Below are 111,964 nucleotides of genomic sequence, written 5' to 3'. Positions count from 1 at the left end.
GGCGTCATCGGGATTCGCCGGGGCCGTACGGCCCTCGCAGTACGCCGGTTCGTCGAAGTCCAACCGGATCGGCATCGTCGATTCGACCGCGTCCAGGGCCCCGCAGGGGTCCATTCGGGCCAGTTTGGTGTCGGCGCCGGGGAATTTCGAATCGCTGTGCAGCGGGGTGGTGTGCACCAGCGGCAGCGAGGCCCGGACAATCGATTCCAGCGCGCCGCAGTCATCGTCACCGTTCTCGAATTGCAGGCTGGAACTCGCATCGCGGCTGACGGCGATATGGCATTCGTTGCCCGGCTGTTCGTGCCCCTCCTGCACCGGCACACCGTCGAGGGTGACGGTCGTGATGGTGTTGCGGGAACCGAGGTTCAGCCGGTCCGGCGCGACGACGGAAACGTCGAGATAGCCCAGTGCGCCGTTGGTATGGCGCAGCTCGCACCCACCCGGCTCGTCGCGCACCTCGATCGGGGTGGGCCCGCGGACCGAATCCAGGTCGACGAAACCGCAGGCGTCCAGGGGGCGTAGCGGTTTGGCCTCGTCGACGAGCTTGCGCTCGGGGGCGCTGAGCCGGTCGTAGTAGGACGGCGCGGGCCGATGGTGCGGACCGCATCCGGTGACCAGCACGGCGAGCAGGCAAATCGGCACGAGGACAGCAGATTTCACGATTCGCCGTCCCGGGTCGCCTGCCCCGCGTCGCGTCGCGGTGGCGACAGCTGCTCGTTCGACAGCTGGGCATTGTCGATCATCATCCCTCCCCGGTGGGCCGCGCTCCGCGGCACCGGAACCGACAGTAGCCGCCTCGCTTGTCGGAGCTAGGGGAGAGATGTGGAGATCGTGTGGTGAAAGTTGTTGCGGGTCAGGGCAGGACGTGGATGGCGATGAGGCCGTTGGTGAACTCGACGGCGATCTGGGTCAGGTCGCGGACGTGGGCGGTGGGGGAGAAGGCGATCGCGCGGGGGCCGACTCCGATGACGCGCATGCCTGCGGCCTTCGCGGCGGCGATGCCTGCTTCGGAGTCCTCGAAGACCAGGCAGTCGTCGGGGGAGAGGCCGAGTTCGGCTGCGCCCTTGAGGAAGCCCTCGGGGTGGGGTTTGCTCACACTGACCGATTCTGCGGTGATGCGGATCGCGGGGATCGGGAGACCGGCTGCGCCCATGCGCTTTTCGGTGAGGGGGATATTGGCGGAGGTCACCAGGGCGTGCGGGAGGTCGGCGACGGCGACCATGAATTCGGGGGCGCCGGGGACCGGGACGACGCCATCGACGATCTTGGCCTCCTGCTCCAGCATTCGTGCGTTGTCGGCGTGATTGAGTTCGGCTGGGCGATCGGGCAGCAGCGCCGCCATGGTCGCCCAGCCCTGGCGGCCGTGCGCCACGGCCAGCACGTCGGCGATCGGCAGGCCGTGTTCCTCGGCCCAACCGCGCCACAGGAACTCCACCACGGCTTCCGAATTCACCAGGGTGCTGTCCATATCGAGCAGAAGTCCACGAGCTTCGAACGTAGCGTCAGCCGTCATAGACTGGTTATAACCAGAATCGCCGCGTGGCGCAACGACGCCAATCACCTTCTCCGCGAAACCTCAGCTACCCGGCCAGGGCCGCAAGGGCGACGGCGAGGATAGCCAGGCCCACCCAGGACAGGGTCGGGAGGCGTTCACCCAGGACCGCGATGCCAAGGAGGGCAGCCACGGCCGGTTCGGCGAGGGTCAGGGTGGTGGCGGTCTCGACGGTGGTGTGGCGCAGGCCGTAGCCGAAGAGGCGGTAAGCGAGGAACGTGGTGAAGAGCGCCAAATGCAGGGCGACGGCGAGGCCGCGCGGGGCAGCGAGCCAGGCTGGGCCGGACGCCAGGACCACCGGCAAGACCAGCAGGGCGGCGAGGCCGAACATGGTGCCCATCACCGTGTTCGAAGGGTGGTCGCGGGCGATGAGGGTACTGCCGACCAGAGAGTAGACGGCATAGGTCAGGCCGCCGCCCATGGCGAGGGCGACGCCGACCAGGTCTATGTGCGCCCTAGAATCCGCCAACTGAGGGCCGAGAACCAGTAGCGTGCAACCGATCACGGCCAACATGGTCGCCAGACACCACCGCCGGGTCGGCCTGCCGTGACCGGTCAGCCATGACAACAGGCCCGCGAACACGGGAGCGCTCCCCAGCGCGATGACCGTAGCCACCGCGACACCGGTCCGCGACACCGCGGGATAGAAGGTCACCGGATACCCGGCTACCGCGCAGGCACCCAGTATCAACAGCCACCGTTCGGACTTGCTGAGCCGCAGCCGATTTCCCCGCCCGGTCAGGTAGAGCAGCGAGCCACCGAGCACGAGCCCGGCCGAACCGATAGCGGCGGCCGAAGTTCCGGCCGGAGCGAAGGACGCGGCCGTCCCGGTGGTACCCCAGCACACCGAGGCGATCAGAATCGGCGCGCTACCGCGCCAAGAGGTGGAATGAGCGCGCGCAGCGGCGCGAGAGGTCGTGCGATTGGACACTGTCGTGAACTCCGTCGTCGAATTCCGATGGGAAGGAATCGAAACGGGCGCACGACGGAAACCAGACTGCCGAGAAGGTCAGCCGGAGTATGAAGCGAAGCTCAGCCGATGCGCCCGATCAGACGACGGGCGGCGGCGTGACAGCGTGCCAGTAGGTTCCCACGCCCCGAGCGTACAAGAAGGGAGGACGAGCATGATGCCCTGGCCTCCCATCGGCGAGTATCCCCGAGGATCAGCCCAAATCGAACCGACCGTCTTGCACCGCACTCGTGAACCGGTCCCAGTCGACAGGACCGATGACGAGCACCGGGCTCGTATCGCCCAACTTCGAATCGCGGATGGCGACGTGGCCTCCGCGCAAATGCGCTGCTTCCAGGCATTCGCCGCCCGAACTGCTGCTGTATGTGCTCTTGAACCAGTGTGGCCTGGACAGGTCGACTCTCACGATCTGAACTCCTTGGCTATCGACAATATGAACTGCCGAGTTGCGTCCGGCTCCAACGCTACTCGGGCAATCTCGGTGAATGCGTTGCGATAGATCAGCACCTCACCTTCACGCTCCAGATACAGATCACCGGCGTAGCCCTCGACGAACACCACCGGCCGCGCGACCATGCCGGTGGCCGGGAGCTTCGGAAATTCCAGTAGCGAGAACGAGCCCACCATCGAGCCCAGGCAGGGCGCATCGTTAGCGACCATGCGGACGGTGATGTGCTCCTGCAACGAAAGATCCGCGAGCCGCTCCAATTGCTCGGCCATGACTGCCGGGCCACCGATCTGGTCGCGAAGCACCGCCTCCGCCACTATCACATCGATGGAGAGTCCGTTGTCGTTCAGACGGTCCTGGCGGCGCACGTGCATCTCGATTCGCTTTTCAACCTGCTCGGTCGGCATCTCCGGGAACTCGAGCCAGGCCATGGCGCGCCGATATTCGGGCGTCTGCAGTAGCCCGGGGATCATCGCGATCCGCCACGTGGCAAGTCTGCGAGCCGTGCCTTCCAACGCCAGATAGTGATGGAGTCCCGGCTTCATCTCATCGGCATAGGCGCGCCACCAATTCTTCTGCGCCGAAGCCATTTCCTGAGCCAGATTGAGCAGCAATCGCCGCTCGTCGTCAGTGCAGTGATAAGCGTCAGCAAAGGCGTTGATCCAGAGCTGTGACACCTTCGCCTTGAGCCCGTCCTCGAGACGGCCGATGGTCTGCACGGATGTGCCCACGATGCACGCAGCCGACCTCGACATCTGAGTGCGCTGCCGATACTCGGCCAAGAGCCGACCGAGCGCCCGACCGGCGAGAGTTGAGCCAGACATTTTCGTAGCCTTTCTATCGAAGGCCGTGAAATTTGGAACCCCCCGTGTTGGAAGTTCGGCGCTTTCCTCGCCGACAGCCTGTCGTGACCGTCCCAATTCCATTGGCACCGGAGTAAATCTGAGGTCTGTGTCCAACCCACTTATCACTGACCTTAGCGAATTGCCGGTCATGACAATCGAATACGCGCATCTGATCATGCAGCGGCACCGGAATTGTCTGGTTTCGGTGTGTGCGGTGAAGAACCAGGCCAAACGGCGGCTGGTCGAGTGCGGCGCGCTGGTGCCTGCCGACGGCCCTCATGTTGGGAGTTGAGTTATGAAGCGAGCTTTCGGGCATGACATGCCGGACCATCCGGTGCTGAATCTCGAGGTGGCGCAACGGGCTTTGGTCGAACATGCCGAGTGTGGGGAGGAGTGTGAGGCCAAGCGGTACTTCTCGCGGCAGGTGCCGTATCTGGAGCGGGGCGGGCAGCGGGAGCGGGCGCGGGGCGGGACCAGCTGGAATATCTGGGGTGGCGCAGGGTGAGCGGCCGGGCGGGGCTGAGAATCTGCTGAAAGCTGTTGTTCGGGTGTCTGATTCGATATTGGTTGTCGGTGCTGGGGCGTACCGTCTTTCGGGGAGTCAGGACTGCTGATCCGCGCACCGGAGGGAGCGGGGCATGAAGGCCATTCGCACGCATGATTCGACCGCAGGTATCGCGGGGCTCATCTATGAGGATGTGCCCGATGCCAAGGCGGGGCTGTGTGAGGTGTTGATCAAGGTTGTCGCGTGCGGGATCACGCACAACGAGCTCGATTGGCCGATTTGGACGTGCCGGGCGGGGCATCGGCGCGACACGATCATTCCCGGTAACGAGGTGTCGGGGGTAGTGGCCGCGGTCGGGTTCGGGACAGCCGGGTTCGCGGTCGGCGATGAGGTGTACGGGCTCACCGATCAGCTACGGGACGGGGCGGCCGCCGAATTCGTCGCCGTCGAGGCGCGGAATCTGGCTCGGAAACCGCAGTCGCTGGACCACATTCACGCCGCGGCGGTACCGCGGGCGGGGTTGACGGCCTGGCAGGCGCTCTTCGACCACGGGAAGCTCGAGAAGGGCCAGACCGTGGTCATCCACGGTGCCGGTGGGGCGGTCGGGTCGGTGGCGGTGCAATTGGCGCACTGGGCGGGCGCGGAGGTGATCGGGACCGGGCGGGAACACTCGCGGGAGCTGGCCACCGGGCTCGGGGTCGATCGGTATCTGGCACTGGACAACGGCGACAAGCTGGAAGATGTTGCCGGACAGGCGGATCTGGTGGTCGACACCGTCGGCGGCGAGGTGCTCACCGGGTCGTCGGTGCTGCTGCGGGAGGGTGGCATCCTGATCACGATCAAGGCCGCCAGCGAGTTCCCCACCGATCGCGACGACATCACCAAGATCGTCTTCGTACAGCTACCCAACCGCGATCAGCTCGCCGAATTGGCCCGCCTGATCGACGAGGGCCGACTACAACCCCAGGTCGGCGCGGTCTATCCGCTCGCCGAGGCGGCTGCGGCCTTCACCTCGAAGGCCGGTGGCGGGGTGCCCGGCAGGATGATCCTGCAGCCCTGACGAATCCGGCGGCCGGGCTCGCCCGAGCTTCGGCGGAATCCGGCCAACGACCGGTGAATATTTGTCCGATCTCGCCCTGCCGCGCGAAGTATCTTCTGTACAGTTCGATCATGAAGAAGGTTTCTTCGACACCGAATGGGTCGGGTGGGACGGCGCGACCGGTGCCGTTGGATGCCATCGACCGTCTGCTGCTCGACGAGCTGGCCCGTGACGGGCGCATGACCAACAATGCTCTGGCCGCGGCGGCGGGCATCGCCCCCTCCACCTGCCTGGGCCGGGTGCGGGCGCTGGTGGAGCGCGGGGTGATTCGCGGCTTCCACGCCGATATCGATCCGGCGGCGCTGGGCCGGGATCTGCAGGCGATGATCGCGGTCCGCGTGCACGCCACCGCGCGCAGCCATCTGGCCGAATTCGGCGACCAGATGGCGGCGCTGCCGGAGGTCGAGAACGTGTATTTCATTGCCGGAGCGGATGATTACCTCGTCCATGTCGCCACGGCCGATTCCGGCGAGTTACGCACCTTCGTGCTGGAGCATCTCAGCGCGCACCCGGCCGTCGCGTCGACGGAGACCATTCTGATCTTCGAGCACGTGCGGCCGGGGCATCACGGGGTGTCCTGAACCGCCGGGGTGACGCTCAGGCCGCGAGCGGGTGCGCGGCGTAACCGTGCGCTGCCGCAACCGATTCCGAGAGCAGCTCGCCCTTGTGGGTGCTGAGCCCGGCGGCCAGGCCCGCGTCGGTGGCAACGGCTTCACGCCAGCCCTTGTCGGCCAGGGCGACCGCGTAGGGGAGGGTGGCGTTGGTCAGGGCGACGGTCGAGGTGTGCGGGACCGCGCCGGGCATGTTGGCCACGCAGTAGAAGATCGAGTCGTGCACCCGGTAGGTGGGGTCGGCGTGCGTGGTGGCGTGCGAGTCGGCGAAGCAGCCGCCCTGGTCGATGGCGATGTCGACCAGCACCGAACCCGACTTCATCTGGGCGACGAGCTCGTTGGACACCAGGGTGGGGGCCTTGGCACCGGGCACCAGGACCGCGCCGATCACCAGGTCGGCCTCGCGGACCAGGTTCTCCACCTCGAGGCGGTTGGACATGACCGTGCGGACCTGACCGTGGTACAGGTCGTCGATCTCGCGCAGCCGCGCGATGTTGAGGTCCAGGACGGTGACGTCGGCGTGCATGCCGTGCGCGACGGCGATCGCATTGCGGCCGGACACGCCCGCGCCGAGCACGACCACGCGGGCCGGCCGGACACCGGGGACGCCGCCCATCAGCACGCCGCGGCCGCCGCCACTACGCATCAGGTGGTAGGCACCGGCCTGGGGCGCGAGCCGACCGGCGACCTCGCTCATGGGGGCCAGCAGCGGCAGGGAACCGTCTGCGGCGGTGACGGTTTCGTAGGCGATGGAGGTGATGCCGGAGGCCAGCAGCGCGTCGGTGCAGTCGCGCGAGGCGGCCAGGTGCAGGTAGGTGAACAGCACCTGATCGGCGCGCAGCCGCGAATATTCTTCGGCCACCGGCTCTTTCACCTTGAGCACCAGATCGGCGGTACCCCAGACCTCGTCGGGGGTGTCGAGCACCTGCGCGCCGGCGAAGCGGTAGGCGTCGTCCTCGAAGGTGGAGCCGACGCCCGCGCCGGTTTCGAGGAACACCTCGTGTCCGCGTGCGACGAGTTCGTGTACCCCGGCGGGCGTGCAGGCAACCCGGTACTCGTGGTTCTTCACCTCGCGGGGAATGCCGATCTTCATGCCACTCTCCTGATCTCTAGACTGGTCGGGCGGGATCGCCGCCCGGGGACGAGTATGAAGAAAGTGCGAGATCAGATCCATAGAGCTGAAAATGATTCTTCAGATCAGATCTGAACAATCGTAATCTTCAATTCAGCCGAGTGCGAGGTGGGTCACATCGAAGCATCTTCGACGGTCCGGATCGGCCATCACTGCGCGGAGTCCGGCCAGGTGTCGTCGATCGGCCAGCCGCCCGCGCGCAGCTGCGCGAGCACCCGATCGAGGTCGGCGTCACGCGGCATCTCGTCGGTGAGCTTGGTGATGAGGACCCCGACATCGGCGCGGTCGGCGGGTAGCGCGCCGAGCAGAATCAGCTCGGCGGCCACCTGCCGCACCTGGTCCTCGGTCAACCGCCGCGCCAACACGGCCAGCAGTGGCAGATAGTCGTGATCGGGCACGCCCTGCGGATAGCCCGCGCGCAGCCACGCGACAATCCTGGCGAGCAGTTCGGACAGTGCCATGCGTTCGGAATTCCCCGCCTACCGGGGATTCACGCCTCGGACGGGTGGGCCAGTGGCCACCCGCCCGCGGCCAGCCGGGCCGCGACCCGGTTCACGTCGTCGACGCCCGGCTTCTCGTGGGCCAGGCCCGCGATGGCCGCTTCGATCGCGGCGCGATCGAGCACGCCGTCGGAGGCGAGCAGTTGTTCGATCACCTCGTCGACCTCCTGCTCGGTGAGCCGGCGGTGCAGCACCGCGAACAGGGCCACGTAGTCCTCCCGGGGGACGCCGTGGGGGTAGCCCGCGCGCAGCCATTCCAGGACGGCGGCGAGGATCGAACGATTCGTCGTCATGAGTGCCCTATTTCTTCGGAGGCTTCGCGCCGAACAGCTGGATGTCGAAGGTGTGGCTGATGAAATCCTTGGCGATATACAGGATTCCGGCGAGGACCACGATCGCCGCCGCCGCGAAACACACATAGGCGATGGTGGTGGCGACGGTATTGCGCTGCGCAGTCCGTGGGCCGTCGGCGGCCGGTTCCAGTGCCCAGAACCGGATTCCGGCCGCGAAGATCACCGGGACCCCGACTCCGAGGACCAGCGCGATCAGCGTGACCTCACCCAGGGACTTGGCGATGGCGTTGAAGGTGTGCACTGCTCTTCCGCTCCTCAGGCCGCGGTCTTCTCACGCGGCTGCGACGGCGGGGTGAGCCCACTCTCCCAGTCGTCGTTGACGTTTCGGGTATCGACGGGATTGCGCCGCGAACGCAGGTACATGTAGACCGAGGCGGCGATCAGGATGGCCGCCACGACGACTACGCCCAGCAGGCCGCCACCGAGATCGGCCAGCCACCAGCAGAACGCGCCCACCAGACCGGCCAGCGGCAGGGTCAGCACCCACGCCACCGCCATGCGGCCCATCACGCCCCAGCGCACCTCCGCACCCGGCTTGCCCAGGCCGGTGCCCAGGATGGAACCCGTGGCGGTCTGGGTGGTCGAGAGCGGCAGGCCGAACTGAGCCGAGGTGAGAATGATGGCGGCAGAGGAGGTTTCGGCCGCGAAGCCCTGCGGCGAGTCGATCTCCACCAGGCCCTTGCCAAGGGTGCGGATGATGCGCCAGCCGCCCAGGTAGGTGCCCAACGCGATCGCCAGCGCGCAGCAGACCTTCACCCAGAGCGGGATGTCGTCGTTGTTGGTGTAGGTGCCGTGCGCGACCAGGGCCATGAAGATGACGCCCATGGTCTTCTGCGCGTCATTGGTGCCGTGGGCGAGAGAGACCAGCGACGCCGAACCGATCTGGCCCCAGCGGAAACCGGTGCTCACCTTGCCCTGCGGCGAGCGGCGGGTCAGCCGGTAGACGAAGTAGGTGCCCAACCCGGCCACCAGGCAGGCCACGAAGGGGGCCAGCAGCGCCGGGAGGATGATCTTGTTGATCAGACCGGTCTTCTGATCCCCGGTCCAGATGACTCCGCTCGCACCGAGCGCGGCCACCGCGGCCCCGATCAGGCCGCCGAAGAGGGCATGCGAGGAACTCGAGGGAATTCCGAACAGCCAGGTGAATAGATTCCACAGAATTCCGCCGACCAAGCCCGCGAAAACTATGTGTAGCAAGGCCATATGGTGCACGCCGCCGATATTCAGCAGCCCACCCGAGACCGTTTTGGCGACTTCCACCGACAGGAACGCGCCCACCAGGTTCAGCGCGGCCGACAAGACCACCGCCACCCGGGGGGAAAGCGCACCGGTCGCAATGGATGTCGCCATCGCATTGGCGGTGTCGTGGAATCCGTTGGTGAAATCGAAGGCCAACGCGGTGAAAACCACGATCAACAGAACGAGAAGCTCAGCGCTCACACCCCCAGTGTCACAACGAGATCGCGCAGTCTGAATGGCTCTCGAGCGGAGTTCATCCGAAATTCAGGTGCGTACCCCGGGGCGGTCGCCCCGGGGTACCGCCGCTTACATACCCGGACAGCAACCGGACATCATCGTGCACATCCAGCTGCAGAACATCGACCATGGGTCCATCGGCGATCACCTCCTCCCGCGTGATTCGGAGCCGGAACGCGGCGGGATGTTCAGGCGGGTATCGCGGTGTAGCCGAGGGCGGTGACGGCCGCGACGATGTCCGCGACGGTGGCATTGTCCACTTCGACCGTGGTGGTGGACTTTCGCTTGGAGGTGCTGGCGCGGTGGACGCCGGGGAGATCCTCGAGCGTGTCGTCGATGAGCATGGCGCAGCTGCCGCAGTGCATGCCTTCGACGCGGAAAACCAAGGTGGTCATGGGAATTCACTTTCAGTCGACGGTGACGGTGCCGGAGTACATGCCCATGCCGCAGGTGTAGTCGAGGCGGCCGGGCTGCAATACGCCCAGATCGATGCGCGTCTCGCCGGTGGACGGCAAGACCTGCTGGATGCCGAGGCTGGGAATGACCAGTGAACGGATGCAGCCCTGGGTGGCGGATGTTTTCACCAGCAGAGTGGTGGGGACACCTGCCTGGGCATGCGCGTTGCGCGGGGAATAGGCATTGGAATGCGCGGTGACGACGACGGTTTGGACTCCGGCGTCGACGGTGGCGGCGGTGAAATCCGCCGGGGCGGAATTGCCGAGGAAACGATCGGCCAGCCGGTTGGCGGCCAGCGGTGAACCGGCCAGTTCCAATCCGCCGTTGAGCGTGTAGAAGCCCATGCCGACGACCAGCACTCCGGTCGCCAGCGCGAGGCGGCCGCGCCACACCGTGGCGGCGACGCGGGCCGCGTAACCCAGCACCGCAAACATCGGCCCGGTACCGAGCACGAACACGGCCATGGTCGCCGCACCCCACCACACCGAACCCGAAGTCAGAGCCAGCGCTTCGACGGAAAGCGTGACACCACAAGGGATAAGGACGGTCAGCAACCCGAGGATCGCCGGTGCCAGCGCGGTCCGCAGGCGGGCACCCGACCGCACAGTCCGCTGCCAGGCCGCCGGTGGCTCGACCACGATCCGCCGAAAACCCGGCACACCCAACTGCGCCAGACCGAACACGATGATCAGCAGCCCCGCGCCGATCTGCAGCCAGGTGCGCGAACTCACCGACAACTGGACCGCGCTACCCAACGCACCCAGTGCGGCACCGAGCAGCGTGTGCGACAACAGTTTTCCGGCCAGAAAACCACCGACCGGCGCAAGGTCATCACCAAGCCGGGCTCGACCCGGCGAATTTGATTCGGCAAGCGGCACTTTCGCGCCAACCGCACTGCGCTGCCGAGTAATGAGACCGGTCAGCAGGCCGCCTTGCACAGCGGCACACGAGACACCACCGGCAAACAGGCCGGTGACGAGAACAGGGACAAGATTCACAGAACAACTCCTGCGTCAGGGACATGAGGACATGCGGAGACGTCCCGAACGCATCGCGTCATCCAGCCGAGCGCTGCTCAGACCGACAGCCTCAACCAGTTCCACGCGACACGAAGCGGGGACGCGGTTCACCGACCTCGGCGAACCGAACGCAGTCGGCCTATGTCCGCAGCACGCAGAGTTGCGCGAGACTCAAAGCCCGCGGCAGCGCTGGACGTGCCCGCGCACCGACAGGCCACTGCCACAACGAGATCGCCGCAGCCGACCGCCCAACACCCCGGATGGCAAACCCGGCGAGCAACGCCAGGAACACGGCCAGGCACGCCAGCCCCACACCGGCGGGCAGCTCTGCGGCAGGGCGCTCGTCGACCGTCACCACCATCGCCGAGTCGACCTGCGCCGCGACCATTTCGGGCGCACTCGCCGCCGGGAAAGACCCGGCATCGACCGAGCCGGAAGCAAGGTGAGAGGTCCCTCGACCGATGGGGTCGCCGGAGCCTGCGGTCAGTGCGTCGACATCGAGGATGGCCGGCTGCGTACCGATTTCCTTGATCGCAGGACGCATCGGGGTGGGGTGGCTCGAGGTCTGGCGGGTCAGGGCGCAGGTGGGGCCGGTCATGCCGGGCATGGCCATGGCGGCGCAGTGGGTGTTCTGGAGTAGCAGGAGGCCGAGGACGGAGAGGAATGCCACCAGCCAGCGGCGCACACCCGTGGGGTGTGGGCGGGGCGCGGTGGGCATCACGGCGGCGATACTACTAAGGAGATACGTAGATTGCATCGGCGGGCTACGCCAAGAGTGAAATGAACGCGCGGGGATGGTGTTTCGTAGCCAGAATGGGGCAGTCGTTGTGGCTTCGAAGTTTGCGGGAGGCGCTGAGAGATGGATGAGGTGCTGCTCACGCCGCCGGATGCCGCCGAGGTGCGGTTTGTGGCGCGGGGTGTGGTGAGTGCGGCGATCGGTGAAGCGGGGCTGACGCCGTTGCAGGAGATGCTGATTCCGGCGATGTTCCTGTCGATGACGGGGCATTCGGTGGAATTGGCCGAGGTGAAGCCGATCGGGGCCGCGGAGTTCGCGCACGGGATGGCTCGGCGTAATCGGATCTTCCGCGAGCGGGTGGTGCAGACCATGCTGCTCGCGGCGCTGGTGGTGCGGCCGTTGCCCGAGACGGTGGCGGATCGGCTGCGGGAGTTCGCGGATGCGCTGGGCGTCGACGACGACATGATCGCGGTGGCGCAACTGTATGCCGACGGCGCGGTGGATCTGGCGGCGGTCGACTTCTCCCGCAACGGGTATCTGGGCAATGTGGACCATCTGCGGTTGGATGCGCTGCACTGCGAGGGGCTCGACAGTTCCTGGAGTGCGGTCACCGACGATCCGGCGCTGGCCGGGCGGTGGGGTGAGCTGTGGGAGTTGCCGGTCGGCACCCTCGGGCGCGGTGTCGCCGACTTCTATCGCGATCGCGGGTTCGTCACGCCGGGGCTGGCCGGTTCCGCGCCGCCGCTGCTGGCCCAGCACGACTGGGTGCACGTGCTCGCCGGATACGGCACCACGCTCGAGAACGAGATCGAGGTGTTCGCGTTCATGGCGCGCGCCAATGACGATCCGCGCGCATTCAGCCTGCTGGCCATGGTCATTTCGCTGTTCGAGACCGGGTATCTGAAGGCGGGTGCGGGGCTGTTCGAGGCCGACGAAGGGCATCTGCGCACCAAGGGCATGGCCGAACGCCTCGGTGACGCGATGCGACGCGGCGCGCTCACCCAGGGCAGCCACGACTTCCTGGATCTGGACTGGTTCTCACTGGCCGATCGCCCGATCACGGTGGTGCGCAACGAGATCGGGCTGGTATCCAAGGCGGACACGGCAATCGCCGCGGGGTCGGCCGGGCCATGGCAGCCCGGCGGCATCACGGCGTACCAGCTGAATTCGTCGAAGGTAGCCGCCGAAGCCGAGGGCCGCACCCACATCCCCTGGCATCCAGACCCGAACCGGGACTAGGACGACGCACCCCGGGGGAGTTGGCCTAGCCCGGAACTGAGCGTGCGGTCAGGCTGAGCCGAGTAGGCCGAGCATGCCGGAAACGGCTGCGGGCCAGGTGAATTGCTCGGCGCGGCTGCGGGCGGCCTGGCGGCGTTCTACCGGTGGTCGGGCGAGCACGTCGGTGACGGCGGTTGCGAAGGCGCGGGGGTGGTCGGCGGCCACCGCGCCTGCCTCGGCGGTGACGATGTCGGCCAGGGCGGAGGAGCGGCTGGCTACCACCGGGGTTCCGGCGGCCAAAGCTTCCAAGGCTGCAAGGCCGAAGGTTTCGTGTGGGCCGGGGGCGAGGGAGACGTCGGCGGTGGCCAGCAAGGTGGCCAGAGCCGTTCTGTCGCTGATGAATCCGGCGAAGTGCACGGTTGGGTGGCCGTCGGGGAGCGGCGGGATCATGCGGGCTTGGCGTTCGAGGGCGTCGCGCCGGGGGCCGTCACCGGCGACGATCAGGCGGGTGTCGATACCGCGGCGGCGCAGGGCGCTGACCGCGGCGATGCTGCGGTCCACTCGCTTCTCCAGCGACAGGCGACCGCAGTGCACGAGCAGTGGGTAGTCGTCGGCGCCGAACTCGGTGCGCAGGCGGTGATCGTGGCGGTCGGGGCGGAACATGTCCAGATCGACACCGAGCGGAACGAGTTCGACGTTCTCCACGTCGATGCGCTGGAATTCCTCGCGGGCAAACGCGGTGGTGCAGACGACGACGTCGTAGTTCTCGGCGGTGCGGCGGTTGGCGGCATCTGCGGCGCGGCGCGCGATCGGGCCGGGCAGGACTTGGCCCAGCAGGCGGTCGAGGCGCTCGTGGGAGATCATCACGCCCGCGATGTCGCGGCGGCGTGCCCAGCGGCCGAAACCACGCAGCGTCAACCGATCCGACACCTCCAGGACATCCGGACGCAGCCCCGCCAGGGTGTCGGCGACGCGACGCGGGTCGGCGGCGCGGTAGCCGCCGGTCCACGGAATCTCCGGTGCGGGCAGCGTGATCCGCAGTACCCCACTCCCGAGCAACTCCTCCGACCGCTGCGTACCGGGCACGATGAGAACCACCTCATGTCCGGCGGCCACGTACCCCTCGCCTAGATGATGCAGCGCCGTGCGCAGCCCACCCGAGCGCGGACCGTAGAAATTCGCCAGCTGAACGATGCGCACGTGGCCGATCGTTCAGGGCAACGGGTTACCGTCGGCACCCCCGGCCCCAACGTCACATGAACACCCGCGAAAGAACCAGCGAACCCGTCGTTCCCGACACCCTGCGCCCCCACCCGAACCTCGCATCCCGGGCCAAGCACCAAGATCAGGGAGTACTCAGCGCGGAGAATCGGACAAAATTCCGCACTGAGTACTCCCTGATCTTGGAATTGCGATGGCGCGGCGGCAACCCGGGAGGCCGAGTCCCGGTGTCGCGCGGCCGCCCATGCCGCGCGGCCGCTCGGGTCAGATCTTGCCCGCGTAGGTTTCGGCGACTTCGCGGTCGCGCTTGAAGCCGCCGATTACGTTGGCGGCCTTGACTTCGTCGAGGTCGAGTTCGGCGGTCAGGAGGGCGTCGGTCTTGCCGGCTCGGGCGATGATCTTGCCGAAGGGGTTGATGACCATGCTGTTGCCGTAGAGCTCGAGGGATTCCTGGTGGCCGCGATTGTTGGCGGCGAGCACGAAGACCGAGTTCTCCAGGGCGCGGGTGGTGGGGAGCAGGTCCCAGGCGTGGGCGTATTCGGTGGGCCAGGCCGCGGACAGCAGCAGGATGTCGGCGCCCATGTCGACCAGGGCGCGCTGCTGTTCGCCGTAGGTGATGTCGGCGCAGGTGTTGAAGCCGAAGGTGACCTCGCGGCCGCTGTGCGGGAGGGTCACCGTCTGCACGACGAGGGTGCTGCCGTTGGTCTGCGGTTCGGCCTTGTGCACCGCGCTCGCCCCGCCCAGGTAGCGGTCCATATCCTCTTGCGAGACAGCGTCATACGACTTGCCGTGCAGGTGGATCTTGTCGTAGCGGGTGAGGATGCGGCCGTCGGGGGCGAAGAAGATCGCGGTGTTGAACGGCAGGCCGCCGTCCTCGTTTTCCACCTGGAAGGTTCCGGCGTGCACGTAAGCACCGACCTTGCGGACGGATTCGCCGATGCGGGTGAAGGCCCAGCCGTCGAGGGTGTGCTGTTCGGCGAACTGGATGTCGTCCATGAACGCGCCGTCGAGCCATTCCTCGGGGAGCATGATCAGGTCGATGCCCTGGTCGGCGAGGGATTCGATGCGCTCGCAGGCACGTTCGAGGCGTTCCTTGATCGGGTAGTCGAGCTCGGGCAGGTGCTGGATGATGGCGATCTTCATGGTCTGGCGACCTTTCTGTGGGGGATTGGTTCGAATCGGTTCTCCTCATCAGCGATTCACCAGCAACGTTACCGTCAACATCGGACAAATGTCCGATGTTCTTGGGTTGCGATCATCACACCTCGACGCGGGTAGCGAATCGAGGGTGGTCAGGAGTTGGGGAGACCGTCGGCGATCAGCGTCCGAATGGCCCGGCGGAAGAATTCGACATCCTCTACGCCGCGCGGCCACGCCGAATTCTGCAGGGCTGCACCATCAATGAAGGCCATGATCACGCGAGCAAGGAAGTGCGCATCGCTCACGCCTAGGCGGTCGAGCAATGATTCAGTTACTTCTTCGTAGGTGCTGATAAGTCGTTGCGCGATGGGACGCAGTTGCGGGTCGTGGCGGCATTGCAGATACAGCGACAGCTGCGCGCGCTTGTCCGCGCCGGTCTCACCGGACCGCGCGGCATCACCGATCAGCAGATCCAGATACCGGTCGATCACCTGCTCGGGCGAATCCTGCTCCGGCGCCGGCTCGAGCGCCAGGGTGCGGATCTCGCCGATCAGCCGAGTCGCCGCCAGATCCATTGCCGCCGAGATCAGTTCATCGATCGAGGTGAAGAAGTAGCTCGTCGACGACAGTGGCACCCCGGCCCGCGCAGCAATGGCCCGATGCGTCGCCGCCTTCACCCCGCCCTCCGCAATCACTTCCACCGCCGCGTCCAACACCTGCGCGCGGCGCGCAGCGCCTGCGGCACGATGACTCTGCGGTCGCGGTGACATGCGGCGATGATAACCAGCCCGACATGCGCATTCGCCGCACCACGCGCACCCACCCACCCCGAACCGCACACTGGTCTGGCCGCTTGACCTCCTGACCATCCCCCTTTAGCGTTCGAGAATGGCCTTCAAACGGATCGATCGGCGGACCGTGCCCGACACCGTATTCGAGCAGCTCGTCGGGGAGGTACTCGACGGTGAACTCGCACCCGGAGCAGCCCTGCCCGCGGAGCGCGCACTTGCCGAGACGCTGGGCGTATCCCGGCCGACGGTCCGGGAGGCCCTGCAGCGCTTGGCGCACACCGGACTGGTGGAAGTACGCCAGGGCGGCTCGACAACCGTGCGGGACTTCCGACGGCACGCCGGACTGGAAATGTTGCCGCGCCTACTGATCCGCCAGGGCGAGTTGGACTACGACGTCGTGCGCTCGATCCTCGAAACCCGCCGCGTCCTGGGCCGCGAGGTAGCCGGACTCGCCGCCGAGCGCGCCGCCGACAGCCTCGCCCCCGCCCTCGATGCCGCCGTGGAAACCCTTGCGTCCGAACGCGACCCGATCGCCCAGCAACTCCGGGCCATCACCTTCTGGGACCACCTCGTCGACGCCGCCGACTCCATCGTCTACCGCCTCCTCTACAACGACCTGCGCGCCGTCTACGAACCGGCCGTCCAAGCCCTGTCCGGCCTCATGGCCACCGAAGTCGGCAGCACCGACCGCTACCGAGCCCTAGCCGCCGCCGTCATCGCCGGAGACTCCGCCGAAGCCCGCACCACCGCCGACTCCCTGCTGGCGATAGCGGCCACAGAGTTCGACGCCTTCGTCGAGCAGATGCGACAGACCAGCAAGTAGACAACACCCCCGTAGTCAGGGAACGGCGGCAGGCGGACGAACACAGTTTCAATCGCCTCTTGCCTTTCGCCGACTGCTCGATATATTGGTCTGACCACTTGGCCATCAGGCCAAGATCATCCGGCGGCGGGCGACATGGCGTCCAGACATTGATCCACCGGGGCTGATCAGCGCGCGTTGATCGAGACGGCATTCGAGAAAGCGACAGGGCATGACCGACCTTCGGCAATCACACCGGCGAGCCACACGACCAGCCACGAAGCCACGAGGCGCTGAACCCGACCCGGAGTCGCTGACCGATCGACGAGAGTCGGGGTCGCTGACCGATCGACCGGACTCCGAATCACCGGCCAGACAACCAGACTCGGGGTTGCCGGTCGGGCAGGCGGAAGCGGCGGTGTTGGTGGGGCGGGCGCGGGTGGCGCAGGTGGCGTGGGGTGCGCGGAGCGTTGAGGAGCGGGTGGCGGTGCTGGCCCGGTTGCCTGAGGTGCTGCATGAGCAGCTCGAGCGGATCGCAGGGGTGATCGTGGCTGAGAACGGGAAGCCTCGGGCCGAGGCGTTGGCGCATGAGGTGGTTCCGGCGATCGCGGTGGCTCGACATCATCTCGAGACTGCGGTTGCCACCCTCGGACCGAGTCGGATTCGGTTGGCTACTGCGCCTTATCGGCGGGCGGTGCGAGTGCATCGGGGTTATGGGGTGGTGGTGGCTATTGCGCCGTGGAATCTACCGTTCTTGATTCCGTTCAGTCAGGTGTTGCCGGCGTTGATCGCGGGGAATGCTGTGGTGCTCAAGCCTTCCGAGCTCACGCCCAGGGTGGCGGAGGTGCTGGTCGAGGTGATCTCGGCGGCGGGGCTGCCGGACGGGTTGCTGCAGTTGGCGATCGGGGACGGGGCGGTGGGTGCTGCGCTGGTCGAGGCTCGACCGGACAAGGTGATGTTCACCGGGTCGGTGGCGACCGGGCGCAAGGTGATGGCCGCGGCGGCGCGGGGGCCGATTCCGGTGGGACTGGAGTTGGGTGGGGTGGATGCGGCGGTCGTATTGGAGGACGCGGATTTGGAGTATGTGACCTCGGCGGTGGCTTGGGGTGCCAATTTCAATGGTGGGCAGGCCTGTTGCTCGGTGGAGCGGGTGCTGATTCATGAATCGCTGTATCAGGCGTTCGTCGTGCGGTTGCGAGACAAGGTGCGGCGCATCGATACCGACCGGGATCTCGCGCCCGCTATCGACGACCGTCAGCGAGCGGTGTGGGAGCGGCACCTGGACGCGGCGCGAAATGCGGGTCTGTCGGTGAGTGGGGGAGAGCCGGTGCGTGCGCGGCAGCTGATACCGGCGGTGGTCAGCGGTGAGGGTGTGACCACGAGTGAGGTGTGGCGGGAGGAGACGTTCGGGCCGATAGTCGCGGTGGCCGCGTTCAGGAGCGACGACGACGCTGTCGCGCTGCACAACGCGACCGAATACGGGCTGACGGCCAGCGTGTTCTCCGCCGATACCGCTCGCGCACAGGCACTGGCGGGGCGGCTGCGGGCCGGTGCGGTATCGATCAATGATGTTGCCGCGACCATGTATTCGACCCCGGAGCTGCTATGGGGCGGGGTCGGGCGCTCGGGGTTCGGGCGCTCGCACGGGGTGGACGCGCTGCTGGACGCGAGCTGGGTGCAGGTCCTCGATCTGCCGCGCGGACCGGCGTTCGGACCCAAACGACCCTGGTGGTTCCCCTACGACGTCGGGCTCGAGGATGCGATGCGGGCGCTGGCGGCAAGCCTCGCCGACGGGCACGCCACCGCGAAGCTGCGCGGCTACGGGCAGGCCGGTCGCTCGCTGCTCGGCATGCTCAGCCGTCGACCGAAACTCTGAGAGGGCGAATTCCAGTGCAGGACAATGCCATGACCGTGATCGCACAGAACACCCCGCGACTGCGCGCGGGCTCCGATCATGTCGAATCCTGGTTCGTGCGCGCCAATGACCCGCATTCGCCGCGCGCGGTGTGGATCAAGGCGACCGTGCTGACCGCGCACGACGGGACCGCGCTGGCGCAGGCGTGGTGCAGCGTGTTCGACGGGCAGCGCACGCACGCGTGGTGCCTCGACATTCCTTTGGCCGCAGCGCAGTTCGACGCGCATCCGCTGGGACAGGACATCGCCGTCGGCCCGTTGTCGATGCTCCTGAGCGGGCACGGCGGCAGCACCGGCGGCAAGCTGTCGGATGCGGAGCGGACATTGTCGGTGGAGGTGCAGACCTCGTCATCCGAGGGGCAACCCGTGTCGTCAAAGGCGCAAACCGTGTCGTGGGACTTGAGTTTCGCGCAGGTGCCGGGTTTGGGCGCACCGATGTCTCTGTTGCCGACCGACCGGTTGCTCGATGCCGCGCTGCCGAGCAACAAGCTGATCACGCCGCTGCCGGTCCTCACCTGCTCCGGCCATGTCGACTGGGACGGCGAGCACTGGGATCTGACCGGCTGGCACGGCATGCAGGGCCACAACTGGGGCCGCGAGCACAGCCCTGAATACGCCTGGGGCCAGTGCGTTTTCACCGATTCCCGGGACGACACGCCGTTCGCGGTGGCGGAGGCGGCCTCGGGGCGCACCCGTATCGCCGGACGCACCTCGCCGCTGCTGTCGATGCTGGTGGTCCGGCGCGGCGAGCAGGAATTCCGGTTCGACCGGGTGGTGGATCTGTGGCGGCAGCGCCCGCGCCTGGCGTTCCCGGAGTGGACGTTGCGCATGCGCGGCCGTCACGGCACCGCGGAGCTGCGCATGCACGCGGCACCCGAGCAGATGGTGTGCCTGGCCTACCGCAATCCCGCGCGCGCCACCAGCTACTGCCTCAACTCCAAGACCGCCGCGGTGTCCGTCCACGTGGCCCCGCTCGACGGCAATGCCTTCGAACTGCGCAGCGAGCACGGTGGCGCGCTGGAATTCCTTGTCCCGCAACCGGTCAACTCCGTCTCCCCGATCGTGTGAGAGAGCCCTGACATGCCTTTGACCTTCTTCGAGACCATGCGCGGCGAGCTCTACGACGCCGACGGCCACGCCCATCACGTGGCCATGGATCTACGCTGCGAATCCGGGCACGCACGCGGCTTCGTCACCAATCGCCGCGCCCGCATCACCGGCACCATCCGCGCACTGCCGTGGGCGGACGGCGCGGCGGTGATCGGCACCCTGGTGGCGTTGCCGGTGACCAAGCGGCGCATGAGCTACGAGCTGGATTTCCGGGACGACGAGGGCCGCGCGTGGCAGCTGCGCGGGCGCAAGGATGTGCGCTGGGTGCGGCGCGCGCACGCGAGCCTCACCAATCTCGACGCTATGCTGTCGTGCGAGGGCGAGCAGGTCGCGCAGGGGCGAATGCAGTTCTTCGCCAACGACTATCCGAGTTTCCTGCGCTCGTTTCAGCCGTGGGTGTCGCTGCGCACCGATCTGCCCGACGGCACCCGCCCGGAGGGTGTGCTCACGCCGGGTCAGCTCGAGGCGCTGGCCGCACTGGCGGAGCTGCTCATCGAACCCGATGGCGCGGTTCCGCCCGTCGAGTCCGCCACGCTCGAACGCTTGGATGCCTACCTGGGCAATATGACTCCGCTCATGCAGTCGGGACTGCGGGCGGCGCTGCGCGGCCTCGACGCGGCGGCCCGGGCGCGCCACGGGCGCCGGATCGCGGCGCTGTCGCCGATGCAGCGCCGCGACCTGGTCACCCACGCGCGCGGCACGGCCGCGTTGGTGCACGCGGTGGAGGCGATCGAAACTCCTTTGCGGATAGCGCATTTCGGTGACCGCCGCTATCTCGATGCGATCGGTGCACCCCGCTACGACGAGCCGGTACTCGAGCAACGCCCGGGCTGGATGGCCAATGTCAGCACTGCGGACGACCTCGCGACCCGCGAGGTCCTCGACTGCGATGTGGTGGTGATCGGCAGCGGCGCGGGTGGTGGCGCGGTCGCGGCCCGGCTCGCCGAGCACGGTCTGGGTGTGGTCATCGTCGAGGAGGGCGACTACGCCGGGCGTGACCGCTTCCGTGGCGATCTGGGCGAGCGCACCCAACGGTATTGGCGCGACGGCGGATACAATCTCGCGCTCGGCAATTCGGTGCTCGGGGTGAGTACCGGGCGGCTGGTGGGCGGCACCACCGCCATCAATTCCGGCACCGCCTTCCGTACCCCGGATCCGGTGCTGAGCGAATGGCTCGACGCCGGGTTTCCCGGTGATTTCACCCCCGAGGCATTCGCTCCCTATCTCGACGAGGTGTCGGCCGAATTGGGTATCGCCACCGCCGATCCGCGCTACCTGGGCCGCGTCGCCGACATCATCGGCCGAGGCGCGGACGCACTGGGCGCCGCGCACGGGCCGTTGCCGCGCAATGCGGTCGGCTGCGACGGGCAGGGGCAATGCGTGTATGGGTGTCCTACCGATGCCAAGCGCAGTAGCAATGTCAGCTGGGTGCCGCGGGCGTTGAAGGGCGGTGCGCAGCTCTATACGCGGTTGAGCGTGAACCGGATTCTGATGTCGGATACTCGCGCGGTCGGGGTGCTGGCCGAGGGGCAGGACGAGCATGGCGCGCCCCGCACCGTGGAGATCCGAGCGCGGGCGGTGGTGGTGGCCGCCGGGACGCTCATGACGCCGTTGCTGTTGCGGCGCAACGGGATCAGTCTGCCAGCGTTGGGCCGGAATCTGTCGGTGCATCCGTCGCTGGGCGCGGTCGCCATGATGCCGACGCCGGGTGCGCCGTGGACGGGGATCCCGCAGGGCTATCAGGTCGAGGGTCTCGGCGATGAGCTGGTGACTTTCGAAGGTGTCAGCATTCCACCGCAATTCGCGGCCGGAGTGCTGCCCTTCCACGGGGCGCGACTGACCGAGTGGATGAACCGCTGGACGCATACCGAGCAGTTCGGGGCGATGGTGCGTGACACCGGCAGCGGCAGCGTGCATCACGGTCCCGGCGGGCGCACGCTGATCCGCTATCACCTGAGCTCGCGCGTGCAGGCCGCGTTGCAGCACGCCTGCGCGGGGCTGGCCGAGTTGTTCCTGCGCGGCGGGGCCGAGGCGGTGGCGTTGCCGATCGCGGGGACGCCGCCGGTGCGCTCCCTGGATCAGGCGCGCACGGTCGCGGAGATCGCGTTGAGCCCACGCCGGTTGCGCCTGATGGGCCCGCACCCGCTGGGTACCGCGCGCATGGGTGCAGATGCCCGCAACGCGGTGGTGGACTTCGAGCATCGGGTGTTCGGCACGAGCGGGCTGTATGTGGCCGACGGTTCGGTGGTCCCGACGTCGCTGGGAGTCAATCCGCAGGTCACCATCATGGCGTTGGCGCTGCGCGCCGCGGATCTGATTGCAGCCGACCTCAATTGATCTCATCAGGCCCGATACAGGGCTGGCGCACCATCGGTGATCTTGGTAGAGATGGGTAGAGAACAAATGGGGTGATCCGGGTCATTCCGGAGAATGGGGACGAATCAGTGGGTGCCAGAGCCGAACTGGAACAACAACTGGGTGGGCCACTGACCGCCCTGGACCTGTTGAGCGAGTCCGAGACCGCCGATCTGCTGGGCATCTTCCAGCAGGCCCGGCGCACCGAGACCACCGCCATGGTCGAGGCCGTCGACAAGACCGTGGGTGCGCTGCCGTGGCCGTTGCGCAGCGCGGCCAAGAAGATCATGTTCGGCAACAAGCTCGGGTAGGGGCGATGAGCGATCTGGTGACCCGCGCGCAGATCACCCTGCTGTCGCGGACATTGCACGTGCCCGAGGAACGGCTGGCCCACCTCGAGAAACTGGGTGCGGCCAACCTGCACGAACTGCAGGAACGCATGGCGAAAGTGATCTTCGCCGAACACAATGCGGTCTTCTCGCGGCTGTCGCTGCTGGTGCCGATCATCCCGCTGTCCATCTCGCTGCCGATCGTGCAGCGCATGGTGCCGCCGATGATGGCCGGGCGCGCGGCCGGCGCGATCGGGGTGGACCATCCCAAGAAGGCCGCCGAGGCGGTCGGGATGCTCGATCCCGGGTATGCGGCCGAGGGCGCGCCCTATATGGATCCGCATGCCGTCGGGCAGCTGGCGGACATCGCGCCGCCGAAACCCGTCATGAAGATCATCAACGAGCTGTTGAAGCGCGGCGACTACATCACCGCCGGGCCATTCCTGGCCTACGCGACACCGGAACTGGTGCGCGCGGTCGAGGAGGACGTGCACGACGACGAGGGGCTGCTGCGCTCGGCGTCGTATTCGTACTCCGGGGAGAACATCAGCATCATCGTGCGGCATCTGCTCTCCGGTCCCGCGCAGCGGGTGCCGCGGCTGGTGCGCACCGTGCTGCAAGGCTCGAAGGATCTGCGGCTGGCGGCGCTGTCGGTGTTCGCGCGCTGCGACGCCGATGTGGTGGTCGCGATCGGTGACATCCTGTTCGATCTGGGGTCCGCCGACGAGATCGCCGACCTGATCGAGACTTTCGTCAGCGCCGGGGCGGTGCCGGAGACGCTGCGCTTCGCCGGGCAGTTGAGCCCGGCGGCGCTGGATCTGCTGGCCGCCAACCCGATCATCGTCGAACCGGACACCATCAAGACGGTCACGGACGCGGTCAACGGTTGCGTCGAGGACGCGGTGTGGCGGGGGCTGCTGGAAGTGGCCGAACGCACCGAGGCGAGTGTGGCGCGCCGATTCGGCGGGGCCATCTCGCATTTCGACACCGCGACACTGACGCAGCTGCCGGGGATCGCCACCACGGCTCATCTGTGGCCGCCACTGCTGAAGGTGCTGGCCACCACCGAACCGGACGCGCAGTCACGAATCGGGGAGTTGTGGTCGGCGCTGCCGGTGCTCGAGCGCACCGAGATCGAACAGCGCATCGCCGATCTGGGTTTGAACGACGCGTTGACGGCGTTCAGTGCGACCTTGCAGCTGACGCAATAACGCTCGGGCAGCAATAGTTTCGGCCCCCACCAGCGCTGGTGGGGGCCGAAACTCGTTCGGGCAGCGCGCGACAGCGCAGCCCACGCCGCGTCGGACCGACAGTTCCGCGTCAGGCCGTCACTTTCCGCGCAGGGCCTCGATGGTGCGCTCGAAGGCGGCCGCGCCGTGCCCGGCGGTGACCTGGCGGTCGACCAGGTCGGCGAATCCGGCGAGCGGTTCGGCGGTGATTCCGGCATCGGATGCGGCCTGGCGCAACGTGTCCAGGGCGGTCTTGGTGAACACCAGATCCTGGAACACCTCGCTGGTGTAGTCGCCGGTGTCGATGATGCGGCCGAAAGGAGGCAGCAGTTGCGACATGGCCGCCACCCAGTTCGAGGCGCGGGCAGCGAACTCCGATGCCGTGACGCCCGCGGAACCGACCAGGGCCGCGCCCTGGAAGAAGCCGCCGAACATGGTGTACATGATCGTCAGCAGCGAGAAGTCCCACAGGGCGGCCAAACCCGGGTCGGTGCCGAAGAATTCGACCGAACCCAGCAGCTCCAAGGTCGGGCGATGCGCGGTGAATACCGCCTCGGAGCCGCTGTAGAGAATGCTCGACCCCTCGGTGCCGATCATTGCCGGAACCGCCATGATGCCGCCGTCGAGGATTTCGATGCCGTGCTCGGCCGCCCAGCCCGCCAGCTCCCGCGACTGCTCGGGGGAAGTACTGGTCAGGTTGAGCAGCTGTTTGCCGGTGAGCTGGGCGGCGATCGGGTCCAGAATCTCGTGCACCGAAGCGTGATCGAGCAGCACTACGACGACCAGTTCCGCAGTGCGTACCGCCTCCCCGGCGGTTGCCGCCGAAACTGCTCCGGCCGCAACCAGTTCGCTGTCCTTACCGGGCGTGCGATTCCAGACGGTCGTCGCGACCCCGCCCTTGTGGAACGCCCACGCCAGCGCGCTACCCATGGCCCCGAGCCCCAGAACCGTCACCGGGCTGTGCTGAGTGTTCGTCATGCGGGAGAACTCCTTCACGATCAGTGGCAATGTGTCGGCGCGCGCTACCGACGACAGTGCCGCGCGTCCGGGCGGCCCACAAGTACGCACTTGCTGCTCAGGGACTTACTTCGAGGTTTGTCTCCAGCCCGCGACCGCTGCTGCCCGCGAAAAGAATTCGCGGTTCAGGCGGGGCCGAGCCAGCGGGTGAGGGCGGTGGCGAGGCCGTGGGGGGTGGCGGAGGTCCAGGCGATGATGCCGTCGGGGCGAATGAGCAGGGACAGGGGGTCGCGGGGTTGGGCTGGTTTGGTGGTGAGGATTTCCAGGTGGTCGGACCAGGGGGCGGCGGTGGCGGCAAGGTCGGGGGAGTCGGTGAGGTCGAGGAGGACGGCCTTGCCGGTGGTGAAGTGGTCGGACAGGTGGGTGCCGTCGGCGAGGTCGAAGTCGGGGGTGGGCTTGCCGACGAGCGGGTCGTCGCTGCCGAGGTCGTAGCGGTGCTGGACGCCGGCAAGTTTCTTGGCGATCTGGGTGGCGCCGTCGGGGGTGTCGAGCAGGTCGGTGACGACGGCGCGCAGGGCGCGACTGCGCGGATCGGTGCGCATGAGGGCGACCTGTGCGCGGGTCCAGTCCAGGACCCATTCGCCGACCGGGTGGCGTTCGCGAGTGTAGGTGTCCAGCAACGATTCCGGGGAGCGGCCGCGGATCACCGCGGCGAGTTTCCAGCCGAGGTTGGCCGCGTCGCCGATGCCGAGGTTGAGGCCCTGGCCGCCGAAGGGGGAGTGCACGTGGGCGGCGTCGCCCGCCAGCAGTACGCGGCCCTGGCGGTAGTCCGGGGCCTGGCGGGTGTTGTCGGTGAAGCGGGTCGCCGAGATCACCTGGGAGATCTGGACTTTCACGCCGGTGACGCGTTCGAAGCTGTCCTCGAGCTCGGTGGCGGTGACGGGGTTGGTGCGGTCGGCGGGCGGGCCGTCGAGTTCGACGGTCAGGATGCGGCCGGGCACCGGGCCGTGGACGTAGGTGCCGGTGGGGGTCGTATTCCAGCCCAGCGGAACATCTTCCGCGCCGGTCATCTCGACCAAGGCTTGGCGGCCGGTGATTTCCGGGTCCACGCCGGGGAATTCGAAGCCCGCGAGTTTGCGCACCGCGCTGCGGCCGCCGTCGCAGCCGACCAGCCAACTCGCGCGCACAGTGCGGTCGCCGACCTCGACGGTGACGCCGATGCCATCGTCGGTGAATGCGGTGACCTCGACGCCGCGGCGCACCGGCACCCCGAGTTCGGCGGCGCGGGCGGCCAGCATGGCCTCGATGGCCTGCTGATCGACGAAGCGGTATTCGGCGGCCGGGCCCAGATCCGCGAAGGCCGGGTCCTCGGTGTCGAGGTTGTCGCCCCAGAGCATGATGCCCGCGAAGTGTCCGCCCGCGGGCTTGCGCTTCGGGGCGTTGCCGGGCTTCGCGCTACCGAACAGGCCCGCCATCCGCGCGATGGCCGCCTCGTGTGCCGCGCGCAGTTGCGGCAGCATCCCGCGTCGGGCCAGGGCCTGGGCGACGGGTGCGTTGATGCCACCCGCCTTGATCGTCATATCCGGTTCGGTGAGTCGTTCCACCACGAGCACGTCCACGCCCGCCAGGCGCAGTTCGCACGCCAGCATGAGCCCGACCGGTCCGGCTCCGACCACCACCACATCTCGTGTCTCGTTCATGAGGACCACTCTGCCGAGCGCCGATTGCCGGGCACTTGCGTGCGCTTGCGCCCCGCTTGCGCGCTCGATTCCAGCCGCGTTGAGCCTGTTCGAGGGCGGGTTCGGTGAACACTGTGCCGCCGACCGGCTGGGTCGGGTGATCCCGGCCTGCCGTTGGGCCTGGCGCTGGAGGTCCGTGGGGTTACGACCGCTGCCAACCTCGAGTTGTCAGGGTGGGCTGGCCTCGAGGGGTCGGCCTCGAGTTGCTGGGTGGGCGGCGTCGGTTGCTGTTGGGGCGGGTGTGTTCGGTCCGCCGGGTGCCGTCCTACCTGCGCAGGACCGGGGAGCCGGGACGCCCGCGATGCCACCCGGCGGGCTGACTCGTGGCCGGATCCTAACGGTGTACAGGGACTCTGCACTTTTTGTACTTTTTGCCCGACGGTCACCTCTATGATGGGCGGTCGACATCGGGAGGCCGAGTTCAGGTCGCCCGGGGAAACGGGGAAAGCATGTCCGGCGCAGACGAATTCGCGGGTTGCCACGGATGTACCGTGCGGCCGGGCTTATGACCGACCTGGTGACGCGAGCCCAGCTGGTCCTGCTGGCACGGACCCTGCATGTGCCGGTGGAACGGCTCGCTCACCTCGACAAGCTCGGCCCGCACCGCCTGCACGAACTGCAACAACGCATGGCGGGGCAGCTGTTCGATCAGCACACTCCGGTCTTCGAGCGGATCGCCAAACTGGTGCCGCTGATCCCGCTGAGCATTTCGCTGCCGATCGTGCAGAAACTGGTGCCGGCCAGCATGACCGGGCGTGCGGCCGGGGCCATCGGCGTGCAGTATCCCGCCAAGGCGGTCGAGGCGCTGCTGCGGATGGATGTCGGATATGCCGCGGATTGTGCGCCGTATCTGGATCCGCGGACCGTCGGGCAGCTCGCCGACGACGCCCCGGCGGCGCCGGTGGTGGCGATCGTCAACGAGCTGATGAATCGGCGTGACTACATCACCGCGGGGCCGTTTCTGGCCTATGCGACACCGGAACTCGTGCGTGCGGTCGAGGAGGGGGTGCCCGACGACGAGGGGCTGATCCGCTCGGCCGCCTATGCGTACTCGGGGGAATCGATCAGCGCGGTGGTGCGGCAGCTGCTGGCGGGCAGCAGTCAGCGGCTGCCGCGGCTGCTGGGCACGGTCATCAACGGCTCCAAGGAATTACGGCTGGCGGCGCTGTCGGTGTTCGCGCGCTGCACCCCGGATGTGATCGCCGCGGTCGGTGACATCCTCTTCGAGGTGGCGCCACCTTCGGCGATCGCGGACCTGCTCACCACCTATATCGCCGCCGACGTCACCTCCGACATGCTGCGCTTCCTGGGTCACCTCAGCCCTAATGCGCTGACCCGGCTGGCCCTCAACCCGGTGCTGTCGGAAGTCGCCGAAACCCTGGTCGCAGCGGTGGACGGCAGCAGCGATGTCGCCTCCTGGCGCGGCGTCCTGGAACCGCTGGCCCGCACCCCCGCCGAGGTGCGCCGCCGCGCGGGCCTGTGCCTGGCCCAGCTCGACACCCCGACCTTGCTCACCCTGCCCGCCCTCGCCCAGGCCGCCCGCTTATGGCCACCCCTGCTGTGGGTGCTGGCCGCCACCGACGTCGACGTCCAAGCCCATATCGGCGAACTGTGGGCCACCGCGACCCGCCTCGACCCGGAAGTCCTCGAACGCCGCATCGCCGACCAACACCTGGAATCGCTCCTCACCACCCTCACCACCACCGTCCGCTTCCTCCGCTGACCTTCACCGAGTGGCACATCCTGGAGGGTTTTTCGGACATTCCCCTCCAGGGTGTGCCACTCGCCGCACGTGCGGGGAAGTGTTGGGGGATGGGTGATTTCAATTCGAGTGGTGGGGGTTAGCTGGGTCGCGCCCGGGCGGGGTGGGCGGCGGGCGGGCGCGGGGTGTCGCGGAGGTGGTAGGAAAGTGACGTGTCCGAAACTGCCGAAACCCACATCCCGCGTGCCGTGTCGGAAGTGGTGGACCTGGTCAGTGCGCTGATCCGGTTCGATACCTCCAATACCGGTGAACTCGAAACCACCAAGGGCGAGCGCGAGTGTGCGCTGTGGGTGGCCGAACAACTCGAGCAAGCCGGGTATGAGACCGAGTACGTCGAATCCGGGGCGCCCGGGCGCGGGAATGTGTTCGCGCGGTTGCGTGGCGCGGACTCTTCGCGGGGCGCGTTGATGATGCACGGGCATCTGGACGTGGTGCCCGCCGAGGCCGCCGACTGGAGCGTGCACCCGTTCTCCGGCGCGGTGCGTGACGGTTACGTGTGGGGCCGCGGGGCCATCGATATGAAGGACATGGTCGGCATGATGCTGGCCGTGGCCCGGCAGTTCAAGATCGAGGGCACGGTGCCGCCACGTGACATCGTGTGGGCGTTCGTCGCCGATGAGGAAAACGGTGGCAAGTGGGGCTGCCAGTGGCTGGTGGAGAACCGGCCCGACCTGTTCGAGGGTGTCACCGAGGCGGTCGGGGAGGTCGGCGGGTTCTCGCTGACCGTGCCCAAGCCCGACGGCAGCGAGCGGCGGCTGTATCTGGTCGAGACCGCGGAGAAGGGGCTGGGCTGGATGCGGTTGCGCGCCAAGGCCCGTGCCGGGCACGGCTCGTTCCTGCACGAGGACAATGCGGTCACCATTCTGTCGCAGGCTGTCGCGCGGTTGGGGACGCACACGTTCCCGCTGGTGGTGTCGGATTCGGTGGCGGAGTTCCTGGCGGCCGTGGCCGAGGAGTCCGGGCTCGAATTCGATCCGGCCTCACCGGATATCGAGGGCCAGCTCGCCAAGCTCGGCACCATTTCGCGCATCATCGGCGCGACCCTGCGCGACACCGCCAACCCGACCATGCTGCATGCGGGCTACAAGGCCAATGTGATTCCGCAGACCGCCGAGGCCGTCGTCGACTGCCGGGTGGTGCCCGGCCGCCAGGCCGAGTTCGAGAAGGAGGTCGACGCGCTGATCGGGCCGGATGTGGAGCGCGAGTGGATCACCAAACTCGACTCGTACGAGACCACCTTCGACGGGCATCTCGTCGACGCCATGAACGACGCCATCCTCGCCCACGATCCGGCCGGACGCACCGTGCCCTACATGCTGTCGGGCGGCACCGACGCGAAAGCCTTCGCCAAGTTGGGGATTCGCTGCTTCGGCTTCGCACCGTTGAAGCTGCCGCCCGAACTGGACTTCACCGCCCTGTTCCACGGGGTCGACGAGCGGGTTCCGGTGGAATCGCTCGAATTCGGCGCCCGCGTGCTGGAACACTTCCTGTTGCACAGCTGACGAGTCGAAAGGACCTGACGTGCCGGATTATTCGTACAACCCGTACGCCGCGCTACCGCAGTTGCCCGAGTTCACCCTCACCTCCGCCGATATCAGCGACGGTAAGCCGCTGTCGCTCGACCAGGTCAGCGCGCTGGCCGGGGCGGGCGGGCGCGATGTCTCCCCGCAGCTGAGCTGGTCCGGATTCCCGGCCGAGACCAAGAGTTTCGCGATCACGATGTACGACCCGGATGCGCCGACGGCGTCGGGGTTCTGGCATTGGGTGCTGGCGAATGTGCCGGTCACTACCACCAGCCTGGCGACCGGGCAGGCCAGCGCGGGCGGCACGCTGCCCGAAGGCGCGCTGCATCTGCGTAATGATGCGGGGTTGCACGAGTACACCGGGGCGTTCCCGCCTGCCGGGCATGGGGCGCATCGGTATTTCGTGGTCGTGCACGCGGTGGGGGTGGAGCGGCTCGAGGTCGATGAGTCGGCCTCGCCCGCGTACCTGGGATTCAACCTGTTCATGAATGCGATCGGCCGTGCCACGCTGATCGGCACGCACGAGCAGCTGTAGGCGTTCACACATCGAAGCTCCTGTGGCCCCGAGTGATTCACTCGGGGCCACAGGCGTGTTGGGGTGCTGTCGCTTGGAATCTACCGGGGAGCAGCGAGGTCGGCGAGGGCGCGCAGGCCCGTAGCGAGGTCGGATGCGGTGGGGGCGTGGTCGGGGTCGATGAGGTGCTGCACCAGCAGGCCGCCGATGAGGGTTTGCAGGAGGGCGCCGATCGCCGGGTTGTCTTGGCCGAGTTCGCCGGCGAGGCCGGCGCGGGCTTCCTGTTGCGCCGTACCGATTTCGGTGCGCAGGGCGGGGGAGTGCAGGGCCTGGGCCATGGCCTCGACATTGGCGACCCAGATCTCGCGGTCGGTGACGAAGGAGGCGATCAGCTTGTCCCAGAAGGTGTTCAGGCGGGCGGCGGGGGCGCCGGAGTCGTCGCCGGGCAGGGAGTCGAGCATGCGCTGCACCGCCGCGGACGTCGACTCCAGCATGGCCTGGTTGAGCAGGTTGTCGCGGGTGCCGAAGTGGTAGTTGATGGCGGCCAGGTTGGCGCCGGAGGCGGCGACGATATCGCGCACGGTGGTGCGGGCGTAGCCGCGTTCGGCCAGGCACTGTTTGGCGGCGGCGAGCAGGTCTTCACGGGTTCCCACGGCGGTCAGCCTAGCAGCGGATCATACGAACGTTTGTGACGTACGTTTCAAACACATGTTTTGAACAGGTGTATGAAACGCGTGTATGGTCGAGCTCGGCACGATTCATCACACGGAAGTACGAGCCTGATATGACTGCACAGCGATCGATGTCCCCCTTCGAAATCGGCTACTTCACCACCGACGCCCGCCTGGGCAGCGTGCCCATCGGCGGCATGCCGCTGTTCATCGGCAGCGTCGTGCGCGGTGAGGTCGACGCGGACCTGCTGCAGCGAGTGCTCGCCGAGCTCGCGGCCGGGCATGTGCTGTTGCGCAGCCGGGCGGTTACCGGCGACGGGGCGTCCCGGTTGGTGGTCGAGGACGGCTTCGTGCCGCCGCTCGAGGAACGTCTCGGCGAGATCGACGACTACTGGACCCTGGTCAACACCCGACCGGACTGGGCGGACGGACTCTTCCGCGCGGTGCTGCTGCGCGGGGCGACGCAGACCCGGCTGGTGCTGATCATTCATCACGGAATCAGCGACGGGCGTTCGGCATTCGCGCTGCTGGACGAGCTGTGGCAGCGCTACAGCGCACAAGTGGCGGGAAGCCCGCTGCCGCTGCCGGATTCGGATCGCGAGCTGGTCGGCGGGGTCGATGAGCTCCTGACCCGGGTCACCAGCGACGCCGAGGTGGATGGCTTTCTGGCGCAGGTGCGGGAGGCGGCCGCGGGTTTCGGGTCCGAGGCTGCCCCGCGTGCCCTGCCCCTCGATGGTGACGGGGTGGGTGATCCGGGCGGGCGGCTGGCGTTGCGGCGCATCGCATTGAGCACCGGGCAGACCGCGGAGATCGTGGATATCGCTCGCGCCCGCGGCATTTCGGTCAACAGTCTGCTCGCCGGGGCCGCATTGGCAGCCGTGCGCGCCCAGCTGCCGGAGTCGGGTCCGGTGCCGATGATGTGCGGGCATGCTGTGGACCTGCGACCGGAGCTGTCGCCGCGGCTGCCCGCCTCGACGGTGCTCAACTGTGCCTCCGGTCTGGGCACTCCCGCCGTGGTCGACAGCGACTCCGATCCGCTGGCCCTCGGTCCGATCATCGACGCGACCATGCGGCAGCTGCTCGACACCCGGTTCCCGGCGCTGTTCATGCGCGCCTCACATCGAGCGCTGGATCCGCAAGTGGCGGCGATGCTGTCGGCTCCGCCCGCGATCGCCCTGTCGAATATGGGCCGCCTGCCCGCACATTCGCTGCCCGCGCAGTTGGAATTCGTGCGCGACGAAGTGTTCGCGATGGCCGCGGGTATGCCACCGAAGATGACCATCTTCACCGTCGGCGACCGGCTGACCATCCAGGTCGAATACGACACCGCCGAACACAGCCACGCCCAGATGGGCCGGGTCGCCGAGGCGATGAGCGACCAGCTGGCTCGGGTGACGCGCGCCAGCATGGTCCGCGGCTGAAGGCATCGAAATGACTGTGGGCCTGGACTTTTCGTCCAGGCCCACAGTCTTCGGTGCGCGGGTGGCTACTTCATGTCGACGACGCCGTCGGGGGCCGGGGTCAGATAGAGCGCGGCGATCTCGGTGGCGTACTTGGTGGCAATCGGGCTGCGCTTGAGCTTGAGGGTGGGGGTGAGTTCGTCACCGCCGGGCTCCCAGCCCAGGTCGAGGATGGTGAAGCGTTTGATCTGCTCGACACGCGCCAGCTTGGTGTTGGCGGTGGCGACGGCGGCCTTGATCTCGGCGACGATCTCCGGGTGCGCGGCCAGGGTTTTCAGCTCGGCGTCGGGGGTGCCGAGGGCCTTGGCGCGCACCACGGCGGTGTCGGGGTCCAGCACGATGAGGGCGGCGATGAACGGCTTGTTGTCGCCGATCGCCACCACCTGACCGACCAGCGAAGACGCCGCCTTGACGGTGTTCTCGATATTGGTGGGAGACAGGTTCTTTCCCGCCTCGGTGATGATGAGTTCCTTCTTGCGGTCGACGATGCTGACGTAGCCGTCGCCGTCGATGGTGGCGACGTCGCCGGTGTGCAGCCAGCCGTCGGCGTCGATGGCCTCGGCGGTCTTGTCGGGCATCTTGCGGTAACCGTGCGAGACGATGGCACCGCGCACCAGCAGTTCACCGTCCTCCCCGAGACGGATCTCGAGGCCCTTCAACGGGATACCGACGGTGCCCGGCTTGGGCTTGGCCAGCGGGGTGTAGGTGCCGACGCCGGAGGTTTCCGACATGCCCCACACCTCGGTCACCGTGAAGCCGAGGCCCAGCAGGTATTCCAGGGTTTCCGGCGGGATCGCGGCGGCGCCGGAGGCGGCGACCTTGAGCTCGTCAAAGCCGAGCGCGTGGCGCAGCTTGCTCAAAACCAGTGCGTCGGCGAGCTTGTGCTGCACATCCAGCAGTGCGCCGCGGCCGTTGCCGGCCAGATCGGCGCGGGCGGCCTGCGCGCCGACGCTCAGCGCCCAGTTGGCCAGGGCCTTCTTCACCGGGCTGGCCTCGACGGCGAGTTTCGCGTCGATGCCGGCCTTGATCTTCTGCCACACGCGCGGCACCCCGAAAAACGCGGTGGGGCGGGCATCGGGCAGGGCGGCGGCGATCTCGCGCGCATCGGGTACGCAGGTCATCTGCACGCCGGTGAACAGGTTGGCGCAGTGACCGGAAATGCGGTCGGCCACATGGGCGGCCGGGAGGTAGGACACCGAGCGGTCGTCGAGGCCGACGGTCAGCGGGCCGTCGACCAAGCCCACGATCTGGGCGACCACGTTCGCGTGCGTGAGCTCCACACCCTTGGACGGGCCGGTGGTGCCGGAGGTGTAGATCAAGGTGGCGACGTCCTCGGGCTGCACGGCCTGCCAGGCGGCGTCGAAGTCGAAGTCCGCCTTGGGTGCGGCCTCGACCTCTTCGAGGGTCAGCGCGCCCGCGGCCGAACCCTCCACCAGCACAATGTGTTCCAACTCCACCCCGGCGCCGCGCACGGTGTCCAGGAACGCGGGCTCGGTGATCACGATCCGGTTCTCGGCATTGGTGAACAGATGCGCGATCTGCTCGGGGGAACTGGTGTTGTAGATCGAGAACGGCGTCGCCCCCAGATGCAGCGCCGCGGTATCGACCAGATTGAACTCCGGCCGGTTGGTCAACATGATCCCCACCGAGTCCCCGCGCCCCACCCCCAGCTCGGCCAACCCGGCCGCAATGCTGCGCACCCGCTCCCCGTACTCCCGCCAGGTGATCTGCCGCGTCCCGCCCACCGTCCGCAACGCCACCTGCCCCGGCCGCAACGTCAACGTCTGCTGAAACGCCTGCGGAATCGTGAAAACCGTAGTGCCCGATACATGCGCAAACCCGATGTCAGTCGTCATAACCCTTTTCCCGGTAGCCTCTCGCGGTACCCCGCCACCCGCGCGCCCACCGCGCGCCCCACCGTCGGACAGCCGACCAACCCCATCACGCGATAAGCACACGCCAGCTGTGGCGCGGCTCACTCATCGTAACCAGAATGTCTCGGTTGTGTCGCGGGCCGCATCGGTCAGGTTGATGGCCGAATTTACCGATTCGAGGGGGGAAGCTGTGAATAGGTGCTGCGGCGTTTGACCTTCGACGCCATGTAGCGCGCGGCCCGCTCACTGCGAGGCTCGGTCTCGAGCGGTATGGCTTTGACGACCAACCCGGCTTTCTCCACCGCCTTGACCTCGTCCGGGTTGTTGGTCATCAGCCGGACCGAGCGCAGGCCGAGATCTGCGAGCGCAGCGGCGGCATGGTCGTAGGTGCGGGAGTCTTCAGGGTGGCCAAGTATGCGGTAAGCGTCGAAAGTGTCGAAAGTATCGACACCGGTCTGTTCACCCAGGCGCAGGCCCATCGCCTTGAATTCGAGACCCTCACCGCGCCCTTCCTGCTCGAGGTAGATGAGCACCCCCTGCCCGCCTTCGCCCTGGATCATGTCCAGGGCCAGCCGAAGTTCGGGACCACAGTCGCAATAGTCGGAGTTGAGCGCGTCGCCGTAGAGGCAACTGGAGTGGATGCGCACCAGACACCCGTCCACCGGCTCCCCGAAGATCAGCATGTGCCCGACCCCGGCCTCGTCTCCCACTTCCTCCACCCGCACCCGCATCTCGCGCCCTTTACGAAACAGCGAATGTGCAGTCGCCTGAAGCTCTTTCACGCGTGCACCACCTGACCACCCTGCCTCTGGCAATTTTGCGGGCTCGCGTCGTCACCGAAGGTCAGCACATGATCCTTCGAGCTCTCGATCGCGACCACGCGCACAGTCAGGGTGCGTGCTCTGCGGGTGAATCGGTGCTCGCGGCTGCCGATGAGGACACGCTCGGCCCAACCTGTGTCGAGAGCTGGTGTATGCAAATGAACCTCCCCGGTGCGGTGCGAATCGATCCAGGCAATAAGACCACCAAACCGATGCGGCTAACCGCAGAGCCTATTGTGGGTTTCGCCTCCGCGTCGCCGCGTCAGACCGGTCTTGGGCGGCGTCAGACATGCGCATCGCAGAGGCACCGCCCGGCGCGTTCCTCATCGGTTCGTCGATTGACTGCGCTGACGGTATGGCATCGCCGACGTGGTCGACGGCGCCGGCGCCGGAGGCCCGGCCGATCAGTGTCGCCATAGCGGCGGTGGCCCACACGAAGTCGGCGGTGTCGGCCGAATGTGCATTGCTGACAAGTCGGGAGGTCAGCGCCGCGGAGAAGGCGGAGGCCGTACCGGCGATACTCGGGGTCGACGTGGCGAATCGATCGACCTCGACGGCGTCGGGTCCGCGGCGATGGACGATGCATTGGGATCGGTCGATCACACAGACCGTGCCGACCCCCTCGGTCAGAAGCCGAGAAGCAACGGCCTGCACCGGAACGTCCACGGCCGGAAGTTCTGGATGCAGCTTTGCGAGATCGTGCCACGTGCCGACCAGGTAATCGATCGCAGAGAAGTGCGCCATCACGGCTGGTGTCAACGGACGGGACGGGCTGAAGATGACAATCAGCCAGGGCGAACCTGCTGATGAAGACGAGTCCTTCAGCGCACCAACCGATTTCAACACCTCTTCGATTACACGGTCCGAGTGTTCGAAGGTGAGTACCACCGCCGCGGCCGAGCTGATCGCGTGCCGGATCGGCGCGTGTTCGAGATCGGCGGTAGTCAGTCGAGTTCGCCCTTGGGCGATGGCGATCACGGAGTAGTCGCCGTCAGCGGGACTCACCACTGTCGTGATCGGGGTGTAGGCCTGTGGATCCACCCTGATCAGGCTGGTGTCCACTCTTTCGGACGCTAGGTAGTCGAGAACCTCCCTACCTTCGTCGTCGTCACCGATCGCGGCCAGCATCCTGGTGTCGAGGCTCAGCCGCGCCAGCGCAACGGCACAATTGAGGCCCTTTCCACCTGGGCGGGTGCCGGAGTCGGTCCCCCACATCACGGTTCCGGGTGTGGGAAAGTGATCGACCTCGAGGATGTGGTCGATGACTGCGTCCCCGATGACCACCACCACGTCCGGTTCGCCGTCACCTGGATCGGACAGGGTGGTCAGCAGCGTCGCCAGCGCTGCGAACGCCGCCATCTCGTGTCCACCCCCGCGCAGAGCCCTCGCCGAGAGCGCAGGCGGATGATCGACCGCTCCCAAGACCTGGTGCAGGATCTGCCAATTCCGGACTAAGGCGTTCCGGCGCTCGGCAAGGGTCGCACTGTACAGCTGATCAACATCGACATCAGGTGGGTGGTTCTCGCGCATTAGTCCCAAGCACAGCTCCGCGTCAACAACGACCCTGTCGGTTACCGACAATTTGCGTACCACTCGGCGAATCGCGCTCGGCAGAGCCGCACTCGGATCCGTCTGCCCGATGTAGGCGCACCGACGAACCACGTTGAGCTGCAACAGAATCCTTGTGTCGATTTCACCGTTGCCGATTCGGGCCACGCCGAGACCCTGGTGCTTCCTGAACTGCAGGAGCGTTCCGCGAACCGCATCCCAGGCGTGATCGGGCATCGCGATCATCGTGGATCCCCTTGGATCGTCGGTGTTTTTCACGATTACCCCGAGGATAGCGCCGAACACCCGCCACGAACTGCGCTAGTGCCAATTCCCCTGTCTCGGAGGCAAATACCCGAAACTCACCTGAGCAGCATTGGATCTAGCTACTCCCCAAGCCAGATCCGCGCCCGATCGCGAACCCCGCCACACCGACTGCCGCAACCGCCACCGAAGCCGGAAGCCCCAGCGGCACCAGCCAGATCAGGCATGCCGCGACCACCGATCCGCAGGCCACCGATGTCCATACTGCCCTGCTGTTCAGTTCGGCGGCGATTCGCGATCGGTGGGGGCGCGCGGCGGTGGCGTCCGGTTCGTGGGCCATTTGGTGGTCGTGGTCTACTCGCGGATCCTGCCTTGCCACATGCGCATACCGGAAGGCATCTTCGTTCCTGTGCAGGGTTTCTTCCGCTTCGTGCAGCGCTTGCTCCAGCGCTTCCTCGGCTTCTCTGAGAGCCCGGTCGAGCTGATGTCCGCGGATCGCGCGTTTGGCCTCGAGGTAACACCGCGCACGGTCGCTGCGCGGAACCGTCTCCAGTGGTACCCGCTCAACGCGCAGACCCGCATCGGCTAGCGCATCCACCTTGTAGGGACTGTTGGTCATCAACCGCACCGATGTCAGGTTCAGCTTGTTCCGAAGGTAATCCGCCGCAGCGTCGAAGGATCGGGAATCCTGATCTTTTCCCAGTCGCGTGTAGCTATCGAAGGTGTTCAAGCCCTTCCGCTCGCTCAGATTCAGACCCTGCGCCTTGACCAACAGACCTTCGCCGCGGCCCTCTTGTTCGAGATAACACAGGACACCGACCCCCTCGTCCTGGATCATGTTCATCGCTGCCTGCAGCTCTGGTCCACAGTCGCAGTCGTCGGAACCCAGAGCGTCGCCGTAAAGACATCGAGAATGCAAGCGCACCAAGGGATTTACGCCGTTCGCCCGGGCGTCGCCGAGGTCTCCGAAGATGAGAATAGAACCCGAATCGGCGCCCGCGTCCAACAACTCGACCCGCACCCGCAGTTCGGCTCCGCGGCGAGTGAGCCAGTGTTCAGGCTCAACCGGCTCGGCCTCTCCGAGCCTTTCCGCTGCCGACGCCTCCACCACACTCCTCGACGACACCACCGCAATCAACTCTGCTCCTTACAGTTCATGGTGCGAAGCGCCCCGGACAACCGCCGTGCCACGGTGGAATACTCGTGCCCGGCTACGTGCAACGGAAATTTACGGCCCGAAACGCCACGATCAGATATCGAACCAGGCATTCAACACCAACGCGGCCACACCGCTGGCGAGCATGAAGGTCAGTGGTGTCACCAGATCTGCCCATCGGAGACCTCTTGTGGGCTGATCCGCCTGCGCTGCGGTTGTTTCCGCATCCAGATGTGGCAGATCGTGGCCGTGCTCTCGGCGCTTCGCCATGAGGTAGGTACGTGCGGCAGGAGTAGGGGGTTCGATCAGCAGAGGTACCTGCGTGACGAGGATGCCGGCCTCGGCGAGCGCTCTGGATTTGTCGGGATTGTTGGTCAGCAACCGCACCGAGCGCAGACGCAAGGCCCGCAGTGCCGACACCGCCATCTCGTAAGTGCGCGGATCGACCGGCAGTCCGAGGCAGCGATACGCCGCGAAGGTGTCGACACCATACTTTTGGCTCACGTGGTAACCCTTGGCCTTTGCGATCAAGCCGGCACCACGACCCTCTTGCTCGAGATAGATGATGACCCCACGGCCCTCGGCCAGCATCAACTTGCGAGCCTGCCGAAGCTGTGGTCCGCAATCACAGTCTTGCGACCCGAGCGCTTCACTGTAGAGGCATCGGGAATGGATCCTGACGAGACTGTCCTCGCCGACGTCACCGAGGACGAACACCCGACCGCCGATCAGCTCACCGACCGGCAATCCTCGAAAAGCACGCACGTGGCGATCGACCGGCCCGGGGTGCATTGGAGTCTCCTCGCATCGATAAGGCAGTTGACCATGAGAAGTACGAGCCCACACGTCGACCCCGCGCACCGGGATTCGGATCGGCACCGGCACACGATAACGGCTTCGCGTAGGAGATACCAGAATTCAGCCGAGGAAGCGCCGCTTGATGCGATTGAGAGAGTGAAATGACCGTTTCGTGCGACATCCGCGGTTCGCCATCGCTCCCGTGTGCATCCAGCGGCCCACCTGACGGCAGGCTTAGCGGATGCGGCAAGTCGAACACCCAAGACGCCGGTTCGGCGATCCGGACAATCTGGACGTTACCGGGTCTTACCATTCTCTGATGGGCTGTCAACCGGCGAAAAGTATTACACGACAAGCCATGTGGGACAGTCTCGACCATGCCAGCCATTCGTTCTCACGCAAGGGCAGTGAGATCCGCGTTCGGGTGATCGACATGCCGCCAGAGGCAGAGCCGGGGCATATCCTTGCGTTCGGCTCCATTGCTAACGACTGCTTGGTTCGGATTCATTCGCAGTGTCTCTACGGTGAGTCGCTGGCGTTCCAGGACTGCGATTGTGGACCGCAGTTGGACCGATCCCTCGATCTCATCCAGGCCGCAGGGTCCGGAATCCTGATCTACCTCTATCAGGAAGGCCGTGGATACGGCCTGCTGGCGAAGGCGCGCGGCTACGAGGCCAGTGAAAGGACGCGACTGGACACCTTCGATAGCTATCTGTCGCTGGGTTACGCCGAGGACAAGCGCGACTACACAGACGCCGCCGAAGCGCTGTCGGTGTTGGGCCTGTCCGCAGTGCAGTTGATGACCAACAATCCTGTCAAGCTTCGGGCGGTCCGCGACGCTGGAATCCGCGCGACGGTCATTCCCTTGCGAACACGGCCGCGTACCGAGCGCGAGGCCGACTATCAGGAAGCCAAACGCCGCCACGGGCATTGGCTGCCGACTGCCGATGTGCCGTGGTCGGCCGATCTCTAGCCCGCGTCGAGCCTCCGGTCGATCGCCTCGCGGGTCGGCATAGAATCCGGAATGCTCTTCACCCTCGCCTCACGTGCAGGGATCGCGGCAGCGGCCCATACCAGGTTGTCGTAGCCAGCCCGATGGCGTGCCGACTGCTCCGCAGAGCGTGGATGTGCCATCAACCGGGCCATGAACGCCGACACGAATGCCGACGACGAGCCAGGAGTGCCCGGCCAGTCGGACTCGATATGCGCTCGCACGGGATCAGCTTCTGGGGCAGCGGCTGTATACATTGCACAGAGCTGTCTGTCGAGTACCACAACCGCACCCACACCGTGCTGCACCAGCTGCCGGGCGATCTCCGCGGGATCGATCCCGGGCCGCAGCCTGGCGAGTTCACCCACGGACGCGATCAGATAGTCCACGGCCTTCAAATACTCGGGCAACTGCGCAGGGAAGGGTTTGGGAGGCGTCGCGCTGACGAACAGCCACGGCCGTGGCAGCCGATCGGCGATCACAGCCGCCGCCGCCGACAACAGCTCGTCCTTCTGCTCGAAAGTGAGCAGCACCGCGTCGGCCGCGGCTAGGGCGCGAGTGATCGGTACATCGGCGATATCCCTGGCGTCGAACCGGATCCGGTCGGCCTTGTCGGCGATCGAAGCGTTGGTCCCGTCCTTGCCGACGAGCACCGTCGCCGTCGGAGTCGGGCCGCGCCGCGAGCGCACCAGGCTGGTATCGACGCCTCGTCTGTGTAGGTACTCGACAATTTCGCCGCCCTCGTAATCTTCGCCGACGGCCGCGAACAGGCGGGCGTCGACACCGAGCCGAGCCAAGGCCACTGCACGATTGAGGCCTTTGCCACCGGCGTGGACCGAAAACTTCCCGTACAAGGACTCGCCGTCTCGCGGCAGCGCATCCACGTGGCAGATATGGTCCCACGCCGCATCACCGATCACGACAACACTCGGACGCGTTGTGGCCGAGGGAATTTCGCTCATTGGAACGACCGACTCGAGGGTCAATCCTCGTGCAAGCGCGGTGAAGGCGTCTTCCTCAAGCCTACCGCGCAGCGCACGCTCGGTGCGCACATGCCGCAGGACCGGCACACCGAGCGCATCATGCAGCGCCACCCAGTGCTTGGCCAGAGATTCCCGTCGCGGGCCTAGATCCGGTCCGTAGAGCTGGTCCACTAACTCGTCCGACAAGTTGTCCACGAGCATGCCCAGGTTCAGTTCCACGTCGACGATCAAGCGTTCCGCAGCGACGAGTTTGCGCGCGACGTAGCGCAGTGCGTGCGGCAGCGCCGCCTCCAGATCGTCTCCGCTCAGGAAGGCGTAGCGGCGCACGACGACCAGTCCGAGCAGGGCGTCGATGTCGACCGGGCGGGCCCGATCACCTCCCAGGCCAGTGCGTTTGCGCAATTGGAGCAGCGTGTCGCGGACAGCGCGGACGTCGTTGTCGTGCGCGGCCGTATCGGCCCCGCTGCTGCCCCCCAGGTTCTGCTGCATCGTCATCGGGCACCAACCATCGTTTCGAACCAACCATAGAACCGACCGGGTTTAACCGTCCGGCGAAACGGCAATCTAATTGTGACAGCGTCAAAATGCGATTCGGAAGCGCCAAATGCCATCCTAGACTTGGCAAAGTATCGCGGTCCGAGCGGACGAGCAGCTCCCGGGAGGTACCCGATGAACGGAATCGTTCTCGTGAACCGGAGGGTGCGGCGGCGCGCACGCCAGGGCCGCGCTGAGCACGGCGTCGATCTCGAGGTGAATGTCCAAGTGCGGTAGGCGGATTCGCCGCCTCGCATGCCCGTCCACCAGATCGTCCCAGCCGTCACACAACCGCCTTTCGGACGTGACGCCTCCCGGACCCATCGGAGGCCTCCATGACCCTCTATCACGCACGACATTCCATCACGACGAGTTTCACCGCCGAGTGCGCCGAACACCTGCCCGATCGCCCGGAACCGAACTGGCGGATCAGCTGGCTCGACGAGGAACTGCTGTTGACTCGCGAACAAGCCACGGCGGCAATGGAACTCACTGAGACACTGCTCAGCATGCCGCTCGCCATCGACGGGGCCTGGCGACGGGCACTGGCCATCGCAGCCGAATTGGGGATCGATGTGGAACAGGCCCGCGCCGTGTTGGAGCGGCGGCGGGCAGAACGGGGGGAATCATGACGATATACACAACCGACGATTGGTGCATGACCAGCGACGTCACCGACGAAAGCGCGGTGCGGGTGGCCGATCGGTGGACGTTGGCTTGGCGGTGCAGTTGGTTGCCTGATCGGTTGCTCACGCGGGCACAGGCATTGGCAGCGATGGTACTGGCCGAGGGTGTCACCGACGGCTACCCCCGCGACGAGAAGGCACAGGGCCGCATGATCGCCAGCGCGGGGGAGTTGGGTATTCCGGTGGATCAGGCGGTGTTCGTGCTGCTGAAACGGCGGTCGGCATGACCCGGCGAGGGGGCCGCCCGGGCCGGCGACTATTACCGCATTGCCGACGCGGAGTCGGTGGCGAGAAGGAGATCAGGCACTCCGATGTGACTGGCGGTGGCGTGAGCCTCGATGAAATGGCTACCGTCCAGCATCCGATGAGGGATCAGACAGCCCGGCGCGGGACATCGACCGCGACGAGCGCACCACAGCGCGAGGCGGCAGCGATCCTGCCGGTCGCGTGCACCGTCCGAGGGAGGAACGTTCGATGATCGATATCACGGCGCGGGAGATGAAGAGTGATCTCAGTCCCGAGCACGCGGTGCGGGTGAGCAGGCTCGGACAGGAGGAGTGGCGACTGAGTTGGCTGCCACGGCAACGTCTTTCGCGCGAACAGGCGCAGGCCGGGATGGAGCTGGATGAGATCCTGTCCGATCCCGCGACCGTCTACGACGAGCAGGCGCAGGCCAGGGCGGCGATCCATGCGGCCCAGTTGGGCATCGGGGTCGATCGAGCGGTCATTCTGCTGGCGGTACGACTGGCCGAACGGCTGCATCTCGACCCGGCACCGGTGCACAGCGCCGATCCCGCAGCGCCTCAACCGATCCCGCTGCCCGCCCAGATTTCGGCCGATCTGCGCACCGGCGCCCACCACATGGCGCACGCTGGCGCACGCCTACGACACCGGCGAGTTTGACCATCCCCGCCGAACTGCGTTGTCCGACAGTCCATACGACTGCCGTGCGCTCGGTTTCGCTGTCAGGCGCTGGTCTTATGTTCTGCGCCTACGGCTTCGGAGAGGTTGGTGTAGCCGTGAGCCCGAAGCTTCTGGGCGAGGCCGCGGTGGATGTGTTTGGGCCACAGGGGGCCGCCGTAGATGAAGCTGGTGTAGCCCTGCAACAGGGAAGCGCCCGCCAGGATGCGTTCCCAGGCTTGGTCGGCGGTTTCGATGCCGCCTACCGAGATGAGGACGAGTTGGTCGCCTACGCGGGAGTAGAGGCGGCGCAGGACTTCCAGGGAGCGGTCGGCGACGGGGGGACCGGAGAGGCCGCCGGCGCCGATGGGTTCCACGTCCGAGGCGGGGGTGGCCAGGCCGTCGCGGCGGATGGTGGTGTTGGTGGCGACGATGCCCGCGAGGCCGAGTTCGACGGCGAGGTCGGCGACGGCGTCGATGTCGTCGTCGGAGAGGTCGGGGGCGATTTTCACCAGGACCGGGACCGACACCGTGTCGAGGACTGCCTGCAGGATGGGGCGCAGGGAGCTGACGGCTTGCAGGTCGCGCAGGCCGGGGGTGTTGGGGGAGCTGACGTTGACGACCATGAAGTCGGCCAGCGGGCCCAGCAGTTTGGCGCTGATGGCGTAATCGCCGGCGGCGTCTTCGGGTTCGACGACCTTGGTTTTGCCGATGTTGGCGCCGATGGGGACGCCGCCGGGCAGCCGCGCGGCGAGGTGACCGGCGGCCGCGGCGGCGCCGAAGTTGTTGAAGCCCATGCGGTTGATGAGCGCGCGGTCGGCGGGCAGGCGGAACAGTCGCGGCGCGGGGTTGCCGGGCTGGGCCTGCGCGGTGACGGTGCCGATTTCGGCGTAGCCGAATCCCAGTGGGCCCCAGGCGTCGACGCCGTCGGCGTTCTTGTCGAAGCCGGCGGCCAGGCCCAGGGGCGCGGGGAAGTCCACGCCGAACACGCGGGTGCGCAGGATCGGGTCGTCGGCCACGAGCAAGGCGGCCGAGAGCTTGCGGCCCGGGGCGAACCGGGTCGCCAGCCGCATGGCGGCGAAGGCCAGATGGTGGATGGTTTCCGGCTGCAGCCGGAACATCACCTTCAGCAGCAGGGCGTACAAGCGCTCATACATAGGGGGTTACATCACCGCCTCGGGTGTCGGGGATAGCAGGGGAGTCTTGCGGCGGCGCAATAACACTCGGCGGGATCCGTCGGTGTAGGCGCGTACCCGCGACAGCTCCCAGCCGCCGTATTCCGCGTGGATGGACAGACGCATGGCGGTCGTGACCCTGTTGATGCCGGGAGGCAGCCGCAGGGGCACGTATTCCCATTCGTCGTCGCTGGATTCCTCCCAGCCCGCGGGTAATGTGCGCGATTGGTGCGCCGATCGTGAGGCCCGAGCCATCACTGCCCTCTCTTCCGCTGGTCCGCTCCGATCCGTTGCAGACCGTCGCCGGTCGCGGATCCCACGAACAGGTCACCGGTGCGGTCATCGACGGTGACCGAGTCGGGCTGGCGCACCGTCGGGTAGCGCCCCACCTCTACCGGTATACCCGTCGACAAGTCGTAGCCGACGACTTCGTTGCTGCCTGTCAGCGTCACCCACACGGTCTCGGACCGCTGATCGTAGGCGAGTGCGTAGGGAGAGGAGCCTACCGGGAAACGCTGGTGCAGGACCAAGGGATCAGCCGTGTAGACCAGCAGTTCCCCGCCGGCGGTGTCGGTAACCATGCGGCGGCCGAAATGGTCGCCGATCAGGTTCGTGGCGCCGTCTCCGGTGCGCAGGGAGAGGCCGAGTTTGCGGGTGCCGTCGAGTTGCACGATGGCGGTCTGGTGGCGGTCGAGGACCACGACGGCGTCGTCGGTGGTGTCGATGGCGTCGGCGGAGGACAGGCCCGAAATGGTGTGGCGCACAGTGCCGTCCGCGTCGGCGAGCAGGACCTTGCCGTTGGCGAGGCCCGCGACCAGGGAGCCGTCGGCGCGCAGGGCGGCCGAGCGGACGTCACCGTCGAACTTGACGGTGCTCGCGGTGGCGGCCGCGACATCGACGCGCACGATCGCGCCGGGCACCGCGACCAGGATCTCCCCGGGTTTGCCCGCCGCGAGGGCAGCGGCCTTGCCGGGCAGGGTGATCGGGCGGGTGACGCCCTTGTCGATGAGTTGCAGGGTGGTTCCGGAGTCGGTAACCGCCGCCAAAACCCCGGTGGACGGTTCATCGAAGAGCATGGTGATCGGCGGGTGCGCGCTCACCTCACCGGCAGGGGTGACGCTCGCGGCAGGCGACACGGCCGCGGTGGCCGGTTCACGGGTGGCGTTGTCGGTGTTGCTCTGTTGCGAGGAACACCCGGCCAGCAGGGTCACCACCGCCGCCCCCGCGAGGGCCGACCGGATCCAGCCGCGACGGCGCATGCAGCGAACTCCTTAACCTGACCGAACTGACCGACGAAATCATGCGTGCTCTCTAATCTGACCATGGTCGCGTACGACGTGGCACAAGTGGGGGTCTTCCCGGCGGCGCGCCGCGATTGTGATCGGTGCATCGAATGCCGGTTTGCATGATGTGACATGGGGTTTCGGTGGCGGTGTCGGCGGGTGCGGTTACCGTGGAAGTCAAAAGCGGCTCGTATCAGGGAGATCTGTTGGTTGCCGAGCACACTTCGGGGTTCATCGTCGAAGACGTCACCGTGGGCCGGTACGCGCACGGCTTCGGGATGACCGGCGACGGACGCTCCTTCGCGTTCCGCACCCATCGCACGACGCTGCGGTTGGAGATCTATCGCGCCGATCTCGACGCGGCGGTGCCCGCACCGGAGGATGTCGACGCGGTGGCGCTGGCCCCGGTCACCGATATCGATCTGGATGACGAGCGCAGTGTGGTGGCGTTGGTGCGGGATCTGATTCCGCAGGCCACACCGGTCGCCGCCGCGGTGCCGCACGAGGCGACCACGGTGCGCGCGCTGCTGGGCCGCTTGGGCGCGGTGCTGGAAGGACTGTGAGCAGCGACTCGCGGCAGCGGTGTCTGTGACACGGGAGTCACTGTCGCGCACCGGTCGTGACAGACTGGCGGCACACAACCGCAGTTCGAGCTGACGAGGATGTTGATGCGACTTCGACGACCGGCCGCCACCACGCTGATATTGACCGTGCTGGGCGTGTCGATCGCCGCGTGCGGCGGGGGCGATGACGAGTCGAAGGTGGACGCGGCGCGCTCCTCGGCGTACGCGGCGTTGAGTGCGACTTCGGCGGCCGCGGCGGCCACCTCGAGCGCCAACAAGCCCGCGATTCCGACCGCGGCGCAGTTGGATGCGCAGCTCAAGTCGGCGTTGGATCCGAATCTGCCCGACAGCGACCGCACGGCGTTGATCCAGGACGGGGACGCGTTCAAGGACGCGATCCCGGACATGTACAAGGCGCTGCAGGATCATCCACATGCGGTGTACGGGGTCAAGGATCCGGTGTTCGACAACCACGACGGCACGCTGACCGCGACGCTGAGCCTGGACAAGGACGGCACCGGCTCCGATGTGCGCACGACCGTGGTGCATTTCGTGTTCGTCGACGGGCGTTGGAAGATCTCGCGCACGGATCTGTGTGGCATTCTGCGTTCGGCCGACTACAAGACCGCGGCCTGCGGCTGATGCTCGAGGCCGGTTCCCTGCGGTGGGGGCGGTGGATCCACCGGTACCGATGGCTGGTGGTCGCCGGGTTCGGGCTGATCGTGCTGGTGTCGGGGTTCTACGGGCGTGACCTGGGTGCGCATCTGACGCAGGAGGGCTGGTTCGACGAGTCCAGTCAGTCCGTCGCCGCCGCCAAGCTGGCGGATTCGACCTTCGGGCGCGATACCGACGCGGATCTGATCGTGCTCTACACCGCGCCGCCCGGGCTGACCGTGGACGACGAGCCGGTGCGCTCCGCGGTGGCGGCGGAGTTGACGCGGTTGCGGGCCGCGCATCCGGATCGGATCGCGAAGATCGACTCGTATTTCGACGGTGCGCTGATGGGCAGTTTCGCCGACGCCTCGCGCACGCACGCCTTCGCCAGCATCGGATTGCGCGGTGACGGTGGCACCGCCACGGTCGACAACTACATGGCGATCAAGAGCGAATTCCGTGCTGGGACACCGGGTTCGGGGCCGGGTGGCACGACGGTGCAGCTGGCCGGGTTGCAGCCGGTGGTCGAGGGCATCAACACCGGGATGCAGGACGATATCCGCCGGGCGGAGTTGATCGCGTTGCCGTTGGTGGCGATTCTGCTGTATTTCGTGTTCGGCGGGGTGGTCGCGGCGTTGCTGCCGGTGCTGATCGGCGGGATGACGATTCTGGGCAGTCAGGGCATCATGCGGCTGCTGACCAATCATCTGCAGGTCAACGTGTTCGCTTCCGCGGTGGTCACTTTGGTCAGCTTGGGGCTGGCCATCGACTACGGCTTGTTCGCGGTGACGCGGTTCCGGGAGGAGCTCGCGGCGGGGCGCAGTGTGGAGGAGGCGACAGCGCGCACGATCGCGACGGCGGGGCGCACGGTGTTGTTCTCGGCGGCGATCATCGCGGTGAGCTTGGGTGCGTTGTTCATCTACCCCAACGGGGTGCTGCGGTCGGTGCCGTTGGGTGGCATTTCCTCGGTGCTGCTGGCGGCGGTGCTGTCGGTGACGGCGTTGCCCGCGGTGTTATCGATCGTGGGGCGGCGCATCGATCTGTGGGGCTGGCATCGGCTGGCGAGCATCCGTACCGCCGAGCAGATCGATGCCGGATTCTTTTCGCGGCTGGCGGTTTTCGCGATGCGCAAGCCGTGGCTGGTGATCGTGCCGGTGGTGTTGCTGCTGTTGACGTTGATCCTGCCGTTTCGTCACATCGAGTTCGGTGGGTTGAGCGAACGCTATCTGGCGGGCGATAACCCGGCGCGGGTGGCGCAGCAGGACTTCGACCGGCTGTTTCCGACGTTCCGCACCGAACCGTTGAAACTGGTGGTGGTGGGCGCGAATCCGCAGCAGCTCTCGGATCTGCGGTATGAGGCCAATCAGGCGGTGGGGTCGAAGATGACCGGCCCGTTCGATCCGGCCGCGCCGACCAAGGATCAGGTGACGGTGCTGGCCAGTGGGCTCACGGATAAGCGCGACGCCGACTCGGTGATCGCCGCCTTGCGGGCGCTGCCGGAGCCGACGGGTACGCATGTGATGGTGGCGGGTGTTCCTGCGCTGGAACGGGATTCGATCCAAGGGTTGATCAGGGGTCTGCCGTTGCTGGCGCTGATCCTGGTGGTGGCGGCGGTCGCGTTGATGTATGCCGCGTTTCGGTCGCTGGTGCTGGCGATCAAAGCCGTGGTGATGAGCGCCTTGAGTCTGGGCGCGACGCTGGGCGTGCTGACCTGGATCTTCGTGGAGGGTCACGGGGCGGGGCTGTTCGATTTCACGCCGGGCCCGTTGATGTTCGCGGTGCTGGTGTTGATCGTGACGGTGCTGTTCGGCCTGTCCACCGACTACGAGGTGTTCCTGCAGTCGCGCATGGCCGAGGCTCGCGCGGCGGGAGCCGATGCGCCCGAGGCGATCCGCTACGGCATCGCGCACACCGGCGGCGTGATCACCTCCGCGGCGGCGATCCTGATCGTGGTGACCGGGGCGTTCGGGTTCTCCGATCTCGTGCTGATGAAATACATTGCCTACGGCATGATCGCGGCACTGGTGTTGGACGCCACCGTGATTCGCATGCTGTTGACTCCTGCGGTGTTGAAGTTGGTGTGGCGATGAGCGTGCTCAAGGGCGCGAATCTGTTGGTGATGTTCCTGCTGGAACTGGCCGTGCTGGGCTCGGCGATCTGGTGGGGCGCCACCGTGTCGGCACCGATGGTGGTACGGATCCTGCTGGCGATCGCCGCACCGGCGGTGTTCATCGTGGTGTGGGCGTTGTTCGGGGCGGCCAAGGATCCGCGCTTCCCACAAAAGGGGTGGCGGCGCATCGCCTTGGAGGTGGTGTGGTTCGGGGCGGCAGCGCTACTGCTGGGACTGGCGTGCACGCCGATCGCGGGGGTGGCGCTGTTCGCGATTTGGTTCGTCAACGGCGTGCTGCGGCTGGTGTGGGGTCAGCAGGAGCTGTGAATGGGCCGGGCGAGAGTGCCCGGCCCACAACGACTTCAGAGAGATTCAGCCGCGCATGGGTAGCACCAGTTGCGCGCCGGTCACCGGATGGTCGAACACGTCGACCGGATGCTGATACACGCGGGTGAGCAATTCCGGGGTGAGGATCTCGCGCGGTGGGCCGTCGGCGGCGATGCGTCCGGCTTCCAGGACCGCGACGCGGTCGGCGTAGGCGGCGGCCACGCCGAGGTCGTGCAGCACCACCACGACGGCGGTGCCCGCGTCGGCGCGCTGCCGCGCCAGGCGCAGGATCTGTTCTTGATGGCCGAGATCGAGTGCGGCGGTGGGCTCGTCGAGCAGCAGCGTGTGGGTGTCCTGGGCGAGCACCCGGGCCAGGGCGACGCGGGCGCGTTCACCGCCCGAGAGCGCCGGGAAGGGACGCTGGGCGAAGCGTTCGACGTCGGTGGCGGCCATGGCGGCGGCGATGACGGTGTCGTCGTCTAGTTGGCGGGGTGTGCGTGCCCAGGGGGCGCGGCCCATGGCGACGACGTCGCGGGCCATGAAAGGGAATCCGACGGTGTGGGATTGGGGGAGCACCGCGCGTCGGCGGGCCATGTCCAGGGGTGTCCAGTGGGTCAAGGCGTGCCCGTCGAGTTCGACACTGCCGCCGGCGAGTTCGAGTTCCCCGGCCAGCGCGGCGAGCAGGGTGGATTTGCCTGCCCCGTTGGGTCCGACCAAGGCCACGATCTGCCCGGCGCGTACGGGGAATTCGACGCCGTCGAGGACGGTGCGGTCGCCACGACGTGCACTCACACCGTGGGCACGCAGGGTAACGGCGCCGGGTTCGGGGGTCTCGGGCATGGCCGGGGTGCGCCGGAAAACGGTGGCCAGTCCACGCAATGCGCTCATGCCCAGCCTCCCGCCCGCGAGCGGGTGCGTCGCAGCAGCCAGAAGAAGAACGGCCCACCGACCAGCGAGGTGATCATGCCCAAAGGCAGGTCGGCATTGTGAACCAGGGCGCGCGCACCGATATCGGCGGCCACCAGCACGGCCGCGCCGAGGATCGCCGAGAGCGGGATGAGCACCCGGTGCCCGGGACCGACGAGCATGCGCACCAGATGCGGCACGATCAACCCGACGAACAAGATGATGCCGGTGAACGCGACCCCGGCGGTGGCGAGAATGGCGACGACGACAATGATGTTGCGCCGCAACCGCTCCACATCGACGCCCAGATGCCGGGCCGCGGATTCACCCAGGGCGAGCAGGTCCAGGCGCGGTGCCATCCAGATCGCGGCCGCGATCCCCACCAGCGTCAGCGGCCACACCACGTTGACCGCCTGCCAGGTTGCGCCGTTGAGCGAGCCCATCTGCCAGAACACCAGCTGATCGCGGGCCGCCGGAGACGCTTTGAACAGCAAGAACGAAATGAGGCCACCGGCAAAGGCATTGATGGCGACACCGGTGAGGATCAGCGTGACCACCTCGGTCCGTCCACCCGAACGCGAGAGCAGATATACCAGCGCCGTGGTGCCGAGCCCGGCCACGAACGCGCCCGCCGCCACCGACCAGGCCGCCGCGAACGCGCCCCCGATCACGATGACGGTGCCCGCCCCGACCGCCGCGCCCGCCGAAACCCCGATGACACCGGGTTCGGCCAGCGGATTGGCGAACACACCCTGCAACAATGCACCCGCTGTGGCCAACGCGGCACCGACGAGCACGGCCAGCACTACCCGCGGGAACCGGACTTCCCACAGGGTCACGTACCCGGCCGGATGATGCGGCATCGGCCCCCAGTCCAGGCCCATGCGGTGAAACACGCTGCCTGCGACCTCGCCATAGCTGGTGGGCACCTGCCCGATCGCCGCGGAGATCACCGCGAGCAGCAGCAGTCCCGCGAGCGCGCCCGCGAAGATCAGCGTCGTGCGCGAACGAGTGCGCCGCACGGCCGGAACCGGATCGACGCTGGCCGGGAAGTGTTGCGCGGCAGCCGATTCCAGCCCGGCCTCGGTGACGTCGACGACGGTGTCACCCGCTTCGTCCTGCCGGGCCGCGGTGGATGACGTCCCCGGCGCCGGATTCACCTGGCCGGTAGCAGCGGTGACCGTGCCCGTCCCGTTTCCCGTGGGCGCGCTGGGGGCTGGACCCGTCGGCGATGTATTGGCGCCAGCGTTGCCGGTCGTGCTCGTGGTGTGGGGTAGCGGCGGATCGGATTGCGGGGCAGCTGGATCGGTCATGCGTTGCTGGTTCCGTAGACGGCTTTGACGAGGGCGGTCAGGACGCGGCCGGTGTTGGGGCCGAAGGACAGCAGGACGGCATCGGACATGTCGATGACGCGGCGGTCGCGGCCGGCGGGGGTTTGGGCGACGCCGGGGACCTTCTCGAGGCCGTCGACGCCGCCGACGGAGGCCAGGCCGTCGCTCATGACCAGCAGGACGTCGGGGGCGGCGGCGATCATGGCTTCGCTGGTGATGGGCAGGAAGTCCTGGGTGACGCCCGAGGCGGTGGCCGCGTCGATGCCGCCGATGGCCGCGATCAGCGATTCCGCGCCGGAACCGGGGCCGAAGATCATGGTGATGGCGGTGGAGCGCAGGTACAGGAACGCGATCTTGGGTTTGGTGTTCTCGTGCGGCACCGACGCGGTCGCGGCGCTGATCTCGTCCTGGGTGCGCTTGGCCAGGGTCTTGCCCGCTGCGGAGACGCCCAGCGCGTCGGCGACGGCCTGGATTTGCGGGACGACGCCGTCGAGGGTGCGTTTGGAGTCGAAGTAGACGACCGTGATGCCGAGGGATTTCAGTTGGTCGCGCAGGGCGGGGGTGACGGCGGTGGTGTCGGTGAGGAACACCGTGGGCCGCAGTGCCGCAACCGCTTCCACGCTCAGCGTGCCCGAGCCGCTCGAGACGGTGGGCAGGTCGGTGACGGCGGGGAAGGCCGCGGAGTTGGAGCGGCCCACCAGGTTCGAGCGCAGCCCGAGCGCGACGACGGTCTGGGCGAGGGTGCCGTAGCGGTCGGCGGCGATGATGCGGCTGGCGTCGGTGACGGTGACGTCGCTGCCGTCGAAGGATTTCACGGTGACCGGCAGCACCGGGGTGGGCGCGGGACTCAGGGCGACGGGGTCGAGGTTGCCGACGGTGGCGGTGACCGGTCCCTTCGCGCCGCCGCTGCCGGAAGTGCCGCTGCCGCAGGCGGTGACGCCCGCGACCAGGCCGAGCCCGAGCAGCATGATCAGCAGCGGGCGGATGGCGCGGCGGGCATTCACGAGACACCTCATGCGGGTAAGGTTAGCCTTGCTCATTCTGTGCGTGCGCTCACGTCTCCCAGGGCCGCGGCGATCGCCCGGGGCAGTTCCAGGGTTTCGGCGGCGAGGATTCCGGTCAGCTGCCCGATATCGCGCGCTCCCACCAGCATCGACGCCACGCCCGGCTGATCGCGGATCCACGCCAGCGCCACCGCCAGCGGGGAGGTGCCCAGGCCGTCGGCGGCGGTGATGACCGCATCCACCACCCGCAGGGCGCGTTCGTCGAGGTGTGCGGTGATCTCCGCGGCGGTCGCCTCGTCCGCGCCGCGCGAGTCGGCGGGGACGCCGTCGCGGTATTTGCCGGTGAGGATGCCCCCGGCCAGGGGTGCGGTGGCGACGATGCCGATGCCGTGATGCTGTGCGGCGGGCACGAATTCGTGTTCCACGCCGCGCGCGAGCAGCGAGTAGGGCAGGTGGGTGGCGGTGAGGGGGGCGTGCGCGGCCAGAGTGGCCAGCTGCCAGCCGTCGTAGCCGCGGGCCCCGGCGTAGCGCACTCGGCCCGAGCGCACCGCCCAGCTCAGGGTGTCGGCGATCTCCTCGAGCGGTGTGTGCGGGTCCCAGGCGGCGACCGACCAGATGTCGAGGTGGTCGGTGCCGAGCTGGGTGAGCGTGTGGTCGAGTTGGCGCATCATGGTGCGTCGTGAGGCGTCGACCATCCAGCGCACGGCGGCGGGCGTCTCGGCGGTGGCGTCGCTGAGTATCGGTGTGTATCCGGCGTTTCCGCTCAGCACGAGGTCTTCGCGGCCGATCTCGGAGAGCAGTTCGCCCAGGATGTGTTGGGCGGCGCCGTCACCGTAGGCCGGGGAGGTGTCGATGAGGGTGCCGCCGGCTTCCACGAATGCCATCAGCTGGGCGGCGGCGTCCTCGGCGTCGGTTTCCCTGCCCCAGGTGTGGGTGGCCAGCCCGAGCCGAGACACCCGCAGTCCGCTGCGGCCGACCGTGCGTTGTTCCATCACCGCGCTTGCACTTTCGTCACACGCGTCAGCCTAGGCGCAGGCATCGCCCGCGCCCGGCTACGGCCCGCCGGGGGTGCGGCGGGTCGGCGAATTCCGCGCGTGCATGTCCGAATTCGGACATTGCCCGGTAGGGTCGGCGCCGTGTTGCGGCGCGGATGCGCCGCGCGCCCGCGCTGCACGGCGGGCGCGGCCGGGCGCGGTGGCGGCGAATTACCCACTGCGAGTTGATGATTCGGGACTGGAGGGCGTGTTGGGCGAGTCGATGACGTGGATGCAGGCGCTGATACTGGGCCTGGTGCAGGGCGTGACGGAGTTTCTGCCGATCTCCTCCTCGGCGCATCTGCGGATCACCTCGGCGGTGTTCTTCGGCGATGATGCGGGCGCGTCGTTCACCGCGGTCACCCAGCTGGGCACCGAGGCGGCGGTGCTGGTGTATTTCGCCCGCGACATCCGTCGTATCGTGGTGGCCTGGTGCACCACGCTGTGGTGGAAAATCGCTGCCCCGCAACGGGAATCGGTGCCGCTTCACGAGCGGGCCACCACCCGGCTGCCGGTGCTCGAGCGTGACGGGCGGTTCGCGCACGGCCCGGACCCTGATACGCAGCGCGCGCTGGACTATCGGGTGGGCTGGTATGTGATCATCGCCACCGTCCCGATCGGGGTGCTGGGCCTGCTGTTCAAGGACCAGATCCGTACCGGCGCACGGAATCTGTGGCTCATCTCCACCATGCTGATCGTGTTCGCGCTCGTGATCGCCGCGGCGGAGTACTACTCGAGCAAGACCTATGGCCGCCGCCGTCGCCCGATCGAACTGCTCACCACCCGCGACGGCCTCATCATGGGCCTGGCCCAATGCTTGGCGTTGATTCCGGGCGTGTCGCGCTCGGGGGCGACGAGTTCGGCGGGCCTGTTCTGCGGGCTGACTCGTGAGGCGGCGGTGCGGTTCTCGTTCCTGCTGGCCATTCCCGCGGTGGTCGCCTCGGGGCTGTTCAGCCTGCCGGACGCGTTCGAACCCGCCGGTGAGGGCCTCAACGCGTCGGGCCCGCAACTGCTGGTGGCCACGATCGTGTCGTTCGTAGTCGGGTATGCGTCGGTGGCGTGGCTGTTGAAGTTCGTGGCCCGGCATTCCCTGGACTGGTTCGTGGGCTATCGCATCGTGCTGGGCGTGACGGTGATGGTGCTGCTGGCGACCGACGTCGTCTCGGCGACGTGAGTCGGTAGGCTGTCCCGGTGACGGTGATCCTGTTGCGGCACGGCGTGTCCACGTCGAACACTGCCCGCACCCTGGCCGGCCGCAGCGCCGGTGTCGATCTGACCGACCGGGGCCGCGAGCAGGCCCAGTCCCTGGTCGAACGACTCGGATCGCTGCCCATCGAGCACATCGTGTGCTCGCCGCTGCTGCGCTGTCAGCGCACCGTCGCCCCGCTGGCGGAAAAGCTGGGCCTGGAACCCGAACCCGACGAGCGGCTGCTCGAGGTCGACTACGGCGACTGGACCGGCAAGGCGCTCGCGGACCTGGTGAGCGAGCCGCTGTGGAAGGTCGTGCAGCGCCACGCCTCGGGTGCGACCTTCCCGTCGGGAGAGTCCTTGGCGCAGGTCCAGTTTCGCGCGGTGTCCGCTGTCCGCGAACTCGATCGTCAATTCGCGGCCCGGCATGGTAGCGATGTGTTGTGGATTGCGTGCACACACGGCGATGTCATCAAGTCGCTGCTGGCCGACGCGTTCGGTATTCACCTCGACGGCTTCCAGCGCATCGTGGTGGAACCGGCGTCGATCAGCGTGGTGCGCTACACACCGACCGCCCCGTACGTGTGGCGGGTCAACGACACCGGCCCGGATCTGTCGGGGTTGGCGGCGATTTCACCGCGAACCGGCGGCGAATCGCGCTCGGCCCCGGTTCCCGGCGGTGAAACGGGTACCACCGACAGTACGGATAATGGGGTAGCGGAACGCCCCGATTCATCAGTGTGAGTGAACCGAATGGAGGTGCAATGGGCCGCGCAATCCATATCTTCCGCACCCCCGATCGTTTCGTCGCCGGCACCGTCGGCGAGCCGGGCGACCGCGCGTTCTACCTGCAGGCCGTGCAGGAGCCGCGGGTGGTCAGCGTGCTGCTGGAAAAGCAGCAGGTGAAGGTGCTGGCCGATCGGATGGGTCTGTTGCTGGACGAGGTGCAACGCCGCTTCGGCACCGAGGTGCCCCCGCAGGCCGCCGACGTGGCCGACACCGCGCCGCTGCAAGCCCCCGTCGACGCCGAATTCCGGGTCGGCACCATGGGTTTGGGCTGGGACGCGGACGCGGGCGCAGTGGTGGTGGAGCTGCTGGCGATCACCGAGACCGAGGTCGACGAATCGGTAGTGCTCGACGACACCGAGGAGGGCCCGGACGCGGTGCGGGTGTTTTTGACCCCGATCCAGGCGCGGGAGTTCGCGTTACGCTCGGCGCGGGTGATCGCGGCCGGGCGGCCGCCGTGCCCGCTGTGCGGGGAACCGTTGTCGCCGGTCGGGCACATGTGCGTGCGCACCAACGGGTACAAGCGTGGTGACATCTTCGGCGCCACCACCGAGATCGACGACGAGGACTGAAGCCGTGAGCGACCTGTTGCGCACCGCCGAGCTGACGGTGATCGGGCAGGTCACCACCGCCAGCAACGCGACCCTGGTGTGCGAGACCGACCCGGAGCAGACCGGTGAGGTGCTGCGCGTGGTGTACAAGCCGGTGCGTGGGGAGCGGCCGCTGTGGGATTTCCCCGACGGCACCCTCGCTGACCGGGAAGTCGCCTCGTATCTGATCTCCGAGGCGCTGGGTTGGGGCGTGATCCCGGAAACGGTGTTGCGCGACGGGCCTTTCGGGCCGGGCATGGTGCAACGCTGGATCGACGTCGTCGAGGACGCGGACGGCCCGGATCTGGTGGATCTGTGCCCGGTCGGGGACGTCCCGCCCGGCTATCGGGAGGTGTTGCGGGCGTTGGATCCGGCGGGGCATCCGGTGTCGCTGGTGCATGCCGAGCATCCGACGCTGCTGCGCATGGCGGTGCTGGATGTGCTGATCAACAATGCCGACCGCAAAGGCGGGCATGCGCTGGCAGGCGTGGACGGGCGCGTGTACGGGGTCGATCACGGGATTTGCCTGCACTCCGAGCCGAAGCTGCGCACCGTGTTGTGGGGGTGGGCCGGGGAGATGGTGGGCGACGAATTGCTCACCGACATCACGGTTTTGGTGAAGGCGCTGCCCGGGGAGCTGGGCGAGCGGCTGGCGCCGTTGCTCACCGACACCGAGATCGAGGCTCTCGAAGCACGCGGGCGGGCGTTGCTGGAGCATCCGGTGCTGCCGATGCCGACCGGTCCGCGCCCGATCCCCTGGCCCGCGTTCTGAGCCGTCACAACGGCGTGCGGGGGCGACGTTCGCGTCCTCGTGATTGCAACCATTGACACCGTTGCGGCAGTGACTAGGGTGCTGGTCGGCCGGTGCGGGGGCGTGTCGCGCGGCACACCGGTGCGGGGGCGGCCGGGGCATGCCGCGATCGCGGCGTTAACCTCGATTCATGCAGTCCTGGTCCGATACCGCTGTCCCGACCGTCCCCGGATCCGGACCAGCGTTACGTCTGTTCGACACCGCCGACAAGCAGGTGCGCCCGGTGACCCCCGGTGCGACCGCGACGATGTACGTGTGCGGCATCACCCCCTATGACGCCACCCATCTCGGGCATGCCGCCACCTACCTGAGTTTCGATCTGGTCAACCGGATCTGGCGCGACGCCGGACACGACGTGCACTACGTGCAGAACACCACCGACGTGGATGATCCGCTGTTCGAGCGGGCCGCACGCGACGGCATCGACTGGCGCGAGCTGGGCACCCGGGAGATCGAGCTGTTCCGGGAGGACATGGCGGCGTTGCGGGTGATTCCGCCGCGCGACTACATCGGCGCGATCGAATCCGTGCAGGAGGTCGTCGAACTCGTCGACAAGCTGCTCGCCTCCGGTGCGGCGTACGTGGTGGATGATCCGGAATTCCCGGACGTCTACTTCCGTCATGACGCGACCGAACAGTTCGGCTACGAGTCCGGCTATGACCGGGCGACCATGGAGCGACTGTTCGCCGAACGCGGCGGCGACCCGGAACGACCCGGCAAGCGCGACCCGATCGACGCCCTGCTGTGGCGGGCCGAGCGTCCGGGTGAGCCGTCGTGGCCCGCACCCTTCGGGACGGGACGGCCGGGCTGGCACATCGAATGCGCCGCGATCGCGCTCAACCGCATCGGCACCGAGTTCGATGTGCAGGGCGGCGGCAGCGACCTGATCTACCCGCACCACGAATACTCCTGTGCGCACGCCGAAGCCCTGGTCAAGGGGCGGCGTTTCGCGCGGCACTACGTGCACGCCGGACTCATCGGCCTCGACGGCGAGAAGATGTCGAAGTCGCGCGGCAACCTGGTGTTCGTGTCCAAGCTGCGCCGCGCGGGCACCGACCCGGCCGCGATCCGGCTGGGCCTGTTCGCCGGGCACTACCGCGCCGACCGTGAATGGTCGGATGCGGTACTGGGCGAAGCGCTTTCGCGCCTGGCGCGCTGGCGCGAGGCGGCAGCGCTGCCCTCGGGCCCCGACGCCACCGACACCGTCGCGCGGCTGCGTCGCCATCTCGCCGACGATCTCGACACCCCCAAGGCCCTGGCCGCGATCGACGCCTGGGCACAGCAGGCCCTCACCTACGGCGGCCCGGACGCGAGCGCTCCGGGACTGGTCAAGGACGCGGTCGACGCGCTGCTGGGCGTGCAGCTCTGAGCGACACGACACTGTAGCGGCCTACGCGCGGACCCGAGTTCGGGTTCGCGCGTTCGCAATTCAGCGCTGGTGGCGCGCTGAGCCGCAGCGCGGGGTGATACGCACGGCCGCTGCATCGCTGCGCCAGGGGTGATCCCGTCAGGTTTGGTGGACCAGGCCGGATTCGGCGGCGAGGGCCGAAGGGTTGGCGTGGAAATGGGTCGCTCAGGTGGGGTGGGTCGCGCATTCTGGGTGGCGGGTGTCGTTCGCTGTGAGGAGGAATTGGCCATGGGTGGTGCGCAGTCCGGTCCGGTGGGTGGGGGCGGGTTGTCGTTGGTGGCGGCGCGGTTTGCGCGGGCGACCGATCGGTTGGATGAGTGTGCGGTGTTTTATCGCGAGGTGCTCGGGTTGACACCCTTGTTCGAGTTCGCTGATCACGCCGAGTACAGCGGGTTCGTGTTCGGGTTGCCGGATGCGTCGGCGCAGTTGGAGTTGGTGCGGCTGGATGGGGCGGTGCCGGAGCGGGTGCCCGATGCCGAGGATGCGTTGGTGTTGTATCTGCGTGAGGAACTCGGTGAGTTGCGCAAGCGGCTGGCCGATCATGGTGTGGTCGAGGTGGTTCCGGACAATCCGTATTGGCCGGCGTTGGGGGCGTTCGCGGTGTTGGATCCCGACGGGTGGATGGTGATCGTGGTGCCGCCCGCCGCGCCGGATGCTGCGCTGCTGGGGAATGTGGTGTGTGAGGAGTTCTTCGGCGATCGCAGCGAGATCGCGTTCTCGTTTCGGCTGGCCGAGGATTCCGAGCAGCTGCTGGCTTCCTATATCGGCCGGGGCCGGGTGTGGGTGGCGCACACCGGGTCCGGTGTGGTGGTCGGGCATATCCAGGCCGCGCCACAGGCCGATGAGGCGGTGTGGGAGATCGTCAATACCGCGGTCGCCGAGGCGTTTCGCGGCAGTGGGCTGGGGCGGCGGATGATCGAGACGGTGGTGGGGGCGGCCGTCGAGGCGGGCGTGACGCGTCTGGAGGTGGCAACCGCGACCGCCGATATCGGAAATCTGCGCTTCTATCAGCGGTGCGGGTTCCGGATGACGCGGGTGGTGGCGGACGTGTTCACTTCCGAGGCCGGATATGCGCCGGGCCTCGAGGTCGACGGGGTGCCGCTGCGCGACCAGGTCTGGTTCGCTCGCACGCTGTGAATCCCCCCGCGGCATGTGAAGCCCCACACGGCAGCGGCGATTCGGCCGCAGCGCGGCGATCCGGTGTGGCGGTTCAGGCGGCGGCCGCGACGGCGTAGTTCTCGCTCAGGGCGGGCCAGCCGTTGGGGCTGGCGACGGCTTCGCGCATGGATTCCCAGCCGGGGCCGTGGTTTTCGAAGCCGGAGTGCACGAGGGTGACGGTGGTGTGGCCCTCGTCGAGGGCGGTGAAGGTGACATCGACGCGGCTGGTGCGGGCGGGGTCGGTTTCGAGGTGCCAGTCGAGGTTGATGTCCCAGGAGAAGGCGAAGTGCGTGGGCGGGGTCCAGGCCAGTACGCGGCCCCACACGCATTCGGTGCCGTCGGCTTCGCGGCCGTAGAGGCGGCCACCGAGGCGGGGTTCGACGACGGCTTCGGCCAGCGGGCCCTTGCCGATGTGGTGTTCGCGTGGCCACCAGCTGTCCATGCCGGTGGTGAACACGCGGTAGGCCTTGTCGAGGGAGGCGTTGACGGTGAGTTCGACGGTGACGGCGGGGGTTTGGGTGCGGCTGGTCATGACTGCTCCTGGGGTTCGTCGGGCTGGGCTTGGCGGTTGACTTCCTCGCGAAAGGCCGACAGCGCTGTCGACCAGAAGTGGGTGAAGTACCCGCGCAGCGCGTCGATGCCGCGCGGGTCGAGCCGGTAGACGCGGCGGGTGCCGACGGCTTCGTCGCACACGAGTCCGGCGGCCTTGAGCACCTTGAGGTGTTGGGAGACCGCGGGCCGGGAGACGGGCAGTTCACCGGCGAGTTCGCCGACCGCGCAGGGGCCCTGTCCGAGGCGTTCGAAGATGGCGCGCCGGGTCGGGTCGCCGAGCGCGTCGAGCGCGGCGCTTTGGTAAGTACCCACGAACCGTAAGTCTACGCTTACACACAGTGGGTGGGTAGGGGTGGCGCGAATTCGGTTGAAGGGGGTGCGAAGTCGGCCGATGAACGGTGTTCACTCTTCCGGTGGCGTGGTGGCGCCGATACCGTGAAGCGCGATGGTGTTTGGACCCTCAGCGAGGAGGTGGGCCGTGACCGCGGTGCCGGGAATGCAGCGTTTGCGTGCGGTGGTGGAGCAGGGGCGCGACAAGAGCGCTTCGGTGCGCAAGGGATTGCGCGCGGGCGGAGCCCTGCTCGACAGTGTGCGCCGCGATCCTCGCATCGTGCGCGAGCTGATCGCCGGATTCACCGGGCAGGGCAGCGAATCCGCGCCGGTGGCGGCCGAACATGTCCTGCCCGAGGGGCTCTCGGCGTATCCGCGTACCGCGCACGCGCAGGCCGATCTGGAGACGGGTGCGGCGGCGACGCTGGCGTATCTGGTGCAGTTGCAGCGGCTTCCGGAGTGGGTGGTGTTTCATGCGGGCTGGCGGGGCGATCCGCCGGCGACGGCCGCGGTGGGGGTGGAGTACACGCAGGTCGCCAAGTTCATGGGGATCCCGGCGGATGTGGCGTGGACGGTGACGCAGGTCGGTGACGGCGGGCTGGCGTTGCGGGGGTCGGGGCCGCAGGGGTTGGGTTTGGGTTTGTGGATCACGGTGGTGCCCAATGGGTCCGGGTCGCGGGTGTATCTGGATGCGGGATTGTCGGGGCAGCCGATCGAGGGACCGTTGGGGGCGACGGTGGCCCGGGCGTTGGGTGAGGCGTTGACCCAGTCGCTGGCGGCGTTGCCGCCGGTGCTGGCCGCCGCCCGTGCCGTGGGCAATCCGCAGGCGGGGCGGCCGCAGCGAAAAGCGGTGCGGCATCGGGCCTCGGGGGTGGTGTTGGCGCCGACGACGCCGGTGCTGATCGGGGTCGGCCAGGTGGTGGAGCGCACCCCGGACGGCTCGTATGCCGATCCGGCGGCGTTGGCGGTGCGGGCGTTGCGGGCGGCGGCCACCGATGCCGGTGTGGGGCAGTCGTTGCTGGCGGGCGCGGACGCGGTGTTCGCGGTGGCGCCGACGTCGTGGCAGTACCGGGATCTGGGTGCGCTGGTGGCCGCGACGGTCGGGGCGTCCGGAGTGGATACGGTGCAGACCAGTCCGTTCGGTGGTGATGGTGGTCAGCTGGTGCTCAACGAGGCGGCGGCGGCGATCGCGGCCGGTGACTACGAGCTGGTGCTGGTGACCGGGGCCGAGGCCGGGGCGACGCAGGCCGCCGCGCAGCGCGCCGGGATCGAATTGTCGTGGCCGGTGCAGGATTCGGCGGTGGCCCCGACCCGCACGGTGGGTATCGACAAGGCGGCCAACAATGCCGCGGAGTCCGAGGCCGGGCTGCAGGCCCCGATCAATATGTACGCGCTGCTGGAGTCGGCGAATCGGGGGCGGCTGGGCCGTAGTGTGGCCGAGCATGCGGAGGCGGTGGCGCAGTTGTGGTCGCGGTTGTCGGCGGTGGCGGCGGGCAATCCGAATGCCTGGCAGCCACAGGAGTTCTCGGCCGCAGCGATCGCGACGGTGTCGCAGGACAATCGGATGATCTCGGCGCCCTATACGAAACTGGAGTGCGCCAATCTGAGCGTGGATATGGCCTCGGGCATCATCATGGCCTCGGCGGCCGCGGCGGAGGCGGCGGGGATCCCGCAGGACAAGTGGGTGTTCTTGCACGCGGGCGCTTCGGGCACCGATGAGTGGTTCGTGAGTGAGCGCACCGAATTGGCGGCCTCCCCGGCGATCCGGGCGCTGGGGGCGGCGGCGCTGGATCATGCCGGGATCACTGCCGAGGATCTCACCCACGTGGATCTGTATGCGTGTTTTCCGGTGGCGGTGCAGATCGCGGCCCGCGAACTCGGTCTGCCGCTGGATGATCCGAAGCGTCCGTTGTCGGTGACCGGTGGGCTGACCTTCGGTGGCGGGCCGGGCAACAATTACGGCGGGCATGCGGTGGCGACGCTGGTGGGCCGGTTGCGGGCGGAGCCGGAGACCTTCGGGCTGGCGACCTCGCTGGGCTGGTATCTGACCAAGCATGCGCTGGGCGTGTATTCCGCGACGCCGCCACGGCACGGCTACCGGCATCTGACCCCGGTCATCGAGCATCCCCCGACCCGCCCGGCCCGCACCGGCTACACCGGCGAAGCGGTCGTGGAGGCGTACACGCTGCCCTATGACCGGGCCGGGGCACCCGAGGCGGCGATCGTCAGCCTGTTGACTCCCGAGGGTGCGCGAGTGCTGGTGCGCAGCACCGAATCCGAGGTGCTGGCGGCATTGACCGAGCAGGACTGGCTGGGGCTACCGGTGACGGTGTCGGGTGAGTCGCTCACACTGCGTGGCAGTGAGACGGTGGCATTGCCGTCCGCGCCGCCGGCGCCGGTGCTGATCGAGCGGCGCGGCCACGTCATGGTCATCACGATCAATCGGCCCAAGGCGCGCAATGCGATCGATCTGGCGACCGCGCGCGGGCTGGAACGCGCGATCGATATCTACGAGGCCGACCCGCACGCCCGCATCGCGATTCTGACTGGCGCGGGTGGATATTTCAGTGCCGGAATGGATCTCAAGGCGGCGGCACGCGGTGAGGTGCCGGTGACCGAGAAGCGCGGCATCCTGGGCATCGTGTCGGTGCCGCCGCGCAAACCGTTGATCGCCGCGGTGGAGGGTCCGGCGTTGGCGGGCGGGTGCGAGTTGGCGTTGGCGGCGGATCTGATCGTGGCCGCGGCGGATTCGAGCTTCGGGATCCCGGAGGTCAAACGCGGGCTGGTGGCCGTGGGCGGTGGCGTGCTGCGGCTCTCGCAGCGACTACCGCGCGCGATCGCGATGGAGCTGGCGTTGACCGGCGACCCGATCAGCGCGGCCCGCGCCGCGGAGATCGGATTGATCAACGAGGTCGCCGAACCGGGCAAAGCCCTCGAGGCGGCGCTGGTGCTGGCCGAGCGGATCGCGATCAACGCGCCGTTGAGTATCGACGCGAGCAAGCAGATCATCGAGCAGGCCCCGGACTGGTCGGTGGGTGAGGCGTTCGCCAAGCAGGGTCAGGTCGCCGCGGCGGCGCTGTCGTCGCAGGACGCCGGGGAAGGGATGCGCGCGTTCGTGGAAAAGCGTCCCCCGGTGTGGAAGGGCCGCTGACCCGACTAGGGGTGGGCCGTGACCCCGAGGGGTCGATCCTCGCGGACCCACATCGCCGCAGGCCGCATCTCCAGCAGGCCCGTGTTCCCGGCACGCCCGCTCTCCGGCGGGTCCGTGTTCGAGCAGGCATGAAAGAGTAAGCATGACAGTCGATCTCACCGAATCCACGCTGACCCTCGACCGCGACGGGTTGCAGTTGACCGCGCGCCGTTTCGGTGACGCCGACGCCCCGCTGGTGGTGCTGGTGCACGGGTTTCCCGATACCCCACACAGCTTCGACGGGGTGATCCCGCTGTTGGTGGCGGCCGGGTATCAGGTGCTCGCGCCGTGGCTGCGCGGCTATACGGCCGCTTCGGCCGACCGTAGCGCCCGCTATGACCTGATGGCGGTGAGCGCGGATGTGGCGGCCTGGCAGGCCGAGATCGGGGCGCCGCGCACGCATCTGGTGGGCCATGACTGGGGTGCGTTCGTGGCGATGATCCTCGCGCAGCAGGATTCGGGCCGCTGGGAGTCGTTGACGCTGTTGGCGATTCCCCCGTTCGGTGACGGCGTCGCACCCGGCATGTGGCGGCAGCTGCCCCGGCAGCTGTGGCTGTCGTCCTACATCCCGGTGATGGCCTCCCCGCTCTCGCCCCGGCTGCTGGTGCGCCGTGACGCGGCATTCGTGCGGGCATTGTGGCGGCGCTGGTCTCCGGGCTGGGCATTCACCGACGAGCAGTTCGCCCCGGTGGCAGCGGTATTCAGCGATCCGGTGCGCGCCTGGGCGGCCACCAGCTACTACCGCTCCCTGTTCGCGGTGGGCAACAGCGCAACTCGTGAGTTCAGCCGGATCGTGATGGCCGCCCCCGCAGCGCTACCGACGCTGGCATTGGCCGGACAGCGCGACGGCTGCATGTCTCCCACCTTGCAGCGGGTGCTGGCCGAGCACGCCGGGGTCGCGCATGCGCAGCTACCCGATTGCGGCCATTTCCTGCAGGCCGAGCGCCCAGAGGCGGTGGCGGCGTTACTGATTCCGCATCTACGCGCCGCAGATTCGACTGACTGAATCGACCGTCGCGCTCAGTGGCCGCCGTGTGCGCCGCCGCCCATCGGCATGTCGCCCATTCCTGTGTGGTCCATGCCCATCTCGCTCATCGGCGCGGGGGCGTAGGCGGGTTGTTGGCCGGGGTCCAGGAGTAGGAATTGGCCCATCATGCCTTGGTCTTCGTGGTGGAGCAGGTGGCAGTGGTACATGTACGGGTGGGCGGGGTCGGCGGGGCCGGGGAAGTGGACGGCGAGTTCGTAGGTGCGGCCGGGTTCGAGGTAGACGGTGTCTTTCCAGCCGGACAGTTCCGGTGGGGGTGGGGTGGCATCGATGGTGCGGACCTGGAATTGGGTGTCGTGGACGTGGAAGTTGTGGGGCCAGTTCTCGAGGTTGCGGACGGCCCAGATTTCGGTGGCGCCGGTGGTGATGGTCATGTCGATGCGGTTCATGTCCATCTTCGCGCCGTTGATCATGAACCATTTGAGGTCGAAGCTGCGGGTGACGGGCAGTTGCGGAGCCAGCGCTGTGATGGTGGTGAGGGTGGCGGGCAGGGCTGGCGCGGGGGCGGGAGTCCCGGTGGCGCGCAGGGTGAGGACGTCGAAGGTGTCGTCGAAGCCGAAGCGTTCGGGGCGGTCGATGCCGGTGCGGGTGGTGACGGGGTAGGCGCGCAGGGTCGGGGTTTGGCCGGGTTGCAGGTCGACGAGGATTTCGGCGCGTTCGCCGGGGCTGAGTTGCAGTCGGGTCAGCGCGACGGGGGTGGCGAGCAGGCCGCCGTCGGTGGCGATGAGGGTGACGTCGCGGTCGTCGAAGCCGAGGTTGAACACGCGGCTCGAGGAGCCGTTGAGTATCCGTAGCCGGGCGCGGCGGGCGGGCAGGTCGTGGTGGGTGGCGATGGCGCCGTTGACGGTGAGGGTGTCGCCGAGCATTCCGTAACTGCTGGTGAGGGTTTCGTCGAGGTGCCCGTCGGGGGTCAGGCGGCGGTCCTGCAGGACCAGGGGGATGTCGTCGATGCCGTAGCGGCGCGGCAGGTCGAGGCGGTCGCTGTCCTCGTCGTCGAGGTAGAACAGTCCGGCCAGGCCGCGGTAGACGTGTTTCTCGGTGGCGCCGTGCGGGTGTGGGTGATACCAGAGCATGGCGGCGGGCTGCTCGATGCGCCATTGCGGGGTCCAGGTGGCGCCAGGCGCGATCATCTGGTGCGGGCCGCCGTCGCTGGCGGCGGGGACGTGCATGCCGTGCCAGTGCACGCTGGTGGCTTCGGGCAGGGTGTTGGTGGCGGTGATCGACACGGTTTCCCCGCGCCGCGCGCGCAGGGTGGGGCCGAGGATGGAGCCGTTGTATCCCCAGGTGGGCGTGGCGATTCCGGGTTTGATCTCGGTGCTGCCGGTTTGTGCGGTGAGGTGGAAGTGGCGGACCCCGGCGGCATCGACGTGGGAGTCGGCCAGCGGCGGAATCGGTAGCGGCCGCGGACCGGTGGGGGCGTTGGAGGCGGCGGGGCGGGTGCAGCCTGCCGCGGTCAGCGCCAGTGGGAGGGCGGCGGCGGTGACGAGCAGGCGTCGTCGCGAGATCACGGGTGCTCCTGGGGTCGGGGGCCGGGTCGGTCGGGCCCGGGTTGCTCGGCGCTGGGTCGCAGCGGGCTCGGGTTGCGGGCCGGTCTCCAGGCTTCCGGTTTCGGGTGCGTCGCGATTCCTCCCCCGGGCCGCGTTCGGGGTGCGGTTTGCGGCCACGGGAGTCTTGTGGCTGGGCAATCGTTGTGCTATCGCGACCCGTGTGCGGCACGAGGGCGTCGGGTTCTCTACCGTGGACGGGTGATCGTTGCCCGTGCTCGTGCCAACCGCTGGAAGGCCGCGCGTTTTCTGCCGTTGCTGCTGATCCCGGCGTTGTTGGCGGCGAGCACTTTTCCGGGTGAGTACCGCGTCCCGATCGTTTACTGGGTGCTTGCTGTGGTGGCGGGGGTGGTGTTCGCGATCGGTGATCGGTGGCCGCTGGCCACGGCGGTGACGTTGTCGGTGCTGGCGGTGCCGATGTTCGTGATCCCGGCGTGGGGGCCTTCGGAGCTGGTCCCGTATCTGGGTGCTTTGGCGGTGGTGGAGGCGGTGATGCGCGGCGGCCGCCGCGCGGCAGTCCTCGCCTCGGGGGTGTGGGCGTTGGCGTGGGTGGCCGGGCATTGGGGCGGGCACGCGCCGGGGTTCTGGCGGGGCGCGACGTTCGTGGAGGCGGCCGCCTATGTCGGGTTGCCGGTGCTGCTGGGGTTGTATCTGCGCGGGCAGCGCGAGCTGACCGCGAGCCTGCGGGCCCGCGCCGCGGATGCCGAGATCCGCACCCGGGCCGAGGAACGCACGGCGTTGGCCCGCGAGCTGCACGATCTGGTGGCCCACCATATGGCCTCGATCGTGTTGCGGGTCAAGGTCGCTCGCCGGGTGCTCGGGGACGTGGATCCGCGCGTGGGTGAGGTGCTCGATGATGTGGGTGACACCGCCTCGGGCGCGTTGACCGATATCCGGCGGCTGTTGGCGGCGTTGCGGGATCCGGGCCTGGATGCGGTGCCGCTGCTGGACGCGCACGTGGTGCGCGCGGAGATCGAGGCGGCGATGACGCGGGTGCGCCAGGGCGGTTTCGAGGTGCGCGCCGAGATCGACGCCGACCTCGAGGGCCTGGACGCCATCACCCGGCTGACCCTGTTGCGGCTGGTGCAGGAGTCGGCGACGAACGTGATGAAGCATGCCGAGCGCAGCGCCCCGGTCTCGATCACGGTGGTGCGCAACGACTCCGGCGTGTGGCTGCAGGTGCGCAACCGGTTCGGCGCGGCGCGCACGCTACCCGGTCACGGGCTGGTCGGCATGCGTGAACGCACCGAGCTTGCGGGCGGGCGACTCTGGGCCGGTGCCCGCGAGCACGAGTGGCTGGTCGAGGCGCAGTTGCCCGCTACCGCCGTCGACGCGCGCCCCAGCCTCGTGGCGAGCGAGTCGTGGCCCGAGGTGTCCGGGAGGACGCGGTGATTCGGGTGTTGCTGGTGGATGATCAGCGGTTGGTGCGGGCGGGGTTGCGGATGCTGGTGGAGGCGACCGCGGATCTGGTGGTGGTCGGGGAGGCCGCCGATGGGGTGGCGGCGCTGCGGGTGGCGGCGGAGACCAGCCCGGATCTGGTGTTGATGGATCTGCGGATGCCGGGGATGGACGGGGTGGCCGCGACCCGGGAACTGTTGGGTGGTGGCGGGCCGGTGCCGAAGGTGTTGGTGTTGACCACCTTCGATGATGACGAGCATCTGTTCCCGGCGTTGGCGGCGGGCGCGAGCGGGTATCTGGTCAAGGACACCGATCCCGAGCAGTTGCTGACCGCGATCCGGCGGGTGATGGACGGCGAGTTGTTGTTCTCCCCGCCGTTGCTGGCGCGCCTGATCGCCCGCGCGGTGGAATCACCGGCCCAAACCCCTTCCCCGGCAGTCGATCTGACCGCACGGGAGGTCGAGGTGCTGGAGTTGGTGGGTGAGGGTTTCAGCAATGCCGAGATCGCGGACCGTCTGCATGTGGGGGTGACCACGGTCAAGAAGCATCTGGCCCATTTGATGGACAAGACCGGCGCGGACAATCGGGTGCGCCTGGCGGTGTTCGCGGTCCGCCGGGCGCGTTGAAGGATTCGCTGCGGGTTCAGGCGTTGGCGAGGGCCGCGGCGGCGTCGGCGAACATGACGGCCTTGATGGCGGCCAGGGTGGTGTGATCCTTGGCGCCGATCGGGGTGAGGATGGCTGCGGCCGCGGCGGTGAGCCCGTCGAGTTCGGCGGTGGCGTCGACGATCTCGTAGGCCAGGGCGTCGGGGCCGCCGAAGCGCCGCCCGGTGGTCATGGACGCGATCGCCGAGCGCGGGGTGAGTTTGGCTTGGATGAGCGCGGCCATGCCGCGGCTGAACGGGATGCGGATGTCGGCTTCGGGGAAGCAGAAGTAGCCGCGGTCGGCGCGCATGACGCGGTGGTCGTGGGCGAGGGCGAGCATGGCGCCCGCACCGAAGGCGTGCCCGTTGAGGGCGGCCGCAGTGGGCAGGGCGAAGGTGAGCACGCGCGCCAGCAGTGACTGTACTTGCGCCACATACCATTCGGCGCGTTCGGCGTTGGCCGAGAGCCAGTCGAGGTCCAGGCCGTTGGAGTAGAACTTGCCGGTGGCGGTGGTGATGAGGGCTTGGCTGCCGTCGCTGAGCACGGTGTCGAGGTGGGCGTTGATCTCGGTGAGTACGTCGGGGGTGAAGCGGTTCTCGGTGTCGCCGAGGTCGAGTACGGCGATCTTGTCGAGGTGGGTGAGGGTGGGCACGGGTGTCTCCTTGGGCGGATGGGTGATTCAGGCGGGCGCGGGCCCGATGTCGAGGACCGCGCGCACGGCGGCGCGCAGGTGCTCGCGCGCGATCGGATGGGTGAGCCGGTCGCGATCGAGCAGGATCGCGGTCGGCAGGTCGACCAGGCACAGCGTGAGGGTGTCGACGGCGGCGGCGTCGCCGCGATCCCACAGTTGTCGCGCCAGGGTTTTCATCAAGGCCACCAGGGTCTTCTGGGTGGCGGCGAGTTCGGCGCGCACAGTGTCGGGCAGGTCGTCGCCGAGCAGGTCGCTACGGCGGACCCGGAAGAACAACTGGGTGGATTCGGGATAGCGGGCAGCGAAGTCCGCGGGCGCCTCCGCGGCGGCGAGCACCGCGTCGGGCCCGGCTCCGGCGGCGTCGACCAGTTCGGCCTGCAGGGTCAGAAATCGGTGGGCGGCGCGAATCCAGGTGCGCCCCAACAGTTCCGCCCGGGATCCGAAGGTGTGATACAGCGCCCCGTTGGAGACGCCGGTGGCGGTGGCGACCGCGCGGATGGTGACCGCGGCGGGGCCTGAGGCTACCGCCAGGGCCTCGGCGGCGTCGAGCACGAGGTCCGGGTCGTGGATGCGGGGGCGGGGCACGTCCCGACCATAACAGAGCAAGTGCTCTGTTATGAAGGGGTGGAGGTGAAAACCCAGGTCAGAGCACCGAATTCAGCGGCTACCGCGGCGCGTCAGCGCGGGTGGCGGGTCGGACGGTGGTGACGGGTCAGGCGGTGGTGGTGTCGGGTTCGTGGATGCCGTCGGTGAGGGCGGGGCTGTACATGGCGTCGATGTGCTCGGCGTATTTGGTGGCGATGGGTTTGCGGCGCAGTTTCATGGTGAGGGTGATTTCGTCGCCGCCGGGTTCCCAGAAGACGGGCAGGATGGTGAAGCGTTTGATCTGTTCGACGCGTGAGAGTTTCGCGTTGCCCGCCGCGACGCCGCGCGCGATTTCGGCGATGAGGTCCTTGTCGGCGGCCAGCGCGGCGGCCGACGCGTCGGGCAAGGCGTGCTGGGTGGCGTAGGGGGCGGCGGATTCGGCGTCCAGCACGATGAGTGCGGTGTTGTAGGGCCGGTTGTCGCCGATGGTGGCCAGCGCGCCGATGAGTGGGGTGGCGGCTTTGATGGTGTTTTCGATGTTGGCCGGGGACATGTTCTTGCCGCCGGAGTTGATGATGAGTTCTTTCTTGCGGTCGATGACGCGCAGGTAGCCTTCGGCGTCCTCGGTGATGATGTCGCCGGTGGCCAGCCAGCCCTCGGCGTCGAGGGTGGCGGCGGTTTTCTCGGGTTCCTTGCGGTATTCGCGCATGACGAGGGGTCCGCGCACGAAGTATTCGCCGTCCTCGCCGATGCGGGACTCGAGGCCGGGTAGCAGTCGTCCGACGGTGCCGAGGCGGGCTTGTGCGGGTGGGGCGACGCTGACGATGCAGGTCAGCTCGGACATGCCCCAGACTTCGGAGATGGGGATGCCGAGGCCGAAGAAGAAGCCGAGGGTTTCCGGCGGGATGGGCGCAGCCCCCGAGAGTGCCCATTTGAGTTGGTCGAGGCCGAGTTTGGCGCGCAACGCCCCCAGCACGGCGGTGTCGGCGTGTTCCCATTCGGCGGCTTGGGTGTCGTCGAGGGGTACTCCGGCCAGTTGCGCGGCGGCTTTGCGGGCCGCGATGGCCAAGGCCCAGTCCAGGGCGGCGCGGCGGGTGGGGTCGGTTTCGGCGGCGACCGAATATTCCACGGCCGCTTTGAGTTTCTCCCACACCCGCGGCACCGCACCCCAGATGGTGGGGTGCACGTCGGCCAGGGCGGCGGGCAACTGGGTGCGGTCGGGCACGACGGTGATCTGGGTGCCGAAGTATTGGTGCATGTAGAGGTTGGTGACCCGGTCGGCCATGTGTGCGGTGGGCAGGAACGAGGTGATGCGGTCGCCGTGTTCCACCGGCATGACCGAGGCGTAGGCGCGGCATTCGAAAGCCAGGGCGGCGTGGGTGATTTCGACGCCTTTGGGGTTGCCGGTGGTGCCGGAGGTGTAGCAGAGGGTGACGATGTCCTCAGCAGTGACGGCTTGCCAGGTGGCGTCGAAGTCGAAGTCGCGGCGCCCGAGCTGGATGAGTTGCGCGACGGTCAACGTGCCGGGGGCGGGGGCATCGACGCACACGATAGTGCGCATCGGGACTCCGCAGGCGCGGATCTTGTCGACGTATTGGGCTTCGCAGATCACCACCTGGTTGCCGGCGTTGGCGAACACGTAGTGCAGTTGTTCGGCCGAGAGCGTGTTGTACACCGAGAACGAGGTGGCTCCGGTGTGTTGTGCGCCGACTTCGAGGGGGTAGAACTCGACGCGGTTGGCCATCATGAACGCCACCGTGTCCCCGCGTCCGACGCCGAGTGCCGCCAGCCCGGCGGCGATCTCGCGCACTTGGGCGGCGTATTGCGCCCAGGTGAGGGTGTGGGTGCCGCCGATGCTGCGGACGGCGATCGCGTCGGGGTCGATCGCGGCGGTCGCCTGGAAGGCGGCCGGGGACGTCTCGGGTTGATTCATCACAGTTCTCGCTCCACTCACCTCTCGAGCCTTCTCAGACGGTAAGGCGCACGGTGGGGTGCGCGGGCGGGATTGGCGCGGATCGACGGTGCGGTGATCGTCCTAAGGGAGCGTTAGGAATCGGGGTAAGGGGTTGGGTGAGGGGTGTGTCGGGCGACACAGTGGAGCGCGTGGAGGCGACGGTGCCGCCGCGTTCGTGAGGGAGAAGTGCTGTGAGCAGGACACATTCGTCCGGGGAAGCCCGGGTGGTGGCCAACGTGATGCGAGGGTCCATCGGCAATCTGGTGGAGTGGTACGACTGGTATGTCTATGCGGCGTTCAGCGTGTACTTCGCCAAGACGTTCTTCCCCGACGGCGACGCGACCGCCCAATTGTTGTCCACCGCAGCGGTTTTCGCGGTCGGGTTCCTGATGCGGCCGATCGGCGGGTGGGCGTTGGGCCGCTACGCCGATCGTTTCGGACGTCGTAGCGCGTTGACGTTGTCGGTGACGGTGATGGCCGGTGGCTCGCTGCTGATCGCCGTCACCCCCTCGTACGCGTCGATCGGGTTGGCGGCGCCGGTGATCCTGCTGCTGGCGCGCCTGTTGCAAGGCTTGTCGGTGGGTGGCGAATACGCCACCAGCGCAACGTATCTGTCGGAGGTGGCTTCGGCGGGGCGGCGCGGGTTCTATTCCAGCTTCCAGTACGTGACCTTGGTCGCCGGACAGCTGGTGGCGCTCGGAGTACAGATCGTGTTGCAGCAGGTGCTGACCGCCGCGCAGCTCTCGGCGTGGGGGTGGCGGATCCCGTTCGCGATCGGGGCGGCCGCGGCGGTGATCGTGATGATGTTGCGCCGCGGCATGGACGAATCGGAATCCTTCGAAGCCACCCGCAGCGGCGACAAGGCGGCCGGGCGCGGTCAGGGCTCGTTGCGGGTGCTGGCGCAGTATCCGCGCGAATGCCTACTGGTGGTGGGTTTGACCCTGGGTGGCACGGTGGCGTTCTACACCTACACCACCTACATGCAGAAATACATGGTCAACACTTCCGGGATCGGGAAGTCGACGGTGGCGTGGATCAATTTCGTGGCGTTGCTGGTGTTCGTGGTGTTGCAGCCGATCGCGGGCGCGCTCTCGGATCGCATCGGGCGGCGCAAGCTGCTGATCGGGTTCGGTGTCGCGGGCACCCTCGGTACGGTGCCGATCATGACGTTGCTGGGTGACACCAAGAACCCGGTGGCGGCGTTCGCGTTGATGTTGACGGCGCTGGTGGTGATCACCGGCTACACCTCGATCAACGCGATCGTGAAGGCGGAGCTGTTCCCCACCCGCATCCGCGCTTTGGGTGTCGGGTTGCCGTATGCGTTGACGGTGGCGATCTTCGGTGGCACCGCGGAGATGATCGCGTTGGCGTTGAAGAAGGCCGGGCACGAGTCGCTGTATTTCTGGTACGTGTCCGGGTGTGTGCTGATCTCGCTGCTGACGTATTTCTTCATGCGCGAGACCGCGACCGCCTCCACCATCGACGCCGAGGAAGCCGCCGCGACCGCGCCGCAGGCCGCGCATCCGGTGGTCGAGCAGGTCCCGGCGCGCTGAATTCGGTGGCGCTGCCTGCCCTCGGTGGGTGGCGCCCCCAGGGCGGGGACTGGTCGGTTTGTCGTGGAGGAGAGAATCGGAGCCATGCGGTTGGCGGTGGTCGAGGACGATGACGGGGTCGGGGAGGCGCTCGTCGAAGCGTTCACCGTGCGCGGGCACGACGCGGTGCGCATGCGCCGGGGCGCGGATGTGCTGACCGCGCATCGCGGATTCGACGCGGTGGTGCTGGATCTGGGACTGCCCGACGCCGACGGGCTCACGGTGCTGCGGCAGCTGCGGGAGGTCACCGACGTCCCGGTGGTGATCTTGACCGCGCGCAGTGACGAACGCTCCATCGTGCGCGGATTGCGGGGCGGCGCTGATGATTACGTGATCAAACCGCCGCGCATCGCCGAGCTGCTGGCCCGGCTCGAGAACGTCACCCGCCGCGCCCAGCCCGCCCCCACCCCCGCCACACTCGTCGAATACGAGGATGTGCGGGTGGATCTGCACGCTCGCCGCGTCGAGGTCGGCGGCGTCGAGATCGCGCTCACGGCCAAGGAATTCGCGCTCCTCGAAGCACTGACGCAACGCCCGGGCACCGCGGTGAGCCGCCAGCAGTTGATGGACCGCGTGTGGGGTGATGCGTTCGTGGCGGTGTCCCGGTCGCTGGATGTGCACATGACCGGGTTGCGCGCCAAACTCGACCGGCCCGGCCTGATCACCACCATCCGCGGCTTCGGCTACCGCTGGGGCGCGTGAGGGCGATGCGGCGGCGACTGCTCATCGCATTGACCGGGTTCGCGGCACTGGCGGTGCTGGCGTTCGCGATACCGTTGTGCCTGACCGCGGCCACCAGCCGCACCCAAGAACTGGTGTCCGGGCGCGGCGGGGACGCCGAACGCTTCGCCAGCCTGACGCTCACCGCGCAGGGGCTCGGCGACAACCGAGCGTTGAGCTTGGAAGTCGCCCGCTACCACGACCTCTACGGCGAGGCGGTGCTGATCGTGGATGCGCGCGGCATCGCGATCGTCAACGCCGGAGTCGACACCGGCGATGCGCGAGTGGCGGCCGCACTGGCGGCGGCACGGCGCAATCAACACCCCGCCACCGTGACCCGACTACTGCCCTGGAGCCCCGACACCGTACTCATCGCCCGCCCGGTCGGCTCCGACATGCAGGTCGAAGGCGCGGTCGTCATCATCGCCTCCACCACAACCGCCCGCACCGACATCACCCGCGTGTGGCTGATCGTGGCCGCCGGCGCGCTGGCGGCCATGGCGGTCTACACCGTGCTGGCACTGTGGCTGTCGCGGTGGGTGCTGCGGCCACTGGCGCGATTGTCGACCGCCGTCGCCGACCTCACCGCCTCCCTGCCCCGCCCCCGCAACCCCAGCACCGTCACCCGCCGCCACGACGGCCCACCCGAGCTACGAGCGCTCGCCCAATCCTTCGACTCGATGGCCACCGCCGTGCGCGACTCTGCCCACGCCCAACGCCGCCTGATCGACGACACCGCCCACGCCCTGCGTAACCCGTTGGCCGCCTTGACCATTCGCCTCGACTCCCTCGAACCCGCAATCCCCGCCACAGCAACCACGACCTTCCGGGGCGCGACACGAGAGGTGGAACGACTCACCGGCCTCCTGGACGGCCTGCTCACCCTCGCCGTCGCCGAGGGCAACGACTTCGACCCCGCGAGTACGGAACCCGATCAACACTGCGATGTTCATGCGGTGATTCAGGACCGCGTCGACTCCTGGCACACCGCCTTCCACAACGCGGGCATGAGGTTGACAGTCACTCCCACCCTGGACACTCCGGTTGCCGATGCACCCGTGCCGTCAAGGTCCGCCGAAACCGCTTCGGCGGTGCTGGTCCCGGGCAGGTTCCCTACCGCCGAGGCGGCGCTCGATGCCGACATCCTGGCCCAAATTCTGGACGTTCCGTTCTCGAACGCCTGCCGCTATGCCGGTCGCGACAGCACCACCCGTGTGAGCGTGTCCACCGAGCCGGGCTGGGTGAGCATCACCGTCGCCGATGACGGAACCGGGGTCGGCGCTGCGGAACTCGAACAGCTCACCACCCGCTTCTTCCGCGGCTCGAGCGCCGACGGGCAAACCGGGTCCGGGCTGGGGCTGCCGATCGCGGCCGCCCTGGCCACCTCGCGCCACGGCAGCCTGTCGGTCCATGCGGTCGACCCGCACGGTCTCGCGATCGTCATCCGCCTGCCCGCCGCGAACTCTCGGGTCCACACGGGTGCGGACAGGGGGCCGGAGTGATCACGAGACGACAGTTGCTGAGTGCGGGGGCGCTGGCCGTGGCTGGCGCGGCTGCCGTGTCGACGGGGTGTGCCCGCAAGAGTGACGCGGTGACGGTGCGGTTGGCGGCGGGTGAGGAGGGCGGCTTCTATCACGCGTTCGCGTTGCTGCTGGCGCGGGAGGCGGCCGGGTCCGGGGTTCGAGTGCAGGTGCTCACGACGGCCGGGTCGCGCGACAATTTGCGATTGCTGGCGGGCGGGGACGCGGATACCGCGCTGGTGCTGGCGGATTCGCTGGCCGAGGACCCGGAGCGGCCGCCTGCGATCGGGCGCGTTTACGAGAATTATTTGCAATGGGCCGTCGCCCCGGACAGTGCGTTTCGTACGGTCGCGGATTTGCGGGGTGCGCGGGTGAATCTGGGTGCGGCCGGGTCGGGAGCGGCGTCGAGCGGGATGAAGCTGCTCGCGGCGGCCGGGGTCGCCGTCGAGGAGGTGACGGTGACGCACCTGCCGTTGCCCGACGCGGTATCCGCACTCACACAAGGCCGCTCGGAGGCGTTGCTGTGGGCGGGCGGGGTACCGACGGCGGCATTGAACGGGTTGCGGCTGTTGGATCTCGGGCCACTGGCCGCGATGATGCGCGACCGTTTCGGCTACCTCTACGACCCGGTCCTGATCCCCGCGGGCACCTACCCTGGCATGCCCGCGGTACACACGATCGGTGTGGCCAACCTGCTGGTGGCCGCCACGACACTGCCGGATTCGACGGTGGCCGCATTGACGAACGTGCTGCTCACCCACGCGGATTCGCTCGTTCCCGCCGAAGCCGCAGGCACCCAGTTCCTCGACGCCCGCTCGCTGATCGGCACGGGCACGGTGCCGCTGCATCCGGGCGCGGCGGCGGTATATCGCCGCCACCACGGGTGACGGTCCGCTGGTTGCCGGTGACCAGCCTGGCGGAGCCCGGTGACCGGCCCGGCTGGACGGCGAGTGTCGACATCGGTGCGGTCTTACGGGTGTCCGGGGTTGAAGTGGTTGGCTGCGTGCCCCGTCCCGCCTGCGTAGTCGCCGCCGGGGTGGGCTCCATAAGACGGGTGCCCCGGGGCTCCGGGGTAGCTGGGGTTGCCCGGGGTGCCGTGATATCCCGGGTCGGCGGGGACGGCTGCGGGCTGTTGCCAGGTCGGCGCCATCGTTGCCGCGGGTGTCGGGGCGGGAGCTGCCGGGGCGGAATATGGTTGGCCGGGTACGGGATTGGGGTAGGTGGGGGATTGGTGTGGTGGTGTCGGGCGATTGTTGTCGGGGGTGGGGATGAGGACGGTGATGATGGCGATGATCGCGCCCAGTGCCGCGGGGATGGTCAGCCAGTTGCCGTGTGCGCCGAGGGCGTAGTAGCGGGAATGTTCCAGGTACAGCAGTAGGGAGCTGAGGTTGGTGGTCAGTAGCAGTCCGGCCGCGACACCGGCGGCCGGGCGTGCTGCCGCGCCGCGGGCGGCGAAGCAGGCGATGGCGGCGGCGAGGCCCGACAGGATCTGCAGGGCGGGGATCAAAGTGAGCAGGCTGTAGGTGCCGCCGCCCCAGAAGAAGTGGATGCCGGTGGAGAGCGCGGCCAGTAGCAGCGCGATGCCGGTGACGGCGGTGATCATGGGCCGGGGTGGGCGTGGCGGGGCCGGGCGGACCGGATTCGGTGACCCGCCCGCGAATCCGGGCTGCTGCCATGTGGGGGCCGGTGGGTGGCCGTGTGGCTGTGGAATGGTCATGTGATCGATCCCCTCCCTGGATGAACGACGCCGACTACCCTATGCCGGTTGCGCGGTGCGTGCAGTGCGGGCGTTCTCGCGCATCGGTGCCGCGGACGGGGTTATCGTCGGGCCATGAGCGTTGATCCGAAAACCCTTGTGCGCACCTTCTATTCGATCACCGACGCCATCTCCGCGGGTACCGCGCCCGCCACGGCCCTGGACGAAGTGCTCGCCGACACGCTGGTCGTGCATATGCCCGACGGCGCCCGCGTGGACCGCGACGGCTTCCGGGCGGTCAATCATGCCTTCGCCCAGGGCTTCCCGGGTTCGGTGCACACCATCGAGGATCTGATCGCCGAGGGCGATCGGGTGGTGGCCCGGTTGAGCTGGCGTGGCACGCATGTCGGTGAGTTCCAGTCCGCGCCGCCCACGGGTGCGGTGATCGAGCTGGCCGAGTCCGGCATCATGCGGGTGGAGGGCGACCGCATCGTGGAGTTCTGGCCGTTGTTCGATTCGCTGGCATTGATGCTCGGCGTCGGGATCGCCAAGATCTGAAGCGGCCCAACCGAATCCGCGCTACCGGGCGGGGCGCTGCCCCATGATGCCGTAGAGCAGCAGGTCCTCCAGCGAGGCGGCGAAGCCGTCGAGGTCGTCGATGTCGCGAATGCACATGGCGAACAGGGCGGCCCCGGCGATGGTGTCGAGCACGGTGTCGGGGTCCAGACCCGGGCGGGTCTCGCCGGGCAGGTAGTCGCGCAGTTCTTCGCGGGTGGGGCTGTCGAGGCGGGCGGACAGTTTCTCGTAGAGGCCGGAGTCCTGACGCATCTCGGCCATCAGCCCGGGCATGGCGGCACGCGTCTCGGCGGACCCGAACAGCTGGATGGTGCCGCGGATGACCTTGCGGACCTCCCCGAGCAGATCCGGTGCCACCACCGCGGAGCCGACGTCGGGGAACACCGCCTGCGCGATGAGGTGCGCCTTGGAGGGCCAGCGCCGGTAGATGGCCGGACGCGAGACGCCGGCGCGCGCGGCGATGGCGTCGATGGAGGTGGCGGCGTAGCCCTGTTCGACGAGCAGGGCGCGGGCGGCGTCGAGGACCGCGGCGTCCACCGCGGGGTCGCGGTGCGGGCCCAGTCGGTGGCGTGTGGTCACGAAATCCGTCCTTGTCGCCGTGAATTCGAGTCGTTACAGTCTGTCACATCAAAGTCGTTACATTCTGTAACTGCTGAGGACTCGAGGAGGAGTCGTGTCAGCCGCACCCCATCCCACCCCCGCCGAGACCTACACGCCGGTGCCGCTGCTGGCGGGCAAGGTCATCGTCATCTCCGGTGTCGGCCCCGGCCTGGGCCATTCGCTGGCCATCGAAGCCGCCCACATGGGCGCGACCCTGGCCTTGGCCGGGCGCACCGAGAAACGCCTGCACGAATACGCCGACGAGATCACCGCCCTGGGCGGCTCTGCGCTGGTCGTGCGCGCCGATATCACCGTCGAAGCCGACCGTGGCGCCCTGGCCCAGCGGGTGGTCAGCGAGCTGGGTCGGGTGGATTGCCTGATCAACAATGCCTTCGCCATCCCGCCCATGTACCCGATCACCCAGATCGACGTGGAAGCGCTGCGGGTGGCCAATGAAACCAATGTGTTCGCGCCACTGCGACTTTCGGCGTTATTCGCTGATGCGTTGGAAGCCTCACACGGGTCGGTGATCATGCTCAACTCGTGCGTGTCCTACAGCTCGCAACCGGAGTACTCCGGCTACAAGCTCTCCAAAGGCACACTGCAACACCTGGCCTCGTCGCTGGCCACCGAGTTGGGTCCGCGCGGCATCCGCGTCAACTCCGTCGCCCCGTCGTACGTGTACGAGGACATCAACAAGGCCTATTTCGATTGGCTGGCCAGCCAGGCCGGGGTCACCCACGAGGAGATCTACCGGCAGAAGGCCGCCCCGACGGATCTGGGTCGTCTCGCCGGTCCCGACGAGGTCGCCCGCGCCACCCTGTTTCTGGCCAGTGATCTGGCCACGGCTGTGACCGGGCAGATGCTGACCGTCGATTGCGGGGAGTTCCACCGATGAATGCAGGAGAGATCGTGAGAAAGCGAATCGTGTTGTGGGGGACCGGTGTCGTCGGTTCCATGGTGCTCGCGGAGATCCTGCGCCATCCCGCCTACGAACTCGTCGGGGTCGGTGTCAGCAATCCCGCCAAGGTCGGCAAGGACGCCGGAGACCTGTGTGGCGCGGACGCCACCGGCATCCTGGCCACCGACTCGATCGAGGAATTGATCGCCACCCGCCCCGACGCGGTCGTGCACTACGGGCCGACGGCCGCGTTCGCGGAGGAGAACATGCGGGTCATCGGCGCGTTCCTGCGCGCCGGGATCGACGTGTGCTCCACGGCCATGACGCCGTGGGTGTGGCCGGATACCGTGCCCGCGTTCTGGCGTGACCCGATCACCGCCGCATGCGAGGCCGGGGGAGCGTCATGCTTCACCACCGGCATCGACCCCGGCTTCGCCAACGACCTGTTCCCGATGACTTTGATGGGGTTGTGCGGTGAAGTGCGCTCGGTGCGCGCGTCGGAGCTGCTCGATTACACCGATTACGAGGGCGACTACGAATTCGAGATGGGCATCGGGCATCCGCCGGAGTTCACCGCATTGCTCGAACACCCCGACATGCTCGTGATGGCGTGGGGCGCAACGGTTCCCATGATCGCGAAAGCCGCCGGCATCGAACTCGACACCATCACCACCACCTGGGACAAGTGGGTCACCCCGACCGATCGGCCCACCGCCAAGGGTGTCGTGAAGGCGGGCACGGTCGCCGCGATCCGCTTCACCATCAACGGCGTGTATCGCGGCCGGGAGGTGATCGTGCTCGAACACGTCAACCGCATCGGTCTCGACGCCGCCCCCGACTGGCCCGCCGGCACGAAAGACGATGTGTACCGGGTCGATATCGTCGGCAGCCCGTCCATCGCGCAGGAAACCTCGTTCCGTTTCACCGACGGGTCGGGCCGCACCCCGGCGGTCGCGGGCTGCCTGGCGACCGGGATGCGGGCGCTCAACGCGGTCGCGGCCGTGAATGCGCTGCCGGCGGGCTGGGTGACGGCGTTGGATCTGCCGTTGATCGGGGGCGTCGGCACCATCCGGTGAGGATTGTCGGTTAGCGTGGTGCGCGGTTCACCCGATGCAGCTCGTCCATCCCAGGAGGAAGCCTTGCCCGCAGGTGTTCGTGTCGTCGTCCTCGCCGCCATGGCCTGTGCCGGGCTGCTGGCCACCGCGCCGATCGCGGTGGCCGACAATCCGATTCCGCTGGCTCCCGTGGCGCCGGTGAGCCCGGTCGATCCTGTCGCTCCGGGGGTTCCCGGTGCGGGTCAGATCGTTCCGAGCGGGAGTTCGAGTCAGACCTCCACGGAGACGACGACCGATTCCAAGACCGACACCTTCACCGGCACCTGCACGACCACCGCCTCGGGGACGGTGACGACCACGTGTACGGGCACCACGACGACCACCGAGACGTCCACGACCACCACGACGTCGACGACGACCAACTGGCTGTGATCGGGTCCCACTCCACCTGATTGCGTCACAGTGACGTAATCAGGTGGGGTGGCGGGGGCCGGGGGAGCGGGCGACAACACGGCCACCACCGCCAATCGATAAGCGCGACTTATGATTTCGCGGTTGTTTGCTCGTTGATCAGCCCGGCCCTCGGCTTCGAGACTTGTCGGGTGACCGTTGAATTCCCGACCATGCCCGCCCGCGACGACCTCGACCGGCGCCTGGCCGCCCTGCCCATCGGCTATCACGACCTACATCCCGATGCCAGCGTCAACTATCAGATGAACCGCTTCTACAGCTGGGTCGGCGACCCCACCATGCTGAGCGAGATGCGCGATGCCGCCGCCGACGTCCACGACTACCCGACCTTCGCGCAGATCTTCCTCACCCTGGGCGAGAAGTGGCTGACCGCGGGCGAATCCCTCAAGGGCGCCGCCTATCTGCGCATCGCCGAGTTCTTCCTGCCCACCGGCGACGACCGCAAACTGCCCACCCGCACCCGCTTCCTCGACACCGTGCGCGCCCACTACGCGGTACCCGCCGACAGCAACAGCCGCATCCCGTTCGGCGAGGGCTGGATGTCGGCCTACCGATTCACCCCCGACGCACCGCTGGGCACCATCGTCGTGTTCGGCGGCTTCGACTCCTACATCGAGGAATGGCTGGCCGCCGGCTACGCCCTGCGCGACGCCGGCTACGACGTCGTCCTGTTCGAGGGCCCCGGCCAGGGCGCGACCCTCGAGGAAGCCCACGTCCCGTTCCGCGCGGACTGGCAGCAGCCCGTCGGCGCCGTCCTGGACTTCTACGACCTGCACGAGGTCACCCTGATGGGCTTCTCCATGGGCGGCGGTCTGGCCCTGCGCGCCGCGGCCCACGAACCCCGCGTCCGCCGCTGCGTCAGCTACGGCGTGATGACCTCCTTCCTGGAGGTGAACCTGCACATCTTCCCGCACGAGGTTCGCGCGCACCTGATGTCGTGGCTCGACACCGGTGACGCCGCCGCCGTCGACGAGTTCATGACCCGCGCCGCCACCGGCAACCTGCTGCTGGAATGGGCCATCGAACAGGGCAAGCACACCACCGCGACGGCCACCACCTTCGCCATGTTCCAGGCCTACCGCGACTACGAAACCGCCTCCATCTCCGCCCAGGTCACCCAGGACGTCCTGATCCTGCACGGCAACGAGGACCACTACATCCCCAACCAGCACCTCCTGGACCAGATCGCCCTGCTCACCGCCACCAATTCCCTGACCACCCGAGTCTTCACCCGCCACGAACAAGCCCAAAACCACTGCCAGGTAGGCAACTTCGGCCTGGCGCTGCGCACCATCATCGACTGGCTCGACGCCCAGCGCCGCCGCGACGCGGCCCTGACCTCCGCCTGACACCCCCAAATTCGCCCAAATCACCCTGACACCAACAACTTCCACCCTCCAGCCACCCCACCCTAATACGTCACTGTGACGTATTAGGGTGGGGAAACCCGGCAACAAGGGGAGTAGGACGCAAGCCATCGGAGGCCGGATCGGGCTCGAGATCGCCGATTCCAGCCAACCGGCCGAAACAGGAAATTTTCCACCAAATGGCCAGTCCGGCAAAAGATTTCATTTCGACCGATTCGGCACCCTCCAGGCGAAGAGTGTTCACGCGACAGCCACCAAGAGCGAAGCCGAGCCGACCGGCCGCCACGACGAGTGCGGATTGCGCGAACACCGCACGTACACAACATCTTTCAAGATCAACTCTGGTCCCGTAACCGCGCCGATAATCAACATTATGTAAAGTTGCGGTTGGGTGGGCGGTGTCGTTTTCCCGCTGTTCGATGATCGGCTCCCCTTGTTGGGTGCGCGGAAATCTTTGGCCGGTACAAAGCTCTCGCATCGCAACCGCGGCGAACATCGTTGCGGTGGGAGGAGTTTCGGAACATGCGGGTTTGGTCGGCTATGGCCGGGGTTGTGGCGGTGGTGGGTGCGGTTTTGGCCGTGCCTGCTGGTGCGCAGGCGCAGACGGGTAGCGGGAATCTGATCGTGAATGGGGATGCGGAGGCCGGGTATTGCACCACGGACTGGAATGCCGCTACTACCCTGCCGGGCTGGAGCATCACGGCCGGTAGCCCGGATGTGATCTGTTCGTCGGCGGGGTCGTTCACGTATCCGTCGAGTCCTGCGCCCGGGAAGGCGTTCTTCGCGCCCGGCAATCAGGGTGATGGGGCGATCGCGCAGACGGTGAATGTGGCCTCGGCGGCGAGTGCGATCGATGGTGGCGGGGTGAGCTACAACCTCGAAGGCTGGCTGGGTGGTTGGGGCAGCTATGCCGGGCAGGCGCAGGTGTCGGTGACCTTCCTCAATGGGTCGGGGCAGTCGGTGGGTACCGGTGCGCTGCCGACGGTGAGTGCGTCGGATCGCAAGTCCAAGAACGCTTTCCTCGATCGCAAGACCTCTGCTGCGGTGCCGAAGGGTACTCGCTCGATCGCGGTGCAGGTGAAGTTCGTCAACAGTGCGCACGAGGCGGGGTATTTCGACAATCTGTCGTTGACGTTGTCGACGCCGGTGGCTGCGGCGGCGTTGACTCCCCCGGCGTCGACGGTGCCGGGCTACGACCACGTGTTCGTGATCATGATGGAGAACACCGATTATTCGGCGATCGCTCCCGACACCACGGACATGCCGTACTTCCACGGGTTGATGGGTAAGGGGGCTTCGATGACGAACTATCACGCCGTCTATCACCCCAGCGACGAGAACTACATGGCGATCGCGGGCGGCGACACGTTCACCGTCGGTGCGACGTATTGGCCGAATATCAAGGACCCCAACCAGAATCTCGGTGACGAGCTCGAGGCGGCGGGTAAGGGCTGGAAGGCGTACGAGCAGGGCATGGGTTCCCCGTGCAACGCCACTGCGGCGACCGAGCACACCAAGGATCAGTACTACGCCCCCGATGACGCCCCGTTCATCAACTTCACCGACATCTCCGGCAACGCGGCGCGGTGTGCGGCGCATCTGGTCGACACCGATCAGATGGCGACCGATCTCGCCTCGGCGGCCACGACCCCGGCGTTCTCGTGGATCGGTGCCGACGATTACTACGACGGTGAGTCGGCGGGCAACGGTAATGCCGCGAGCCGCAAGGTGCAGGACGGCTGGTTGCAGCAGACGATCGATCCGATCCTGGCCTCCCCCGCCTGGACTCAGCAGCGTTCGCTGTTGATCGTCACCTGGGATGAGGACCTCAGTGAGGCCGACAATCATGTGGCGACCGTGCTGGTGGGTTCGCAGGGCACGGTCCCGGCGGCGATCACCAGCTCTGCCCGTTATGACCACTACAGCACCGGTCGCACGATCGAGGCGGCGTTGGGTTTGGGTGCGTTGACGGCGAATGACAAGTACGCGACGCCGATGAACGACGCGTTCGCGCACTAGCGGCTACTCCCCCGGCCCGGGTCTCCCCCGGGCCGGGTGCCGCTGCTAGGCCGGGGTGACGGCGCGCACGAGGAGCATGCGTTGCGGGCTGGGGCAGATCAGGCCGTCCCAGGGCAGCCACATGGATTCGGTGTTGTCGGGCGGGTAGACGCGCAGGGTGTTGGTGCGCAGCGCGTTGCAGTCGTTGACCTGCTTGGGGTAGGTGATGAATTCGAACTGGGCCGCGGCACCCGGTGTCAACGTGACGGGGCTGGGGGTGGGTGCGCCGGGCCCTTGGTCGCGTTGGGCGGGTTCGCCGACGGGGTCGCCGGTGGCTCCGTTGGTTTGTGAGACGCCCGGGAATCCTTGGATGACACAGGTTTTGGAGCTGTTGTTGATGAACCGCAGGAACCAGTCCCCGCCGACCGGTCCCCCGTGTCCCTTGTCCAGGATGATCTGACCGGTCACGCATTTGGGGGGCGTGGCGTCCCCGGCGACGGTGGTGATCGGCGCCCCGGCTCCCGGCCCGTCATGGTCGATGCCGCCGGGCGCGGTGGTGGTGATGGGTGCTCCCGCCCCGGGTCCGTCGTGGTCGATGCCGCCCGGGCTGGAGGCTCCGGGTTGGGTGGTTTGTGCGGCCGGGGTCGTGGTGGCGGGTCCGGCGGAGGTGTTCGGGTCGCAACCGCTGACGGAGATGGCGACGCCTGCCGCGAATGCGACGACGGCCAGTGACTTGATCCGCATGAGATCCCCTCGAAGTTCGGTACTGCCTACCGTTCGTGTGCAAGCTCCACATCGAACCCTGTGAATCCCCGTTACGGCCCAGCGTGAGCGGAAGTTTGCGTAATCGCCTGCGCTGCACGGTTCTTCGCCGTACTCTTGCCCGAAACGCCCTGTTCCGGGTACTTCCGGGCAAAGCGTTAACACTGCGCCGGTGTTGTTGGTGCCCCAGAAAGTGGGGGCGGGTTGAACCCGGGCGTGATCGTCGTCGTGAGGCAGGCGGGAATGTCTCCGACCCGAGCGATCAAGACTTGATTCATTCCAGAAAAACGGGCAGAGTGTGGGTCGTGCCCACGCCTACGGATTTCGAGCGCATGTTGCGCGGGGCCGCTTTGCGTGTGACCGCACCGCGGCTCGCGGTGCTGACTGCGGTACATGAGCACCCCCACTCCGATACCGACTCGATTCTCGGTTACGTACGCCAAGCCCTCAGCGGTGTCTCCCATCAGGCCGTCTACGACGTCCTGCGGGCGTTGACCGCCGCCGGGCTGCTGCGGCGCATCCAGCCCATGGGGTCGGTGGCGCTGTATGAGACCCGCGTCGGCGACAACCATCACCACGTCGTGTGCCGCTCGTGTGGTCAGATCGCCGACGTCGATTGCGCCGTGGGCGACGCACCCTGCCTGACCGCGTCCGACAGCCACGGTTTCGCGCTCGACGAAGCCGAGGTCGTCTACTGGGGCCTGTGCCCCGACTGCTCGAAAACAGCGGCAACACAACAGAAGTAGCGATCACAGCCCGTGATCGACAGCCCCGATCACCTACCTGGAAGGACGACATACCGTGTCCGAAGCGCACATCGACGCCCCCGCCGAGACCGGCGGCTGCCCCGTCGCCCACGGCCGCCAGACCGATCCGGCCGAGGGCGGTAGCGCCAACCGTCAGTGGTGGCCCAACCAGCTCAACCTGAAGATCCTGCAGAAGAACCCGGCCGTCGCCAACCCCATGGACGAGGGCTACGACTACCGCGCCGAGTTCCGCAACCTGGACCTGGCCGCGGTGAAGGCCGACATCGTCGAGGTCATGCACTCCTCGCAGGACTGGTGGCCCGCCGACTTCGGTCACTACGGCCCGTTCTTCATCCGCATGTCCTGGCACGCCGCGGGTACCTACCGCGTGCAGGACGGCCGCGGTGGCGCCGGCGCCGGTATGCAGCGTTTCGCGCCGCTGAACTCCTGGCCCGACAACGCGTCGCTGGACAAGGCGCGTCGTCTGCTGTGGCCGGTGAAGAAGAAGTACGGCAAGCAGCTGTCCTGGGCCGACCTGATCGTGTACGCCGGTAACGTCGCCCTCGAGGACATGGGCTTCGAGACCTTCGGCTTCGCCGGTGGCCGCGTGGACCAGTGGGAGCCCGAAGAGGACGTGTACTGGGGCCCGGAGACCGAATGGCTCGGCGACGCCCGCTACACCGGCAAGCGCGACCTCGAGAACCCCCTCGCGGCGGTCCAGATGGGTCTGATCTACGTCAACCCCGAAGGCCCCAACGCCAACCCGGACCCGCAGCTGGCCGCGGTCGACATTCGTGAGACCTTCGCGCGCATGGCCATGAACGACGAGGAGACCGCCGCGCTGATCGTCGGCGGCCACACCTTCGGCAAGACCCACGGCGCCGGCCCGGCCGACAATGTCGGTGCCGAGCCCGAAGCCGCCCCGCTCGAGGAGCAGGGCCTGGGCTGGAGCTCGACCTACGGCACCGGCGTCGGCAAGGACGCCATCACCTCCGGCCTCGAGGTCACCTGGACCCCCACCCCCACCAAGTGGGACAACAGCTTCCTGGAGACCCTCTACGGCTACGAGTGGGAACTGTCCAAGTCCCCCGCGGGCGCGCACCAGTGGGTCGCCAAGAACGCCGAGGCGATCATCCCCGACGCCTTCGACGGCCCGGCCAAGCTGCCGACCATGCTCACCACCGACCTGTCGATGCGCATCGACCCGGTCTACGAGCAGATCACCCGCCGCTGGCTCGAGCACCCCGAAGAGCTCTCCGCGGCCTTCGCCAAGGCCTGGTACAAGCTCACCCACCGTGACATGGGCCCCAAGGTCCGCTACCTCGGTGCCGAAGTGCCTGCCGAGACCCTGCTGTGGCAGGACCCGATCCCGGCCGTGGATCACGCGCTGATCTCCGACGCCGACGCGAAGGCTCTCAAGGCCAAGATCGTCGAGTCGGGTCTGAGTGTCGCGCAGCTGGTTTCGACCGCGTGGGCGGCCGCGTCGTCCTACCGTGGCTCGGACATGCGCGGTGGCGTCAACGGTGGCCGTATCCGCCTGCAGCCGCAGGCCGGCTGGGAGGTCAACCAGCCCGACGAGCTCGCCCAGGTCATCCGGGTGCTCGAGGGCATCCAGGCGGGCTTCGGCAAGCCGGTGTCCTTCGCCGACCTGGTGGTGCTGGCCGGTAACGCCGGTGTCGAGCAGGCCGCCAAGGCCGCCGGTGTCGACATCGAGGTCCCCTTCCAGGCGGGCCGCGCGGATGCCACCCAGGAGCAGACCGACGTGGAGTCCTTCTCCGCGCTCGAGCCCGCCGCCGACGGCTTCCGTAACTGGGTCGGCAAGGGCACCCGCATCCCCGCGGAGTACCTGCTCATCGACAAGGCCAACCTGCTGACCCTGTCCGCGCCGGAGATGACCGTCCTCATCGGTGGTCTGCGTGTGCTGGGCGCCAACCACGGCGGCTCGCAGCTGGGTGTGCTGACCGACAAGCCGGGCGTGCTGAGCACCGACTTCTTCGTCAACCTGCTCGACATGTCCACCAAGTGGGGCCCGGCCACCGCCGACGACGGCACCTACGAGGGCAAGGACCGCGCCACCGGCAAGACCGTGTGGACCGCCTCGCGCGTGGACCTGGCCATCGGCTCCAACTCGCAGCTGCGGGCGCTGGCCGAGGTGTACGCCGAGGACGACTCCAAGGAGAAGTTCGTGCGCGACTTCGTCGCCGCCTGGACCAAGGTCATGGAGCTCGACCGCTTCGACCTCACCGGCGCGTAGTCACTGCGTGCGGGCGATGCCTCCGGACCCGTGCGGTCCGGGGGCATCGCCCGTTTCCGGCGGGCAGCAGATCGAACGACCGGCGGCCGAGTCAACGTTGCGGCAGAGCAATTCGACTGTGCGGCAACGCGCTTGGGGCGGCTACTCCCCTGCGTGGACCTCGACACGACCGTGATAACGCCGGTCGATATCGCTGCCGTCGTGGTTGTAGGCATTCATGATGTCGGTGACCTCGGCCAGCAGCTCCCGCAACGCCTCGGACTCGCTGTAACCATCAGGCCAGCCCCACGCGCGCGGCACCCGATCCACCACGACCCGGATCCCGGCATCGAAAGGCGTGTCCACCAGATAGCTCACCTGCGACGGCGCGTCACGAACAGCGTTGCGGGTGACGAGTTCTCCCGGCACGGCGGCCTCGGCGAACACACGCGCCAGGGCGAGGTCTTCGCGGATCATCTCCGCGATCCGTGACAGGCTCGCGTGCCGCCCGGGCCGGTCGTGGCGCGCCCCGTAACTGCGGTCCCCCACCACCGGGCGGGCGGCGCCGACAATCCGGTCGAGCATGCGCTGCGCGGCCGCCCGTTCCGCAGCCCCCGTGCGCGGATGCTCGATCAGGTTGCGCAACCGCTGGATTCGGGTCGAAGCCGCCATGATCTGCCCCCTGTGTCCGACGTGGAGTTCACCCCGATCATGCCAGCGGCAACAGCTTCAAAGCCAGGCGCGGGCACAACCGCACCGCCTCGCGCGCTGTGGGTAACTCCGCGGGGCTCGGCACCGGGTCGCGATGGTCACGGGTGAGCGGGTATCCCCAGTCGTCGCGGGCGATGAGGTCGGGCAGCAGTTCCGCGCACACACCGCGGCCGTCGCAGCGGGTCCAATCGATGTGCAGGCGTTGCGGAGTGCTCATTGCCTGGCTCCCGTGCGGGCCAGCGGAATCTGTGCGACGCAGCCGCCGCGACGGTGACGGGCGATGTCGTCGGCGAACACGGCCAGCGCCGACCGGGCCAGGCGCGCGGTCCCGTCCGGGTGATGGCAGGCGCCGCGACCCTCGACCAGTCCGGCGATTCGCGCCAGCTCGGCCGGATCCCCGACGCCCTCGACGAGATCCTCGAATCCGGCCGCCAAACTCGGCAATCCGAACTTGCACGGCCCGCATTGCCCGGCACTCTGCGCGGCCAGATACGCGGTGATGTGGGCGGTGGCCCGTAGCCCGCACTCCCCGTGTGGCAGCACCCGTACGACACCGGCACCCGGCTGGGCGTGCACGTGTGCCAGACCTCGCGACGACAGCCGTGCTCCCGCGACCGCGAGCCCGGAGATCCAGCTGCCGTGCCAGCCGCCGACCAGCACCGCGCGCACTCGCGCCGGATCGGTGCCGCCCGCGCCCGCGATGAGCTCACTCAACCCGATTCCGGTCGGCACTTCGAAGACGCCGCCGATCCTGGTGCCCGACAAGCTGATCAGCACCGTTCCCGGCTCCTCAGTGGCACCGATACTGCGAAACCAGCCGGGTCCGTGGCGGGCGATCAATGCGATCTGCGCGAGCGTCTCGACATTCTGAACCAGCGTCGGGCGGCCGTTAAGTCCCGTCTGCGACAGACTGACCGGTTGATCCGATGGCCGCGGCGCACGCCCGGCGAGGGCGTTCACCACCGCGGACTTCTCCCCCGCGATGAAGGTGTCCGCCGCCGTGACAACTTCGATCGCCGGTTCCCGGTATCCGGCGGCCTGCCGCTCGGCGATCGCCCGGTGCACGGTCTCGAGCGCGGACTGCGGCACGTAGCAGCGGCAGTCCCGGCTACCCACGGCCATAGCGGCCGCGACCAGGCCGTCGAGGACCAGATGCGGTGCGCGCGAGAGCAACACCGCATCCTTGTGGCTGTCCGGTTCACCTTCGGCACCGTTGGCGACGACGACCGGACGCCGCCCCGCCGCGACCGCGGCCAGCTTGCGAGCGACGGGAAACCCGGCTCCTCCGCGTCCCCGCAACCCGGCTGCCGCGACCGCCTCGATCAGACCGGCATGGGTTGCCGTGGAAGGCAATCGGCCGTGGGTCGCCTCGTGAGAAGCGAGCTCCGGGGCCGTAGCGGCCAGCAGGCGCGACACCGCGCGCGGGCCGTACATGGTGTGCGAGCCGTTCATAGCGTGCGGGCCGGTCATCGGGTGACCTGCCCGAGCGCCCCGGAGAATTCGGTGAACCCGCGACTGACCCGCCAGCCCACCGCACACACCACCGCCAGCACGCACGAGGCGGACACCGCCAGCAGCCACGGCCGCCACGCATCCGTCCCCGCACCCAGCACGTGGATCACCGCCACCGGCCACAGCGCATACGTCGCCCAGTGCACGGCCCGGAACACGCGTGGCCCGATGCGCTGGCGCAGTAATCCCGAAACCAATACTGCGACCAGCACATCCAGCGCGATCGACCCGAAGCCCACCCACAACGGTCGATACGTTCCAGCGAAGGGCACCAGGACATCCAGCAGCCGCAACTGCGCCCACGGATCGGCCCACAAACTCACCACGTGCACCGTCACCAGCGCGGTCGCGGTCAGCGCGGCACCTCGGTGGAAGATCGCCATCCCGGCGCGCGGTAGCACCACGACCCGGCCCGAGCGGGCCAGGATCCCGGCCACCACGCTGACCGTCAGCACTACCAGCGCCATCACCCCGCTGCCGCGCCCGAACGCCCACAACGCCTCGTCGAAACCGGCCTGCCCCATCACGATTCGCCCTCCGTGCGCCGCGGCCGATCATCACTGCCGGCCGGCTCGGGCCACCCACACAGGCGCACGATCTCCCTGTCACGGCCCACCAGCCGCGCGGGCAGCCCACCACGGCGCAGACCCGCGAGTCCCTCCCGACCGCGCACGATCGCGGCGGTCGCGGCGACATTGGCGGCGATGCAGGAACCCGCGGCCACCGACACCGTCCGCCACACCGGATCCGCCGCCACACCCGTGCGCGGATCCACGATGTGGTGCACCAGGTTCCCGCCGCGCCACCAGCGCCGCCGCAGCGTACTCGAGGTCGCCAGCGCGGCACCCTCGGGAAGCGTGATCCGGCAGGCGGGTTCCCCGGGCCGATCCTCCACCAGCACCTGCCAGTCCCCTGCGGGAGCCGGTCCGGCCGTGGCGATATCGCCACCCAAGCTCACCAGCACACCGCAACCGAGCCGATCGGCGATCAGGCGGGCACCGTGATCGGCCGCCAGCGCCTTGGCCGTAGCACCCAGATCCAGTGACACGCCCTCCGGCACCGTCAGCGTCCGCCCATCCAAGTCGACGGCCCGCCAATCACTGCGGGCGATCACCGTCGCAGCCACCGACCGATCCCCGGACACGTCTGAGCCTGAACCGGTTTCGCAGAGCGATGCCGGGAGCAGCAGGCTGAAATCGCGGTCGTAGCCCAACCCGATCAGCGCCGCACCGACGGTCGGGTCCACGTCGCCGCCACTGTCGTGAGCCGCGCTCAACGCAGCCCGCACATACTCCGCCAACAAGGCGCTCACCAGCACCGGCTGACCCGCGCGGGCGGTGAGCCTGCGAATCTCCGAATCGGCGCGGAAGCGGCTGCACGCCGCGTCCACCTCACTCAGATACGTGCGCAACATCGAACGGGCAGCAGCCAATCCGGCCGCCTCGGTCACCACTACCCGCGCCGACGTACTCCATACCGGCCATTCCGCGGTAGCGGTCCGTTCCATCGCCGCAATCATGAGCCGCTCGATCGCGCGTGGGTCCGCCCGTGCCCCGGACTCAAGACCGGTGCGGGAGCCGGGGTGGCATTCGCGGCGGTCCCATCGGGAGCGACGGTCGCCGCCGGACCCTCCGAGGGTGTTGCGACGCCGCCGCTTCCACCGCCGTGCACGTCGACGTAGGCGAACGTGGTCGCTGTCAGCGTGCCCACCGCGGTCACCGCCAGCAGCGTCGCGGCCGCGGTCCGCCCCGCCCGCAACCCCGAATATGACGACATGTGCTGATCCTTGTTCGATGCCATGCCGGCGCTGTCCCCGCCGGACTCGAACATCAGCATGCGCACCCCGACTGGGAGCCCGCTGTGAACCACAGTCCCGGATGCTGCGAATACGCCGGGAGCCCCCGACGGCTCCCGGCGTATCGCGCGATCAGGCCGGACGGGCCTCGTGCTCGATCCCCGCATGCTCGCCACCACGGCGGAAACGCAACAACCGCAACGCATTCGCCACCACCAGCAACGTGGAGCCCTCGTGGATGAACACCGCCGGACCGATCGGCAACCCGATCAGCGTCGCCGGCACCAGGCCCGCCACGATGATCAGCGCGACCGCCAGATTCTGGCGAATGATCGTCGCACTGCGCCGGCTCAACGCCACCGCGAACGGCAACCGGCCGATATCGTCGCTCATCAACGCCACATCCGCGGTCTCCAACGCCACCGCCGAACCACCGGCGCCCATCGCGATACCCACCGACGAATTCACCATCGCCGGAGCATCGTTCACCCCGTCACCGACCATCGCGGTACCGCCGCGGGCGTTGAGCCGCCCGATCATCGCGACCTTGTCCTCCGGCAGTAGACCACCGTGCGCGCCATCCAAACCCAGACCGTCGGCGACCGCGTCGGCCACGCGTTGATTGTCCCCGGAGATCACCACCATCTCCGCGACGCCCATCGCCCGTAGCGACGCGATCACCGGAGCGGCCTCCACGCGCGGGGTGTCCATGACCGCGATGACACCCAGATACACGCCGCCGTGTCGCACGATCATGGTGGTGCGGCCCGCCGCGTGCAGACCCTCCACGATCGCGGTGATCTCCGCGGGCACCCCGTCGGTCTCCAGCTCGGCGAACATGGTCAGGTTGCCGATCTCGGTGGCCCGCCCGTCCACCAGCGCGGTCACGCCGCGACCGGTCACCGAATTCACTGCCGTCGCCGTCATTTCCACCCCTGAAGGCACTTCCAGCGCCAGGTCACGGGTGATCGCGGCGGCGAGCGGATGATCACTGAAGGACTCCACCGCGACCGTCACGGACACGAGCTGCTCCCGCAACTCCTCCCGTGTCGCCACCACCTCGGTCACCCGCGGCTGACCCCAGGTCAGCGTCCCGGTCTTGTCGAACGCGATCGATCGCACCCGACCCAGTGACTCCAACGGGCCACCGCCCTTGGCCAGCACCCCCGCCTGCGCGGCCCGCGCCACGCCCGCCAGCACCGCGCTCGGTGTCGCGATCGCCAACGCGCACGGGCTCGCCGCCACCAACACCACCATGCCGCGATAGAAGCTGTCGGCGAACGGTTCCGACAATGCCAGCACCCCGAAGCCGATCACCGTCAGCACGCCCGCGATCACCGCGGGCACGTAGAAGCGCTGGAAGCGGTCGATGAACCGCTGCGTCGGCGACTTCTGCGTATCGGCGTCACGCACCATCGCGATCACCCGCGCCAGCGTGGAATCCTCCGCACGGCTGGTGACCCGCACCTCCAGCGCGCCCGACCCATTGAGCGTGCCCGCGAACACCCGGTGCACCTCCGGCACCCGGGTACCGAGCGTCGCGTCGGGATCCGCGAGCGGCTGCTTGTCGACCGGCATGCTCTCCCCGGTCACCGACGACTCGTCGACAGCACTGACCCCGGCGACCACGACACCGTCGGCGCTCAAGCGCGAATTGGGCAGCACCACAACCGTATCGCCGACGCGCAGCGCGTCCACGTCGATCTCCTCGACCCGGTCCGGGCCGCGGCGCACCATCGCGGTGCGTGGCGCCAGCTCACCGAGCGCGGCGATCGAGCGCTGTGCGCGGCTCATGGCGTACTCCTCGAGCGCGTGCCCGAGGCTGAACAGGAACAACAGCACCGATCCCTCGGCCCACTTGCCGACCGCGGCCGCACCCGCGGCGGCCACCAGCATCAGGAAGTCGACCTCGAAGCGGCCTCGACGGATGGTCTCGATCGCCGAGCGGATGGTGAAGAAGCCTCCCAGCACGTAGGTGGCCAGGAACAGCATGGTCGGCACCCACCCCGGGGTGTCGAGCAGATACTTCGTCGCCATACCGGCGGTGTAGGTGAGGCCGGATCCGATGGCGGCGGCCATTTCCGCGCGCGGACCCAGCAGGCCGTGACCGTGGCCGTCCTGGCTGCTCTTCCGGTTGTTCGCCGTGGTCTCCATAGCGATGAGATTAGCTTAAATACATGCGCATGTCTGCATGTGACTATCTCTTATAGCGCCTACCGGGAGATCCGAGCTCGAAACTGAAACCTGTTCTACTGTGGGTGGCGTGGATGTCACCTACGAGAACACCCGACGCGAAATCGCCACCGACCAAGGCGTCCTGCGCTACCACGAGGCCGGCGACGGCCCTCCCCTGATTCTGCTGCACGGCTCGGGAATCGGCGTGAACGGCTGGCGCAACTTCCGCGGCAACCTCGGCTTCTACGCCGAGCACTTCCACTGCTACGTCCTGGAATTCCCCGGCTTCGGCGTCAGCGACCCCGTCCCCGGCCACCCCGTCCTCACCGCCGTCGACTCCGTCATCCGCTTCATGGACGCCCTCGGCCTCGACTCCGCCGCCATGCTCGGCAACTCCATGGGCGGCGTCGTCGCCGTCAATGTCGCCATCAAGCATCCGCAGCGCGTCGAAAAGCTCATCGCCATCGGCGGCGTCGGACACAGCCTGCTGACCGCCAACCCCAGCGAAGGCACCCGGCTGCTGTCGGAATTCGCCGACAACCCCACCCGCGAGGGCCTCGAACGCTGGCTGCGCTGCATGATCTACGACCCCAAGATGATCACCGACGACCTCGTCGAAGAACGCTGGAACGCCGCCAGCGACCCCGCCGCCCAGGCCAGCCTCAAGGCCATGTACGGCTCCGAAGCCCTAGCGCTGCAACAGCAATTCCTCGAACACTCCCCCACCCCGCCGTACTGGTCGATGCTGCACAAGGTCAAGAGCCCGGTCCTGCTGACCTGGGGCGCCGACGACCGGCAATGCCCCACCGACATGGCCCTGATCCCGCTGCGCCAGATCCCCCTGGCCGAACTGCACGTCTTCCCCAAATGCGGGCACTGGGTCATGTACGAGGCCAAGGAAGCCTTCGAACGCGTAACCCTCGAATTCCTGCACCGCTGAACAGGATTCGCACACCCACCGCGCAGCCCGATCGCACGCCCGCGTTCGGGCTGCGCACACACCCCGCGTATGCGATCCTCGCCGCATGCTCGAACGCGCCGCCACCTCCCCCAATCTCACCGACCGCGGCCGGATCCCCGCGCTGCTGCGCGTGCTCACCGAACTGGTGGGCTGGATCACCCTGCCGTGGGGGCTGTTCCACTACTCGGTGATCTGGTCGATCCTGGCCGTCGTCGTTCTCATCGCCGTCCCCGGCGTCTTCGCCACCCCCGGTGACAAGGACCAGATCATGGTCCCCGTCCACGGCATCGTGACCATCACGTTCATGCTGCTCGAACTCGGCGGCGCGCTCTGGGGCGCGATCCTCGTCCTGCCCGGCTGGGCGGTCGGTATCGTCGCCGTGCTCGCCGCCATCACCGTGGTCACCGAATTGCCGCGCTGGCGCTGGCTGCTCACCGCACCGGCGCGGCCATCGGCTCAGCGGGAACCGAAAACCACGGACTGACAGGCGGTCAGCAACGCGGCCAGCTCCTCGCCCTCCTTGTCGTCGAGCACCGCGAACGCGGGCCCGATCAGATCATCGGTGATCGACTCCGCCTGCATCCAACGGCCTTTCAGCTCCGCCGTGATCTCCGCGTACGGCTCCGGCCAGCCGAAACTGCGCGCATGATCGGTACCCGACTCCAACGGCGAACCCGCGATCAGCACCGCCTGCAACGGCGTCAAACCGCTACCCAGCACACCCACCAGGTGCAGACCACCCCGCAACTCCCGCAGCACATGAATCAACTGCAGCACCAACCCCGGCGCATCCTCCGCCTGCGGCAGCGCCCGCCAACCCCCGAACAACGGCGCACCCACCGGATCCGCCGCGGCAACCACCCGCTGCAACAGCTCCGCCAGCCGCTCCGAGTCCTCGAACCCCGCCAGCTTCCGGCGGCCGAAATCCTGACACACCTTCAGATACCCCAGCGCCGCCACCTCGGCAGGCATGGCCGAGGTGGACTCCCACGCCGCCCGCACCGTCTCCGGCCGGAAGAACCCGAACGCCGAACTCACCACATCCGCGTCCACCTCACCCAGCACCCCACCGCGCCCACGCGTATACCCGGGCAGAAAACCCGGAACCCCGGTGCTGTCGGAGAAGGCTCGCGCTTCCCGGGAGAACATGAATCCCCCACCGATCTGCTGAATCTGGTCCTTCACCGCGGACGCAACCGACATGTCCGTTCCTCTCTGAGCGGAAAGCGCAATCGAATCCGAGACTATTTCAGGGCTTCGACCGGCCGCACGCGGGCACCCGGAAAGCGACATGGAACACATCCAACCCATCGGCGGCACCTGGGCACAGGTGAATACCGTTGTCCCCACAGCATTTTCATCGAACAGCGCCCACGGCCGACGGAATCTGCTGCCGGGCAATACACCTCGGCACACCATTCACTCGTAAAACCGTGTCGGTCCGATCCGCTAACCTCCAAGCGGTGCTAGGACATTCACATGCGACCAGCGGCGCGCTCGCCTGGTCGGCGGCGGCCGCGGCGCTACCGTTCACCGTTTTGACTTATCCCGCAGTGGAATCCGGGGCCATTCGCCCCGTCGATCTGGTGATGGGCACCTTCCTCACCGCGGGAGCCGCGCTACTGCCCGACGCCGACCACCCCAACGGCACCATTTCCCATGTGCTGGGGCCGGTCTCGCATTACGCCTGCAAAGGCATCTCGTGGGCATCCGGCGGACACCGCCACGGCACCCACTCCTTCGCCTTCGTCGCGCTGGTCACCTACGGCACCTGGGCCGGTGAGCACTTCCTCGGCCGGTACTTCACGCTCTCGCTGGTGTTCTTCCTGCTCGCCCTCGCCATCAAGGCCCTCGGGTTCGCGCCGAGCGGCGAAGGACTCAAGTCCTACGGCACCGTCGTGCTGCTGGCCGTCTGCGGCACCTTCGCCATCGACCACTGGATCAGCGACAAACCCCTCTGGCTGCCGTTCTCCGTCGGCCTGGGTGCGCTGGCCCACCTCATCGGCGACTGCCTCACCGACCGCGGCTGCCGCCTTCTGTGGCCGCTGCAGATCCGCACCCGCGTCCCGATCATCGACCGCACCGGCAACAAGGTCGAAACAATGATCCTGGTCCCGATCTTCGCCCTCGGCACCCTCGCCCTGCTCTGGTACACCCTCACCCATCATCCGTAAGATCCGAAGACCCACCGCCGCAGGCAGAACGGAGTCCGGAATGAGCGACCGCGAGGAACTGACCTGGGAGTTGTTCGGTGACGCCAGCCGCGATCTCGCCCAGGAGATCGCCGACGACGGCTTCGAACCCGACCTCATCCTCTCGATCGCCCGCGGCGGACTCTTCGTCGCCGGAGCCCTCGGCTACGCCCTCGACGTCAAAAACCTCCACGTCATGAATGTCGAGTTCTACACCGGCGTCGATCAACGCCTCGCCATGCCGGTCATGCTGCCGCCGGTGCCCAATGCCGTCGACCTCACCGGCGCGACCGTGCTCGTCGCCGACGATGTCGCCGACACCGGCAAGACCCTCAAACTGGTGCGCGACTTCTGTTCCGCACACGTCGCCGAGGTGCGGTGTGCGGTCATCTATCAGAAGCCGCACTCCGAGGTGGACTGCGAATACGTGTGGAAGCGCACCGACCGGTGGATCAACTTCCCCTGGTCGGTGCTGCCGCCCGTGGTCAAGCGCGAGGTCCGCGTCCTCGACGCCTGACCGGCGGAACACCTTCTCCAGCAACGACAACGGCCCGGAACCCCATGGTTCCGGGCCGTTCGTCCGCTACGGAAAAGTGGTTCAGACCAGCTCGGCGGAGAAGATGGTGATGGGCTCGACCGGCACGTCGCCGTGGCCGGCCTTGTTCGCGGTACGCACGGCACCGATCTGGTCCACGACGGCCTCGCCGTCGACGACCTTGCCGAACACCGCGTAACCCCAGCCATCCTGGCCCGGGTAGTTCAGGAACGCATTGTTGCTGGTGTTGATGAAGAACTGCGCGCTGGCCGAATGCGGGGCCGAGGTACGCGCCATCGCGACGGTGTACTTGTCGTTCTTCAGGCCGTTGGCGGCCTCGTTCTCGACCTGGTTCGGGGCCGACTTCTGCTTCATATCGGCGGTCATGCCGCCACCCTGGATCATGAAGTCCGGGATCACCCGGTGGAACACGGTGTCCGCGTAGTGGCCCGCCTTGACGTAGTCGACGAAGTTCGCGACGGTCTTGGGTGCCTTGGCCTCGTCCAGTTCCAGGGTGATGTCCCCGGCGGAGGTCTTCAGGAGCACTTTGGTCATGCGACCCATCGTATGGGAGCCCCCAATCCGACGACCCGGCGGCATCGAATAGCCGCCTCCCTCTTCGAGGTTCGTGGTGATTAGTGAGGTAGCGAGGGTGCGCGCGGTGGTGAGTGCAGGATCTTCTCTCCAAACGCAACAAACATGCGTAGATGCGCATAGTTCCATTTCCTAATGTTCGAAATAGGACGCCACGAGGACGTCGATCCCGCTCAGACCTCGTACAGCTCGATGGGCAAATCGTCGGGATCGGCGAAGAAGGCGAACCGCTTCCCCGTGTACTCGTCCACCCGCATCTCCTCCACCGCCACTCCCCTCCCCTGCAGCTCGGCCAACGCCGCCTCCACATCCGCCACCGCGAAGGCCAGGTGCCGCAGACCGGCGGCCTCGGGCCGGGAGGGGCGCGGCGGGGGCGACGGGAACGAGAACAGCTCCAGTTGCCCGCCGTCGGGCAGCGCGAGATCCAGCTTGTACGAGCGCCTTTCGGCCCGATAATGCTCGGCGATCACCCGCAGCCCGAGCACCTCTGTATAGAACTCCTTGGACTGCTCGTAGTCGGTGGCGATGATCGCGACGTGGTGGATCCGCAGTAGCTGCACTCCCCCGACGCTAATCGAAGGGGCCCTTGTTCTGTTTGCACACGGTGTCCGCCGGGGGCAGTGTCACGCCGATGAGGTAGGCGGCGATGTGGGTTTGGGCGCAGGCGCTCGGGTTGAGAAGTTCGGTGTGGCCATAGCCGTCGACGGTGAGCAGGCGGGCGCCGGGAAGAGTGGCGGCCATGGCTTTCGAACTGTCGTAGGCGGTAGCGGGGTCGAAGGTATTGCCCACCACCAGAACCGGGGTGGACGCGGCGCGATCCCAGGGCCCGGTATAGGTGTTGTCCCCCTTCGCTTTCCAACCCAGGCAGGTCGCGCCCCACGGCCAGGGCGTGTATCCCGCGCGGTCGTAGGAGGTGCGCGCGCCGCGCAGATAGGCGTCAACGGTTGCAGGACTGGGGCTTTCACCGCAGATGACGGCGCGCTGACGGCCGACGCTGGTGATATACGCAGAGGGGGCCGTCTGCGCTGACGACGGGGTGGCCGACAGCGCGGTGACAGAGGGAGTGGGGGTCGACGACGTAGCCGAGGGCGCGGGTGCTGGGGTCGGCGCGGCGGCAGGTGGGTTGGCCGGGGCGTTGGTGCCGCTGGCCTGCCAGGCTTGCTGCATCATGTCGCCGACGGCGGGCCAGCCGGGGAAGCGTCCGAATCCGGGTAGGGGCGTGGTGACGTAGAGCGCGCTCTGTGCGCTGGTGAGCAGGGCGAGGTTGTCGGCGCTGTCTCCGTCGAGGGTGATGGGGTGTGCGGCGGTGCGGCGCATGAGTTCGTCCCATTTCGCCTGGGTCGCTTCGGGATTCTCGGCGGCGAAGGCGCATTTGGCGGTGCCCGCGAGGCCGCATTGGCGCAGGAATTCCTTGAAGGTGGCGGCCATGCCGAGGTCGGAGCCTGCGCGCAGGAAGGTGCTCAGGTCCGGGTCGGTGGCGGTGGCCCAGGCGGTGGGGTCGATGGCGCCGTCGAGGACTGCGGCACGTGTGTGGCCGGGGAACATTTGCAGGTAGGTGGCGCCGAGGAAGGTGCCGTAGGAGGTCCCGTAGTAGGTGAGTTTGTCGTCGCCGACGGCTTGCCGGAGCAGGTCGAGGTCGCGGGCGTTGTCGGCGGTGGAGACGTGCGTGGCGAGATCGCCGGCGTGGGCGGTGCATTGGGTGTTGAGGCGTTGCTGGAAGTCGACGAAGGCGCGCATCTGGTCGTCGGTGACGGGGAGGGCCTGTGGCGGTGCGCCGGTCATGAATTGTGCTTCGGCGTCGGCGGAGTCGAAGCATTGCAGGACGGGGGTGGTGCGTCCGCCCATGCCGCGTGGGTCCCAGCTGACGATGTCGAATCGGCGCAGGACGTCGGCGGGGAATCCGTTGATGGCGGCGGGGAGGTATTGGGTGCCGGCGTCGCTGGGGCCGCCGGGGTTCCAGAACAGGGCGCCGATGCGCTGGGTGATGTCGGTGGCGGGGTGTCGGATGACGGCCAGGTGGAACTCGCCATCGCCGGGTTTGCTGTAGTCGATGGGGACGTCGGCGGTGGCGCAGTCGAATCCCTGTGTGCTGGCGTTGCCGTCGGTCGCGGCTGGGCAAGCCTGCCAGCTGAGCGTGGGCGTGGTGATGGCCGCGGATGGGGTGTGTGCGTTGCCGCATGCGGTGAGGGCGACCGTCAGGCCGAGCGCGCCGAGGAGTGCAGCGCGGGTGTGTTGCTTCTGGACGGTCGAGGTCATGGTGGAAACGGTAATTCCGCCGGGTGGCGTCGCGCATCCTGCGTTGGGCTGGTGTGCGGCTCCGGGTTGTCCCCCAGCCTCCGCGGTGTCGGGTGGTACCCGCACTACGCTGGGCGGGTCCGGTTTGGTCGGGCATGCTCAGGTCCGGTGATGTTTGGGAGGGAACCACATGTCCGAGCGCATTTTCCGTGTTCGCGCGCGACTATTTCTGTTGCCGATGGCCGTGACGGCCGCAGTGGGTGTGATCGGGTGCAGCAGCACCACGGATGGCCACCCGCAGGCGGCGCCCGAGACGGCATCGCGAACCAGCGCGCCCCGCACCACGACTGCAGCGCCCCCGTCGTCCAGTGCGCGGGCGACGCCGCCCAGTAGTTCGAGCGCTCCCGTGGCTCCCTATGCGGGCGATGCCTCGGCGGTGACGTGCTCGCAGTACAAGGATTTCGACGAGGCGACGATGTCGTCGGTCTTGAACTCGTTGGTCGCCGCGTACGGGCCCGGCTGGAAGATCAACCCGTCCAACATCTTCATCGTGAAGTCGTTGTGCAATATCTGGCCCGACAAGCTGGTCAAGACGCTGATGTACGGCGGCTGACCCTGTCTCGCCGGGCTACTGGGTGGCGGCTTTCCGGCGTGCTTCGAGGCCGTCGATGATGAGGTCGAGGCCGAAGTCGAATTCGGCGGTGTGGTCGTAGTCCGGGCGCATGGCGTGGTCGGTGATCATTGTCCTGAGGTGGGGTAGTTCGCCGTCGGGTAGGTCGGCGAGGATGCCGTCGGCCACGTGTCGAACGTCGGACGGTGTGGTCATGGGCAGATTCGCTTCTTGCAGTACGTATCCGCCGATGTAGCTGTCGAGCAGCGAGACGGCGTGGGCGGCCAGTTCGAGGGTGAATCCGGCGTTGTGGAGGACGCCGAGGACTGCGTCGTGGTGTCGCAGGGTGGCTGGTCCGGGTGTGGGGCGTGAGTCGAGCAGGCCCAGCGCCCACCGGTGCCGAGTCAGGACGGTGCGCGCGGATTCGGCGCGTGCGCGGATGGCGGTTTGCCAATCCTGTTGTGCGGCGGGGAGTTCGATGGCGGTGAAGACGGCGTCGACGACGCCGTCGAGCAGGGCCTCTTTGTTGGGGATGTGGTGGTAGAGCGACATCGCTTCCACGCCGAGTTCCTGTGCGACCCGCCGCATGGTGATGGCGTCGGCTCCCCCGTTGTCGGCGACCCGGATGGCGGCGTCGAGTACTCGCTGCCTGGTGAGGGCGGGTCGGGTCATGGCGTCTCCTTGTTGCCTGCATTGACAGGCTTACAACTGTAAGCCATCCTTACAGACGTAAGTCAGCCTTACACTCGTAAGTTGATCGAGGAGATCTCATGCCGATGCCGAAATGGTGGGGCCACGTCAACAAACACGTCTTCAACCCGCGTGCGTTGGCAGGCGGCAAGTGGCCGGTCGTCACCCACGTGGGCCGCGCCTCCGGAACCATCTACCGCACGCCGCTCGACGCCTACCCCGTCGAGGGCGGCTATCTGTTCATCCTGGTCTACGGCGCCGGTTCCGACTGGGTCCGCAACGTCCTCGCCGCCGGGCGGGCAGAGTTGCGGATCGACGGCCGCGACCTGGAACTCACCGCACCCCGCCTGGTCTCCGCGGCCGAAGCGCTGCCCGTGCTACTGGCGAAGGATCATCCCCCGAAGCTGCTGCGCATCACCGAGTACCTGCGCATGGATCTGGTCCCAGCGCCGAATCGACAGCAGCCACACCAGGAGTCACCGAGCGCCGGTTCCTAGCCGACCGCACATGAGCACGGCGGTCTACCGAAAGCTATATGGCGAGCGCCGAGGCAGCGGCCGCCAGCAGCATCCCGCGATACGAGCCACCGAACAGCACGACGTGGACGAGCAGCGGGTGCAGTTGATGCAGGGGAATGCGTTGGCGCCAGCCCGAATTCAGGGGTGTGGCCTCCTGGTAGGCGGAGAGGATGCGGTCGAGGTGGGGTGCGCCGAAGAGGGCGAGCATGGCGAGGTCGGTTTCGCGGTGGCCGCCGTGGGCGGCGGGGTCGATGAGCAAGGCGTGCTGCTCGGTCCACAGGATGTTGCCGGACCAGAGGTCGCCGTGAATGCGGGCAGGCGGTTCGGCCGGTCCGGCAAGGCTCTCGATGCGGTCGATGACGCGGTGCAGCAGGCGAATCCCATCCCGGCCGAGTTCCGCCGCGGCGGCGGGCAGATAAGGGGCGAGGCGGTGTCCGGCGTACCAGGAGGCCCACTCCCCCGTGTGCGGGGTGTTGTCGAGCGGCAGGGTAGCGATATGACCGTTCCAGCTCGCACCGTAGGTCCCACTACCGCTGGTATGCAGGGCAGCGAGTGCGCCGCCGAGGCGTTCAGCTGCGGCGGGACTCGCGGATTCGCTCGGCCGCCACGGCAGCACGAGCATATGCGAATCGGCCGCCAGCACAGGCACGATCAGCTCGGCGTGCCCGTCCGCTAACCAGCGCAGCCCCGCGGCCTCAGCGGTGAGCACACCGGAAGCGTCGCCGTCACCCACCACTTTCACGAACAGCTCCCGCCCATCGGCGGCCTCGGCCCGATGCAGCGTCCACGCATGACGATGCCCGAGATGCTGTAACCGGGTGATGGGCGTGCCGGTCAGCCGGGTGAGATGCGCGGGCACGTCCATGAACTCTGATTGTGCGGTATGAACAGCCCGCGCGGACCGACTAGTCGGCAGGCGATGGATTCGCGCCGACGCCGCGACGGGTGAGAATGTCCCGATGGGGCAGGATGTTCGGCCGCGATTGATCGCAGTCGATGTGGACGGGACGATTCTCGGCGGCAACGGGCGGATCAGTGCGCGGGTGCGAGATGCGGTGCGAGCTGCGGCCGCGCGGGCGAACGTGGTCATCACGACGGGACGGACGGTGCTGGCGACGCGGCCGGTGCTCGATGACCTCGGATTGCGCGAAGGCCAGGCGATTTGTTCGAACGGCGCGGTGCGGGTGGATGTTTCGAACCGGCGAATAGTCGACCTGCATACCTTCGACCCGAAACCGGTTGTGCGGGAATTGCGTTCGGTGTTCCCGGAGATGGTGTTCTCGGTCGAGAAGGCCGGTGTCGGCACCTGGTCCACCGTGCCGGAGTCAGCGGGTCCGTGGCTGGGCAGGTTCCGTGTCGTGGACCTCGAGGGACTCAGCAGCGAACCGACGTCGCGGCTGCACGGATTCTGGCCGGGCGGCACCCTCGACGCGCTGCTCGAGGCGCTGGATGGACGTGCCCTGCCCGGCGCGGAATGGGTGCACGGTGAGGACGAACCCCGGATCGTCGTCTCCCCGCGGGGCGTCTCCAAGGGCTGGGCGTTGGAGCGGTTACGGCAGCGGCTCGGCGTCCCCCGCGAGGCCACACTCGCGATCGGTGACGGCTTCAACGACGTCGAAATGCTTTCCTGGGCAGGTCATGCGGTGGCCATGGGAAACGCCGTGGATGCTGTCCTGGCGGTCGCGCACGAGGTGACCGCCGACGTCGACGACGATGGCGCCGCGCTGGTGCTGGAGCGGTGGTTCGGACGCTGATCCGCCTGCTCCGGCACCGCGCGGCGATCGGTTATGCGGCGGCGGGGTTTTCCAGGACGATGGCGACGCCCTGGCCGGAGCCGATGCAGACGCCGATCGCGCCGTAGCGGGCGTTGCGTTCGCGCAGTTCGGTGGCGAGGGTGAGGACGTAGCGGGCTCCGGTGGCGCCGAAGGGGTGGCCGATGGCTACCGCGCCGCCGTTGGGGGTCAGTTTCTCGTCGGGGATGACGAAACCGTCGAGCTGGTTGGGCAGTTCGCGCAGGACGCCGAGGGCTTGGGCGCTGAAGGCTTCGTGGACTTCCCACACGTCGATCTGCTGCGGTGTCAGGCCCGCGCGTTTGATGGCCAGCGGTAGCGCCCACGCCGGGGCCAGGCCCATGTAGAGCGGGTCGATGCCGTAGACCGCCGAGGACACCACGCGCGCGAGCGGTTCGACACCGAGTTCGGAGGCTCGCTCACCCGACGCCAAAACCAGTGCACTGGCACCGTCGGTGAGGGGAGTCGAGTTCGCGGCGGTCATCTGCGTGGTTCCGGGCTGCGGGGGCAGCGCGGCGAGTTTCTCAGCGGTGGTGTCGTCACGAATGAATTCATCGTGCTCGAACAGTCGCGCGGGGGTCTTGCGCGTGGCGGCGATCTCGATCGGCATGATCTCCTTGGCCAACCGCCCGGAGTCCCTGGCGGCCTTGGCATTTCGCTGTGTCCGCAGGGCGAAGGCGTCGATTTCCTCGCGGGTCAGCCCGTAGCGGTTGGCGACGTTCTGCGCGGTTTCGATCATGCCGATATAGGCGTTGCGGGCCAGCAGCGCCGGATTCGCGGGTCCGCCCGCGCCCGCCCACATGGTGTCGAGCAGGATGACCGGGCCGCGCGGCCCGAACGGGGACTCGCTCTTCATGTACGCCCATCCCGACCGCGACATCGATTCGACGCCACAGGCGATCCCGACGCCCAGGTCTCCGGCTTTGATCGCATGCGCGACATTGACGGTCGCGCTCAGCGACGACCCACAGAACCGGTTGATCGTCGCCCCCGCGACCGTGTCGGGGAATCCCGCCGCCAGCGTCGCCCACCGCGCGACATCACCCATGCCCTCGTGCGCCGGATTCACGCACCCCGCCACAATGTCCTCGATCTGATCCAGCCCCACCCCGACGCGCTCACACGCGCCCTTCATCGTCATCCCCAGCAGATCGTCGGTCCGAATATGCGACAGCGAGCCGCCGTACCGGGCGAATGGCGTCCGAACACCACCGAGCACGAACGCTTCCGTCATCACGATCTCCTTCGACAGTGTTCCCACGGCGACCGACCCGTCGCCCCTGTCGATCTTGCCTCGCCGCCAAGCGAATTGGCGACATCGACGCCTATGGAACCCATCCCCACCCGTCGACGCCGTCAACAGCGGCAGATTCCGACTGCTACGACGGTTCAGCGCATTCTGGTGAAGGTGGCGTAGTGGTCGCCGGTGTACCAGGCCGAGCCGTCGTCACCCGTCACGATTCGTTCGGCATCCCGAGACTGTCCCGGGATCTTGCAGTTGACGTCCCACTCGCGGTAGTTCACGCCCTCGGGTAGTTGGCCGCCGCGGTTCTGCCAGACGGTTCCGCCGTGGGTTCCCGGGCAGTCGGAGGGCGGCCAATTGCCCTGGTCGATCAACCCCAGTGTCGTCCAGGCCTGTTGCGGCACGCTCGAGGCGACCAACCGCAACTCGGCCGCGACCGCCGCGCCCTGCGTGACGGGCTCGACACGCCCACCGCCCACCATCAGTCCGATCGCGGCTACCAACGCCAGCGTGACCGCAATAGCCTTAGCCCACACCGTCGTCCGCGCTGTCGTCTCGATCCGCATGATCCACACGGTCGCACCCGGGCTTGAAGGACGCGTCACATCGAGCTGTCGTGCGGGTAAATGACAAGCGGCCGAACACATTCCGTGCGATTGCGAAGGGACACCGCCATGGCGGAGCTGCTCGTCGACTTCATCACCTCCCTCGACGGCTATGCCTCGGGAGAAGGATGGCCCGGGTTCTGGGGTTTGGAGGGCCCGGAGTATCTCGCCTGGCTCGGAAAGCAGCCCGAGGCCACCCACCTGATGGGAGCCAACACCTACCGGCTCATGTCGGGCTTCGCCGCGGGCACGGTCCCCACCGGCCAAGACGAGTTCCGACCCGAAGAAGCCGATTCGGTCGACCAGCTCACCCGAGCGCCGAAGGTGGTGTTCTCCTCCTCCCTGGAAGAGCCACTGGCATGGGCCAATTCCACGCTCGTGCGCGGCGACGCCGTCGAGGCGGTCCACGCGATGAAGTCCAGCGGTTCGGGGCTGCTCAGCACCATCGGCAGTCTGAGCCTGTGCCGTTCGCTGCTGCGGGCCGGACTCGTCGACCGATTTCGGGTGGTGATGTTCCCGGTGATCACGGGCGCCACCGGCGCGGAACGCATCTACGACGGTTACCCCGACATTGCCCTCGACATGACCGACCACCGCACCTTCGACGGCCGCATCCAATTGGTCGAATACACGCCCAACGTTCTTTCCAGTTGACCTGACAGTGGGTGGAAGGTGCAGGTTGATGCCATGCACGAAAACACCGAGCTGTTCACGATCGGCCAGCTGGCCCAGCGAACCGGGTTGTCGGCCCGCACGATCCGGTTCTGGTCCGATATCGCAGCCGTATCTCCGGTAGCGCGCTCACCCGGCGGCTACCGGCTTTTCGATGCCGCCGCGGTCGAGCGCATCGAACTGATTCACACACTCCGGCAACTGGGCCTGGATCTGCCGACGGTCCATCGCGTCCTGGAGCAGCAGGCCACCCTGGCCGAGGTCGCCGAAACACACGTGCGTGCCCTGGACACGCAAATCCGGTCGTTGCGGCTGAGCCGAGCCGTGTTGAGCACCGCCGCCAAGCGCGGCACATCCACGCAGGAGATGACCTTGATCCACAAGTTGGCGCAGCTGTCCGCGCGGGAACGCCAGCAGACCATCGACGGCTTCGTCGATCGAGTGTTCGCCGGGGTAGAGGACGAGGACACCCTGGTCATCGCGGAGTTCATGCGCGAGCTGCCCACCGCCCTCCCCGACGAACCGTCGGTCGAACAGGTCGACGCCTGGCTGGAATTGGCCGAACTGGTCTCCGACGAAGGCTTCGACCAGGCACTGCGCCACGGCATCACCGACAACGCAACCGACAACCGCATCGAGTTCGGACTCACCATCCGCCCCTTGGTGATCGAACACGCAGGCCATGCCGTCGCCGCCGGTATCGCACCCGAATCCGAACAGGGCCGAATCACCCTGAACCGCATCGTTCCGACGGACTTGCCTGGGACCGAACAGATCTCACTCGTCGCCTGGCTCGATACCGTCACCGACCCACGGATCGAAAGGTACTGGCAGCTGCTGAGCCTGCTCAACGGCCACACACCCGAAGAGCCGAGCCTGCCTGCCTTCCAATGGTTCACCGACGCCTTGATCGCACACCGATAGGCAATCGACTGATCGGCGGCGTGTCTGTTCGCAGTGCGTGCCGTCGCTGTCAGGTGAGGCGGGTGTCGGCGAAGACCAGCATCGCGTCGCGGTAGTACCTTGCGAGCCCGACGGCGATACGGTCGAAATTTTCGGCGTGGGCCGGATCGTCGTAGGTACGCGCCAGAGCTTTGAAGGCACGAGCGTCGGGGTTCCAGCTCGCGCGCAGGAGTTGGTATGCCGTTTCGATCTCCGTCTGGACGGACGGGTCGGTGACCGCTGTCTCGGCGGCCATGTAGTCGGCCATCCGGATCATTGCCGCGGTGGTTTCTCGTTGCAGTCGCTCGATGTCCTCGGCGGTGAGCGAGTCGATGAACCGTTGTGATCGCTGGAGGGCCTGGTTCCGGTCGGGCCAGTCGTCGCTGTGCACCGCCTCGTATCGGGTCGGGTCGAAACCTTCGAAAAGGTTTTCCGGCCTGCTGATTTCGCTCACGGGTCCTGTTCCCCTCTGTGTCTCGAGTTCCTCGATGGTGCGAGCCAGCGTGTCTGCCACCCGAGCGAGACGGTCACGTTTGCCGATCACCCGCGCGTGCTGCTCGCGCAGCGCCTGCAGGTGGTCGGTCTGCCCGTCGAGAATCGCCGCGATGGCCTCGAGCGGCATAGCCAACTCCCGCAGCACGAGAATCTGCTGCAACCGCAACAGTTGCTCCTGCTGATACACGCGATACCCGTTGCTGCGGACACCGGCGGGCGACAGCAGCCCGATCTCGTCGTAGTAGCGCAGCGTGCGGGGTGTCACGCCGGAGAGGCGGGCAATCTCGGCGACAGTCCAGAACACCCGTCCTCCTGCATCGAACTCGGCCGGCGGATCCGGCACCTCGACGCTAAACATGCACGCGGCGTGAAGCTCAAGCCGCTGCGGTGATCACCGAAGGGCGGGTGACTATTGCGCCTCGGCGCCGTCGGCGTACTGGATGGCGTCGATCTGGTCTTGGACGACTTCGGCGCGGGATTCCAGGTCGATGCGGTCGGGTTCGGTGAGGCTTTCGGCGCCGAGCTTCTCGAAAACGCAGGACAGGACCGAGCGGAGGTTCTCGAGGTCGAGGTCGGGGTGCACGGGGAGTCAGCCTACGGCGAGGCGGTCACGCAGGATGGCGGCGGTGGTGGCGTCGGCGGGGAGGAAGGCTTCGATGGCCAGTTCGGCGACGGTGACGTTCATCGGGGTGCCGAAAACGGTGGTGACGCTGAGGAACACGAGTTCCTGGTCGTCGAGGCGCAGGCGGAGGGGGACCACGGCCTGGTCGGGGTCGGGGAGGCCGGGGGGCTCCTCGCCGCCGGGGTAGGCCCGCAACTCGTGCAGCAGGGCGATGAGTTCGGGCGAGCCGGTGACGTCGATCTGGCGTTGCAGGCGTTCGAAAATGTGGCCCCGCCATTCGGCGAGGTTGACGATATGGGAGGCCATGCCGTCAGGGTGCAGGGTGAGGCGCAGCGCGTTGATCGGCGGGGTGAGCAAGGCCGGGTCGATGCCGGTGAGGAACACGGCAATGCCCGCATTGGCGTCGACCATGGTCCAGCCGGCGTCGATGGCGAGCGCGGGATGCGGTTCCAGGCCGGTGAGGATTTGGCGCAGCGCCTCGCGAATCGGAGTCATGGCCGGGTTGTCGAGGGCGGGTTCGGCATAGACGGGGGCGTAACCGGCGGCCAGGAGCATGCGATTGCGTTCGCGCAGCGGGATATCGAGTTCGTCGGACAGGTGCAGCAGCATGTGGCGACTGGGGGTGGCGCGGCCGGTCTCGATGAAGCTCAGGTGGCGGGTCGAGGTCTCGGCGCGACCGGCGAGTTCGAGTTGGCTCAGTCGGCGGGTGGTGCGCCAGTGTCGCAGGAGGTCGCCTGCCGTGAGTGTCGCCATGCAGCCGATCCTACGAACCAGTCACTACCGCAAGCCATTACCCGGGAGGTAAAGGCAGCCAACAACTCGAACTCAACTCTGTTCATTCGAACACAAGAATGTTAGAACTGTGGGGTGGATGCTGCCGAACGCTTGGATGTCACGCTGCGCCTGGTACAGGGCACCGATCGCGCCTCGGTAGCGGAACTGGCTGCGCGCCTGGGTGTTTCGGAGATGACGGTGCGCCGGGACCTGGACACGCTGGAGCGGCGCGACCTGGTGCGGCGGGTGCACGGGGGTGCGGTCGCGACCCGATCCCACACCGGCGCGGGCGCTTTCGCCGATCGTGCCGACTGGTCGGCCGCGGTCAAGGATCGACTCGGCGCAGCGGTCGCCGAGCTGATCGCACCGGGTTCCCGAGTGCTGCTGGACGCGGGCACCACCACCGTGCACGTGGCGAAGGCACTCACCACCCGCGTCCCGCTGTCGGTGACGGCGTTGAGCCTGCAGACCGCCGTGTGCCTGGCCGATCAGCCACAGATCGACCTGCTGATCGCCGGTGGCCGGGCGCGTCCGGGTGAACAATCCCTGGTCGGCCCCTTGGCTTTACGCGCCCTCGAGTCGCTGGCCTTCGACGTGTTCGTGATGTCGATCGGCGGCGTGCACGCCGACTACGGCTGGTCGGAATTCTCCCTCGACGATGCCGCCGTCAAACAGGCGGGCATCGCCCAGTCCGCGCGCGTGATCGCCGTCGCCGACGCCACCAAGCTCGGGGTGCGCGCCTTCAGCCAGGTCGCCGGATTGGCGGCCGCACACGAATTCGTGACCGACCGTTCGGCTTCCGACCCGGCGATCCACCCGACCGGACCACACACCCTCGACGCACTGCGAGAAGCCGGCGTCCTTGTGCATTCGGTCTGAACCGAATGCGCTGTCATCCAGTACCGAAGGAGTTGCCATGTCGACTGCACAGATGATCCTGGTGGCGGGCCCGTACCGCTCGGGCACCGGAGACGATCCCGCAAAACTGGCCGCGAACGTGCGCGCCATGAACGAGACCGCGCTGACCCTCTTCCGCGCCGGGCATCTTCCCGTCACCGGTGAAGCCCTCGCACTGCCCCTGCTGGAAACCGCAGGCAGCACCCGGCACGGCGATCCGGTCTACGAGGAGATCTTTCACCCCATCGCCGAGCAGCTGCTGGCCCGCTGCGATGCGGTCCTGCGGATCGGTGGCCCGTCCGAAGGCGCGGATCGCATGGTCGCCTCGGCACGCACAATGGGCAAGCACGTCTATTCCAGCCTCGCGGAGATTCCGCCGCTGCATTGAGGTTCCGCCGCTGCGCTGAGGTCCATCGCTGCGCTGAGCCTGGAAAGCCCCCCGGTCCGAGACCCGCTCTCACCCCCGCGCTCTCTGCCCCGCGCTCCCCACTCTGGCGCTCTCTACCCGGCGCGGTCCAGTCACTCAGCCCAGTCACTCAGTCCCTGGGATCAGTCGCCGTCAATGCACCGGCCGGTGGATGGCGAAGTCTGCCAGCGTGATCGGCGGGTGCCCGCCGATCTTCTCGATCGCCGCAGTCACCTGGTAGAGCCCGGTCCCCTCCCCGAGCACCCGGAAGATCTCCCACAGCTTCGACAGATGCTCGGCCGCATGCGCGCTGCCGTAGAACTGCAACGCCCACCGCTGCCACGCATCCGGGTCCAGGTCGCGGTAGGTACGGCCGAGCGTGCGCGCGGCAGTACCGATGGACACCACATCACCGGTCAGCAACAGCACCGGATCGGCCTCGAGTTCCGGATCGCCCAGCAGGGCGGCGGCCACGCGCGCCACATCGGAGGCGGCGACCAACGGCAGTTCGGTGGTGGCCGCACCCATCGGCAGGGCCAGCGTCGCAGCCGTTCCGGTGTTGGCGATGCGGGCCAGGTTCTCGTGGAAGACGGCCGCGCGCAGGTGAATCGCGCCGATGTCGGCCCAGTCCAGGATCTGCTCGGCCACCCAGTGCTGACGCATGCGCGGCGTCAACGCCTGCGGTCCCGCGGCGAGCTGGGACACCGCAACCACCCGCTCGACCTCGGCCTCGCGGGCGGCGACGGCGAAAGCACCGGCCGCGTCGAGCAATCCGTCCACCACCGGGTAGGTGAAGTAGGCGCTGCGCACACCCGCCATCCCCGCCCGCAGCACCGCGAGGTCACGGATGTCACCGACCACGACCTCCGCGCCGAGCGCCCGCAACACGGTGGCACGCACGTCGTCGGTGTGCACGAGAGCACGCACCGGGATGCCGCGGCCGAGCAGTTGTGCGGTGAGATGCCGGCCGGTGGATCCATCGCGCCCCCCGGCGGCACCGGTGACCAGTACCGGCTCCATGGATCAACGGTACGGGCTGTGACCTTGCGCCACAGCGTGTTCGCGACCGGTGGCGGGTTCTCGCTAGGACGCGCCGGGCAGCTCCGCACCGAGCGGGAGGGCAAGGAAGCCGAGGTGGCCGGGCTGCTCGGGATCCAGCACGATGTGCTGGTCGGCGATGTGACGGGTGACCGCGGGGGTCAGGAAGTAGCGCGGCCAGCTGGTGCGGGCAACGGCGACACGTAACCGATGACCGGCACGCACGATCGCCTCGGTCGGGGTGAGGTCGATGTCGAGATCGTGGGGCACACCGGGTTTCACCGGCAGCACCGACTCCGCGGTCAGCGGGTGCACCGGGGCCAGCAGCACGCCGTCGTGATAGCCGCCCGCCGCCTCGTCCACCGCGCGCCGCGTGGACCGCAGCGCGCCACGGCACAGCACGGTGGACGTGCCGTCGGGCGCGACATCGGTGACGGTGACCGCCCAGAACGCTTCCGTCCC

General features: G+C 67.8%; 117 protein-coding genes (2 of these 117 running past the window's edge). 55 read left to right on the top strand and 62 right to left on the bottom strand.

What is annotated here, in order from left to right; translation table 11 throughout:
• The 5 genes from ACYVN4_RS24915 to ACYVN4_RS24895 all read right to left on the bottom strand — a co-directional run.
• Positions 1–660, bottom strand: partial view of a hypothetical protein gene (locus ACYVN4_RS24915; protein ID WP_460724406.1) — the 5' portion only. 255 nt of this gene lie to the left of the window's left edge; 660 of the gene's 915 nt are visible here — the first part of the coding sequence; the start codon lies at positions 658–660; its stop codon lies off the left edge, out of view.
• A gap of 193 nt (positions 661–853) precedes the next feature.
• Positions 854–1,513, bottom strand: a complete 660-nt coding sequence (locus ACYVN4_RS24910) for an HAD-IA family hydrolase (protein WP_460724405.1) — start codon at positions 1,511–1,513, stop codon at positions 854–856.
• A gap of 67 nt (positions 1,514–1,580) precedes the next feature.
• On the bottom strand, positions 1,581–2,483 hold the full coding sequence (locus tag ACYVN4_RS24905) for an EamA family transporter (protein ID WP_460724404.1): 903 nt from the start codon (positions 2,481–2,483) through the stop codon (positions 1,581–1,583).
• Between the two features lie 232 nt (positions 2,484–2,715).
• Positions 2,716–2,928 (bottom strand): DUF397 domain-containing protein, encoded by a 213-nt coding sequence (locus ACYVN4_RS24900; RefSeq protein ID WP_460724403.1) that lies wholly within the window; start codon positions 2,926–2,928, stop codon positions 2,716–2,718.
• Positions 2,925–3,794, bottom strand: coding sequence for a helix-turn-helix domain-containing protein (locus ACYVN4_RS24895; protein ID WP_460724402.1), 870 nt, complete (start codon positions 3,792–3,794; stop codon positions 2,925–2,927). Before ACYVN4_RS24895 ends, ACYVN4_RS24900 begins: the two co-directional genes overlap by 4 nt.
• A 316-nt stretch (positions 3,795–4,110) precedes the next feature.
• Between ACYVN4_RS24895 and ACYVN4_RS24890 the strand changes: the two genes are divergently transcribed.
• The 3 genes from ACYVN4_RS24890 (at position 4,111) to ACYVN4_RS24880 (ending at position 6,000) form a co-directional block, all read left to right on the top strand.
• Positions 4,111–4,320 carry a hypothetical protein gene (locus ACYVN4_RS24890; RefSeq protein ID WP_460724401.1) on the top strand — a complete coding sequence of 70 codons (210 nt, stop codon included), beginning with the start codon at positions 4,111–4,113 and terminating at the stop codon, positions 4,318–4,320.
• A 133-nt stretch (positions 4,321–4,453) separates the two neighbouring features.
• The gene (locus ACYVN4_RS24885) at positions 4,454–5,380 is read left to right on the top strand and encodes an NADP-dependent oxidoreductase (RefSeq protein ID WP_460724400.1); all 927 of its coding nucleotides are present in this window, start codon (positions 4,454–4,456) and stop codon (positions 5,378–5,380) included.
• Positions 5,381–5,490: 110 nt separating this feature from the next.
• Positions 5,491–6,000, top strand: coding sequence for an Lrp/AsnC family transcriptional regulator (locus tag ACYVN4_RS24880; RefSeq protein ID WP_452401834.1), 510 nt, complete (start codon positions 5,491–5,493; stop codon positions 5,998–6,000).
• A 16-nt stretch (positions 6,001–6,016) separates the two neighbouring features.
• Here the strand turns inward: ACYVN4_RS24880 and ald are convergent, their stop codons facing one another.
• From ald to ACYVN4_RS24840, 8 genes are all read right to left on the bottom strand, one after another.
• Complete coding sequence (ald, locus tag ACYVN4_RS24875; RefSeq protein WP_460724399.1) at positions 6,017–7,123, bottom strand: alanine dehydrogenase; 1,107 nt, start codon at positions 7,121–7,123, stop codon at positions 6,017–6,019.
• 188 nt (positions 7,124–7,311) lie between these two features.
• Positions 7,312–7,623: a DUF3349 domain-containing protein gene (locus ACYVN4_RS24870; RefSeq protein ID WP_460724398.1), complete on the bottom strand. Its 312-nt coding sequence runs from the start codon at positions 7,621–7,623 to the stop codon at positions 7,312–7,314.
• Between the two features lie 29 nt (positions 7,624–7,652).
• The gene (locus tag ACYVN4_RS24865; protein WP_460724397.1) at positions 7,653–7,955 is read right to left on the bottom strand and encodes a DUF3349 domain-containing protein; all 303 of its coding nucleotides are present in this window, start codon (positions 7,953–7,955) and stop codon (positions 7,653–7,655) included.
• A 7-nt stretch (positions 7,956–7,962) separates the two neighbouring features.
• Positions 7,963–8,256, bottom strand: coding sequence for a hypothetical protein (locus tag ACYVN4_RS24860; RefSeq protein ID WP_460724396.1), 294 nt, complete (start codon positions 8,254–8,256; stop codon positions 7,963–7,965).
• Positions 8,257–8,270: 14 nt separating this feature from the next.
• A complete protein-coding gene (locus tag ACYVN4_RS24855; RefSeq protein ID WP_460724395.1) occupies positions 8,271–9,455 on the bottom strand; it encodes an inorganic phosphate transporter in 1,185 nt (394 codons plus the stop codon).
• A 224-nt stretch (positions 9,456–9,679) separates the two neighbouring features.
• A complete protein-coding gene (locus ACYVN4_RS24850) occupies positions 9,680–9,886 on the bottom strand; it encodes a heavy-metal-associated domain-containing protein (protein ID WP_460724394.1) in 207 nt (68 codons plus the stop codon).
• A gap of 12 nt (positions 9,887–9,898) precedes the next feature.
• Positions 9,899–10,945: an urease accessory protein UreH domain-containing protein gene (locus ACYVN4_RS24845; RefSeq protein WP_460724393.1), complete on the bottom strand. Its 1,047-nt coding sequence runs from the start codon at positions 10,943–10,945 to the stop codon at positions 9,899–9,901.
• 160 nt (positions 10,946–11,105) lie between these two features.
• Positions 11,106–11,687, bottom strand: a complete 582-nt coding sequence (locus ACYVN4_RS24840) for a hypothetical protein (RefSeq protein WP_460724392.1) — start codon at positions 11,685–11,687, stop codon at positions 11,106–11,108.
• A 138-nt stretch (positions 11,688–11,825) separates the two neighbouring features.
• On the opposite strand from ACYVN4_RS24840, the gene ACYVN4_RS24835 reads away from it, so the two are divergent.
• Positions 11,826–12,941, top strand: coding sequence for a hypothetical protein (locus tag ACYVN4_RS24835; RefSeq protein ID WP_460724391.1), 1,116 nt, complete (start codon positions 11,826–11,828; stop codon positions 12,939–12,941).
• 48 nt (positions 12,942–12,989) lie between these two features.
• On the opposite strand, the gene ACYVN4_RS24830 is transcribed toward ACYVN4_RS24835, so the two are convergent.
• The 3 genes from ACYVN4_RS24830 to ACYVN4_RS24820 form a co-directional block, all read right to left on the bottom strand.
• Entirely contained in the window at positions 12,990–14,120 is a 1,131-nt protein-coding gene (locus tag ACYVN4_RS24830) for a glycosyltransferase (protein ID WP_460724390.1), read from the bottom strand.
• Positions 14,121–14,405: 285 nt separating this feature from the next.
• The gene (locus tag ACYVN4_RS24825) at positions 14,406–15,284 is read right to left on the bottom strand and encodes a carbon-nitrogen hydrolase family protein (protein WP_460724389.1); all 879 of its coding nucleotides are present in this window, start codon (positions 15,282–15,284) and stop codon (positions 14,406–14,408) included.
• 149 nt (positions 15,285–15,433) lie between these two features.
• Positions 15,434–16,051 carry a TetR/AcrR family transcriptional regulator gene (locus ACYVN4_RS24820; RefSeq protein ID WP_460724388.1) on the bottom strand — a complete coding sequence of 206 codons (618 nt, stop codon included), beginning with the start codon at positions 16,049–16,051 and terminating at the stop codon, positions 15,434–15,436.
• Between the two features lie 118 nt (positions 16,052–16,169).
• Between ACYVN4_RS24820 and ACYVN4_RS24815 the strand changes: the two genes are divergently transcribed.
• The 6 genes from ACYVN4_RS24815 (at position 16,170) to ACYVN4_RS24790 (ending at position 23,793) form a co-directional block, all read left to right on the top strand.
• On the top strand, positions 16,170–16,895 hold the full coding sequence (locus ACYVN4_RS24815; protein ID WP_460724387.1) for a FadR/GntR family transcriptional regulator: 726 nt from the start codon (positions 16,170–16,172) through the stop codon (positions 16,893–16,895).
• A 370-nt stretch (positions 16,896–17,265) separates the two neighbouring features.
• Positions 17,266–18,750 (top strand): aldehyde dehydrogenase family protein, encoded by a 1,485-nt coding sequence (locus ACYVN4_RS24810; protein WP_460724386.1) that lies wholly within the window; start codon positions 17,266–17,268, stop codon positions 18,748–18,750.
• A 29-nt stretch (positions 18,751–18,779) separates the two neighbouring features.
• Positions 18,780–19,856 (top strand): hypothetical protein, encoded by a 1,077-nt coding sequence (locus ACYVN4_RS24805; RefSeq protein ID WP_460724385.1) that lies wholly within the window; start codon positions 18,780–18,782, stop codon positions 19,854–19,856.
• 12 nt (positions 19,857–19,868) lie between these two features.
• A complete protein-coding gene (locus ACYVN4_RS24800; RefSeq protein ID WP_460724384.1) occupies positions 19,869–22,235 on the top strand; it encodes a GMC family oxidoreductase N-terminal domain-containing protein in 2,367 nt (788 codons plus the stop codon).
• A gap of 107 nt (positions 22,236–22,342) precedes the next feature.
• Positions 22,343–22,564: a hypothetical protein gene (locus tag ACYVN4_RS24795; protein ID WP_460724383.1), complete on the top strand. Its 222-nt coding sequence runs from the start codon at positions 22,343–22,345 to the stop codon at positions 22,562–22,564.
• A 5-nt stretch (positions 22,565–22,569) separates the two neighbouring features.
• Positions 22,570–23,793 (top strand): hypothetical protein, encoded by a 1,224-nt coding sequence (locus ACYVN4_RS24790; protein WP_460724382.1) that lies wholly within the window; start codon positions 22,570–22,572, stop codon positions 23,791–23,793.
• 117 nt (positions 23,794–23,910) lie between these two features.
• Here ACYVN4_RS24790 and ACYVN4_RS24785 read toward each other — a convergent pair whose 3' ends face one another.
• Positions 23,911–24,789 (bottom strand): NAD(P)-dependent oxidoreductase, encoded by an 879-nt coding sequence (locus tag ACYVN4_RS24785; protein WP_460724381.1) that lies wholly within the window; start codon positions 24,787–24,789, stop codon positions 23,911–23,913.
• 164 nt (positions 24,790–24,953) lie between these two features.
• Positions 24,954–26,468 carry an FAD-dependent monooxygenase gene (locus ACYVN4_RS24780; RefSeq protein WP_460724380.1) on the bottom strand — a complete coding sequence of 505 codons (1,515 nt, stop codon included), beginning with the start codon at positions 26,466–26,468 and terminating at the stop codon, positions 24,954–24,956.
• A 544-nt stretch (positions 26,469–27,012) separates the two neighbouring features.
• Between ACYVN4_RS24780 and ACYVN4_RS24775 the strand changes: the two genes are divergently transcribed.
• The 3 genes from ACYVN4_RS24775 (at position 27,013) to ACYVN4_RS24765 (ending at position 30,327) form a co-directional block, all read left to right on the top strand.
• On the top strand, positions 27,013–28,230 hold the full coding sequence (locus tag ACYVN4_RS24775) for a hypothetical protein (protein WP_460724379.1): 1,218 nt from the start codon (positions 27,013–27,015) through the stop codon (positions 28,228–28,230).
• A 191-nt stretch (positions 28,231–28,421) separates the two neighbouring features.
• The gene (locus ACYVN4_RS24770; RefSeq protein WP_460724378.1) at positions 28,422–29,771 is read left to right on the top strand and encodes a M20/M25/M40 family metallo-hydrolase; all 1,350 of its coding nucleotides are present in this window, start codon (positions 28,422–28,424) and stop codon (positions 29,769–29,771) included.
• 19 nt (positions 29,772–29,790) lie between these two features.
• Entirely contained in the window at positions 29,791–30,327 is a 537-nt protein-coding gene (locus ACYVN4_RS24765; RefSeq protein WP_460724377.1) for a YbhB/YbcL family Raf kinase inhibitor-like protein, read from the top strand.
• 80 nt (positions 30,328–30,407) lie between these two features.
• Here ACYVN4_RS24765 and ACYVN4_RS24760 read toward each other — a convergent pair whose 3' ends face one another.
• Positions 30,408–30,959, bottom strand: coding sequence for a TetR/AcrR family transcriptional regulator (locus tag ACYVN4_RS24760; RefSeq protein ID WP_460724376.1), 552 nt, complete (start codon positions 30,957–30,959; stop codon positions 30,408–30,410).
• Positions 30,960–31,090: 131 nt separating this feature from the next.
• Between ACYVN4_RS24760 and ACYVN4_RS24755 the strand changes: the two genes are divergently transcribed.
• Positions 31,091–32,398, top strand: a complete 1,308-nt coding sequence (locus tag ACYVN4_RS24755; protein WP_460724375.1) for a phthiocerol/phthiodiolone dimycocerosyl transferase family protein — start codon at positions 31,091–31,093, stop codon at positions 32,396–32,398.
• Between the two features lie 65 nt (positions 32,399–32,463).
• On the opposite strand, the gene ACYVN4_RS24750 is transcribed toward ACYVN4_RS24755, so the two are convergent.
• The 5 genes from ACYVN4_RS24750 to ACYVN4_RS24730 form a co-directional block, all read right to left on the bottom strand.
• Entirely contained in the window at positions 32,464–34,293 is a 1,830-nt protein-coding gene (locus tag ACYVN4_RS24750; protein WP_460724374.1) for an AMP-dependent synthetase/ligase, read from the bottom strand.
• Between the two features lie 185 nt (positions 34,294–34,478).
• The gene (locus ACYVN4_RS24745) at positions 34,479–35,093 is read right to left on the bottom strand and encodes a GTP cyclohydrolase II (protein WP_460724373.1); all 615 of its coding nucleotides are present in this window, start codon (positions 35,091–35,093) and stop codon (positions 34,479–34,481) included.
• A gap of 270 nt (positions 35,094–35,363) precedes the next feature.
• On the bottom strand, positions 35,364–36,959 hold the full coding sequence (locus ACYVN4_RS24740) for a carbohydrate kinase family protein (protein ID WP_460724372.1): 1,596 nt from the start codon (positions 36,957–36,959) through the stop codon (positions 35,364–35,366).
• 103 nt (positions 36,960–37,062) lie between these two features.
• On the bottom strand, positions 37,063–38,073 hold the full coding sequence (locus ACYVN4_RS24735; RefSeq protein WP_460724679.1) for a GTP cyclohydrolase II: 1,011 nt from the start codon (positions 38,071–38,073) through the stop codon (positions 37,063–37,065).
• Between the two features lie 120 nt (positions 38,074–38,193).
• On the bottom strand, positions 38,194–38,892 hold the full coding sequence (locus ACYVN4_RS24730) for a GTP cyclohydrolase II (RefSeq protein ID WP_460724371.1): 699 nt from the start codon (positions 38,890–38,892) through the stop codon (positions 38,194–38,196).
• A gap of 247 nt (positions 38,893–39,139) precedes the next feature.
• Between ACYVN4_RS24730 and ACYVN4_RS24725 the strand changes: the two genes are divergently transcribed.
• Positions 39,140–39,871, top strand: a complete 732-nt coding sequence (locus ACYVN4_RS24725; RefSeq protein WP_460724370.1) for a GTP cyclohydrolase II — start codon at positions 39,140–39,142, stop codon at positions 39,869–39,871.
• On the opposite strand, the gene ACYVN4_RS24720 is transcribed toward ACYVN4_RS24725, so the two are convergent.
• Positions 39,868–41,367, bottom strand: coding sequence for a carbohydrate kinase family protein (locus ACYVN4_RS24720; RefSeq protein WP_460724369.1), 1,500 nt, complete (start codon positions 41,365–41,367; stop codon positions 39,868–39,870). The genes ACYVN4_RS24725 and ACYVN4_RS24720 overlap by 4 nt on opposite strands.
• A 374-nt stretch (positions 41,368–41,741) precedes the next feature.
• On the opposite strand from ACYVN4_RS24720, the gene ACYVN4_RS24715 reads away from it, so the two are divergent.
• From ACYVN4_RS24715 to ACYVN4_RS24705, 3 genes are all read left to right on the top strand, one after another.
• Positions 41,742–42,038 (top strand): hypothetical protein, encoded by a 297-nt coding sequence (locus ACYVN4_RS24715; protein ID WP_460724368.1) that lies wholly within the window; start codon positions 41,742–41,744, stop codon positions 42,036–42,038.
• Between the two features lie 26 nt (positions 42,039–42,064).
• Positions 42,065–42,319 carry a hypothetical protein gene (locus ACYVN4_RS24710; RefSeq protein ID WP_460724367.1) on the top strand — a complete coding sequence of 85 codons (255 nt, stop codon included), beginning with the start codon at positions 42,065–42,067 and terminating at the stop codon, positions 42,317–42,319.
• Positions 42,320–42,566: 247 nt separating this feature from the next.
• Positions 42,567–42,995 (top strand): hypothetical protein, encoded by a 429-nt coding sequence (locus ACYVN4_RS24705; protein WP_460724366.1) that lies wholly within the window; start codon positions 42,567–42,569, stop codon positions 42,993–42,995.
• Positions 42,996–43,057: 62 nt separating this feature from the next.
• Here the strand turns inward: ACYVN4_RS24705 and ACYVN4_RS24700 are convergent, their stop codons facing one another.
• The 3 genes from ACYVN4_RS24700 to ACYVN4_RS24690 are packed head-to-tail and all read right to left on the bottom strand — an operon-like array spanning position 43,058 to position 45,426.
• Positions 43,058–44,137 carry a quinone-dependent dihydroorotate dehydrogenase gene (locus ACYVN4_RS24700; RefSeq protein ID WP_460724678.1) on the bottom strand — a complete coding sequence of 360 codons (1,080 nt, stop codon included), beginning with the start codon at positions 44,135–44,137 and terminating at the stop codon, positions 43,058–43,060.
• An 18-nt stretch (positions 44,138–44,155) separates the two neighbouring features.
• Positions 44,156–44,422 (bottom strand): DUF5703 family protein, encoded by a 267-nt coding sequence (locus tag ACYVN4_RS24695; protein ID WP_460724365.1) that lies wholly within the window; start codon positions 44,420–44,422, stop codon positions 44,156–44,158.
• Positions 44,422–45,426 carry a YncE family protein gene (locus ACYVN4_RS24690; protein WP_460724364.1) on the bottom strand — a complete coding sequence of 335 codons (1,005 nt, stop codon included), beginning with the start codon at positions 45,424–45,426 and terminating at the stop codon, positions 44,422–44,424. Before ACYVN4_RS24690 ends, ACYVN4_RS24695 begins: the two co-directional genes overlap by 1 nt.
• A gap of 194 nt (positions 45,427–45,620) precedes the next feature.
• On the opposite strand from ACYVN4_RS24690, the gene ACYVN4_RS24685 reads away from it, so the two are divergent.
• The 4 genes from ACYVN4_RS24685 to ACYVN4_RS24670 all read left to right on the top strand — a co-directional run bounded on the left by ACYVN4_RS24685 (position 45,621) and on the right by ACYVN4_RS24670 (position 49,104).
• Positions 45,621–46,013 carry a hypothetical protein gene (locus ACYVN4_RS24685; RefSeq protein ID WP_460724363.1) on the top strand — a complete coding sequence of 131 codons (393 nt, stop codon included), beginning with the start codon at positions 45,621–45,623 and terminating at the stop codon, positions 46,011–46,013.
• 105 nt (positions 46,014–46,118) lie between these two features.
• Positions 46,119–46,655, top strand: coding sequence for a hypothetical protein (locus ACYVN4_RS24680; RefSeq protein ID WP_460724362.1), 537 nt, complete (start codon positions 46,119–46,121; stop codon positions 46,653–46,655).
• On the top strand, positions 46,607–48,757 hold the full coding sequence (locus tag ACYVN4_RS24675; protein ID WP_460724361.1) for an MMPL family transporter: 2,151 nt from the start codon (positions 46,607–46,609) through the stop codon (positions 48,755–48,757). The genes ACYVN4_RS24680 and ACYVN4_RS24675 overlap by 49 nt, the downstream gene beginning before the upstream one ends.
• Complete coding sequence (locus tag ACYVN4_RS24670) at positions 48,754–49,104, top strand: YrdB family protein (protein WP_460724360.1); 351 nt, start codon at positions 48,754–48,756, stop codon at positions 49,102–49,104. The genes ACYVN4_RS24675 and ACYVN4_RS24670 overlap by 4 nt, the downstream gene beginning before the upstream one ends.
• A 45-nt stretch (positions 49,105–49,149) precedes the next feature.
• Here ACYVN4_RS24670 and ACYVN4_RS24665 read toward each other — a convergent pair whose 3' ends face one another.
• From ACYVN4_RS24665 to ACYVN4_RS24650, 4 genes are read right to left on the bottom strand one after another with little or no spacing between them, the layout of a single operon-like run.
• A complete protein-coding gene (locus ACYVN4_RS24665) occupies positions 49,150–49,992 on the bottom strand; it encodes a heme ABC transporter ATP-binding protein (protein WP_460724359.1) in 843 nt (280 codons plus the stop codon).
• Positions 49,989–51,323 carry an iron chelate uptake ABC transporter family permease subunit gene (locus ACYVN4_RS24660; protein ID WP_460724358.1) on the bottom strand — a complete coding sequence of 445 codons (1,335 nt, stop codon included), beginning with the start codon at positions 51,321–51,323 and terminating at the stop codon, positions 49,989–49,991. Before ACYVN4_RS24660 ends, ACYVN4_RS24665 begins: the two co-directional genes overlap by 4 nt.
• Positions 51,320–52,357, bottom strand: coding sequence for a heme/hemin ABC transporter substrate-binding protein (locus ACYVN4_RS24655; protein WP_460724357.1), 1,038 nt, complete (start codon positions 52,355–52,357; stop codon positions 51,320–51,322). Before ACYVN4_RS24655 ends, ACYVN4_RS24660 begins: the two co-directional genes overlap by 4 nt.
• 20 nt (positions 52,358–52,377) lie before the next feature.
• Positions 52,378–53,337: an aldo/keto reductase gene (locus ACYVN4_RS24650; protein ID WP_460724356.1), complete on the bottom strand. Its 960-nt coding sequence runs from the start codon at positions 53,335–53,337 to the stop codon at positions 52,378–52,380.
• A 253-nt stretch (positions 53,338–53,590) separates the two neighbouring features.
• Between ACYVN4_RS24650 and ACYVN4_RS24645 the strand changes: the two genes are divergently transcribed.
• The 6 genes from ACYVN4_RS24645 (at position 53,591) to ACYVN4_RS24620 (ending at position 59,299) form a co-directional block, all read left to right on the top strand.
• Positions 53,591–54,553, top strand: coding sequence for an undecaprenyl-diphosphate phosphatase (locus tag ACYVN4_RS24645; protein WP_460724355.1), 963 nt, complete (start codon positions 53,591–53,593; stop codon positions 54,551–54,553).
• A 17-nt stretch (positions 54,554–54,570) separates the two neighbouring features.
• The gene (locus ACYVN4_RS24640; RefSeq protein WP_460724354.1) at positions 54,571–55,311 is read left to right on the top strand and encodes a histidine phosphatase family protein; all 741 of its coding nucleotides are present in this window, start codon (positions 54,571–54,573) and stop codon (positions 55,309–55,311) included.
• A 20-nt stretch (positions 55,312–55,331) separates the two neighbouring features.
• Positions 55,332–55,925 (top strand): DUF3090 domain-containing protein, encoded by a 594-nt coding sequence (locus ACYVN4_RS24635; protein ID WP_460724353.1) that lies wholly within the window; start codon positions 55,332–55,334, stop codon positions 55,923–55,925.
• Positions 55,926–55,929: 4 nt separating this feature from the next.
• The gene (locus tag ACYVN4_RS24630; protein WP_460724352.1) at positions 55,930–56,715 is read left to right on the top strand and encodes an SCO1664 family protein; all 786 of its coding nucleotides are present in this window, start codon (positions 55,930–55,932) and stop codon (positions 56,713–56,715) included.
• Between the two features lie 169 nt (positions 56,716–56,884).
• On the top strand, positions 56,885–58,123 hold the full coding sequence (gene mshC / locus ACYVN4_RS24625) for a cysteine--1-D-myo-inosityl 2-amino-2-deoxy-alpha-D-glucopyranoside ligase (RefSeq protein WP_460724351.1): 1,239 nt from the start codon (positions 56,885–56,887) through the stop codon (positions 58,121–58,123).
• Between the two features lie 267 nt (positions 58,124–58,390).
• Complete coding sequence (locus ACYVN4_RS24620; RefSeq protein WP_460724350.1) at positions 58,391–59,299, top strand: GNAT family N-acetyltransferase; 909 nt, start codon at positions 58,391–58,393, stop codon at positions 59,297–59,299.
• Positions 59,300–59,372: 73 nt separating this feature from the next.
• On the opposite strand, the gene ACYVN4_RS24615 is transcribed toward ACYVN4_RS24620, so the two are convergent.
• The gene (locus tag ACYVN4_RS24615; RefSeq protein ID WP_460724349.1) at positions 59,373–59,852 is read right to left on the bottom strand and encodes an SRPBCC family protein; all 480 of its coding nucleotides are present in this window, start codon (positions 59,850–59,852) and stop codon (positions 59,373–59,375) included.
• Positions 59,849–60,184, bottom strand: a complete 336-nt coding sequence (locus ACYVN4_RS24610; RefSeq protein ID WP_460724348.1) for an ArsR/SmtB family transcription factor — start codon at positions 60,182–60,184, stop codon at positions 59,849–59,851. Before ACYVN4_RS24610 ends, ACYVN4_RS24615 begins: the two co-directional genes overlap by 4 nt.
• Positions 60,185–60,350: 166 nt before the next feature.
• On the opposite strand from ACYVN4_RS24610, the gene ACYVN4_RS24605 reads away from it, so the two are divergent.
• Entirely contained in the window at positions 60,351–63,353 is a 3,003-nt protein-coding gene (locus tag ACYVN4_RS24605) for a type II toxin-antitoxin system Rv0910 family toxin (protein WP_460724347.1), read from the top strand.
• 142 nt (positions 63,354–63,495) lie between these two features.
• The gene (locus tag ACYVN4_RS24600; protein WP_460724346.1) at positions 63,496–64,398 is read left to right on the top strand and encodes an alpha/beta fold hydrolase; all 903 of its coding nucleotides are present in this window, start codon (positions 63,496–63,498) and stop codon (positions 64,396–64,398) included.
• A gap of 14 nt (positions 64,399–64,412) precedes the next feature.
• On the opposite strand, the gene ACYVN4_RS24595 is transcribed toward ACYVN4_RS24600, so the two are convergent.
• Positions 64,413–65,945: a multicopper oxidase family protein gene (locus ACYVN4_RS24595; RefSeq protein WP_460724345.1), complete on the bottom strand. Its 1,533-nt coding sequence runs from the start codon at positions 65,943–65,945 to the stop codon at positions 64,413–64,415.
• A gap of 237 nt (positions 65,946–66,182) precedes the next feature.
• On the opposite strand from ACYVN4_RS24595, the gene ACYVN4_RS24590 reads away from it, so the two are divergent.
• Together ACYVN4_RS24590 and ACYVN4_RS24585 are read left to right on the top strand one after the other, a co-directional pair.
• Positions 66,183–67,373 carry a sensor histidine kinase gene (locus ACYVN4_RS24590; protein ID WP_460724344.1) on the top strand — a complete coding sequence of 397 codons (1,191 nt, stop codon included), beginning with the start codon at positions 66,183–66,185 and terminating at the stop codon, positions 67,371–67,373.
• Positions 67,370–68,005 (top strand): response regulator, encoded by a 636-nt coding sequence (locus ACYVN4_RS24585; protein WP_460724677.1) that lies wholly within the window; start codon positions 67,370–67,372, stop codon positions 68,003–68,005. The genes ACYVN4_RS24590 and ACYVN4_RS24585 overlap by 4 nt, the downstream gene beginning before the upstream one ends.
• Before the next feature lie 16 nt (positions 68,006–68,021).
• Here the strand turns inward: ACYVN4_RS24585 and ACYVN4_RS24580 are convergent, their stop codons facing one another.
• The 3 genes from ACYVN4_RS24580 to fadD11 all read right to left on the bottom strand — a co-directional run bounded on the left by ACYVN4_RS24580 (position 68,022) and on the right by fadD11 (position 71,232).
• The gene (locus ACYVN4_RS24580) at positions 68,022–68,675 is read right to left on the bottom strand and encodes an enoyl-CoA hydratase-related protein (protein WP_460724343.1); all 654 of its coding nucleotides are present in this window, start codon (positions 68,673–68,675) and stop codon (positions 68,022–68,024) included.
• 27 nt (positions 68,676–68,702) lie between these two features.
• Complete coding sequence (locus tag ACYVN4_RS24575; RefSeq protein WP_460724342.1) at positions 68,703–69,299, bottom strand: TetR family transcriptional regulator; 597 nt, start codon at positions 69,297–69,299, stop codon at positions 68,703–68,705.
• A gap of 127 nt (positions 69,300–69,426) precedes the next feature.
• Positions 69,427–71,232 carry a fatty acid--CoA ligase FadD11 gene (gene fadD11, locus ACYVN4_RS24570; protein ID WP_460724341.1) on the bottom strand — a complete coding sequence of 602 codons (1,806 nt, stop codon included), beginning with the start codon at positions 71,230–71,232 and terminating at the stop codon, positions 69,427–69,429.
• A gap of 260 nt (positions 71,233–71,492) precedes the next feature.
• Between fadD11 and ACYVN4_RS24565 the strand changes: the two genes are divergently transcribed.
• From ACYVN4_RS24565 to ACYVN4_RS24550, 4 genes are all read left to right on the top strand, one after another.
• Complete coding sequence (locus tag ACYVN4_RS24565; RefSeq protein WP_460724676.1) at positions 71,493–72,806, top strand: MFS transporter; 1,314 nt, start codon at positions 71,493–71,495, stop codon at positions 72,804–72,806.
• Positions 72,807–72,890: 84 nt separating this feature from the next.
• Positions 72,891–73,547, top strand: coding sequence for a response regulator transcription factor (locus tag ACYVN4_RS24560; RefSeq protein ID WP_460724340.1), 657 nt, complete (start codon positions 72,891–72,893; stop codon positions 73,545–73,547).
• Between the two features lie 5 nt (positions 73,548–73,552).
• Entirely contained in the window at positions 73,553–75,067 is a 1,515-nt protein-coding gene (locus tag ACYVN4_RS24555; protein ID WP_460724675.1) for a sensor histidine kinase, read from the top strand.
• A complete protein-coding gene (locus ACYVN4_RS24550) occupies positions 75,064–75,972 on the top strand; it encodes a TAXI family TRAP transporter solute-binding subunit (RefSeq protein ID WP_460724339.1) in 909 nt (302 codons plus the stop codon). The genes ACYVN4_RS24555 and ACYVN4_RS24550 overlap by 4 nt, the downstream gene beginning before the upstream one ends.
• Positions 75,973–76,055: 83 nt before the next feature.
• On the opposite strand, the gene ACYVN4_RS24545 is transcribed toward ACYVN4_RS24550, so the two are convergent.
• A complete protein-coding gene (locus ACYVN4_RS24545) occupies positions 76,056–76,802 on the bottom strand; it encodes a hypothetical protein (RefSeq protein WP_460724338.1) in 747 nt (248 codons plus the stop codon).
• A 114-nt stretch (positions 76,803–76,916) separates the two neighbouring features.
• Between ACYVN4_RS24545 and ACYVN4_RS24540 the strand changes: the two genes are divergently transcribed.
• Entirely contained in the window at positions 76,917–77,339 is a 423-nt protein-coding gene (locus ACYVN4_RS24540; protein WP_460724336.1) for an ester cyclase, read from the top strand.
• A gap of 21 nt (positions 77,340–77,360) precedes the next feature.
• Here ACYVN4_RS24540 and ACYVN4_RS24535 read toward each other — a convergent pair whose 3' ends face one another.
• Complete coding sequence (locus ACYVN4_RS24535) at positions 77,361–77,936, bottom strand: TetR/AcrR family transcriptional regulator (RefSeq protein ID WP_460724335.1); 576 nt, start codon at positions 77,934–77,936, stop codon at positions 77,361–77,363.
• 94 nt (positions 77,937–78,030) lie between these two features.
• On the opposite strand from ACYVN4_RS24535, the gene ACYVN4_RS24530 reads away from it, so the two are divergent.
• The 4 genes from ACYVN4_RS24530 to ACYVN4_RS24515 all read left to right on the top strand — a co-directional run bounded on the left by ACYVN4_RS24530 (position 78,031) and on the right by ACYVN4_RS24515 (position 81,733).
• Positions 78,031–78,855, top strand: a complete 825-nt coding sequence (locus ACYVN4_RS24530; RefSeq protein ID WP_460724334.1) for an SDR family oxidoreductase — start codon at positions 78,031–78,033, stop codon at positions 78,853–78,855.
• Between the two features lie 14 nt (positions 78,856–78,869).
• Entirely contained in the window at positions 78,870–79,934 is a 1,065-nt protein-coding gene (locus ACYVN4_RS24525) for an NAD(P)H-dependent amine dehydrogenase family protein (protein WP_460724333.1), read from the top strand.
• Between the two features lie 63 nt (positions 79,935–79,997).
• On the top strand, positions 79,998–80,345 hold the full coding sequence (locus ACYVN4_RS24520) for a hypothetical protein (protein WP_460724332.1): 348 nt from the start codon (positions 79,998–80,000) through the stop codon (positions 80,343–80,345).
• A gap of 170 nt (positions 80,346–80,515) precedes the next feature.
• On the top strand, positions 80,516–81,733 hold the full coding sequence (locus ACYVN4_RS24515) for an alpha/beta fold hydrolase (protein WP_460724331.1): 1,218 nt from the start codon (positions 80,516–80,518) through the stop codon (positions 81,731–81,733).
• A gap of 70 nt (positions 81,734–81,803) precedes the next feature.
• On the opposite strand, the gene ACYVN4_RS24510 is transcribed toward ACYVN4_RS24515, so the two are convergent.
• Positions 81,804–82,247, bottom strand: a complete 444-nt coding sequence (locus ACYVN4_RS24510) for a hypothetical protein (RefSeq protein WP_460724330.1) — start codon at positions 82,245–82,247, stop codon at positions 81,804–81,806.
• 26 nt (positions 82,248–82,273) lie between these two features.
• On the opposite strand from ACYVN4_RS24510, the gene ACYVN4_RS24505 reads away from it, so the two are divergent.
• Positions 82,274–83,770, top strand: coding sequence for an alkaline phosphatase family protein (locus ACYVN4_RS24505; protein WP_460724329.1), 1,497 nt, complete (start codon positions 82,274–82,276; stop codon positions 83,768–83,770).
• Between the two features lie 45 nt (positions 83,771–83,815).
• Here the strand turns inward: ACYVN4_RS24505 and ACYVN4_RS24500 are convergent, their stop codons facing one another.
• Positions 83,816–84,493: a DUF4232 domain-containing protein gene (locus ACYVN4_RS24500; protein ID WP_460724328.1), complete on the bottom strand. Its 678-nt coding sequence runs from the start codon at positions 84,491–84,493 to the stop codon at positions 83,816–83,818.
• A gap of 350 nt (positions 84,494–84,843) precedes the next feature.
• Here ACYVN4_RS24500 and ACYVN4_RS24495 point away from each other — a divergent pair, with 350 nt between their 5' ends.
• A complete protein-coding gene (locus ACYVN4_RS24495) occupies positions 84,844–85,257 on the top strand; it encodes a Fur family transcriptional regulator (protein ID WP_460724674.1) in 414 nt (137 codons plus the stop codon).
• A gap of 55 nt (positions 85,258–85,312) precedes the next feature.
• Positions 85,313–87,511, top strand: coding sequence for a catalase/peroxidase HPI (katG, locus tag ACYVN4_RS24490; RefSeq protein WP_460724327.1), 2,199 nt, complete (start codon positions 85,313–85,315; stop codon positions 87,509–87,511).
• Between the two features lie 141 nt (positions 87,512–87,652).
• Here the strand turns inward: katG and ACYVN4_RS24485 are convergent, their stop codons facing one another.
• The 7 genes from ACYVN4_RS24485 to ACYVN4_RS24455 form a co-directional block, all read right to left on the bottom strand.
• Positions 87,653–88,162, bottom strand: coding sequence for a hypothetical protein (locus ACYVN4_RS24485; protein WP_460724326.1), 510 nt, complete (start codon positions 88,160–88,162; stop codon positions 87,653–87,655).
• Between the two features lie 37 nt (positions 88,163–88,199).
• Positions 88,200–88,418: a ferredoxin gene (locus tag ACYVN4_RS24480; RefSeq protein ID WP_460724325.1), complete on the bottom strand. Its 219-nt coding sequence runs from the start codon at positions 88,416–88,418 to the stop codon at positions 88,200–88,202.
• The gene (locus ACYVN4_RS24475; protein ID WP_460724324.1) at positions 88,415–89,671 is read right to left on the bottom strand and encodes an NADH-ubiquinone oxidoreductase-F iron-sulfur binding region domain-containing protein; all 1,257 of its coding nucleotides are present in this window, start codon (positions 89,669–89,671) and stop codon (positions 88,415–88,417) included. The genes ACYVN4_RS24480 and ACYVN4_RS24475 overlap by 4 nt, the downstream gene beginning before the upstream one ends.
• Positions 89,668–90,237, bottom strand: a complete 570-nt coding sequence (locus ACYVN4_RS24470) for a ferric reductase-like transmembrane domain-containing protein (protein ID WP_460724673.1) — start codon at positions 90,235–90,237, stop codon at positions 89,668–89,670. Before ACYVN4_RS24470 ends, ACYVN4_RS24475 begins: the two co-directional genes overlap by 4 nt.
• The gene (locus ACYVN4_RS24465; protein ID WP_460724323.1) at positions 90,237–91,220 is read right to left on the bottom strand and encodes an FAD:protein FMN transferase; all 984 of its coding nucleotides are present in this window, start codon (positions 91,218–91,220) and stop codon (positions 90,237–90,239) included. The genes ACYVN4_RS24470 and ACYVN4_RS24465 overlap by 1 nt, the downstream gene beginning before the upstream one ends.
• Before the next feature lie 8 nt (positions 91,221–91,228).
• The gene (locus ACYVN4_RS24460) at positions 91,229–91,489 is read right to left on the bottom strand and encodes a hypothetical protein (RefSeq protein WP_460724322.1); all 261 of its coding nucleotides are present in this window, start codon (positions 91,487–91,489) and stop codon (positions 91,229–91,231) included.
• Positions 91,490–91,640: 151 nt separating this feature from the next.
• Positions 91,641–93,662, bottom strand: a complete 2,022-nt coding sequence (locus tag ACYVN4_RS24455) for a heavy metal translocating P-type ATPase (RefSeq protein WP_460724321.1) — start codon at positions 93,660–93,662, stop codon at positions 91,641–91,643.
• Positions 93,663–93,771: 109 nt separating this feature from the next.
• On the opposite strand from ACYVN4_RS24455, the gene ACYVN4_RS24450 reads away from it, so the two are divergent.
• Entirely contained in the window at positions 93,772–94,623 is an 852-nt protein-coding gene (locus ACYVN4_RS24450) for an alpha/beta fold hydrolase (RefSeq protein ID WP_460724320.1), read from the top strand.
• Between the two features lie 85 nt (positions 94,624–94,708).
• Positions 94,709–95,128: a hypothetical protein gene (locus ACYVN4_RS24445; RefSeq protein WP_460724319.1), complete on the top strand. Its 420-nt coding sequence runs from the start codon at positions 94,709–94,711 to the stop codon at positions 95,126–95,128.
• On the opposite strand, the gene ACYVN4_RS24440 is transcribed toward ACYVN4_RS24445, so the two are convergent.
• Positions 95,101–95,847, bottom strand: a complete 747-nt coding sequence (locus ACYVN4_RS24440; RefSeq protein WP_460724318.1) for an SCO6745 family protein — start codon at positions 95,845–95,847, stop codon at positions 95,101–95,103. The two genes, ACYVN4_RS24445 and ACYVN4_RS24440, sit on opposite strands and share 28 nt — an antisense overlap.
• A gap of 260 nt (positions 95,848–96,107) precedes the next feature.
• Between ACYVN4_RS24440 and ACYVN4_RS24435 the strand changes: the two genes are divergently transcribed.
• A complete protein-coding gene (locus ACYVN4_RS24435) occupies positions 96,108–96,818 on the top strand; it encodes a metal-dependent hydrolase (RefSeq protein ID WP_460724317.1) in 711 nt (236 codons plus the stop codon).
• Between the two features lie 40 nt (positions 96,819–96,858).
• Positions 96,859–97,353: a phosphoribosyltransferase gene (locus tag ACYVN4_RS24430; RefSeq protein WP_460724316.1), complete on the top strand. Its 495-nt coding sequence runs from the start codon at positions 96,859–96,861 to the stop codon at positions 97,351–97,353.
• Between the two features lie 81 nt (positions 97,354–97,434).
• Here the strand turns inward: ACYVN4_RS24430 and ACYVN4_RS24425 are convergent, their stop codons facing one another.
• The 3 genes from ACYVN4_RS24425 to ACYVN4_RS24415 all read right to left on the bottom strand — a co-directional run bounded on the left by ACYVN4_RS24425 (position 97,435) and on the right by ACYVN4_RS24415 (position 100,221).
• Complete coding sequence (locus ACYVN4_RS24425) at positions 97,435–97,926, bottom strand: peptidylprolyl isomerase (protein WP_460724315.1); 492 nt, start codon at positions 97,924–97,926, stop codon at positions 97,435–97,437.
• Between the two features lie 212 nt (positions 97,927–98,138).
• Complete coding sequence (gloA2, locus tag ACYVN4_RS24420) at positions 98,139–98,525, bottom strand: SMU1112c/YaeR family gloxylase I-like metalloprotein (RefSeq protein ID WP_460724314.1); 387 nt, start codon at positions 98,523–98,525, stop codon at positions 98,139–98,141.
• 10 nt (positions 98,526–98,535) lie between these two features.
• A complete protein-coding gene (locus tag ACYVN4_RS24415) occupies positions 98,536–100,221 on the bottom strand; it encodes an alpha/beta hydrolase (RefSeq protein ID WP_460724313.1) in 1,686 nt (561 codons plus the stop codon).
• A 169-nt stretch (positions 100,222–100,390) separates the two neighbouring features.
• Between ACYVN4_RS24415 and ACYVN4_RS24410 the strand changes: the two genes are divergently transcribed.
• Positions 100,391–100,813, top strand: coding sequence for a hypothetical protein (locus ACYVN4_RS24410; RefSeq protein WP_460724312.1), 423 nt, complete (start codon positions 100,391–100,393; stop codon positions 100,811–100,813).
• A 15-nt stretch (positions 100,814–100,828) separates the two neighbouring features.
• Here the strand turns inward: ACYVN4_RS24410 and ACYVN4_RS24405 are convergent, their stop codons facing one another.
• The gene (locus ACYVN4_RS24405) at positions 100,829–101,482 is read right to left on the bottom strand and encodes a TetR/AcrR family transcriptional regulator (protein ID WP_460724311.1); all 654 of its coding nucleotides are present in this window, start codon (positions 101,480–101,482) and stop codon (positions 100,829–100,831) included.
• Between the two features lie 98 nt (positions 101,483–101,580).
• Here ACYVN4_RS24405 and ACYVN4_RS24400 point away from each other — a divergent pair, with 98 nt between their 5' ends.
• A complete protein-coding gene (locus tag ACYVN4_RS24400) occupies positions 101,581–101,997 on the top strand; it encodes a nitroreductase family deazaflavin-dependent oxidoreductase (RefSeq protein ID WP_460724310.1) in 417 nt (138 codons plus the stop codon).
• 34 nt (positions 101,998–102,031) lie between these two features.
• On the opposite strand, the gene ACYVN4_RS24395 is transcribed toward ACYVN4_RS24400, so the two are convergent.
• Positions 102,032–102,883 carry a fructosamine kinase family protein gene (locus ACYVN4_RS24395; protein WP_460724309.1) on the bottom strand — a complete coding sequence of 284 codons (852 nt, stop codon included), beginning with the start codon at positions 102,881–102,883 and terminating at the stop codon, positions 102,032–102,034.
• A 94-nt stretch (positions 102,884–102,977) separates the two neighbouring features.
• On the opposite strand from ACYVN4_RS24395, the gene ACYVN4_RS24390 reads away from it, so the two are divergent.
• Positions 102,978–103,772 carry an HAD family hydrolase gene (locus ACYVN4_RS24390; protein ID WP_460724308.1) on the top strand — a complete coding sequence of 265 codons (795 nt, stop codon included), beginning with the start codon at positions 102,978–102,980 and terminating at the stop codon, positions 103,770–103,772.
• A gap of 31 nt (positions 103,773–103,803) precedes the next feature.
• On the opposite strand, the gene ACYVN4_RS24385 is transcribed toward ACYVN4_RS24390, so the two are convergent.
• Complete coding sequence (locus tag ACYVN4_RS24385) at positions 103,804–105,042, bottom strand: thiolase family protein (RefSeq protein WP_460724307.1); 1,239 nt, start codon at positions 105,040–105,042, stop codon at positions 103,804–103,806.
• A 155-nt stretch (positions 105,043–105,197) separates the two neighbouring features.
• Complete coding sequence (locus ACYVN4_RS24380; protein WP_460724306.1) at positions 105,198–105,617, bottom strand: guanyl-specific ribonuclease; 420 nt, start codon at positions 105,615–105,617, stop codon at positions 105,198–105,200.
• Positions 105,618–105,725: 108 nt separating this feature from the next.
• Between ACYVN4_RS24380 and ACYVN4_RS24375 the strand changes: the two genes are divergently transcribed.
• Positions 105,726–106,310: a dihydrofolate reductase family protein gene (locus tag ACYVN4_RS24375; protein WP_460724305.1), complete on the top strand. Its 585-nt coding sequence runs from the start codon at positions 105,726–105,728 to the stop codon at positions 106,308–106,310.
• A 33-nt stretch (positions 106,311–106,343) separates the two neighbouring features.
• Entirely contained in the window at positions 106,344–107,252 is a 909-nt protein-coding gene (locus tag ACYVN4_RS24370) for a helix-turn-helix domain-containing protein (RefSeq protein WP_460724304.1), read from the top strand.
• A gap of 49 nt (positions 107,253–107,301) precedes the next feature.
• On the opposite strand, the gene ACYVN4_RS24365 is transcribed toward ACYVN4_RS24370, so the two are convergent.
• The 3 genes from ACYVN4_RS24365 to ACYVN4_RS24355 form a co-directional block, all read right to left on the bottom strand.
• Positions 107,302–108,069 (bottom strand): MerR family transcriptional regulator, encoded by a 768-nt coding sequence (locus ACYVN4_RS24365; RefSeq protein ID WP_460724303.1) that lies wholly within the window; start codon positions 108,067–108,069, stop codon positions 107,302–107,304.
• 105 nt (positions 108,070–108,174) lie between these two features.
• Complete coding sequence (locus ACYVN4_RS24360) at positions 108,175–108,348, bottom strand: hypothetical protein (RefSeq protein ID WP_460724302.1); 174 nt, start codon at positions 108,346–108,348, stop codon at positions 108,175–108,177.
• A 6-nt stretch (positions 108,349–108,354) separates the two neighbouring features.
• A complete protein-coding gene (locus ACYVN4_RS24355; RefSeq protein WP_460724301.1) occupies positions 108,355–109,140 on the bottom strand; it encodes a helix-turn-helix domain-containing protein in 786 nt (261 codons plus the stop codon).
• Between the two features lie 114 nt (positions 109,141–109,254).
• Here ACYVN4_RS24355 and ACYVN4_RS24350 point away from each other — a divergent pair, with 114 nt between their 5' ends.
• Positions 109,255–110,040 (top strand): DeoR/GlpR family DNA-binding transcription regulator, encoded by a 786-nt coding sequence (locus ACYVN4_RS24350; RefSeq protein ID WP_460724300.1) that lies wholly within the window; start codon positions 109,255–109,257, stop codon positions 110,038–110,040.
• Between the two features lie 37 nt (positions 110,041–110,077).
• The gene (locus ACYVN4_RS24345; protein WP_460724299.1) at positions 110,078–110,446 is read left to right on the top strand and encodes a hypothetical protein; all 369 of its coding nucleotides are present in this window, start codon (positions 110,078–110,080) and stop codon (positions 110,444–110,446) included.
• 171 nt (positions 110,447–110,617) lie between these two features.
• On the opposite strand, the gene ACYVN4_RS24340 is transcribed toward ACYVN4_RS24345, so the two are convergent.
• Positions 110,618–111,484 (bottom strand): NmrA family NAD(P)-binding protein, encoded by an 867-nt coding sequence (locus ACYVN4_RS24340; RefSeq protein WP_460724298.1) that lies wholly within the window; start codon positions 111,482–111,484, stop codon positions 110,618–110,620.
• Between the two features lie 63 nt (positions 111,485–111,547).
• Positions 111,548–111,964 carry the end of a CocE/NonD family hydrolase gene (locus tag ACYVN4_RS24335; protein ID WP_460724297.1) on the bottom strand. The gene runs 1,530 nt beyond the window's last position, so only the last 417 of its 1,947 coding nucleotides appear in the window; the start codon falls outside the window, past its right edge; its stop codon occupies positions 111,548–111,550.

The sequence above is a fragment of the Nocardia heshunensis genome, from assembly GCF_054782115.1.
Note: the sequence above shows the minus strand (reverse complement) of the source record. Positions and strands in the feature narration are given on the sequence as shown.

Coding starts and splice junctions, on each gene's coding strand:
- ACYVN4_RS24400 (WP_460724310.1), top strand. CDS start 101,581: ATGCCGATGCCGAAATGGTGGGGCCACGTCAACAAACACGTCTTCAAC.
- ACYVN4_RS24895 (WP_460724402.1), bottom strand. CDS start 3,794: ATGTCTGGCTCAACTCTCGCCGGTCGGGCGCTCGGTCGGCTCTTGGCC.
- ACYVN4_RS24695 (WP_460724365.1), bottom strand. CDS start 44,422: ATGGCTCGGGCCTCACGATCGGCGCACCAATCGCGCACATTACCCGCG.
- ACYVN4_RS24480 (WP_460724325.1), bottom strand. CDS start 88,418: ATGAGCACTCCGCAACGCCTGCACATCGATTGGACCCGCTGCGACGGC.
- ACYVN4_RS24870 (WP_460724398.1), bottom strand. CDS start 7,623: ATGGCACTGTCCGAACTGCTCGCCAGGATTGTCGCGTGGCTGCGCGCG.
- ACYVN4_RS24665 (WP_460724359.1), bottom strand. CDS start 49,992: ATGAGCGCATTGCGTGGACTGGCCACCGTTTTCCGGCGCACCCCGGCC.
- ACYVN4_RS24705 (WP_460724366.1), top strand. CDS start 42,567: ATGATCGATATCACGGCGCGGGAGATGAAGAGTGATCTCAGTCCCGAG.
- ald (WP_460724399.1), bottom strand. CDS start 7,123: ATGAAGATCGGCATTCCCCGCGAGGTGAAGAACCACGAGTACCGGGTT.
- ACYVN4_RS24555 (WP_460724675.1), top strand. CDS start 73,553: ATGCGGCGGCGACTGCTCATCGCATTGACCGGGTTCGCGGCACTGGCG.
- ACYVN4_RS24485 (WP_460724326.1), bottom strand. CDS start 88,162: ATGGCGGCTTCGACCCGAATCCAGCGGTTGCGCAACCTGATCGAGCAT.
- ACYVN4_RS24725 (WP_460724370.1), top strand. CDS start 39,140: ATGCGGCAAGTCGAACACCCAAGACGCCGGTTCGGCGATCCGGACAAT.
- ACYVN4_RS24380 (WP_460724306.1), bottom strand. CDS start 105,617: ATGCGGATCGAGACGACAGCGCGGACGACGGTGTGGGCTAAGGCTATT.
- ACYVN4_RS24545 (WP_460724338.1), bottom strand. CDS start 76,802: ATGACCATTCCACAGCCACACGGCCACCCACCGGCCCCCACATGGCAG.
- ACYVN4_RS24370 (WP_460724304.1), top strand. CDS start 106,344: ATGCACGAAAACACCGAGCTGTTCACGATCGGCCAGCTGGCCCAGCGA.
- ACYVN4_RS24635 (WP_460724353.1), top strand. CDS start 55,332: ATGGGCCGCGCAATCCATATCTTCCGCACCCCCGATCGTTTCGTCGCC.
- ACYVN4_RS24475 (WP_460724324.1), bottom strand. CDS start 89,671: ATGACCGGCCCGCACGCTATGAACGGCTCGCACACCATGTACGGCCCG.
- ACYVN4_RS24560 (WP_460724340.1), top strand. CDS start 72,891: ATGCGGTTGGCGGTGGTCGAGGACGATGACGGGGTCGGGGAGGCGCTC.
- ACYVN4_RS24425 (WP_460724315.1), bottom strand. CDS start 97,926: ATGACCAAAGTGCTCCTGAAGACCTCCGCCGGGGACATCACCCTGGAA.
- ACYVN4_RS24460 (WP_460724322.1), bottom strand. CDS start 91,489: ATGTCGTCATATTCGGGGTTGCGGGCGGGGCGGACCGCGGCCGCGACG.
- ACYVN4_RS24800 (WP_460724384.1), top strand. CDS start 19,869: ATGCCTTTGACCTTCTTCGAGACCATGCGCGGCGAGCTCTACGACGCC.
- ACYVN4_RS24455 (WP_460724321.1), bottom strand. CDS start 93,662: ATGGAGACCACGGCGAACAACCGGAAGAGCAGCCAGGACGGCCACGGT.
- ACYVN4_RS24440 (WP_460724318.1), bottom strand. CDS start 95,847: ATGTCGGTTGCGTCCGCGGTGAAGGACCAGATTCAGCAGATCGGTGGG.
- ACYVN4_RS24505 (WP_460724329.1), top strand. CDS start 82,274: ATGCGGGTTTGGTCGGCTATGGCCGGGGTTGTGGCGGTGGTGGGTGCG.
- ACYVN4_RS24805 (WP_460724385.1), top strand. CDS start 18,780: ATGACCGTGATCGCACAGAACACCCCGCGACTGCGCGCGGGCTCCGAT.
- ACYVN4_RS24825 (WP_460724389.1), bottom strand. CDS start 15,284: ATGAAGATCGCCATCATCCAGCACCTGCCCGAGCTCGACTACCCGATC.
- ACYVN4_RS24510 (WP_460724330.1), bottom strand. CDS start 82,247: ATGTTCGCCGCGGTTGCGATGCGAGAGCTTTGTACCGGCCAAAGATTT.
- ACYVN4_RS24600 (WP_460724346.1), top strand. CDS start 63,496: ATGACAGTCGATCTCACCGAATCCACGCTGACCCTCGACCGCGACGGG.
- ACYVN4_RS24755 (WP_460724375.1), top strand. CDS start 31,091: ATGACTGCACAGCGATCGATGTCCCCCTTCGAAATCGGCTACTTCACC.
- ACYVN4_RS24790 (WP_460724382.1), top strand. CDS start 22,570: ATGAGCGATCTGGTGACCCGCGCGCAGATCACCCTGCTGTCGCGGACA.
- ACYVN4_RS24615 (WP_460724349.1), bottom strand. CDS start 59,852: ATGACCAGCCGCACCCAAACCCCCGCCGTCACCGTCGAACTCACCGTC.
- ACYVN4_RS24465 (WP_460724323.1), bottom strand. CDS start 91,220: ATGGAACGGACCGCTACCGCGGAATGGCCGGTATGGAGTACGTCGGCG.
- ACYVN4_RS24835 (WP_460724391.1), top strand. CDS start 11,826: ATGGATGAGGTGCTGCTCACGCCGCCGGATGCCGCCGAGGTGCGGTTT.
- ACYVN4_RS24890 (WP_460724401.1), top strand. CDS start 4,111: ATGAAGCGAGCTTTCGGGCATGACATGCCGGACCATCCGGTGCTGAAT.
- ACYVN4_RS24710 (WP_460724367.1), top strand. CDS start 42,065: ATGACCAGCGACGTCACCGACGAAAGCGCGGTGCGGGTGGCCGATCGG.
- ACYVN4_RS24540 (WP_460724336.1), top strand. CDS start 76,917: ATGAGCGTTGATCCGAAAACCCTTGTGCGCACCTTCTATTCGATCACC.
- ACYVN4_RS24345 (WP_460724299.1), top strand. CDS start 110,078: ATGTCGACTGCACAGATGATCCTGGTGGCGGGCCCGTACCGCTCGGGC.
- ACYVN4_RS24680 (WP_460724362.1), top strand. CDS start 46,119: ATGCGACTTCGACGACCGGCCGCCACCACGCTGATATTGACCGTGCTG.
- ACYVN4_RS24850 (WP_460724394.1), bottom strand. CDS start 9,886: ATGACCACCTTGGTTTTCCGCGTCGAAGGCATGCACTGCGGCAGCTGC.
- ACYVN4_RS24410 (WP_460724312.1), top strand. CDS start 100,391: ATGTCCGAGCGCATTTTCCGTGTTCGCGCGCGACTATTTCTGTTGCCG.
- ACYVN4_RS24865 (WP_460724397.1), bottom strand. CDS start 7,955: ATGACGACGAATCGTTCGATCCTCGCCGCCGTCCTGGAATGGCTGCGC.
- ACYVN4_RS24655 (WP_460724357.1), bottom strand. CDS start 52,357: ATGAGGTGTCTCGTGAATGCCCGCCGCGCCATCCGCCCGCTGCTGATC.
- fadD11 (WP_460724341.1), bottom strand. CDS start 71,232: ATGAATCAACCCGAGACGTCCCCGGCCGCCTTCCAGGCGACCGCCGCG.
- ACYVN4_RS24715 (WP_460724368.1), top strand. CDS start 41,742: ATGACCCTCTATCACGCACGACATTCCATCACGACGAGTTTCACCGCC.
- ACYVN4_RS24390 (WP_460724308.1), top strand. CDS start 102,978: ATGGGGCAGGATGTTCGGCCGCGATTGATCGCAGTCGATGTGGACGGG.
- ACYVN4_RS24880 (WP_452401834.1), top strand. CDS start 5,491: ATGAAGAAGGTTTCTTCGACACCGAATGGGTCGGGTGGGACGGCGCGA.
- ACYVN4_RS24405 (WP_460724311.1), bottom strand. CDS start 101,482: ATGACCCGACCCGCCCTCACCAGGCAGCGAGTACTCGACGCCGCCATC.
- ACYVN4_RS24375 (WP_460724305.1), top strand. CDS start 105,726: ATGGCGGAGCTGCTCGTCGACTTCATCACCTCCCTCGACGGCTATGCC.
- ACYVN4_RS24730 (WP_460724371.1), bottom strand. CDS start 38,892: ATGCACCCCGGGCCGGTCGATCGCCACGTGCGTGCTTTTCGAGGATTG.
- ACYVN4_RS24690 (WP_460724364.1), bottom strand. CDS start 45,426: ATGCGCCGTCGCGGCTGGATCCGGTCGGCCCTCGCGGGGGCGGCGGTG.
- ACYVN4_RS24415 (WP_460724313.1), bottom strand. CDS start 100,221: ATGACCTCGACCGTCCAGAAGCAACACACCCGCGCTGCACTCCTCGGC.
- ACYVN4_RS24750 (WP_460724374.1), bottom strand. CDS start 34,293: ATGACGACTGACATCGGGTTTGCGCATGTATCGGGCACTACGGTTTTC.
- ACYVN4_RS24620 (WP_460724350.1), top strand. CDS start 58,391: ATGGGTGGTGCGCAGTCCGGTCCGGTGGGTGGGGGCGGGTTGTCGTTG.
- ACYVN4_RS24445 (WP_460724319.1), top strand. CDS start 94,709: ATGCTCGAACGCGCCGCCACCTCCCCCAATCTCACCGACCGCGGCCGG.
- ACYVN4_RS24340 (WP_460724298.1), bottom strand. CDS start 111,484: ATGGAGCCGGTACTGGTCACCGGTGCCGCCGGGGGGCGCGATGGATCC.
- ACYVN4_RS24430 (WP_460724316.1), top strand. CDS start 96,859: ATGAGCGACCGCGAGGAACTGACCTGGGAGTTGTTCGGTGACGCCAGC.
- ACYVN4_RS24650 (WP_460724356.1), bottom strand. CDS start 53,337: ATGGAACAACGCACGGTCGGCCGCAGCGGACTGCGGGTGTCTCGGCTC.
- ACYVN4_RS24820 (WP_460724388.1), bottom strand. CDS start 16,051: ATGTCACCGCGACCGCAGAGTCATCGTGCCGCAGGCGCTGCGCGCCGC.
- ACYVN4_RS24500 (WP_460724328.1), bottom strand. CDS start 84,493: ATGCGGATCAAGTCACTGGCCGTCGTCGCATTCGCGGCAGGCGTCGCC.
- ACYVN4_RS24470 (WP_460724673.1), bottom strand. CDS start 90,237: ATGGGGCAGGCCGGTTTCGACGAGGCGTTGTGGGCGTTCGGGCGCGGC.
- ACYVN4_RS24775 (WP_460724379.1), top strand. CDS start 27,013: ATGACCGACCTGGTGACGCGAGCCCAGCTGGTCCTGCTGGCACGGACC.
- ACYVN4_RS24565 (WP_460724676.1), top strand. CDS start 71,493: ATGCGAGGGTCCATCGGCAATCTGGTGGAGTGGTACGACTGGTATGTC.
- ACYVN4_RS24720 (WP_460724369.1), bottom strand. CDS start 41,367: ATGACGATGCAGCAGAACCTGGGGGGCAGCAGCGGGGCCGATACGGCC.
- ACYVN4_RS24885 (WP_460724400.1), top strand. CDS start 4,454: ATGAAGGCCATTCGCACGCATGATTCGACCGCAGGTATCGCGGGGCTC.
- ACYVN4_RS24395 (WP_460724309.1), bottom strand. CDS start 102,883: ATGGACGTGCCCGCGCATCTCACCCGGCTGACCGGCACGCCCATCACC.
- ACYVN4_RS24785 (WP_460724381.1), bottom strand. CDS start 24,789: ATGACGAACACTCAGCACAGCCCGGTGACGGTTCTGGGGCTCGGGGCC.
- ACYVN4_RS24670 (WP_460724360.1), top strand. CDS start 48,754: ATGAGCGTGCTCAAGGGCGCGAATCTGTTGGTGATGTTCCTGCTGGAA.
- ACYVN4_RS24910 (WP_460724405.1), bottom strand. CDS start 1,513: ATGACGGCTGACGCTACGTTCGAAGCTCGTGGACTTCTGCTCGATATG.
- ACYVN4_RS24385 (WP_460724307.1), bottom strand. CDS start 105,042: ATGACGGAAGCGTTCGTGCTCGGTGGTGTTCGGACGCCATTCGCCCGG.
- mshC (WP_460724351.1), top strand. CDS start 56,885: ATGCAGTCCTGGTCCGATACCGCTGTCCCGACCGTCCCCGGATCCGGA.
- ACYVN4_RS24355 (WP_460724301.1), bottom strand. CDS start 109,140: ATGGCGACACTCACGGCAGGCGACCTCCTGCGACACTGGCGCACCACC.
- ACYVN4_RS24780 (WP_460724380.1), bottom strand. CDS start 26,468: ATGAACGAGACACGAGATGTGGTGGTGGTCGGAGCCGGACCGGTCGGG.
- ACYVN4_RS24495 (WP_460724674.1), top strand. CDS start 84,844: ATGTTGCGCGGGGCCGCTTTGCGTGTGACCGCACCGCGGCTCGCGGTG.
- ACYVN4_RS24660 (WP_460724358.1), bottom strand. CDS start 51,323: ATGACCGATCCAGCTGCCCCGCAATCCGATCCGCCGCTACCCCACACC.
- ACYVN4_RS24815 (WP_460724387.1), top strand. CDS start 16,170: ATGGCCTTCAAACGGATCGATCGGCGGACCGTGCCCGACACCGTATTC.